Annotated in this window: 103 protein-coding genes and 2 pseudogenes (2 of these 105 cut by a window edge); 61 read left to right on the top strand and 44 right to left on the bottom strand. The window is 75.3% G+C overall.

The genetic code is table 11. The annotated features are described in order from the left end of the window. The 3 genes from QC029_RS02095 to QC029_RS02085 form a co-directional block, all read right to left on the bottom strand. Positions 1-1,487 carry the 5' portion of a GAF domain-containing protein gene (locus QC029_RS02095; protein ID WP_279553548.1) on the bottom strand. It extends 493 nt beyond the left edge of the window, so the window shows 1,487 of its 1,980 coding nt (coding positions 1-1,487); the start codon lies at positions 1,485-1,487; its stop codon lies beyond the left edge, outside the window. A gap of 103 nt (positions 1,488-1,590) precedes the next feature. Beyond that, on the bottom strand, positions 1,591-2,436 hold the full coding sequence (locus QC029_RS02090) for a 3-hydroxybutyrate dehydrogenase (protein WP_279553547.1): 846 nt from the start codon (positions 2,434-2,436) through the stop codon (positions 1,591-1,593). 55 nt (positions 2,437-2,491) lie between these two features. Further along, positions 2,492-2,971 (bottom strand): NUDIX domain-containing protein, encoded by a 480-nt coding sequence (locus QC029_RS02085; protein ID WP_279553546.1) that lies wholly within the window; start codon positions 2,969-2,971, stop codon positions 2,492-2,494. Between the two features lie 229 nt (positions 2,972-3,200). Between QC029_RS02085 and QC029_RS02080 the strand changes: the two genes are divergently transcribed. Next, positions 3,201-4,250 carry an O-antigen ligase gene (locus QC029_RS02080; protein ID WP_279553545.1) on the top strand — a complete coding sequence of 350 codons (1,050 nt, stop codon included), beginning with the start codon at positions 3,201-3,203 and terminating at the stop codon, positions 4,248-4,250. 29 nt (positions 4,251-4,279) lie between these two features. On the opposite strand, the gene QC029_RS02075 is transcribed toward QC029_RS02080, so the two are convergent. Together QC029_RS02075 and QC029_RS02070 are read right to left on the bottom strand one after the other, a co-directional pair. Next, positions 4,280-5,071 carry an aspartate/glutamate racemase family protein gene (locus QC029_RS02075; RefSeq protein ID WP_279553544.1) on the bottom strand — a complete coding sequence of 264 codons (792 nt, stop codon included), beginning with the start codon at positions 5,069-5,071 and terminating at the stop codon, positions 4,280-4,282. 72 nt (positions 5,072-5,143) lie between these two features. Further along, entirely contained in the window at positions 5,144-6,421 is a 1,278-nt protein-coding gene (locus tag QC029_RS02070) for a TerD family protein (protein WP_279553543.1), read from the bottom strand. A gap of 239 nt (positions 6,422-6,660) precedes the next feature. Between QC029_RS02070 and QC029_RS02065 the strand changes: the two genes are divergently transcribed. After that, positions 6,661-7,134 carry a DUF6643 family protein gene (locus QC029_RS02065; RefSeq protein ID WP_279553542.1) on the top strand — a complete coding sequence of 158 codons (474 nt, stop codon included), beginning with the start codon at positions 6,661-6,663 and terminating at the stop codon, positions 7,132-7,134. Between the two features lie 36 nt (positions 7,135-7,170). Further along, positions 7,171-7,998: an MOSC domain-containing protein gene (locus QC029_RS02060; protein WP_279553541.1), complete on the top strand. Its 828-nt coding sequence runs from the start codon at positions 7,171-7,173 to the stop codon at positions 7,996-7,998. A 477-nt stretch (positions 7,999-8,475) separates the two neighbouring features. Here QC029_RS02060 and QC029_RS02055 read toward each other — a convergent pair whose 3' ends face one another. Then, the gene (locus QC029_RS02055) at positions 8,476-9,792 is read right to left on the bottom strand and encodes a helix-turn-helix domain-containing protein (protein WP_279553540.1); all 1,317 of its coding nucleotides are present in this window, start codon (positions 9,790-9,792) and stop codon (positions 8,476-8,478) included. Positions 9,793-10,056: 264 nt separating this feature from the next. On the opposite strand from QC029_RS02055, the gene QC029_RS02050 reads away from it, so the two are divergent. Beyond that, the gene (locus QC029_RS02050; protein ID WP_279553539.1) at positions 10,057-12,435 is read left to right on the top strand and encodes a phosphoketolase; all 2,379 of its coding nucleotides are present in this window, start codon (positions 10,057-10,059) and stop codon (positions 12,433-12,435) included. Positions 12,436-12,507: 72 nt separating this feature from the next. Here the strand turns inward: QC029_RS02050 and QC029_RS02045 are convergent, their stop codons facing one another. Then, positions 12,508-13,410: a universal stress protein gene (locus QC029_RS02045; RefSeq protein ID WP_279553538.1), complete on the bottom strand. Its 903-nt coding sequence runs from the start codon at positions 13,408-13,410 to the stop codon at positions 12,508-12,510. Between the two features lie 433 nt (positions 13,411-13,843). Here QC029_RS02045 and QC029_RS02040 point away from each other — a divergent pair, with 433 nt between their 5' ends. Beyond that, the gene (locus QC029_RS02040; RefSeq protein WP_279553537.1) at positions 13,844-16,270 is read left to right on the top strand and encodes a right-handed parallel beta-helix repeat-containing protein; all 2,427 of its coding nucleotides are present in this window, start codon (positions 13,844-13,846) and stop codon (positions 16,268-16,270) included. A 93-nt stretch (positions 16,271-16,363) separates the two neighbouring features. Here QC029_RS02040 and QC029_RS02035 read toward each other — a convergent pair whose 3' ends face one another. Continuing rightward, positions 16,364-18,787 carry a hypothetical protein gene (locus QC029_RS02035; RefSeq protein ID WP_279553536.1) on the bottom strand — a complete coding sequence of 808 codons (2,424 nt, stop codon included), beginning with the start codon at positions 18,785-18,787 and terminating at the stop codon, positions 16,364-16,366. 242 nt (positions 18,788-19,029) lie between these two features. Here QC029_RS02035 and QC029_RS02030 point away from each other — a divergent pair, with 242 nt between their 5' ends. The 3 genes from QC029_RS02030 to QC029_RS02020 all read left to right on the top strand — a co-directional run bounded on the left by QC029_RS02030 (position 19,030) and on the right by QC029_RS02020 (position 21,217). Continuing rightward, the gene (locus tag QC029_RS02030) at positions 19,030-19,875 is read left to right on the top strand and encodes a DeoR/GlpR family DNA-binding transcription regulator (RefSeq protein ID WP_279553562.1); all 846 of its coding nucleotides are present in this window, start codon (positions 19,030-19,032) and stop codon (positions 19,873-19,875) included. A gap of 278 nt (positions 19,876-20,153) precedes the next feature. Continuing rightward, positions 20,154-20,495: a hypothetical protein gene (locus QC029_RS02025; protein WP_279553535.1), complete on the top strand. Its 342-nt coding sequence runs from the start codon at positions 20,154-20,156 to the stop codon at positions 20,493-20,495. 200 nt (positions 20,496-20,695) lie between these two features. After that, positions 20,696-21,217 (top strand): ATP-binding protein, encoded by a 522-nt coding sequence (locus tag QC029_RS02020; protein WP_279553534.1) that lies wholly within the window; start codon positions 20,696-20,698, stop codon positions 21,215-21,217. 84 nt (positions 21,218-21,301) lie between these two features. Here QC029_RS02020 and QC029_RS02015 read toward each other — a convergent pair whose 3' ends face one another. Further along, positions 21,302-22,534, bottom strand: a complete 1,233-nt coding sequence (locus tag QC029_RS02015; protein WP_279553533.1) for an ROK family protein — start codon at positions 22,532-22,534, stop codon at positions 21,302-21,304. Between the two features lie 463 nt (positions 22,535-22,997). On the opposite strand from QC029_RS02015, the gene QC029_RS02010 reads away from it, so the two are divergent. Continuing rightward, entirely contained in the window at positions 22,998-23,786 is a 789-nt protein-coding gene (locus QC029_RS02010; protein ID WP_279553532.1) for an AfsR/SARP family transcriptional regulator, read from the top strand. Between the two features lie 42 nt (positions 23,787-23,828). On the opposite strand, the gene QC029_RS02005 is transcribed toward QC029_RS02010, so the two are convergent. Further along, positions 23,829-24,554, bottom strand: coding sequence for a TetR/AcrR family transcriptional regulator (locus QC029_RS02005; RefSeq protein ID WP_279553531.1), 726 nt, complete (start codon positions 24,552-24,554; stop codon positions 23,829-23,831). A gap of 212 nt (positions 24,555-24,766) precedes the next feature. On the opposite strand from QC029_RS02005, the gene QC029_RS02000 reads away from it, so the two are divergent. Then, on the top strand, positions 24,767-25,270 hold the full coding sequence (locus QC029_RS02000) for a nitroreductase family deazaflavin-dependent oxidoreductase (RefSeq protein WP_279553530.1): 504 nt from the start codon (positions 24,767-24,769) through the stop codon (positions 25,268-25,270). A 37-nt stretch (positions 25,271-25,307) separates the two neighbouring features. On the opposite strand, the gene QC029_RS01995 is transcribed toward QC029_RS02000, so the two are convergent. After that, entirely contained in the window at positions 25,308-26,474 is a 1,167-nt protein-coding gene (locus tag QC029_RS01995; RefSeq protein WP_279553561.1) for a geranylgeranyl reductase family protein, read from the bottom strand. A 213-nt stretch (positions 26,475-26,687) separates the two neighbouring features. Between QC029_RS01995 and QC029_RS01990 the strand changes: the two genes are divergently transcribed. Beyond that, positions 26,688-28,052, top strand: coding sequence for a dipeptidase (locus tag QC029_RS01990; protein ID WP_279553529.1), 1,365 nt, complete (start codon positions 26,688-26,690; stop codon positions 28,050-28,052). Between the two features lie 163 nt (positions 28,053-28,215). Here QC029_RS01990 and QC029_RS01985 read toward each other — a convergent pair whose 3' ends face one another. Together QC029_RS01985 and QC029_RS01980 are read right to left on the bottom strand one after the other, a co-directional pair. Further along, positions 28,216-29,253: an NUDIX domain-containing protein gene (locus tag QC029_RS01985; protein ID WP_279553528.1), complete on the bottom strand. Its 1,038-nt coding sequence runs from the start codon at positions 29,251-29,253 to the stop codon at positions 28,216-28,218. 81 nt (positions 29,254-29,334) lie between these two features. Then, on the bottom strand, positions 29,335-30,276 hold the full coding sequence (locus tag QC029_RS01980) for an ROK family protein (RefSeq protein WP_279553527.1): 942 nt from the start codon (positions 30,274-30,276) through the stop codon (positions 29,335-29,337). Between the two features lie 193 nt (positions 30,277-30,469). On the opposite strand from QC029_RS01980, the gene QC029_RS01975 reads away from it, so the two are divergent. Continuing rightward, positions 30,470-31,468 (top strand): LacI family DNA-binding transcriptional regulator, encoded by a 999-nt coding sequence (locus QC029_RS01975; RefSeq protein WP_279553560.1) that lies wholly within the window; start codon positions 30,470-30,472, stop codon positions 31,466-31,468. A gap of 30 nt (positions 31,469-31,498) precedes the next feature. Here the strand turns inward: QC029_RS01975 and QC029_RS01970 are convergent. Then, positions 31,499-32,487 (bottom strand): annotated as a pseudogene (locus QC029_RS01970) (aldolase); the annotation flags it as partial. A gap of 180 nt (positions 32,488-32,667) precedes the next feature. Here QC029_RS01970 and QC029_RS01965 point away from each other — a divergent pair. Next, positions 32,668-33,450: an SDR family NAD(P)-dependent oxidoreductase gene (locus QC029_RS01965; protein ID WP_279553526.1), complete on the top strand. Its 783-nt coding sequence runs from the start codon at positions 32,668-32,670 to the stop codon at positions 33,448-33,450. A gap of 53 nt (positions 33,451-33,503) precedes the next feature. Beyond that, positions 33,504-33,875: a MerR family transcriptional regulator gene (locus QC029_RS01960; RefSeq protein WP_279553525.1), complete on the top strand. Its 372-nt coding sequence runs from the start codon at positions 33,504-33,506 to the stop codon at positions 33,873-33,875. 36 nt (positions 33,876-33,911) lie between these two features. Here QC029_RS01960 and QC029_RS01955 read toward each other — a convergent pair whose 3' ends face one another. The 4 genes from QC029_RS01955 to QC029_RS01940 all read right to left on the bottom strand — a co-directional run bounded on the left by QC029_RS01955 (position 33,912) and on the right by QC029_RS01940 (position 37,022). Further along, positions 33,912-34,874 (bottom strand): electron transfer flavoprotein subunit alpha/FixB family protein, encoded by a 963-nt coding sequence (locus QC029_RS01955; RefSeq protein ID WP_279553524.1) that lies wholly within the window; start codon positions 34,872-34,874, stop codon positions 33,912-33,914. 67 nt (positions 34,875-34,941) lie between these two features. Next, entirely contained in the window at positions 34,942-35,727 is a 786-nt protein-coding gene (locus QC029_RS01950) for an electron transfer flavoprotein subunit beta/FixA family protein (RefSeq protein WP_279553523.1), read from the bottom strand. Positions 35,728-35,935: 208 nt separating this feature from the next. Beyond that, complete coding sequence (locus tag QC029_RS01945; RefSeq protein ID WP_279553522.1) at positions 35,936-36,469, bottom strand: flavin reductase family protein; 534 nt, start codon at positions 36,467-36,469, stop codon at positions 35,936-35,938. Between the two features lie 136 nt (positions 36,470-36,605). Further along, a complete protein-coding gene (locus tag QC029_RS01940) occupies positions 36,606-37,022 on the bottom strand; it encodes a thioredoxin family protein (protein ID WP_279553521.1) in 417 nt (138 codons plus the stop codon). Positions 37,023-37,177: 155 nt separating this feature from the next. Here QC029_RS01940 and QC029_RS01935 point away from each other — a divergent pair, with 155 nt between their 5' ends. Then, the gene (locus tag QC029_RS01935; RefSeq protein ID WP_279553520.1) at positions 37,178-37,585 is read left to right on the top strand and encodes a DUF4395 domain-containing protein; all 408 of its coding nucleotides are present in this window, start codon (positions 37,178-37,180) and stop codon (positions 37,583-37,585) included. A 179-nt stretch (positions 37,586-37,764) separates the two neighbouring features. Continuing rightward, complete coding sequence (locus QC029_RS01930) at positions 37,765-38,484, top strand: 1-acyl-sn-glycerol-3-phosphate acyltransferase (protein ID WP_279553519.1); 720 nt, start codon at positions 37,765-37,767, stop codon at positions 38,482-38,484. Positions 38,485-38,553: 69 nt separating this feature from the next. Here QC029_RS01930 and QC029_RS01925 read toward each other — a convergent pair. The 5 genes and pseudogenes from QC029_RS01925 to QC029_RS01905 all read right to left on the bottom strand — a co-directional run. Next, a pseudogene (locus QC029_RS01925) lies at positions 38,554-38,964 on the bottom strand (transglutaminase); the annotation flags it as partial. A gap of 37 nt (positions 38,965-39,001) precedes the next feature. Beyond that, the gene (locus QC029_RS01920) at positions 39,002-39,196 is read right to left on the bottom strand and encodes a hypothetical protein (protein ID WP_279553518.1); all 195 of its coding nucleotides are present in this window, start codon (positions 39,194-39,196) and stop codon (positions 39,002-39,004) included. Between the two features lie 69 nt (positions 39,197-39,265). Continuing rightward, complete coding sequence (locus QC029_RS01915; RefSeq protein ID WP_279553517.1) at positions 39,266-40,381, bottom strand: low specificity L-threonine aldolase; 1,116 nt, start codon at positions 40,379-40,381, stop codon at positions 39,266-39,268. Further along, positions 40,360-41,130, bottom strand: a complete 771-nt coding sequence (locus QC029_RS01910; RefSeq protein ID WP_279553516.1) for an SDR family NAD(P)-dependent oxidoreductase — start codon at positions 41,128-41,130, stop codon at positions 40,360-40,362. Before QC029_RS01910 ends, QC029_RS01915 begins: the two co-directional genes overlap by 22 nt. Before the next feature lie 29 nt (positions 41,131-41,159). Next, complete coding sequence (locus QC029_RS01905; RefSeq protein ID WP_279553515.1) at positions 41,160-42,572, bottom strand: DUF6421 family protein; 1,413 nt, start codon at positions 42,570-42,572, stop codon at positions 41,160-41,162. A 340-nt stretch (positions 42,573-42,912) separates the two neighbouring features. Between QC029_RS01905 and QC029_RS01900 the strand changes: the two genes are divergently transcribed. Then, positions 42,913-43,596, top strand: a complete 684-nt coding sequence (locus QC029_RS01900) for a glycerophosphodiester phosphodiesterase family protein (RefSeq protein WP_279553514.1) — start codon at positions 42,913-42,915, stop codon at positions 43,594-43,596. Here the strand turns inward: QC029_RS01900 and QC029_RS01895 are convergent. Further along, positions 43,568-44,182 (bottom strand): GNAT family N-acetyltransferase, encoded by a 615-nt coding sequence (locus tag QC029_RS01895; RefSeq protein ID WP_279553513.1) that lies wholly within the window; start codon positions 44,180-44,182, stop codon positions 43,568-43,570. The two genes, QC029_RS01900 and QC029_RS01895, sit on opposite strands and share 29 nt — an antisense overlap. Before the next feature lie 88 nt (positions 44,183-44,270). Between QC029_RS01895 and QC029_RS01890 the strand changes: the two genes are divergently transcribed. The 6 genes from QC029_RS01890 (at position 44,271) to QC029_RS01865 (ending at position 48,790) form a co-directional block, all read left to right on the top strand. Next, complete coding sequence (locus QC029_RS01890; protein ID WP_279553512.1) at positions 44,271-44,663, top strand: VOC family protein; 393 nt, start codon at positions 44,271-44,273, stop codon at positions 44,661-44,663. 160 nt (positions 44,664-44,823) lie between these two features. Beyond that, complete coding sequence (locus tag QC029_RS01885; RefSeq protein WP_279553511.1) at positions 44,824-45,435, top strand: DUF5134 domain-containing protein; 612 nt, start codon at positions 44,824-44,826, stop codon at positions 45,433-45,435. A gap of 100 nt (positions 45,436-45,535) precedes the next feature. After that, positions 45,536-46,480: a M56 family metallopeptidase gene (locus QC029_RS01880; RefSeq protein WP_279553510.1), complete on the top strand. Its 945-nt coding sequence runs from the start codon at positions 45,536-45,538 to the stop codon at positions 46,478-46,480. Positions 46,481-46,569: 89 nt separating this feature from the next. Next, a complete protein-coding gene (locus tag QC029_RS01875) occupies positions 46,570-47,226 on the top strand; it encodes a phosphatase PAP2 family protein (RefSeq protein ID WP_279553509.1) in 657 nt (218 codons plus the stop codon). Positions 47,227-47,243: 17 nt separating this feature from the next. Continuing rightward, positions 47,244-47,948, top strand: coding sequence for an HAD family hydrolase (locus tag QC029_RS01870; protein ID WP_279553508.1), 705 nt, complete (start codon positions 47,244-47,246; stop codon positions 47,946-47,948). Positions 47,949-48,130: 182 nt separating this feature from the next. Then, entirely contained in the window at positions 48,131-48,790 is a 660-nt protein-coding gene (locus QC029_RS01865; RefSeq protein WP_279553507.1) for a TetR/AcrR family transcriptional regulator, read from the top strand. A 77-nt stretch (positions 48,791-48,867) separates the two neighbouring features. Here the strand turns inward: QC029_RS01865 and QC029_RS01860 are convergent, their stop codons facing one another. Beyond that, positions 48,868-50,352, bottom strand: a complete 1,485-nt coding sequence (locus QC029_RS01860; protein WP_279553506.1) for an LVIVD repeat-containing protein — start codon at positions 50,350-50,352, stop codon at positions 48,868-48,870. Between the two features lie 282 nt (positions 50,353-50,634). On the opposite strand from QC029_RS01860, the gene QC029_RS01855 reads away from it, so the two are divergent. Next, positions 50,635-51,315 carry a DUF305 domain-containing protein gene (locus tag QC029_RS01855; RefSeq protein WP_279553559.1) on the top strand — a complete coding sequence of 227 codons (681 nt, stop codon included), beginning with the start codon at positions 50,635-50,637 and terminating at the stop codon, positions 51,313-51,315. A 115-nt stretch (positions 51,316-51,430) separates the two neighbouring features. Here QC029_RS01855 and QC029_RS01850 read toward each other — a convergent pair whose 3' ends face one another. Further along, positions 51,431-51,790 carry a helix-turn-helix transcriptional regulator gene (locus QC029_RS01850; RefSeq protein ID WP_279553505.1) on the bottom strand — a complete coding sequence of 120 codons (360 nt, stop codon included), beginning with the start codon at positions 51,788-51,790 and terminating at the stop codon, positions 51,431-51,433. 104 nt (positions 51,791-51,894) lie between these two features. Here QC029_RS01850 and QC029_RS01845 point away from each other — a divergent pair, with 104 nt between their 5' ends. The 5 genes from QC029_RS01845 (at position 51,895) to QC029_RS01825 (ending at position 57,049) form a co-directional block, all read left to right on the top strand. Next, positions 51,895-52,974 carry an NADH:flavin oxidoreductase/NADH oxidase gene (locus QC029_RS01845; RefSeq protein ID WP_279553504.1) on the top strand — a complete coding sequence of 360 codons (1,080 nt, stop codon included), beginning with the start codon at positions 51,895-51,897 and terminating at the stop codon, positions 52,972-52,974. A gap of 94 nt (positions 52,975-53,068) precedes the next feature. Continuing rightward, the gene (locus QC029_RS01840; protein WP_279553503.1) at positions 53,069-54,154 is read left to right on the top strand and encodes an exo-alpha-sialidase; all 1,086 of its coding nucleotides are present in this window, start codon (positions 53,069-53,071) and stop codon (positions 54,152-54,154) included. A gap of 48 nt (positions 54,155-54,202) precedes the next feature. After that, on the top strand, positions 54,203-54,880 hold the full coding sequence (locus QC029_RS01835; protein ID WP_279553502.1) for a uracil-DNA glycosylase: 678 nt from the start codon (positions 54,203-54,205) through the stop codon (positions 54,878-54,880). Next, complete coding sequence (locus QC029_RS01830; protein ID WP_279553501.1) at positions 54,877-55,905, top strand: N-acetylglucosamine kinase; 1,029 nt, start codon at positions 54,877-54,879, stop codon at positions 55,903-55,905. The genes QC029_RS01835 and QC029_RS01830 overlap by 4 nt, the downstream gene beginning before the upstream one ends. 151 nt (positions 55,906-56,056) lie before the next feature. Further along, complete coding sequence (locus QC029_RS01825; protein ID WP_279553500.1) at positions 56,057-57,049, top strand: hypothetical protein; 993 nt, start codon at positions 56,057-56,059, stop codon at positions 57,047-57,049. Positions 57,050-57,122: 73 nt separating this feature from the next. Here the strand turns inward: QC029_RS01825 and QC029_RS01820 are convergent, their stop codons facing one another. Next, a complete protein-coding gene (locus QC029_RS01820) occupies positions 57,123-58,181 on the bottom strand; it encodes a lactonase family protein (protein ID WP_279553499.1) in 1,059 nt (352 codons plus the stop codon). Between the two features lie 144 nt (positions 58,182-58,325). Here QC029_RS01820 and QC029_RS01815 point away from each other — a divergent pair, with 144 nt between their 5' ends. After that, positions 58,326-59,030 carry an HAD family phosphatase gene (locus QC029_RS01815; RefSeq protein WP_279553498.1) on the top strand — a complete coding sequence of 235 codons (705 nt, stop codon included), beginning with the start codon at positions 58,326-58,328 and terminating at the stop codon, positions 59,028-59,030. Between the two features lie 6 nt (positions 59,031-59,036). Here QC029_RS01815 and QC029_RS01810 read toward each other — a convergent pair whose 3' ends face one another. Then, positions 59,037-59,459 (bottom strand): secondary thiamine-phosphate synthase enzyme YjbQ, encoded by a 423-nt coding sequence (locus QC029_RS01810; protein WP_279553497.1) that lies wholly within the window; start codon positions 59,457-59,459, stop codon positions 59,037-59,039. 63 nt (positions 59,460-59,522) lie between these two features. Here QC029_RS01810 and QC029_RS01805 point away from each other — a divergent pair, with 63 nt between their 5' ends. Next, complete coding sequence (locus tag QC029_RS01805; RefSeq protein ID WP_279553496.1) at positions 59,523-60,644, top strand: NAD(P)-binding domain-containing protein; 1,122 nt, start codon at positions 59,523-59,525, stop codon at positions 60,642-60,644. A gap of 157 nt (positions 60,645-60,801) precedes the next feature. On the opposite strand, the gene QC029_RS01800 is transcribed toward QC029_RS01805, so the two are convergent. Together QC029_RS01800 and QC029_RS01795 are read right to left on the bottom strand one after the other, a co-directional pair. Next, a complete protein-coding gene (locus tag QC029_RS01800) occupies positions 60,802-61,821 on the bottom strand; it encodes a LacI family DNA-binding transcriptional regulator (protein WP_279553558.1) in 1,020 nt (339 codons plus the stop codon). 185 nt (positions 61,822-62,006) lie between these two features. Continuing rightward, complete coding sequence (locus QC029_RS01795; RefSeq protein WP_279553557.1) at positions 62,007-62,327, bottom strand: L-rhamnose mutarotase; 321 nt, start codon at positions 62,325-62,327, stop codon at positions 62,007-62,009. A 238-nt stretch (positions 62,328-62,565) separates the two neighbouring features. On the opposite strand from QC029_RS01795, the gene rhaI reads away from it, so the two are divergent. The 8 genes from rhaI to QC029_RS01755 all read left to right on the top strand — a co-directional run bounded on the left by rhaI (position 62,566) and on the right by QC029_RS01755 (position 72,216). After that, complete coding sequence (rhaI, locus tag QC029_RS01790) at positions 62,566-63,726, top strand: L-rhamnose isomerase (RefSeq protein ID WP_279553495.1); 1,161 nt, start codon at positions 62,566-62,568, stop codon at positions 63,724-63,726. Positions 63,727-63,731: 5 nt separating this feature from the next. Beyond that, entirely contained in the window at positions 63,732-65,786 is a 2,055-nt protein-coding gene (locus QC029_RS01785; RefSeq protein ID WP_279553556.1) for a bifunctional aldolase/short-chain dehydrogenase, read from the top strand. Between the two features lie 95 nt (positions 65,787-65,881). After that, complete coding sequence (locus QC029_RS01780) at positions 65,882-67,378, top strand: rhamnulokinase family protein (protein WP_279553494.1); 1,497 nt, start codon at positions 65,882-65,884, stop codon at positions 67,376-67,378. Then, a complete protein-coding gene (locus QC029_RS01775) occupies positions 67,369-68,136 on the top strand; it encodes a (Fe-S)-binding protein (protein WP_279553493.1) in 768 nt (255 codons plus the stop codon). Before QC029_RS01780 ends, QC029_RS01775 begins: the two co-directional genes overlap by 10 nt. Beyond that, entirely contained in the window at positions 68,133-69,641 is a 1,509-nt protein-coding gene (locus tag QC029_RS01770) for a lactate utilization protein B (protein ID WP_279553492.1), read from the top strand. Before QC029_RS01775 ends, QC029_RS01770 begins: the two co-directional genes overlap by 4 nt. After that, a complete protein-coding gene (locus QC029_RS01765) occupies positions 69,638-70,303 on the top strand; it encodes an LUD domain-containing protein (protein WP_279553491.1) in 666 nt (221 codons plus the stop codon). The genes QC029_RS01770 and QC029_RS01765 overlap by 4 nt, the downstream gene beginning before the upstream one ends. A 114-nt stretch (positions 70,304-70,417) precedes the next feature. Continuing rightward, the gene (locus tag QC029_RS01760) at positions 70,418-71,701 is read left to right on the top strand and encodes a DUF1343 domain-containing protein (protein ID WP_279553490.1); all 1,284 of its coding nucleotides are present in this window, start codon (positions 70,418-70,420) and stop codon (positions 71,699-71,701) included. Between the two features lie 203 nt (positions 71,702-71,904). Next, positions 71,905-72,216, top strand: coding sequence for an alpha-amylase (locus QC029_RS01755; protein ID WP_279553489.1), 312 nt, complete (start codon positions 71,905-71,907; stop codon positions 72,214-72,216). 34 nt (positions 72,217-72,250) lie between these two features. On the opposite strand, the gene QC029_RS01750 is transcribed toward QC029_RS01755, so the two are convergent. Both QC029_RS01750 and QC029_RS01745 read right to left on the bottom strand, forming a co-directional pair. Then, a complete protein-coding gene (locus tag QC029_RS01750) occupies positions 72,251-72,811 on the bottom strand; it encodes an O-acetyl-ADP-ribose deacetylase (RefSeq protein ID WP_279553488.1) in 561 nt (186 codons plus the stop codon). Positions 72,812-72,839: 28 nt separating this feature from the next. Continuing rightward, on the bottom strand, positions 72,840-73,505 hold the full coding sequence (locus tag QC029_RS01745) for a ThuA domain-containing protein (protein ID WP_279553487.1): 666 nt from the start codon (positions 73,503-73,505) through the stop codon (positions 72,840-72,842). Between the two features lie 49 nt (positions 73,506-73,554). On the opposite strand from QC029_RS01745, the gene QC029_RS01740 reads away from it, so the two are divergent. The 4 genes from QC029_RS01740 (at position 73,555) to QC029_RS01725 (ending at position 75,685) form a co-directional block, all read left to right on the top strand. Beyond that, positions 73,555-73,947, top strand: a complete 393-nt coding sequence (locus QC029_RS01740) for a VOC family protein (protein WP_279553486.1) — start codon at positions 73,555-73,557, stop codon at positions 73,945-73,947. Further along, complete coding sequence (locus tag QC029_RS01735) at positions 73,944-74,378, top strand: NUDIX domain-containing protein (protein ID WP_279553485.1); 435 nt, start codon at positions 73,944-73,946, stop codon at positions 74,376-74,378. Before QC029_RS01740 ends, QC029_RS01735 begins: the two co-directional genes overlap by 4 nt. Next, positions 74,375-74,863 carry a GNAT family N-acetyltransferase gene (locus QC029_RS01730; RefSeq protein ID WP_279553484.1) on the top strand — a complete coding sequence of 163 codons (489 nt, stop codon included), beginning with the start codon at positions 74,375-74,377 and terminating at the stop codon, positions 74,861-74,863. The genes QC029_RS01735 and QC029_RS01730 overlap by 4 nt, the downstream gene beginning before the upstream one ends. A gap of 162 nt (positions 74,864-75,025) precedes the next feature. Beyond that, on the top strand, positions 75,026-75,685 hold the full coding sequence (locus QC029_RS01725) for a TetR/AcrR family transcriptional regulator (RefSeq protein ID WP_279553483.1): 660 nt from the start codon (positions 75,026-75,028) through the stop codon (positions 75,683-75,685). Here QC029_RS01725 and QC029_RS01720 read toward each other — a convergent pair. The 3 genes from QC029_RS01720 to QC029_RS01710 all read right to left on the bottom strand — a co-directional run bounded on the left by QC029_RS01720 (position 75,662) and on the right by QC029_RS01710 (position 79,376). After that, positions 75,662-76,525 (bottom strand): alpha/beta fold hydrolase, encoded by an 864-nt coding sequence (locus QC029_RS01720; RefSeq protein WP_279553482.1) that lies wholly within the window; start codon positions 76,523-76,525, stop codon positions 75,662-75,664. The two genes, QC029_RS01725 and QC029_RS01720, sit on opposite strands and share 24 nt — an antisense overlap. 102 nt (positions 76,526-76,627) lie before the next feature. Further along, the gene (locus tag QC029_RS01715) at positions 76,628-78,484 is read right to left on the bottom strand and encodes an ABC transporter ATP-binding protein (protein WP_279553481.1); all 1,857 of its coding nucleotides are present in this window, start codon (positions 78,482-78,484) and stop codon (positions 76,628-76,630) included. 124 nt (positions 78,485-78,608) lie between these two features. Further along, entirely contained in the window at positions 78,609-79,376 is a 768-nt protein-coding gene (locus QC029_RS01710) for a L,D-transpeptidase family protein (protein ID WP_279553480.1), read from the bottom strand. A gap of 233 nt (positions 79,377-79,609) precedes the next feature. Between QC029_RS01710 and QC029_RS01705 the strand changes: the two genes are divergently transcribed. Together QC029_RS01705 and QC029_RS01700 are read left to right on the top strand one after the other, a co-directional pair. Further along, the gene (locus tag QC029_RS01705; RefSeq protein ID WP_279553479.1) at positions 79,610-81,478 is read left to right on the top strand and encodes an ABC transporter ATP-binding protein; all 1,869 of its coding nucleotides are present in this window, start codon (positions 79,610-79,612) and stop codon (positions 81,476-81,478) included. Beyond that, positions 81,475-83,256, top strand: a complete 1,782-nt coding sequence (locus QC029_RS01700; protein ID WP_279553478.1) for an ABC transporter ATP-binding protein — start codon at positions 81,475-81,477, stop codon at positions 83,254-83,256. Before QC029_RS01705 ends, QC029_RS01700 begins: the two co-directional genes overlap by 4 nt. A 62-nt stretch (positions 83,257-83,318) precedes the next feature. Here QC029_RS01700 and QC029_RS01695 read toward each other — a convergent pair whose 3' ends face one another. Then, positions 83,319-84,113, bottom strand: coding sequence for a metal-dependent hydrolase (locus tag QC029_RS01695; protein WP_279553477.1), 795 nt, complete (start codon positions 84,111-84,113; stop codon positions 83,319-83,321). A 121-nt stretch (positions 84,114-84,234) separates the two neighbouring features. On the opposite strand from QC029_RS01695, the gene QC029_RS01690 reads away from it, so the two are divergent. Then, positions 84,235-86,763, top strand: a complete 2,529-nt coding sequence (locus QC029_RS01690) for an RNA helicase (protein WP_279553476.1) — start codon at positions 84,235-84,237, stop codon at positions 86,761-86,763. A 34-nt stretch (positions 86,764-86,797) separates the two neighbouring features. Further along, a complete protein-coding gene (locus tag QC029_RS01685) occupies positions 86,798-87,682 on the top strand; it encodes an acyl-CoA thioesterase II (RefSeq protein ID WP_279553475.1) in 885 nt (294 codons plus the stop codon). Here QC029_RS01685 and QC029_RS01680 read toward each other — a convergent pair. Next, entirely contained in the window at positions 87,569-88,519 is a 951-nt protein-coding gene (locus QC029_RS01680) for a DUF6397 family protein (RefSeq protein ID WP_279553474.1), read from the bottom strand. The genes QC029_RS01685 and QC029_RS01680 overlap by 114 nt on opposite strands. A 166-nt stretch (positions 88,520-88,685) precedes the next feature. Then, positions 88,686-89,078 carry a roadblock/LC7 domain-containing protein gene (locus QC029_RS01675; protein WP_279553473.1) on the bottom strand — a complete coding sequence of 131 codons (393 nt, stop codon included), beginning with the start codon at positions 89,076-89,078 and terminating at the stop codon, positions 88,686-88,688. Positions 89,079-89,239: 161 nt separating this feature from the next. On the opposite strand from QC029_RS01675, the gene QC029_RS01670 reads away from it, so the two are divergent. Both QC029_RS01670 and QC029_RS01665 read left to right on the top strand, forming a co-directional pair. Next, positions 89,240-89,839: a class I SAM-dependent methyltransferase gene (locus QC029_RS01670; RefSeq protein ID WP_279553472.1), complete on the top strand. Its 600-nt coding sequence runs from the start codon at positions 89,240-89,242 to the stop codon at positions 89,837-89,839. Positions 89,840-90,040: 201 nt separating this feature from the next. Then, positions 90,041-90,868 carry a hypothetical protein gene (locus QC029_RS01665; protein WP_279553471.1) on the top strand — a complete coding sequence of 276 codons (828 nt, stop codon included), beginning with the start codon at positions 90,041-90,043 and terminating at the stop codon, positions 90,866-90,868. 40 nt (positions 90,869-90,908) lie between these two features. On the opposite strand, the gene QC029_RS01660 is transcribed toward QC029_RS01665, so the two are convergent. Then, positions 90,909-91,094, bottom strand: a complete 186-nt coding sequence (locus tag QC029_RS01660) for a hypothetical protein (protein ID WP_279553470.1) — start codon at positions 91,092-91,094, stop codon at positions 90,909-90,911. Positions 91,095-91,314: 220 nt separating this feature from the next. On the opposite strand from QC029_RS01660, the gene QC029_RS01655 reads away from it, so the two are divergent. Beyond that, positions 91,315-94,299, top strand: a complete 2,985-nt coding sequence (locus QC029_RS01655) for a DEAD/DEAH box helicase (RefSeq protein ID WP_279553469.1) — start codon at positions 91,315-91,317, stop codon at positions 94,297-94,299. Next, entirely contained in the window at positions 94,296-95,630 is a 1,335-nt protein-coding gene (locus QC029_RS01650) for an SWF or SNF family helicase (RefSeq protein WP_279553468.1), read from the top strand. The genes QC029_RS01655 and QC029_RS01650 overlap by 4 nt, the downstream gene beginning before the upstream one ends. Here QC029_RS01650 and QC029_RS01645 read toward each other — a convergent pair. Then, complete coding sequence (locus QC029_RS01645) at positions 95,603-96,409, bottom strand: SGNH/GDSL hydrolase family protein (protein ID WP_279553467.1); 807 nt, start codon at positions 96,407-96,409, stop codon at positions 95,603-95,605. The genes QC029_RS01650 and QC029_RS01645 overlap by 28 nt on opposite strands. Positions 96,410-96,791: 382 nt before the next feature. Between QC029_RS01645 and QC029_RS01640 the strand changes: the two genes are divergently transcribed. The 6 genes from QC029_RS01640 to QC029_RS01615 all read left to right on the top strand — a co-directional run bounded on the left by QC029_RS01640 (position 96,792) and on the right by QC029_RS01615 (position 105,272). Continuing rightward, a complete protein-coding gene (locus tag QC029_RS01640; RefSeq protein ID WP_279553466.1) occupies positions 96,792-99,773 on the top strand; it encodes a glycoside hydrolase family 2 TIM barrel-domain containing protein in 2,982 nt (993 codons plus the stop codon). A gap of 159 nt (positions 99,774-99,932) precedes the next feature. Beyond that, the gene (locus QC029_RS01635; protein ID WP_279553465.1) at positions 99,933-100,904 is read left to right on the top strand and encodes an STM4015 family protein; all 972 of its coding nucleotides are present in this window, start codon (positions 99,933-99,935) and stop codon (positions 100,902-100,904) included. Continuing rightward, the gene (locus tag QC029_RS01630) at positions 100,885-102,099 is read left to right on the top strand and encodes an STM4014 family protein (RefSeq protein ID WP_279553464.1); all 1,215 of its coding nucleotides are present in this window, start codon (positions 100,885-100,887) and stop codon (positions 102,097-102,099) included. Before QC029_RS01635 ends, QC029_RS01630 begins: the two co-directional genes overlap by 20 nt. 31 nt (positions 102,100-102,130) lie before the next feature. Further along, positions 102,131-102,943: an STM4013/SEN3800 family hydrolase gene (locus QC029_RS01625; RefSeq protein WP_279553555.1), complete on the top strand. Its 813-nt coding sequence runs from the start codon at positions 102,131-102,133 to the stop codon at positions 102,941-102,943. Next, positions 102,940-104,388 (top strand): STM4012 family radical SAM protein, encoded by a 1,449-nt coding sequence (locus QC029_RS01620; RefSeq protein WP_279553463.1) that lies wholly within the window; start codon positions 102,940-102,942, stop codon positions 104,386-104,388. The genes QC029_RS01625 and QC029_RS01620 overlap by 4 nt, the downstream gene beginning before the upstream one ends. An 11-nt stretch (positions 104,389-104,399) precedes the next feature. Further along, positions 104,400-105,272, top strand: a complete 873-nt coding sequence (locus tag QC029_RS01615) for an STM4011 family radical SAM protein (protein WP_279553461.1) — start codon at positions 104,400-104,402, stop codon at positions 105,270-105,272. Here QC029_RS01615 and QC029_RS01610 read toward each other — a convergent pair. From QC029_RS01610 to QC029_RS01600, 3 genes are all read right to left on the bottom strand, one after another. Further along, complete coding sequence (locus QC029_RS01610) at positions 105,262-106,101, bottom strand: SAM-dependent methyltransferase (RefSeq protein WP_279553460.1); 840 nt, start codon at positions 106,099-106,101, stop codon at positions 105,262-105,264. The genes QC029_RS01615 and QC029_RS01610 overlap by 11 nt on opposite strands. Positions 106,102-106,180: 79 nt before the next feature. Continuing rightward, a complete protein-coding gene (locus QC029_RS01605; protein ID WP_279553459.1) occupies positions 106,181-106,435 on the bottom strand; it encodes a DUF397 domain-containing protein in 255 nt (84 codons plus the stop codon). An 8-nt stretch (positions 106,436-106,443) separates the two neighbouring features. Next, on the bottom strand, positions 106,444-107,310 hold the full coding sequence (locus QC029_RS01600; RefSeq protein WP_279553458.1) for a helix-turn-helix transcriptional regulator: 867 nt from the start codon (positions 107,308-107,310) through the stop codon (positions 106,444-106,446). 144 nt (positions 107,311-107,454) lie between these two features. Between QC029_RS01600 and QC029_RS01595 the strand changes: the two genes are divergently transcribed. The 3 genes from QC029_RS01595 to QC029_RS01585 all read left to right on the top strand — a co-directional run bounded on the left by QC029_RS01595 (position 107,455) and on the right by QC029_RS01585 (position 110,960). Beyond that, a complete protein-coding gene (locus QC029_RS01595; protein WP_279553457.1) occupies positions 107,455-107,946 on the top strand; it encodes an anti-sigma regulatory factor in 492 nt (163 codons plus the stop codon). Positions 107,947-108,284: 338 nt separating this feature from the next. Beyond that, complete coding sequence (locus QC029_RS01590; protein ID WP_279553456.1) at positions 108,285-110,636, top strand: glycoside hydrolase family 95 protein; 2,352 nt, start codon at positions 108,285-108,287, stop codon at positions 110,634-110,636. 66 nt (positions 110,637-110,702) lie between these two features. Then, positions 110,703-110,960: a hypothetical protein gene (locus tag QC029_RS01585; RefSeq protein WP_279553455.1), complete on the top strand. Its 258-nt coding sequence runs from the start codon at positions 110,703-110,705 to the stop codon at positions 110,958-110,960. A 100-nt stretch (positions 110,961-111,060) separates the two neighbouring features. Here QC029_RS01585 and xylA read toward each other — a convergent pair whose 3' ends face one another. Further along, entirely contained in the window at positions 111,061-112,233 is a 1,173-nt protein-coding gene (gene xylA / locus QC029_RS01580; protein ID WP_279553454.1) for a xylose isomerase, read from the bottom strand. Between the two features lie 78 nt (positions 112,234-112,311). On the opposite strand from xylA, the gene xylB reads away from it, so the two are divergent. After that, positions 112,312-112,715: the 5' end (the start) of a xylulokinase gene (gene xylB / locus QC029_RS01575; RefSeq protein ID WP_279553453.1), read on the top strand. It continues 1,024 nt past the right edge of the window; the window shows 404 of its 1,428 coding nt (coding positions 1-404); the start codon lies at positions 112,312-112,314; its stop codon lies off the right edge, out of view.

The raw sequence follows: 112,715 nt of genomic DNA, 5'->3' as shown, positions 1-112,715 counted from the left end.
CGGGCCGTCCCCCCGGGATCCCCGTGGTCCCCGGACTCCCCGGCGCCCTCCGCGTCGCGCAGCGGCAGCAGCAGGACGGTGCCGCCCTCGCGGGAGGCCGCCAGTCCGTGCCGGGTGGCCGCCAGGTGGGAGGCGGCCGACCACAGCCGCTGCCGGTCGGTGGTCTCCCGCTGCCCCGTGCCGCCGCCGGTGTCCAGCCGCGCGGCGAGGACGACATGGGGGACGTCGAGGTCGGCGCCGAGCCGGGCGGCGCGCTCGCGCAGCAGCCGGGGGTCACGGTCGGCGGCGTCCAGCAGGTCGTCCAGGAGTTCGCCGCGCACCCGCTGCTCGGCCTCGCCCGCCGAGCGGCGGGCGAGCAGCAGCAGGGAGGTCACCATGGCGGCGCGCTCGAGGGTGCGCTGGTCCGTGGGGTCGAGCTCGGGGTGGCCGCGCAGCACCAGCGCGCCCAGCAGTTCGCCGCCCGCGGAGACGGCCGCCACCCAGGCGTCCTCGTCGCGCACCGCGTGGCCGTCGCGCCGGGAGCGCTCGACGGCCCGGGCGGGAGCGCTCCGCTCCTCCTCGGGGAACTCCACGAACTCCACGCCGCCGTCGAGGATCTCGGAGACGGCGGCGGCCACGTCGCCGACGCCTCCGCCGCGCAGGACCAGTTCGGTGAGCCGGTCGTGGACCTCCGAGGAGCGTTCGATGGCGGCGCTGCGGTCGCGGATGATCGCGTTGGCGGCCTCCAGCTCGGCCATCGCCTCGCGGGTCTCGGCCAGCAGCCGGGCGGTGTCGATGGCGACGGCGGCGTGGGCGGCGAAGGAGGCCAGCAGGGCGACCTGCTCGCGGTCGAAGACGCGGGGGCGGCGGTCGGCGGCGAAGAGCACGCCGATCACCTCGCGGCCGAGCACCAGCGGCACCCCGAGGATCGCCACCAGGCCCTCGTCGCTGACGCCGGAGTCGATGTTGCGGGTGTGCAGGAAGCGCTCGTCGCGCATGTAGTCGTCGGTGACGTAGGGGCGGGCGGTCTGGGCGACCAGCCCGCCCAGCCCCTCCCCCATGCCCAGGCGGAGCTGCTGGAAGTGCGCGGAGACCGATCCCTCGGTGACGCGCATGGAGGTGTCGCCGGCCTCGGGGTCGTTGATGGTCATGTAGGCGACCTCGGCGCCGAGCAGGGAGCGGGCGCGCTGGACGATGGCGCGCAGCACGTCGTCCAGGTCCCGCATTCCGGCCAGGTCGTGCGCCGTCTCGAACAGGGCGGTCAGCTCCGCCTCGCGCCTGCGGCGCCCCTCCAGCTCGGAGCGCACCCGCAGGGCGAGGAGCCGGGCGCGGTCCGCCGCGGCGGAGCCGCGCGGTCCGGGCCGCTCGTACTCCTCGGCGGGCGCGCCGCGGGCGAGGAGTTCCAGGAACGCCAGGGGCGCGGCCTCGGCGGCGGGCTCGGGCGGGGGTTCGGGAGCAAGCTCGGGCGAGGGTCCGGGAGCGGGCTCGGCGGCGGGGTGCTCGGGCATGGGCACAGGGATACCTGCCGGTCGTACGGGCGCGCCAGGGTCGGTGCGTCGCGTGTGCGCTGGCATGCGCTTTGGATGCGCGGGCGTGCGCCGGGCGCACGGGTCAGTGCGCCGTCCAGCCGCCGTCCATCACCAGGGAGGCGCCGGTGACGAAGGACGCCTGCGGACCGCACAGGTAGGCGACGGCCTCGGCGACCTCCTCCGGCTCGATCAGCCGTTTGACGGCGGTGTCGGCGAGCATGATCTCGGCCACCACGCGGTCGGCGGGGATGCCGTGCGCCTCGGCCTGGTCGGCGATCTGTCTCTCCACCAGGGGGGTGCGCACATAGGCGGGGTTGACGCAGTTGGAGGTCACGCCGTGCGCGGCCCCCTCCAGGGCGACCACCTTGGACAGGCCCTCCAGCCCGTGCTTGGCGCTGACGTAGGCGGACTTGTAGGCGGAGGCGCGCAGTCCGTGAACCGAGGAGATGTTGACGATCCGCCCCCAGCCCTGGCCGTACATGTGGGGCAGGGCGCCGCGCACCAGGCGGAAGGGGGCCTCCAGCATCACCGTCAGCACGGCGTGGAAGACCTCCGGCGGGAACTCCTCGACGGGGCGGACCAGTTGCAGCCCGGCGTTGTTGACCAGCACGTCCGCGCCGGCGGCGGCCCGCTCGGCGGCGTCGAGGTCGGTGAGGTCGAGGTGGACCGGCTCCAGGGCGCCGGGCAGGCCCTCCGCCCGGTCGGCCAGCCTCCGCAGGCCGTCGGCGTCCCGGTCCACGGCGCGCACCTTGGCGCCGGCGGCGGCCAGCCGCAGGACGCAGGCCCGGCCGATGCCTCCGGCGGCGCCGGTGACCAGGGCGGTGCGTCCGCCGAGGTCCAGCGGCGCGGCGGGGACGCCGGGCGCCGGGCCGGAGGCTGCGGCGGAGGCGGGCGGGGGGACGGTACGCGGGGTTCGCGGCGCGGTCATGGCCAGCACCCTAGGCAGCGGCCGCTCCCCCACCGATGTGTGTCACGCCCACACTTCAGCCGTCCGCGGTGGTCTGGAACCACGTGGGTCCGTCGTCCTCCGCCCGCTTGATGCGCGTCAGCGCGAACTCCTCCAGGGGCGGCAGGGCGTCCGGCGCGAACCAGCCCACCTCCAGCGACTCCTCGTCGTTGACCCGTGCCCGTCCGCCGACCGCGCGGCAGCGGAAGGACATGTCCACGAACTGGCAGACGTCGCCGTTGGGGTAGCGGACCGGGGCCAGCGTCTGCACCAGCACCAACCGCTCGGGGACGACCCGGACGGCGGTCTCCTCGTACACCTCGCGGACCGCGGCGTCGGCGGGCTGCTCCCCGGGCTCGGGGATGCCGCCGATGACCGACCAGTGGCCGGTGTCGGCCCGCCGGCCGAGGAGGACGCGTCCTTCGTCGTCGAAGACGACCGCGCTGACGCCGGGCAGGAAGAGCAGCCGCCGCCCCACGCCGGCGCGCAGTTCGCGGATGAAGTCGGGAGTCGCCATGCGACGAGCCTACGTGCCGGCCGCCGGCCGCCCGCCGTCCCTCCGGGAGGTGTTCCCGGGCCGGTTCCCCGTGTCGGTCCCAGGGGCTACGGTGTCCCCCACGTCACGGCCCGCGGCGGGCGCCCGGAGGACTTCCGGGCCCGGCGCGGCGGCCGTCGGTCTCGGGGGGTCGCAGACGATGGCTTCACCGGCGCTCGGACCACTGTCCGTCGCACCGGAGCGGAGCGGCGTGCCGGATGTCGCCGGCGCCGCGGTTCTGGGCTGTTGCGCGGGCTGGGCACTGGTCTGCGCGATGGGGCGGGACGCCCGCCCGGAGGGGGTGCTGCTGGCGGTGCTGGCGGTCGCCGCCGGATACGCCTGCGGGCGGATCGGCGGTTCCGTGCTGCCGGCCGCCGCGCCCGCCGCCGCGGCGCTGGCCGGGCTGGCGTCCTTCGTCCTCTTCCCCGGCGGTTTCCCCGGCGTCCTCACCGGCACCCTTCCCGGTGGTTTCCCCGGCGGCTTCCCCAGCGGTTTCCCCGGCGTTCCGCCGCCGGATCCGTCCGCCGCCGCGCCGGGCGGCCGGGCGGGCGCCGACGCCGCGCTGGCGGCGCTCACCGCGGGCGCGGCCTGCTGCGCCGCGTGGGCCGCCGGGGACGGGCGGACGCGGCGGCTGCTGCACGCGCTGGCCCTGGTGGTCGCGGCGGTGGCGCTGGCGGCCGGCTCGCCCGCCGGGTGCGCCGCGGCGCTCGGGGTGCTGCTGTGCTCCCTGGCGGCGGGACGGGTGCGCCGCCGGCTGCCGGCGCTGGCCGCGCTGGCGGTGGCCGCGGCCGCCGTGGCGGGCGCCGTCTGGGCGGTGGCGGGCGACGCGCTGCCGCCGGAGCTGGAGAGACCGCTCCAGGGGCCGCTCACCGCACAGCGGGTCGCGTTGTGGGAGGAGGCGCTGGCCCTCGCCGTGGAGCAGCCGGTGCGCGGCGCGGGCCCCGACCGGTTCGGCGGGCCGGACCGGGCCGCCGCGCGGGCGGCGGTCCCGGACGGGAAGCCGCACTCGGCGCCGCTGCAGCTGGCGGCCGAGCAGGGGCTGCCCGGGGTGGCGCTGCTGGGCGCCGTCTTCGGCTGGCTGCTGCTCGCGCTGTACCGGTCGCCGCGCCCGACGCCGGTGGTGCTGGCGGCGGGCGCGGCGCTCACGGCACTGGCCGCGCTGGCGAGCGTGAGCAACGCGCTCAGTTTCAACCAGGTCACCGCGGGGGCGGGGCTGCTGGCGGGGCTGGCGACCGCCCGGGAGGGCGGGGACGTCCCGTAGGGCCGGCCGGGACCGGCGGACGCGTGCGCTCAGGCGGTCCGTACGGCGCGGTCCGCGGCCAGCAGCCGCCCCTCGGCGTAGCCGCGCGCGGGACCGGGCAGTTCGGTGGGCGTGCCGCTGTGGAGGACGGTCAGTCCTCCGGTGGGGGCCGCCTCCGGGTCCGGTTCCGCCCCGATGCGGCGCAGCGCCTGGGCGGCGACCGCGGCGGCCGAGCCGTACAGGCCGGGCTCGGGGACCAGCGGGGAGCGGACGGCGGCGCGGATGCGCTCGGCGACCAGCTCGTAGTGGGTGCAGCCCAGCACCACCGCCCGCACTCCGCGCGGGGTGAGGGCGGCGGCCGCGGCGACGGCGTCGTCGACGGCGGCCTCGTCGCCCTTCTCCACGGCGTCGGCCAGTCCGTGGCAGGGCACCTCGGCGATCTCGGTCCCGTTGCCGAACTCCGCGATGAGGCGGCGCTGGTAGGGGCTGCCGGTGGTGGCGGGGGTGGCCCAGACGGCCAGGGGCCCGCCCGCCGCGGCGGCCGGCTTGACGGCGGGCACCGTGCCGACGACCGGGACCGCGGGCTCCAACTCGGCGCGCAGCACCTGCAGGGCGTGCACGGAGGCGGTGTTGCAGGCGACGATCAGCGCGTCGGGTCCGTACGCGGCGGCCGCCCGCGCACAGGCCAGGGCGCGGGCGGTGATGTCGTCGGCGGTCCGCGGCCCCCAGGGCATGCTGTCGGGGGCGGACGACAGGACGAGGTCGGCGTCGGGTCTCGCGCGCCGCACCGCGGCGGCGGCGGCCAGCAACCCGATCCCGGAGTCCACGAGCGCGATTCTCACGGACAACAGCGTACGGGTACGGGGCGGCCGGGCCGCCCACCGGACGGCCCGGCGGGCGTCACGGGCGGGAGGTCACTTGCGGCCGGGCGTCCACTGCATGCCCCAGCCGTAGGCGTGGTCCACCGTCCGCTGCGGGCTCACCCCGCGCTCGGGGATCAGGTAGCGCGACTCGCGCCGGACGACGAGGTCGCCGCCCTCGTTGGTGAGCAGCGCGAGGGCGCAGACGGTGGAGGGGACGGTGCACTCGTCGAGGGAGAAGTCGACGGGGGCGCCGTGCTGCGGTGTGAGCGTCACCGTGGCGTGGAGGTTCGCGAAGCTGCGGGCGCCCTCGTAGATCGTGACGAAGATCAGGACGCGCCGGAAGCTCTCCTTGTGGTCGAGGTTGACGGTGAGGTTCTCGCCCGTCTCCACGGCACCGGTGCGGTCGTCGCCGTCGAGGTGGATGTAGGGCGGCTGGTGCAGCGCCCCGAAGGCGTTGCCGAGTGCCTGGACGACCCCCTTGCGGCCGTCGGTGAGCTCGTACAGGGCGCACAGGTCCAGGTCGAGGTCGGCGTGCATCGCCATGGCCCGGCCCAGTTTGCTCCCCCAGCCCTTGAAATGCCTGTGCACCTGCCAGTTGAGGTTGACCCGCAGCGCGCCGGAGGTGCCGCCCTGCTTGGTGAGGGAGACCGTGGGCGCCTCCTTGGTCAGGGTGACCTTCGACAGCCGCACGGGCCGCGGCGGCGCCGGCGGCGGTACGGGGGCCGCCGCGGGAGCGGGCGCGGGCGTCGGAGTGGGGGCGGGAGCGGGCGTCGGAGTGGGCGCGGAGGGCGGCGCCGTGCTCCGCGGCTCGTCGACCGTGATCCCGAAGTCGGTGGCGAGACCGGCCAGTCCGCTGTCGTAGCCCTGGCCCACGGCCCGGAACTTCCAGGCGCCCTGCCTGCGGTACAGCTCGCCGAGGACGAAGGCGGTCTCGACGGTGGCGTCCCGGCTGTCGAACCGGGCGAGTTCGGCGCCGCTGCCCGCATCGAGCACCCGCACGTACAGCCCCGGCACCCGGCCGAAGGACCCGCCGTCCGCGGAGGCGGCGACGACCACCTTCTCCACCTCGGGCTCGACGCGGGCCAGGTCCACGCCGAGGGTGTCGCTCACGGTGTCCCCCGCGGGGCGCCTGCCCTCGTGCCGGACGGCGCCGGAGGCGTGCCGCGGCTGGTTGTAGAAGACGAAGTCGCCGTCCGAGCGGACCCTGCCCGAGGCCAGCAGCAGCGCCGAGGCGTCCACGTCCGGAACCCCCGGCCCGGTGCGCCATCCCACCTCGACCCGGACCGACTCCGCCGGGACCGGAACGTTGGCGCCTTTGAGCATGGTCATGCTTTCCCCTCCGTGGCCGGGCCGTCCGCGCTCGTCGCGCTCCGCCGGCTCACCAACCTATGCCACCGGGCGACGCCTCGGGAGCGGTGCGTAAACCGGTGTTTTCCGCGCCTCGACCAGCCGGAATGACCGCTTTGCTCACCTTTGGCCACAGCCGCGGCCGATGACCGCGGAGAACCCGTCAAATGACCTTCATATCGCTCTCCCCAACCGGCACATCGTGGGCTTAACTTATGAGTATGACGTCCCCCCGCAGCACCTACGGCGGTGGCTACTACAGCGCGCCGTCCTTCGCTGACACCCCGATCTACGACAGCCTGGTCGCCGAGCGGGGTACCCCTCAGATCGCGCCCATCCGTGTTCCGGCGTCGCCGTACGAGACCTCGGACCACCTGCCCGCCCTCCCGTCCGCGCTGCCCGCGCTGCCCTCCGGACCCTCCTACCAGCCGCAGCCGGCGCCGCCGCGGGGTTACCCGGCTCCGGCCTACCAGCAGCACGCGCCCGTGCAGCAGCCCGCACCGCTGCAGCAGGCGCCCGCGCCCTACATCCCGCAGCAGGCCACCGCGCCGCGCGGCGGGTACGGCTACCCGCAGCCGCAGCCGCAGCAGATGCGCCCGGTGCCGCCGCGGCAGGTTCCGACGCCCGCCCAGAGCCCCTACCCCGGTTCGTACGAGGAGCCGTACGGCCACTCGTACCAGGGGCGTGGTTACTGACCGCCAACTGTCGGACCCGGGTGGCAGGATGGACGCATGACCACGTCCACGCTGGCCGCGCTCAACCTCTACCCGGTGAAATCGCTCGCGGGTGTCGGCACCGCCCGTGCCGTCGTGGAGCCATGGGGACTGTCCGGGGACCGGCGCTGGATGGCGGTCGGTCCTGACGGCGCACCGCTCACCCAGCGCGGGCACCCGCGCCTGGCGCTGGCCGCCGCCGAGCCGCTGCCCGGCGGCGGCCTGCGGCTTTCCGCTCCCGGGATGCGCGCGCTGACCGTCGAGGTGCCGGATCCGGCCGCGGGCCCGGCCGTGGTCGAGGTGTGGCGCGCCAAGGTCGAGGCGGTGCCCGCCTGCGACGAGGCGCACGACTGGCTGACGGAGTACCTGGGGACCGACGCGCGGCTGGTCCACATGGACGCGCCCGAGCGCCGGCGTCCGATCACCTCCTCCCACGGCCTCCCCGGCGAGACGGTGAGCTTCGCCGACGCCTTCCCGGTGCTGCTCACCACGGTGTCGTCGCTGGACGCCCTCAACCTGCTGATAGAGCAGGGCGACCATCCGGACGAGGGCCCCCTGCCGATGGACCGCTTCCGGCCCAACGTGGTCGTCGAGGGCACGCCGCCCTGGTCGGAGGACGGCTGGCGCCGGGTCCGGATCGGCGCGGTGACCTTCCGGGTGGCCAAGCCCTGCGGCCGCTGCGTGGTGACCACCACCGACCAGGCCACGGCGGAGCGGGGCAAGGAGCCGCTGCGCACCCTGGCCAGGCACCGCCGCTTCGGCGACCGGCTGGTGTTCGGGCAGAACCTGGTCCCGGAGAACACCGGCACCCTGCGCACGGGCGACCGCTTCGAGGTCCTGGAGTGACGCCGGATTGATGTCGGGTTGATGTCGGATTGACGCCCGGATTGACGCCCGGATCGACGAGGACGCCCGGCGTCCCCTGACCGCTCGGAGCGGGCCGTCCCGTGCGGGCGGGGCCGGGGCACGCGGCGACGGACGCGGAAGATGGCACGGCGGGGCGCGGTGGGGGTTCCGCACACGTCGGACCCCGACCGGACGCCGTTCGTCCTGCTCGCCGTCAAGCAGGTCGTGCGGCCCCGCCGTGCCACCCGGACCGTCCGGGAGGGAGCGCCGCTCCACGCCCCGCTCCCGGCTGCGCACCGCCCGCGGGAGCGGTCCCTCCCGGCACCGGCGGCCACGGGGGTGACCGGCCCGGGCGAGGCCCGGGCACCGCCGGGCGGCCGGGAGTCCTTCCGAAGGCGTCCCCGCGGAATGGGACACGGGGGCTCCACCGCGCCGGTCCGCCCGTGGGCGGCCGAACGGCGGAGGCGCACCGCCACGCTAGGGGACGGGAGGTTGCGGGAACGTTGCGCCCGGGCGGAGCGGGCCGCCGGAGGTGCGCGGGCCGAGCCCGTAGGCGTCGCGCAGGGCCCGCAGCCGGGCGCCGGGCACCGCCCTGGCCTCCGGGGGCAGCGTGCCGACCAGCGCCTCCCAGGCCTGGAGGTCGTCCTCGCCCCAGGGGGTGCGCACCCAGGTGTCCAGCAGCGCCGGGTCCCGGCGGGCGGGCAGGGCCTGCCGCAGCCGGTCCTCCAGCAGCCGCCGCAGCCGTACGACACCGGGGGCCTCGGACAGCGGCAGCAGCGGACCGCGGTAGGCGGCCAGCGCGGTGGGCAGGTCGTCCGCGTCCAGGGCGTCGGCGACCGTGTCGTGGTCGGTGCGCACCCGGCCGGTCAGGCGGTACGGGCGGGAGGCCAGCAGCGGCCCCAACATCCCGCGCAGCCGCGACAGTTCGGCGCGCAGGGTGACGGGGCTGACGTCGCGCTCGCCGTAGAGCTCCAGGGCGAGCCGGTTGCCGGGCAGTCCGTCGGGGTGGGCGGCGAGCAGCAGCACGATCTCGCTGTGCCGCCGCCCCAGCCGTACCGGCGGCCCGGCCCGGCCGGTGTGGAACAGGGCCTCGTCGCGTCCCAGGGCCTCCAGGAGGCGGGGCGGGGCGGCGGCCGGCAGGAGGGAGGCGAGCTGCGCCTCGGCCGCGCGGGCGGTGGCCTGGACGAGGGCGAGGCTGTGCGGGGAGGCGAGGTGGTCGCCGCCGGAGATGTCCACGGCGCCCAGCACCCGGCGGGTGCGCGGGTCGTGGACGGGGGCCGCGGCGCAGGTCCAGGGCTGGACGGGGCGGCAGTAGTGCTCGGCGGAGAAGATCTGGACGGGGTGACCGACGGCGAGGGCGGTGCCGGGCGCGTTGGTGCCGGCGTGGGGCTCGGTCCAGCGGGCGCCGGGGACGAAGTTCATCCGCTCGGCGCGCCGTCTGGTCTGGGTGTGGCCCTCGACCCAGAGCATCCGGCCGTGTTCGTCGCACACCGACAGCAGATGGGCGCCGTCCTCGGCGATGGCACCCAGCAGTTCCCGGAACAGCGGCATGACCCGGGCCAGGGGGTGCTCGCGGCGGTGGGCCGCGAGATCGCCGCCGGCGAGTTCGACGGGGGGCGTGTGGTCCGGTCCGACCGACGCCCTGGCCGAACGCCGCCAGGAGTCGGCTATCAGATGGCGCACGGGCGCCCCGATCGCCCCCTCGGCCAGGAATGCCTCGTGGGCGCGGCGCACCGCTCCGGCTCGTTCGGCCGGGTCCGCACCCGCCTCCAGCGCCAGCCATTGATTGAGCACGCCCGCCATCGTGCTGCCGGGGGTGCCGCCCCGGCAACCGGATGGCGAGCGCGGAGTGTCGTGCGGGGCGCGCACCACGGTGCGCGATCCCCGTCCGGGCGGCGCGTACGGGTGTGGCCGGCCGTCCCGAGGGGGACACGGGCCGGGGCGCCGCACGCCCCGGACCTCGCAACCGCGAGGGCTCCGGAGAACGACCGGAGAACGACCGGAGCACGACCGGAGAACACCCGACGGACGCCGACCGGAGCCACGAATGGAGGGCCCATGCAGACGCACCCCCCGCTCACCGACCGCCAGTGCGCCGAGCTGGACGCGCACTGGCGCGCCCTGAACTACCTGGCCGCGGGCCAGCTCTACCTCCGGGACGACCCGCTGCTGCGCGGGGAACTGCGGCCGGAGCACGTCAAACCCCGGCTGCTGGGTCACTGGGGCACCTGCCCGGGGCTGGGTCTGGTCTACACCCATCTGAACCGGGTGATCAACGAGCGCGACCTGGACGTGCTGTGCGTGTGGGGGCCGGGCCACGGCGCCCCCGCGGTGCTGGCGGGGAGCTGGCTGGAGGGCACCCTCGGGGAGTTCTGGCCCGACATGGGACGCGACGAGGCGGGGATGGCACGGCTGTTCGGGCGGTTCTCCTTCCCCGGCGGGCTGCCCAGCCACACCTCCCCGGTGGTGCCCGGGTCGATCCAGGAGGGCGGGGAGCTGGGCCACTCCCTGTCGCACGCCTACGGCGCCGCCTTCGACAACCCGGACCTGCTGACCGTCTGCGTCGTCGGGGACGGCGAGGCCGAGACGGGACCGCTGGCCGCCTCCTGGCACTCGAACAAGTTCCTGGACCCGGTGCACGACGGCGCGGTGCTCCCCGTCCTGCACCTCAACGGCTACAAGATCGCCAACCCCACCGTGCTCTCCCGCGTCCCCGAGGAGGAGCTGGACGCCCTGCTGCGCGGCTACGGTCACGAGCCGCTGTACGTGACGGCCGGCCCCGGCACGCCGCCCGCCGTGGCGCACCGCGCCCTGGCCGCCGCCCTGGACACGGCGCTGGACCGGATCGCCGCGATCCAGCGGGCGGCCCGCCGGGAGGGGGCGGGCGGACGGCCCCGCTGGCCGGTGGTCGTGCTGCGCACCCCCAAGGGCTGGACCGGCCCGCGGGAGGTGGACGGCGACCCGGTGGAGGACACCTGGCGCTCCCACCAGATCCCGGTGAAGGGCGTGCGCGAGGACCCCGGCGGCCTGCGCGTGCTGGAGCGGTGGCTGCGCTCGTACCGGCCCGGTGAGCTGTTCGACGACTCCGGCCGTCCCCTCCCCCACGTGCTGGCGCACGTGCCGCGCGGGGAGCGGCGGCTGGGGGCCTCCGCGCACGCCGACGGCGGCCGGCTGCGGCGGCCCCTGCCCCTGCCCGGTCCGGAGGCCTTCGCGGTGCCGGTGGACAAGCCCGGCTCCTCCGTCCACGAGCCGACCCGGGCGCTGGGCGGGATGCTGCGGCAGGTCTTCGAGGACACCGCCGAGCGGCGCGACTTCCGGCTGACGGCCCCGGACGAGGCCGAGTCCAACCACCTCCAGGACGTCCTCGACGCCACGCCCCGCGCCTGGCAGGGCGCCTCCCTGGAGACGGACCGCGGCCTCGGCCCGCACGGCCGGGTGGTGGAGGTGCTCTCCGAACACCTGTGCCAGGGCTGGCTGGAGGGCTACACCCTCACCGGGCGGCACGGGGTCTTCAGCTCCTACGAGGGGTTCTCCACCGTCGTGGCGAGCATGGTCACCCAGCACGCCAAGTGGCTGCAGAGCGCCCGCGAGGTGCCGTGGCGGGCCCCGGTCCCGAGCCTGAACTACCTGCTGACCTCGCACGTCTGGCGCCAGGACCACAACGGCTTCTCCCACCAGGACCCCGGCTTCGTCGACCACGTCCTCACCAAGAGCCCCGAGGTGGTGCGCGCCTACTTCCCGCCGGACGCCAACACCCTGCTGTGCGTCGCCGACCACGTGCTGCGCACGACGGACACGGTGAACGTGGTCGTCGCGGGCAAGCAGCCGTGCTTCGACTGGCTCGGCCCGCGGGAGGCCCGCGACCACTGCGAGCGCGGCGCCGGCGTCTGGGAGTGGGCCGGGACCGAGCGGCCCGGACGGGAGCCGGACGTGGTGCTGGCCTGCGCCGGGGACGTGCCCACCCAGGAGACGCTGGCCGCGGCCGCGCTGCTGCGCGAGCACCTGCCGGAGCTGGCGGTGCGCGTGGTGAACGTCGTGGACATCGCCCGGCTGATGCCGGAATCGCGGCACCCGCACGGGCTGCCGGACGCGGAGTTCGACGCGCTCCTCACCCGCGACCGGCCGGTGGTCTTCGCCTACCACGGCTACCCGTGGCTGATCCACCGGATCGCCCACCGCGCCGGCCTCCACGACCGGCTGCACGTGCGCGGCTACCGGGAGAGCGGGGCGACCACCACCCCGTTCGACATGGTGGTCCGCAACGACCTGGATCGCTACCGGCTGGTCATGGACGTGATCGACCGGGTGCCGGGGCTCGCGGCCCGGGCGGCGGGGCTGCGCCGGTCGATGCGGGAGGTGCGCGACCGGCACCACGACTGGATCCGCGAGCACGGCACCGACCTGCCCGAGGTCGCCGACTGGCACTGGCCGGGCTGACGGGTCCGGCCGGACGGGCGGAGCCGGTCGGCGGAAGCGGTCAGGCGGCGGAAGCGGTCGGGCAGCGGGAGCTCAGGCGGTGGGGACGAGCACCACCGGGCAGTGGGCGTGGTGCAGCACCGCGTGGGTGACCGGGCCCAGGTGCGCGCCGAAGCGGCGGTGGCGGCGGTGGGCCGCCAGGACGACCAGGTCGGCGGACGCGCTGGCCTCGACCAGCGCGTGGCCGGGGCCGGCGTACACCGTCTCCACCCGGGCGTCGACGTTCGGGTGGGCCTCGCGCAGTCCGGTGACGGCCTCCAGGGGAACGCTCTCCTCGTAGCGGGCCTGCTCCTCGGCGATCTCCTCCAGCACCCGGGTCGGCGGGGGCACCATGACGCCGGGGTAGACGGGCAGCTCCCACGCGTGCAGGACGAGCAGCGCCGCCGCCCGCCGCTCGGCCTCCTCGAAGCCGTAGCGCGCCGCGCCGGTGTCCGCCGGGTGCTCCACGCCGACGACCACGGTGTGGCGGGGGCGTTCGTTGTCGCCGCGCACGACCATCAGCGGCCCCTCGATGCGCGCGGCCGTCCGCAGGCTCACCGAGCCCAGCAGCAGCCCGGTGAACCCGCCGTGCCCGCGGGTGCCGACCACGGTCAGCGCGGCCCGGCGCCCGGCGCGCAGCAGCGCGGTGACGGCGGTCTCGTCGGTCGCGGCCGGCTCGACCTCCAGTCCGGGGGCGCTCTCCCGGGCCCGTTCGGCGGCCGACTCGGCGATGAGCCGGGACTGCCGCCGCAGTGCCCGCCGGTGCTCCTCGCCGGCCCCGTCGGCGGCGCCCTCGGACACGGCGATCCGGTGGGCGGGCGCGCCGCACAGGACCTCCAGCGGCGCGCCCCGCAGGACGGCCTCCTCCACGGCCCGGTCCAGGGCGCGCAGGGAGTGGTCCGAGCCGTCGACGCCGACCACGACGGGGGGCTGGGTGGAGCGGTTCACTGTCCTCACGTCTCCGGGGGAGGCGGCCCGCGGGCCGCGGCGGGTGCGGGTGTGTGAGGACCACAGTCCCCCGCGGCGGGCGGATCAGACCCCTGCCGCTCCCGGAGGGCGCCGGGCCGGCCCCGGGGCCTCCGGGGCCTCCGCGCCGCCTCCCCCTCGCCGCGGGGCCGCCGGCGGTTGCGCGGGCCTCCCCGGGGCCGCGGTCCGCGCCCCTTTTCGTTCACCCGTTCACCCGCCCACCCGCGCGCCCCGGGCGGGTGAACGGGGGCGTGCCGGACGGCCGGACGGACGTGGACCCGGCGGGGCGGACGCGCGCCGGACCCGTACCGGCCCCGGCGGGCGGACCGGTCATCCCATCGGTCCGGCACACGCTACGGTGGTGCATCCGGATGCGCGCGACAGCGCGATCGACGTTCGCACGAGGTTTGGGGCAAGGCGGTCCATGGCACAGGGCTTGGTCCAGGTGACGCACACCAGCTCGTCGCGGTGGCGGCGCCGCACGGGAGACTACGCCACCCTCTCCGCCGCCCTCTCCGCCGCCGGTGACGGGGACGTGCTGACCGTGTCCCCCGGCACCTACCGCGAGAACCTGGTGATCGAGCGCGCCGTCACCCTGCGCGGTCCCGAGCGCGCGGACGCCGGTTCGGTGCGCATCGCCCCCACCGACGGGGTGGCGCTGACCGTGCGCGCCACGGCGGTCGTGCGCGACCTCCAGATCGAGGGGCAGGACGCGGCGGCGCCCGCGCTGCTGATCGAGGACTGCGTCGCCGAGCTGTCCGGGCTGCGGGTGATGACGCGGTCGGCGTCCGGGATCGAGGTGCGGTCGGGAGCCCGGCCGACCCTGCGCCGCTGCACCGTGGACAACCCGGCCGGGCTGGGCATCAGCGTGAGCGGCGGCGCGGGCGGGCTGTTCGAGGAGTGCGAGGTGGTCGCGGCCGGGCAGTCCGGCATCGCGGTGCACGACGGCGCACACCCCCGGCTGGAGCGCTGCCGGATCCACCACGCCTCGGGCGCCGGTCTGTCGCTGTCCGGTGAGGGCAGCGCGGTGGAGGCCGTGGGCTGCGAGGTGTACGAGATCAAGGGCGCCGGTGTGCAGGTGGCCTCCCGGGCGGCCGGGCACCTCACCGACTGCCGGGTGCACCGCACCTCCGCCGACGGCGTCACCCTGGACACCGACGCGGTGCTCACCCTCGCCGACTGCGAGATCCACGACATCCCGGAGAACGCGGTCGACCTGCGCTCGCGCTCGGTGCTGACGCTGACCCGCTCCACGGTGCGCCGCTTCGGACGCAACGGGCTGTCGGTGTGGGACCCGGGCACCCGCGTGGACGCCAACGGGTGCGAGATCCGGGAGAGCACGGGCGACTACCCGGCGGTGTGGGTGAGCGACGGCGCCTCGGCCCTGCTGGACTCCTGCCGGGTGCACGACGTGCCGGACGCGCTGTTCGTACTGGACCGGGGCTCGCGGGCCGACGTCCTCGACAGCGATCTGGCGCAGGTGCGCAACACGGCGGTGTCGGTGAGCGACGGCGGGACGGTCCAGCTGGACGACTGCCGCATCCGGGAGGCCACCACCGGCGCCTGGTTCCGCGACCACGGCAGCGGCGGCACCCTGGCGAACTGCACGATCGACGCCGCGGGGACGGGGGTGATCGTCACCAAGGGCGCCGACCCGGAGATCGAGCGCTGCACCGTGACCGGCCCCTCCGAGGCGGGCTTCTACGTCTCCGCCGAGGGCCGGGGCACCTTCTCCGAGTGCCGGGTGACCGGCTCCCAGGGCTACGGCTTCCACGTGATCGACGGCTGCCGCACCACGCTGCGCCGCTGCCGCACCGAGCGGTGCGCACGCGGGGGCTACGAGTTCGCCGACGGGGTGCCCGTCGCCGAGGACTGCACCAGCGACCGGAGCGCCGCGCCCGTCGCGCCCGAGCCCGGGCCTCCGGCGGTCCCGGCCGTCCAGACCGCCGGCCTGCTCGGCGGCATACCCCAGCAGTCGGCCGCGCCCGCCCCCGGCGGGGCGCCCGGGGGGCCGGGGGAGCCGGAGAAGCCGGCACGGCCCTCGAAGGAGGTGCTGGGCGAACTCGACGCGCTGGTGGGCCTGGAGAGCGTCAAGCGGGAGGTGCGGGCCCTCATCGACATGATCGAGGTGGGCCGCAGACGCCGGGAGGCCGGCCTCAAGGCGGCCTCGGTGCGCCGGCACCTGGTGTTCACCGGTCCCCCCGGCACCGGCAAGACCACGGTCGCCCGGCTCTACGGGGAGATCCTGCACTCGCTCGGGGTGCTGGAGCGCGGCCATCTGGTCGAGGTCTCCCGGGTGGACCTGGTGGGCGAGCACATCGGCTCGACGGCGATCCGCACCCAGGAGGCGTTCGACCGGGCGCGCGGCGGCGTGCTGTTCATCGACGAGGCGTACGCCCTCTCCCCCGAGGACTCCGGGCGGGACTTCGGCCGGGAGGCGATCGACACCCTGGTGAAGCTGATGGAGGACCACCGCGACGAGGTGGTCGTCATCGTCGCCGGCTACACCGCGGAGATGAGGCGCTTCCTGGACGTCAACCCCGGTGTGGCCTCCCGGTTCTCGCGGACCATCGCCTTCGGCGACTACACGCCCGAGGAGCTGCTGCGGATCGTCGGGCAGCAGGCGGAGGAGCACGAGTACCAGCTCGCCGAGGGGACGGCCGAGGCGCTGCTGGCGTACTTCACGGAGCTTCCCAAGGGACCCTCGTTCGGCAACGGCCGCACCGCGCGGCAGACCTTCGAGGCCATGGTCGAGCGGCACGCGGGCCGGGTCGCCCAGCTCGACGACCCGGACACCGACGCCCTGACGCTGCTCCACCCCGAGGACCTGCCGCGGGGTCCGCGGCACTAGTTCCGGCCCCCCGGCCCCGGTTTCCCGGGTCACGGGCGGTCGCGGCGCGACCGGCGGCTCCGGGCGGGGAGTCCGCCCGGAGCCGGCACGGCGCTAGCCCCGCTCGGGCTGGGCCGGTACGCAGGGCGCCTCGCGTCCGGCGGCCAGCCGGTCCAGCCGGTCCAGCAGCTGGGCGCGTTCGGCGTCGAAGGCGGGGTCGGCCTGGTAGTCGCCGTGGCCCAGGACCGGTGCGGGCAGCGGGTGCTCGGGGGTGCGGCCGTAGTGCAGCGGGTCCTTCAGCGGGCCCCGGTCCACGTCCGGACCGTCGTCCTGCGCCACCATCACCGGGCCGCCGATCGGGTCGGTGAGCCGCCACAGGTTCCGCCAGCAGTCCACCTCCTCGCTCAGGGCGCGCAGCGGACCGGGGCCGAAGCAGGCGGGGAACCAGCGTCCGTAGAGCCGCTCCAGCGGGGAGCCGTAGGTGAGCAGCGCGACCCGTCCCCGGGTGTCCGGGTCGAGCTGCCAGACGGCGGCGGCGGCCAGCACGCTGCCCTGGGAGTGCCCGGAGATCACCAGCCGGCCGCCGGTCCGCGCGGTCCAGGTGCACATCCGCCACGTCAGGTCCGGCACCGCGCGCTCGGCGTAGCAGGGCGGGGCGAAGGGGTGGGCGGCGCGCGGCCAGAAGGTGCCCACGTCCCACAGGATGCCGATGGTGCGGCGGGCGGCGGCGTCGCGGTAGGCGCGGCGGCCCATCGCCACCAGCACCACCACCATCGCGCCCATCAGCCAGGAGCCGAGCGCCTGGACCGTCTCGGCCAGGGCGGGCAGCGGGCCGGGCCAGGAGGCCGCGGCCGGACCCGGCGGCAGGCCGGTGCGGGCCGCGCCCGCCAGGGCGCCGGCTCCCAGCAGCACCGTGGTGACGGTGACGGAGGCGATCAGCACGGGCGCGGAGTCGGTCAGCCGGGCCCAGGCGACCGCGCGGGCGATCTGGCGGCTGCGGGACTCCAGTTCGCGGCGCTCGCCCTCGTAGGAGTCGACGACCCGCGGGGTGAGCCGCCGGCGCGTCCGCTCCGCCCGCACCGCGGCGCCCAGCGCGAAGGCCACCACGACCAGCAGCAGGACGGGGATCACGGCGGCCTGCCAGCTCAGCAGCACCGGCGGCCCGGCGATGGCGCCGCCGGCCACGCCCGGGGTGCCGTCCTTGTCCAGCCAGTCCGCCACGCGCTGGGCCACGCCGCCGGTGAGCACCCCGCCGAGCGCGCAGGCCAGTAAGGCGACCGCGGCGCCGCCCATCCCGCCCATGGCGCACCGCCCGGCGCACGAGCCGGGCGGCGCCGCCCGGTGCAGGACGTACGCGGTGGCGGCGATGGCGGCCGTCAGCGCGCCCTGGAGGAGCGCGAGCCAGGCGAACACGCCGGTGCCGGGCAGTTGGGCGGAGGAGGACCAGCCGGGGCGCTCCCAGGCCGCGTACACGGCGGTCAGCGCGAGCACGCCGAGCGCGGCGCCCGGCAGGATCTTCGAGGCCCACCGGTCGATCCGCTCGTCCGGTTCGGACTCGGTGCGGCCCTTGCGGACCGCGACCAGCACGGTCGCCGCCCAGCCCGCCGCGACGGCGGCGGACAGCGCCCAGCCCAGGGCCTCCGGTACGGCGGCGCCGCCGGGCCGGCGGTCGTGGGCGACGGTGGCGGCCAGCAGGGCGGTGGCCACCGTGAGCAGCCCGGCGGCGGTGTGGGCGGCGCGCAGCCGGGAGACCAGGCGACGGCCGTACCAGAAGCCCGGCAGGGAGAGCGCGGGCCGCTCGCCGCCGGGCAGCGGCCGGGCCGGGCCGGGCGGGCGCGGGGGCGGCGAGGCGGACTCGTAGGCGCTCCAGGTGCGGTGCGACAGCCACCACAGCAGTCCGGTGAGGGCGGTGGGCACCAGCGCGGCCAGGACCAGGCGGCGCCCGGGCGCCGACCACCAGCCCCCGGCGAGCGGCCCGAGCCAGGACTTGCCGCGCGCGCAGCGCTCGGAGCCGGCGCACTGCCAGGCCGCGAGGTCGAGCGCGACCTCGCAGGCGGCGGCGGTGAGGAGCACGGTCAGGGAGAGCGCCACCAGCCGCACCAGGACGTCGTAGATCCGCTGGCCGAGGTGGCGGGCGGGGGCGGCGGGGCGCATCCAGTGGGCGAGGTTGGCGACCATGAACGGCAGCAGGAGCAGCCACAGGGCGCGGGCGCTGTTGCCGGAGGTGAGGTTGGACCAGCAGTACGCCTCGGGGATCGGCCGCCGCCGGGCGCGGTCGGCCGCCGGTTCGGCACCGGGGTCGGCCGACAGGTCGGCGGTCAGTCCGCCGGAGTACCTCCCGAGGCGGTCCTCGGCGTCCGCGTCGTCGGTGCGGCGGTGGATGCCTGCGGTGTCGTCGCCGGTGATCCGCACCGTGCGCGGATCGCCGAGCATCTCCTGCGGTGTGGTGCCGCCGACGCCGTGCACCAGGAGTTCCAGTGCCGGTTCCCCTGGATCACGGCGCGGCCCCGCCGGTGGTCCCGGCCGGTTCTCGGACATGCTGCCCTCCCCCGATCTGCGTGTGTCCCCGTCGTCCGCCGCGTTCTCCGCGACGGCATCCAGGATGGTGGTTCCGGGGCCCCGGGCGCAGCCCGACCGGCGTACCGGTGCGTCACGATCGCGCCTCGGGGGGCGCCGGGGCCCCGTGGAAGGATGGGGCCGAACAGATGCCCGTTATCCGCGCGCACGGGCGCACGGGCGCGCGTGCGGCCGCCGGTGGACGAGAAGGGACGGACCAGCAGGTGGGCGACAACCAGAACCTCCTGGCGGAGCAGCGGCGCGCGCTCATCCTGGAAGAGGTCAGACGCCGCGGCGGGGCGCGGGTCAACGAGCTGACCCGCAGGCTCAACGTCTCGGACATGACGGTGCGCCGGGACCTGGACGCGCTGGCGCGGCAGGGCGTGCTGGAGAAGGTGCACGGCGGCGCGGTTCCGGTGTCGGGGACGAGCACGCACGAGCCGGGGTTCGAGGCGAAGTCGTCGCTGGAGCCGGGCGCCAAGGAGGACATCGCGCGGGCCGCGGCGGCGATGGCCGCCCCGGGCGGCGCGATCGCGCTCTCCGGCGGGACGACGACGTACGCGCTGGCCCGGCACCTGCTGGACGTGCCGGACCTGACGGTGGTGACCAACTCGGTGCGGGTCGCGGACGTCTTCCACGCCGCGCAGCGCGCGGACGGCTCGCGGGGCGGGCTGCCGGGGGCGGCGACGGTGGTGCTCACCGGCGGGGTGCGCACCCCGTCGGACTCGCTGGTGGGGCCGGTGGCGGACGCGGCGATCGGCTCGCTCCACTTCGACGTGCTGTTCCTGGGGGTGCACGGGATATCCGCCGAGGCCGGGCTGTCCACGCCCAATCTGGCCGAGGCGGAGACCAACCGCCGTCTGGTGCGCTCCGCGCGGCGGGTGGTGGTCGTCGCCGACCACACCAAGTGGGGGACGGTGGGCCTGAGTTCGTTCGCCTCGCTGGAGGAGGTGGACACGCTGGTGACCGACGGCGGCATGCCGGAGGAGACGCGCGCGGAGATCCGCGAACTGCTGCCGGAGCTGGACCTGGTGGTGGCCGACGGGGGCGGAGGCGGCGCGGAGCGCTGAGGCCCGGCGGTGGCGCGCCCACGGCCGGCCGCGCCGGAGGGCACGGGCACCCGGGTGCGGCGCGGCGACCGGCGGCACGGCCGCCCTCCGCCGCGCGCCGGTGGCGCACGCGCCGTGCGGCGCGTACCGCAGTGCGCGTGGCGCGGTGCGCACACCCTGGCGCCCCGGCCCGGACGGGTGCAGACTTCTGGCAGGACAGGGCACCCGGTGGGGGTGGCGCCGGTGAGGGTCCGGCCGTGACGGCGGACCGGCGGTGACGAGGTGGGAGGCGTTGCGCTGTGGCGGAGCCCGAGTTCAGTGCCACCGGAGTGCGGATAGCGCGGTGGCTGCGATCGCTCACCCGGGCCGGGCAGGTCGTCGTCCGCGACGGCCGGCTGGTGCTGCTGACCAGCTACGGCCGGGAGATCGACAGCGCGCCGGTGGAGCAGGTCCGCATCAGCGAGCCGTGGTACGCCGCCCGCGGCCGGGCCCTGGCGGCCGTCAACGGCACCTGGTACGCGCTGCGCCTGAAGGGGCAGATGCGCGACGGCCTGGTGGCGGCGCTGCACGGAGCCCGCGCCCGCTCGTCCGGGGCGTCCGGGCTCGCGGTGGAGCGGCGCACGGCTCCCGCCGACGGCTGAGGCCGCGCACCGCGGACCGCCGCCTCCGGCGGGTGGTCCGCCCGGCGCCCTCCGGCGCTTCCACTCGAGAAGAATGCCCGAGTTGCACCCTTTTGCTACCTGAATCACGCTGATGTCTGTGCCGTAGCGACCGTCAGCTCGCTTGACGCGCTCTCTCACGTCGTCCGGACACCCTCAACCGCCATCAGGGAGCCGCAGTCGTGATCAGTCACCACAGCACGTCCGGCCGACAGCGGACGGTGGAGTTCCAGGCCCTGCCCTCCCGGGCCGGTCAGGTCCGCCGCATCGTGTCGGCCCAGCTGCGCTACTGGAAACTGGACGCGCTCGTCGCCCCGGCGGCCGACGGCGTCGCCGAACTGCTGGCGGGAGTCCACCGGCACGTGGGCCCGGACGGGCGCTGCACCGTGGAGATCGCGCTGCGCCTGGACCGGCTGACGATCTCCGTGCGCGACCAGGTGCCGCAGCTCTCCCCCGTCCAGCTCCTGGGAGTGCCCCTCGGCGGCGGGCTCGGGCCGGCACGGCGCGACATCGCCGGCGAGACCGCGTGGATCACCCTGCCGGTACCGGCCCCGGCCGCGCCGGCCGACGGCGCGGCGGCCGACGGCGCGGCGGACACAGTGGACACGGCAGCTCCGGCAGCGGGCCCGGCGGGCGCGGGTACGGCGGGGGCTTCCCCGCACCGGCGGCCGCTGCCCGCCCCGGAGCCGCTGCCGCGCGTCTGAGGCGCGCCCGCGCCGCGGCGGGGCCGTTCCCCGACCGCGCCGGCGTACGACGGCCGGCGCCCCGCCCGCCCCGCGGGGCGCGGCTCAGCCCCGCGCCGTCACCATCGGGTCGTCCAGGACGGGCTGCCAGGCCAGCTCGGCGGCGCCGACCAGGCTGCTGTGGTCCAGTTCGCAGGCCAGCACGGGCACTCCGCCGCTGCGCCCCCACAGACTGCGGTCCGCGATGACGGCGCGCAGCCGCTCGGCGTCCGCCTCCAGCAGGGCGCGGTGCAGCCCCCCGAGGATGATCCGGTCGGGGTTGAGGATGTTGACCAGCCCGGCCAGGCCCAGGCCCAGCCGGTCGATGAGCAGGTGGGCGGCGTCGCGTACGGCCGGGTCGGTGGCGTACTCCGTGCGGAGCAGTTCCAGGGCGCGCTTGAGCAGACCGGTCTCCGGGCCGGGCTCGCGGCCCGCGGCCTCCAGGAAGGCCAGCGGGTCGGTCTCGACGTCCAGGCAGCCCCGTCCGCCGCAGTGGCAGGACCTGCCGCCCGGGTCCACGGTCAGGTGGCCGACCTCCAGGGCCAGCCCCGAACTCCCGGTGTGCAGACGGCCGTCGAGGACGAGCGCGCCGCCGACGCCGCGGTGCCCGGTGGCCACGCACAGCAGGTCGCGGGCGCCGCGTCCCGCGCCGTGGCGGTGCTCGGCCAGGGCGACGAGGTTGACGTCGTTGGCGGCGAAGCCGGCCGCGGGCGCGTCGCCGGACGGGCCGGTGACGCCGGCCTCGGCCAGGCACCGGGTGAAGATCTCCCGCACGGGCGCGCCCGGGGGCCAGGCCAGGTGCAGCGGGTTGAGGGCGGTGCCCTCCGGCTCGGCGACGGCGGAGGGCACCGCCAGACCCGCGCCCAGGCAGCGCCGCCCGGTCTCGCGCAGCAGCCGCGCCCCGGCGCCGACGACCTCGCCGAGGACCTGGGCCGGATCGGCCTCCACGGTCACGGCGCCGGGCACGGTGGCGACGATCCGGCCGCCGAGCCCGACGAGCGCGGCGCGGAAGCCGTCGGCGTGCACCTGGGCGGCGAGGACCACCGGGCCGTCGGGATCGACCGACAGCCGGTGGGAGGGACGGCCCTGGGAACCGGCGGCGACGGCGGGCCGGGAGTCGACGGTGATCAGCCCGAGCGCCTCCAGCTCGGCGGCCACGGCTCCGGCGGTCGCCCGCGTCACGCCGAGTTCCGCGGTGAGCACCGCGCGGGTGGGCGCGCGTCCGGTGTGCACGAGTTCCAGCGCCGGGCCGAGGGCTCCGCGGCCTCTCTCCAGCCTTGTTGTACGCGTCGGGGTCACTGTCCCATTCTGGCTTTGTATCCCCCGCGAACAAAGCGGGGTGCGCCAAGCGCCGCGGACGGGCCGCGACGCCCCCCGGTGCCACGGCCGCCGTGGACACGGCCGGTGCCTCCGGTCACCGTCGCACGAGGCCCGGTCGCCGCCCGCCGCGGCCGTGCGGGCCGGATGCGGCGCCCGGGGGCCGACGGGGGCCGACGGCCGTGCCGCGGGGGCGACCGGCGTACGAGCCGGCGAGCCGGAGGACGGCCCGGGCCGGCGGGGCCGGCGTCGGCCGCGCGGTGCTCGCGCGCTCCTCGCGGGGTACGCCCGCGCCGGCCCCCGTGCGCGGCGGAACCCGCCCCGGGGGCGCCCTTCCGCGTGCGTCCGGTTCCGTACACGGCGGCGCGGACCACCGGCCATCCGCGGGAAGATCCGCTGGAACGCCGTTCAGGACGTACGCTCATAGAGCGGCGAGGGAGGGCACATGGCTGAGGGTCTGCGATTCGAACTGCTCGGTCCGCTGCGAGCCTTGCGCGACGGGACCGAGGTGCCGCTGGGGCCGCCCCGGCAGCGGGCGGTGCTCGCCGTCCTGCTGCTCCAGGAGGGGCGGCCGATGGCGTACGACGCGCTGGTGAGCGCGGTCTGGGGCGGCGAGCCGCCGTCGCACGTACGGAACCTGGCGCAGAAGTACGTCTCCGGCCTGCGCCGGGCCTTCGCGGCGGCGGGCGGGGGCGGTTCGTCCCCGGAACTGGTGTGGACCGGCAGCGGATACCGGCTGGAGAACGCCAGGATCGACGACCTGGCGGAGCGGCGGACGCTGTTGCGCGAGGCGCTGTCCGCGCGCGAGTCGGGCGATCTGCGCCGGGCGGGCGCGCTGGCGAGGGAGGCGGAGGAGCTGTGGCGCGGCGAGTTCGCCGAGGGGCTCGCCGGCCCGTACCTGGCCGGTGAGCGGCGCCGCTGGGCGGAGAAGCGGCTGATGGTGCTGGAGACCCGGCTGGAGGGCGACCTGGAACTGGGCCTGTACCGCGAGTGCGTCCACGAGCTGGTGCGGCAGGTGGCCGAACACCCGCTGCGCGAGCGGCTGGTGGGCCTCCTGATGCTGGCGCTGTACCGCAGTGGCCGCCCCTCGGACGCGCTGCTGGCGTACGAGGACGCGCGGCGGCGGCTCTCGGAGGAGATGGCGGCGGAGCCCGGTCCGGCGCTGCGGGAGCTGCATGCGCGGATCATGCGCCAGGATCCCTCGCTGCTGCCGGAGTCGGCGCTGGCCTCCTGACTCCGGCGCGGCCCGGAGCCGGGGAGCTCCGGCCGCCCGCGGCTAGGAACCCCCCTCGGAGCCGGTCAGTCCGACGGCGGCGGCGAGCCGGGTGACGGCGAGGTCGAAGAACTCCTCGCGGGCGTCGACCAGTTGGTTGAACTGGCCGAACACCTCGAAGCCGATCAGGCCGAACAGCTGGGCCCAGGCCGCGATGAACCCCGCGGCCACGGGGGCGGGCAGGTCGAGGCCGAGCCGCTCCATGAGCCGGTCGGCGTCCTCGGCGACGGGCCCGGGGACGGCCGGCGCGGACGCGCCGCCGGCGGGTTCGCGCAGGGCTCCGGCCGCACGGGCGTCGCGCACGACGACCATCAGGGCGAGGGCGACGCGCGAGGCGGGGGCGACGGTGCTCCGGGGCGCGGAGTAGCCGGGCACGGGCGAGCCGTAGATCAGCGCGTACTCGTGCGGACGGGCCAGGGCCCACCGCCGTACGGCCCGGCAGACCGCCAGCCAGCGGGCGACCGGCGCGTCGCGGTCCGCCGCGGCCAGGGCGCGTTCGGCGGTGGAGCCGATGGCGTCGTAGGCGTCGATGATCAGCGCGGTCAGCAGGTCGTCGCGGCTGGGGAAGTACCGGTAGAGCGCGGAGGAGACCATGCCCAGCTCACGGGCGACCGCGCGCAGGGAGAGCCGGGCGGCGCCCTCCTCGGCGAGTTGTCTGCGCGCCTCCTCCTTGATGGCGGCGGTGATCTCGGCGCGGGCCCGTTCCCTGGCTCCTCGGATCGCGTTCATGGGGGTCAGTCTGCCAGCCCCGGAAGCGCCGCACGGAAAGGAGAGCAGTGCTCTTGTGCGGACGCGGACGGCGTGCAACACTGTTCTCGGATGAGAGCGGTGATCTCACTTTGGAGCGCTTTTCTCGTCTCGGCAGTCCCGCACGGCGTTCCCCCATGGGTCTTCCATGGGGTTTCCCACACGGCCCGGAGCCCTCGCCCAGGAGGCGGACCATGACCGCACGGCAGCACAGCGGATCGCAGCCCACGTCCCGCACCACACCGCGCCCCGCGCCGCACTACCGGAAGACCGGCGCGCTCACCGACAAGGTGCTCAACAGGCTGGTGGCCTGGCTGATCCGGCGGGGCGTCGGCCCCGCCGGATCCCGGACCCTGGCGGTGCGGGGGCGCAAGAGCGGCGAGTGGCGCACCACTCCCGTCAACCCCCTGGAGTTCGAAGGCGCCCGGTACCTCGTCGCGCCGCGCGGGCACACCCAGTGGGTGCGCAATCTGCGCGCGGCCGGCGGCGGGGAGCTGCGCATCGGCGGGCGCGTGGACCGGTTCACGGCCGTGGAGCTGCCGGACGAGGAGAAGCCGGCCGTGCTGCGGGCCTACCTGAGGAAGTGGAAGTGGGAGGTCGGCGCCTTCTTCGACGGCGTCGGCCCGGCCTCGAGCGACGGGGAGCTGCTGGCCATAGCCGACCGGCACCCCGTCTTCCGGATCACCCGGGAGGGATGAACCGGTGCCCGGGGTGCCGGGGAGCGGCGCCCGGCACTCAGCGGTCCAGCCTCTCCAGGGCCCGCTGGGCCAGGGGGTGGGTGCGGACGAGTTCGCCGAGGGTGGTCGTCCCCCGCGTGATCCTCGCGAAGGCGTTCCAGGCCGGCCGGAAGCCGGTGAGCACCGCGTGCAGCAGCTTCGGGCGGCGGGCGAAGACGGCGTGCATCCGGCTTCCCACGCCCATCTCCACGCCCAGTCCCGACTTGACGGCGAAGGCGTAGTTGAGGGCCTGGCGGCGGGCGTCCACCGCGTCGTGCGCCTCGGCGACCCGTACGGCCCACTCCCCCGCCAGCCGCCCGGAGCGCAGGGCGAAGGAGATGCCCTCGCGCGTCCAGGGCTCCAGCAGCCCGGCGGCGTCGCCGCAGACCAGGACCCGGCCCCGGGAGAGCGGGGAGTCGGCCGAGCGGCAGCGGGTGAGATGGCCCGAGGAGATCTCGGGCTCGAAGCCGGCCAGCCCGAGGCGGGCGATGAAGTCCTCCAGATAGCGCTTGGTGGCCGCGCCCTCGCCGCGGGCCGAGATCACCCCGACCGTGAGCGTGTCGCCCTTGGGGAACACCCAGCCGTAGCTGCCGGGCAATGGCCCCCAGTCGATGAGGACGCGGCCCGCCCAGTCCTCGGCCACCGACGGCGGCACCGGGATCTCGGCCTCCAGGCCCAGGTCCACCTGGTCGACCTTCACCCCGACATGGGCTCCTATCCGGCTGGCGCTGCCGTCCGCGCCGACCACGGCGCGGGCCAGGACGGTGCGGCCGTCGGCGAGGACTACGGCGACGGTGCGCCGGTCGGGGACGGCCGGGCCGTGCTGCTCGACGCGGGTGACGGTGACGCCCGTCCACAGCTCCGCGCCGGCCTTCTGCGCGGACTCCACCAGCGCCTGGTCGAACTCGGGCCGGTTGACCAGCCCGAACAGCATGTTCCGGGAGCGCCGGGTGCGGGCGAACCTGCCGTCCAGCGAGAAGGTCACCGCGTACACCCGGTCGCGCAGGGGCAGTTCGAAGCCCGGCGGCAGGGCGTCCCTGGAGGGGCCGATGATGCCTCCGCCGCAGGTCTTGTAACGGGGGAGTTCCGCCTTCTCCAGGAGCAGGACCCTGCGTCCGGTGACGGCCGCGGCGTACGCCGCCGAGGCCCCGGCCGGTCCCGCTCCGACCACCACGACGTCCCACACCGGGTCCCGCCGCTCCGTACCCTCGGCGCCCTCGACGCTTTCCCTGCTCACGTGTGTTACCGCTCCCGCTCGGCCGCTTCCGGTTACCGCCGCATCCTAGGACCTGCGGCCGCCCGGCTCCCCTGTGGGAGTATCGGCACCACGTATCCGCCTGTACGTACGGTGATCCCGCCCACAGGCACACAACGCAGCACCACGAAGGAGCGTTCCCCCATGGCGCACGACGCACTGGCCGCCACCGTCGCCTCGCTGATGCCCCAGGCCCGCACCGAACTCGGCGAGTTGGTGGCCTTCAGGTCGGTGGCCGACCCGGCGCAGTTCCCGCCCGAGGAGTGCGCCGCGGCGGCCGGATGGGTGGCGGACGCGCTGCGCGCCGAGGGCTTCACCGACGTGGCGCTGCTGGACACGCCGGACGGCACGCAGTCGGTCTACGGCTTCCTGCCTGGCCCGGCCGGCGCGCCCACCGTGCTGCTCTACGCCCACTACGACGTGCAGCCGCCACTGGACGAGGACGCCTGGCTCTCCCCGCCGTTCACGCTGACCGAGCGCGACGGGCGGTGGTACGGGCGCGGCACCGCCGACTGCAAGGGCGGCTTCATCATGCACCTGCTCGCGCTGCGCGCCCTGAAGGCCAACGGCGGGGTGCCGGTGAACGTCAAGGTGATCGCCGAGGGCTCCGAGGAGATGGGCATGGGCGGCCTGGAGCGCTACGCCGAGGCGCACCCGGAACTGCTGGCCGCCGACAGCATCGTCATCGGGGACTCCGGCAACTTCCGCGCCGGTCTGCCGACCGTCACCGCGACGCTGCGCGGGATGACCATGCTGAAGGTGCGGGTGGACACCCTGGAGGGCAACCTGCACTCCGGGCAGTTCGGCGGCGCCGCTCCGGACGCGCTCGCCGCGCTCATCCGGATGCTGGACTCGCTGCGCGCCGAGGACGGCTCGACGACCGTCGACGGGCTGGCCGCGGACGCCTCCTGGGACGGCCTGCAGTATCCGGAGGAGGACTTCCGCAGGGACGCCAAGGTGCTCGACGGAGTGGAGCTGATCGGCTCGGGCACCGTCGCCGATCGCGTCTGGGCCCGTCCGGCCGTCACCGTCCTCGGCATCGACTGCCCGCCCGTCGTCGGCGCCACCCCGTCGGTGCAGGCGAGCGCGCAGGCGCTGATCAGCCTGCGGGTGCCGCCGGGCACGGACGCCGCCGAGGCTACCAAGCTGCTCACCGCCCACCTGGAGTCCCACATCCCCTGGGGCGCGCGCCTGGAGGTGGAGCAGGTGGGCCAGGGCCAGCCGTTCCGCGCGGACACCACCAGCCCGGCGTACACGGCGATGGCCGAGGCGATGCGCGAGGCGTACGACGGCGCCGAGATGCAGACCGCCGGCATGGGCGGCTCGATCCCGCTGTGCAACACCCTGGGAACGCTCTACCCCGAGGCCGAGATCCTGCTGATCGGCCTGAGCGAGCCGGAGGCGCAGATACACGCCGTCAACGAGAGCGTCTCCCCGGACGAGCTGCGGCGGCTGTCGGTGGTCGAGGCGCTGTTCCTGCGGAAGTACGCCGAGGCCCGGCGCGGCTGACCGGACCGGCCGTCGGCGGGTGGCGGCGCCGGGGCCCGCGCGCACCGCGGGTCCCGGCCCGCTCCGCCTTTCCCCGGCCTTCCCGGCCTTCCCCGGCCTTCCCGGCCTTCTCCGGCCCTCCCCGCCTTCCGGCGCCTCCCCCGCCGCCTGGCGGGCCGGCCCGTCAGGCGCCGACCGGCGTGCCCGCCTCCAGATTGAGCGTGATGCCCCGCTCGCGCGCCCGCAGCGCCCAGCGCAGCCGGTCCATCCGCACCGGGGGCAGCAGTCCGGCGGCCTCCTGCTCGGTGACGAAGCGCCAGCCGCGCAGTTCCGCGCCGGGCAGCAGCAGGTCACGGGCGGCCGTGGTGGTCAGCCGGCCGCCGTCGAAGAGCAGCCGCAGACCGCCGTAGCCGGGCGGCCGGGGCGGTTCCCAGTCGATGACGAGCAGGCGGAGCGCGGTGTCCAGCCGCAGTCCCAGTTCCTCGGCCACCTCGCGCACCCCGGCGCGGGCGGGCGGTTCGCCGGGCTCGACCACACCGCCGGGGAACTCCCAGCCGGGTTTGTAGGTCGGGTCGACCAGCAGCACTCGGTCCACCTCGTCGAAGAGGAGGACCCCGGCCGCCACGGTCTCCGCGGTCGGTTCCGGGGTCTGCACGATGTCGCAGGCGCCGTTCCCGGCGCGTATCGCCTCCGCCACCCGCTCGGCGGTCTGCCGGGGGGTGAGGGAGGTGGTGTCGACGGTGTGCGCGTCGGCCCGGAGCCAGGCCAGCGCCCGCCGGTACGCCGGAAGGCGCTCCAGGCACCAGCGGCGCACCGCGGCACTCGCCCCGGCGTCGCCCGGTACTTCCTCGCGCCGGGCGACGCGCTCGCGGAGGATCGTTTCGTCAACGTCCAGCAGCACATGCCGCACGGGAATGCGGCGGGCCGCCAGCCCGCCGAAGACCTCGTCGCGGTACTCCTGCCGCAGCAGCGTCATGGGTGTCACCAGGGTGCCGCCCACCTCTGCGTGGAGGGCGGCGGCCGTGTCCACCACGAGCCGCCGCCAGGCGGGCAGGTCCTGGAAGTCCGACACCTCCTCCAGGCGCTTGCGCGGCAGGAGCACGCGCAGCCCGGCGCCGACCAGTTCGGGGTCGAAGAGGACGCTGTCCGGAAGCAGCTCGACCAGTTCACGGGCCGCGGTGGTCTTGCCCGCGCCGTAGGCGCCGTTCAACCAGACGATCACGGTTCCCCCATTCCGTCGACCCCGGTTCCCTGCCCGCTCCACCCTGTCCCGGAAACGCGCCCCCGCCCCCGGCGCGGGCGCTCACACGAAACGGCCCAGCGCCTCCCGGCAGGCCGCCGCGGCCCCGACGAGGCCCGCGCCGGTTCCCGTTCCGGCGGGGACGACCTCCAGCCCCCGGACGAAGGAGAGCGTGGCGTACTCCCCCAGCGCCCGGCGCAGCGGCCCGAACAGCACCTCACCGGCCTGGGCCACTCCCCCGCCGATCACCGCTATCTCGATCTCCACCAGGGTCGCGGTCGCGGCGATCCCGGCCGCCAGCGCCCGCGCCGCGCGTTCGAAGGAGGCCGCGGCCACCGGGTCCCCCGCCCGCGCGGCGGCGGCCACCCCGCGGGCGGTGGCGTCGCCGTCCGGTCCGGGCCGCCAGCCGTTCTCCAGGGCCCGGCGTGCGATGTTGGGTCCGCTGGCCAGACCCTCCACGCAGCCGCGCGCCCCGCACGGGCAGGGTTCGCCGTCGAGGTCCACGCTGATGTGGCCGATGTGGCCCGCGTTGCCGGTCGGCCCGGGGTGCAGCCTGCCGTCGAGGACCAGCCCGCCGCCCACGCCGGTGGAGACGACCATGCACAGGGCGTTGTCCCGGCCGCGCGCCGCGCCCTGCCAGTGCTCGGCGGCGGTGATCGCCACACCGTCGCCCACCAGGGTCACGGGCATCTCCCCGACGACGGCGCGCACCCCGTCCACCAGGGGGTGGTCCCGCCAGCCGGGGATGTTGACCGGGCTCACCGTGCCCCGCCGGGCGTTCACCGGCCCGGCGCTGCCGATGCCCAGCGCCGCCACGCGCGGCCACTCGGCCGCGGCCCGCAACTCGCCGAGCACCTCGGCCACCGTTCGCATCACGCTGTCGCCCGGCTCCCGCGCCGGGGTCGGCCGCTGGGTCCGCAGCAGCAGCCTGCCGTCGTCGTCCACCAGTGCGCCTGCGATTTTGGTGCCGCCGATGTCGAGGGCAGCGAGGAGATCCTGGTCCATGAGCGGAAAGTCTCACCCATCTCTGACAACGTTGTCCACTCTCCTGGCCCGCTCTATGCTCTGGGGCCACCGAGGTACGAGGACGTACCGAGCACCACCGTGTCACCGCCCGCCGACGACAGACAGGACCGCAGTGGCCGACACCGCCCGCCCCGCCCGTACCACCCAGCGCCGCTACGGGCTGCGGCCCACGATGAAGGACGTGGCCGCCCGCGCCGGGGTCGGCCTCAAGACCGTCTCCCGGGTCGTCAACGGCGAACCCGGTGTCACCCCCGACACCGAGCGCAGGGTGCGGGAGGCCATCACCGCCCTCGGTTTCCGCCGCAACGACAGCGCCCGCATCCTGCGCAAGGGCCGCACCGCGAGCATCGGACTGGTCCTGGAGGACCTCGCCGACCCCTTCTACGCCCCGCTCAGCCGCGCCGTCGAGGAGGTCGCCCGGGCGCACGGCGCGCTGCTGATCAACGGCTCCAGCGCCGAGGACAGGGAGCGCGAGAGGGAACTGGTGCTCGCCCTGTGCGCCCGGCGCGTGGACGGCCTGGTCATCATCCCGGCCGGTGACGACCACCGCTATCTGGAACCGGAGATCGCCGCCGGGGTCGCCACCGTCTTCGTCGACCGCCCGGCCGCCCGCATCAAGGCCGACGCGGTGCTCACCGACAGCTTCGCCGGCGCGCGCGAGGGCGTCGCCCACCTCATCGCCCACGGCCACCGCCGGATCGGCTTCATCGGCGACCTGCCGCACATCCACACCGCCGCCGAGCGCCTGCGCGGCTACCGCGCCGCGATGCGGGAGGCCGGACTGCCGGTGGACGAGTCCTGGGTCGCGCTCGGCCCGACCGACCCCGAGCGGGTGCGGTCCGACGCCGAGCGCATGCTGGCGGGGCGGGGCTCGGCGGCGGGGCCGGTCACCGCGCTGCTGACGGGCAACAACCGGGTGACCGTCACCGTGGTGCGGGTGCTGGCGGGCCTGGATCGGCGTGTGGCGCTGGTGGGCTTCGACGACTTCGAGCTGGCCGACCTGCTGACCCCGCCGGTCACCGTCATCGCCCAGGAGCCCGCCCTGCTGGGCCGCAGGGCGGCCGAACTGCTCTTCCGCCGGCTGGACGGCGCCGACGACGCGCCGCGGCGCGTGGAGCTGCCCACCCGGCTGGTCCCGCGCGGCTCGGGGGAGATCCCCCCGCACCCCTGACCCTCGGCGCGGGCCCGGGACCCGCCGCCCCGCGAGGCCGCCGAGGGCGGACCGGGTGAGCCCGGTCGCCTCCGCAACCTCGGCGGCGTCGAGCGCGCCGCGGTCCGGGCCGCGCAGCAGGTGCGCGCTCAGGGCCCTGGCGCCGGCGGGTTCGTCCGGCACGTGCCGCCCTCCCTGGCGGCGTACGCGGCGCGCCGGGCCGTGGTGGATCCGCCCAGGCCTCGTGCACCCGCTCGCGCGGCCTGGCCGGCAGCACGTTGGTCGAGCCGTCCGACAGCCGCGCCCCGTGCCCGCGGCGGCCCGCACCACCGCCTCGGCGTGGTCGGCCGCCGGGTGGTCCGGGGACTGGTACGCCGCCCCCGCCCCGCAGGCGGCGCTGTGGTCGAAGGTGCCGTGGTGCAGGCCCGTCACACCTCCCCCGGCCGCGCCGATCATGCGGACGACGGCGGCGCGGCCGTCGGGTCCGAGGACCGCCCGGGTGGTCTCGATCCGGACCTCGAAGCCGATCCGGCCCGGCCGCAGCCCGTGCGCCCGCTCGAACTCCCCGCACAGCCGCGCCATCGCGCCGACCTGCTCGGCGTGGGCACCTTGGGAGGGGTGACGACCCGTCCGCCGGGCAGGCCGCCCGCCTCCGTCAGCGCGGTGAGGAAGACGTCCAGGGTGCCGATGCCGCGGTCGCGGACGGCGGCTTCCGGGAACTTCGTCCGGATGCCCGTGTACGGGGGCGCGGTGCCGCCGGCGCACGCCGCCGCCACCGGCCGTGCGGCGCGGACGGCCGGTGGCGGCGGCGTCCTCCTCGCCGTCGGGGCGGAGTCCGCAGCCGTCCTCGGAGTCGGTGCGCAGGTCCTCCACCGGCTCGCGCTCCAGCTTGGCCCGCCCCTCTCGTGCACCGCCCCGGCGAGGGCGTCGGCGGGCACGTGGACGGTGTGCACCGGCCGGCGGGTGCCGGGGTCGCCGGGGCAGCGGCGGGCGAGTCCGTCGTCGGCCGCGGCCGACGAGGCGCTCACGTCCCGGCGCACCGGGTCCCCGCAGGGGTCGCGACCGCCTCGTCCCGCGCCGTCCGCGCTCCCCGGCTCGTCGACCGGACGTCGATCCCCGGGCCGACGCCGGCCGGCCGCCGATCCGGGCGTCAGCACCCGCCGCGCGCCGCTTCCGGTCCGGCGGCCGCTTGACCCTGACGCCTGCGTCAGGGTCGGACGATGGCCGGCATGGACAACCACAACGGCCGCGGCACGGCACACCGCGGCACCAGGACCGTCGTCGTCACCGGGGCGGGCACCGGCATCGGCCGGGCCACCGCCCGGGCCTTCGCCGCCGAGGGAGCGCACGTGATCGCGGTCGGGCGGCGCACCGGGCCGCTGGAGGAGACGGCCGCCGGCCACCCGGGCATCATCCCGCTGGCCGCCGACGTCACCGCCGGGGACGGGCCCGCGCGGATCGTCCGCGCCGCGCTGGACGCGCACGGACGGCTGGACGTGCTGGTCAACAACGCGGGCGTCGTGCGCGGCGGCGCCCCGGGCGCGCTCGTGCCCGGGGAGGTGGAGACCATGATCGCCACCAACCTGATCGCGCCCGCCCTGCTGGCACAGGCCGCGCTGCCCGCGCTGGAGGCCTGCGGCGGGGTGATCGTCAACGTCACCACCTCGGTGGGGCAGCGCGCCTGGCCGGGCGACTCGCTCTACGCGGCGACCAAGACCGCGCTGGAACTGCTGACCCGCAGCTGGGCGGTCGAGCTGGCGCCCCGCGGGATCCGGGCCGTCGCGGTCGCACCCGGCGCGATCGACACCCCGATCGGCGAGCACCGGGGCCTGACGCGGGAGGAGGCGGCGGAGGTGCGCGAGTGGCAGCTCGCGCGCACCCCGCTGGGCCGGATCGGCCGGCCCGAGGAGGTGGCCTGGGCGATCACCCGGCTCGCCTCCCCGGAGGCCTCCTTCGTCACCGGGGCCGTGCTCCCGGTCGACGGCGGGGCGGTCGTGGCGTGAAAGGCGCGGCGCGCGGGGCGGCCGTGGTAGCCATGGCCCCGGAGGTGGGGAGGATGCGGATCGGCGAGCTGGCGGAGGCGGCGGGGACGACGCCCCGCGCGCTGCGGCACTACGAGCGGGCGGGCCTGATCTCCTCGGAGCGGGCGCCCAACGGCTACCGGGTCTACGACGAGCGGGCGGTGGTGCGGGTGCGCAACATCCGCCACCTGCTGGCCGCCGGGCTCACCCTGGAGGACGTACGGGCGTTCACGCCGTGCCTGGACGGGGACGTGGCCGCCGCGCCGCCCTCCGGCCGGGGCCTGGAGGTCGCGCTGGAGCGGCTGGCGGTGCTGGACAGGCGCATCGCCGCCCAGACCGCGATACGGGACCGGCTGGCGGCCGCGCTGCTCCGGGCGACCGGGGAGCGGGTGCGCCCGGTGGCCTGAGCCCGGCCCCGGCCGCTGCCCGCTTCCGCGGAGGTGTCAGCCCTTGCGGGCCTTGACCTCCTCGGTGAGCTTGGGGAGGACGTCGAAGAGGTCGCCGACCACGCCGTAGTCGACCAGGTCGAAGATCGGGGCCTCCTCGTCCTTGTTGACGGCCACGATGGTCTTCGAGGTCTGCATGCCGGCCCGGTGCTGGATGGCGCCGGAGATGCCCGCCGCGATGTAGAGCTGCGGCGAGACGGACTTGCCGGTCTGGCCGACCTGGTGGGTGTGCGGGTACCAGCCCGCGTCCACCGCGGCGCGGGAGGCGCCGACGGCCGCGCCGAGGGCGTCGGCCAGGTTCTCGACGACCGAGAAGTTCTCGGCGCCGTTGACGCCGCGGCCGCCGGAGACCACGATCGCGGCCTCGGTCAGCTCCGGACGGCCGGTCGACTCGCGCGGGGTGCGGGAGACGACCCTGGTGCCGGTGGACTTCTCGCCGAAGGTCACCGACAGCTGCTCGACCGTGCCCGCGGCCGGGGCGGCCTCGGGAGCGGCGGAGTTGGGCTTGACGGTGATGACCGGGGTGCCCCTGGAGACGCGGGACCTGGTGGTGAAGGACGCGGCGAAGACCGACTGGGTCGCCACCGGGCCCTCGTCGCCGGCCTCCAGGTCGACGGCGTCGGTGATGATGCCCGAGCCGATGCGCAGCGCCAGGCGGGCCGCGATCTCCTTGCCCTCCGCGGAGGAGGGGACCAGCACGGCGGCCGGGGAGACGGCCTCGTAGGCGGCCTGGAGCGCGTCCACCTTCGGTACGACGAGGTAGTCGGCGAACTCGGGGGCGTCGGCGGCGAGCACCTTCACCGCGCCGTACTCGGCCAGCTTCGCGGCGGCCTGGTCGGCGCCGGCGCCCAGGTGCACGGCGACCGGGTCGCCGATGCGGCGGGCCAGGGTCAGCAGCTCGAGGGTGGGCTTGCGGACGGCGCCGTCCACGTGGTCGACGTAGACAAGGACTTCAGCCATGGGAGTTGCTCTCCTGCGAGGATTGCGAGGGCGGTTGAGGAGTGAGGGGTGCGACGGGCCTTCGGGCTCAGATGAACTTCTGGCCCGCGAGGAACTCGGCGAGCTGCTTGGCGCCCTCGCCCTCGTCCTTGACGATCGTGCCCGCGGTGCGGGCCGGACGCTCGGCGGCCTCGTCGACCTTGGTCCAGGAGCCCTCGAGGCCGACCTCGTCGGCGTCGATGTCCAGGTCGTCCAGGTCCAGGGACTCGACCGGCTTCTTCTTGGCGGCCATGATGCCCTTGAAGGAGGGGTAGCGCGCCTCGCCGGACTGGTCGGTCACGGAGACGACGGCCGGGAGCGCGGCCTCCAGCTGCTCGGTCGCGGCGTCGCCGTCACGGCGGCCGGTGACCTTGCCGTCCTCCACGGAGACCTCGGAGAGCAGCGTGACCTGCGGCACGCCCAGGCGCTCGGACAGCAGCGCGGGCAGCACGCCCATGGTGCCGTCGGTGGAGGCCATGCCGCAGACGACCAGGTCGTAGCCGGTCTTCTCGACGGCCTTGGCCAGCACCAGCGAGGTGCCGATGGCGTCGGTGCCGTGCAGGTCGTCGTCCTCCACGTGCACGGCCTTGTCGGCGCCCATGGAGAGGGCCTTGCGCAGGGCGTCCTTGGCGTCCTCGGGGCCGACGGTCAGGACGGTGACCTCGGCGTCGTCGGCATTCTCGGCGATCTGCAGGGCCTGCTCGACGGCGTACTCGTCGAGCTCCGACAGCAGACCGTCCACGTCGTCGCGGTCGACGGTCAGGTCATCGGCGAAGTGCCGGTCGCCGGTGGCGTCGGGCACGTACTTCACACAGACAACGATCCTCAAGCTCACGCCGGCTCTCCTACTTGCGTCGTCATTACTGGCTGCCGTGTCTCACAGGCAGCATAGGCGCCTGATCGGGGCGGGTTCCGGTCCGGTGGGGCCGGCTCTCCATCCAGGATATTACTCGTCAGTACACCCACCCCCTTCCCCGGAGGCAAGGCCGGTGAACTGTGACCTTGCCAACGGCCCGGAAGGGCTCGGGAAGGCCCGGAAGGGCTCAGGAGGGCACGGCGCCCTCGTGCAGGGCGTTGTAGCCCCCCGCGTGGTACAGCAGCGGGCGGCCCGCCCCCGAGGAGTCCCCGGCCACCGCCTGGGCCAGCACCACCCGGTGGTCGCCGGTGGGCACCCGGGCGACCACGCCGCAGACCATCCAGGCGAGCACGCCCTCCAGCACCGGTACGCCGTGGGGACCGCGGCGCCAGCGGGTGGGCGGCGCGAAGCGGTCGGCTCCGGGGCGGGCGAAGGTGGCGGCCAGCTCCCGCTGGTGTTCGCCCAGGACGTGCACCCCCACGTACTCCGCCTCGGCGACCACGGGCCACGCGGAGGAGGCGGTGCCGATGTTGAAGGAGACCAGCGGCGGCTCGGCGGCGACGGAGGCGAGGGAGGTCGCGGTGAATCCGGCGGGGCGGCCGTGCCCGTGGGCGGTGATCACGGCGACCCCGGCGGCGTGCCGCCGGAAGACGGCGCGCAGCAGCGCGGGACCGGCGTCCGTCGTCTCCGGTGTCCGCTGGGTGCCGCTCGGCGCGCTCATATGAGATCCCCTGCCCACACCGTGCCAGGCTGGCGATCCGGAGCGATCTCCGTCAAGTTCGGCCGGCGAGATGGGACCAGGGTCACGCGGAGCGCGGTCAGCGCGGTGCGCCCGGCGCCTCCGGCGCCCGCGGCGCTCACACGGCCTCCCCGAGCGCGGCGATGACGTCCGCCTTGCGCGGCTGGCCGCCGGCCCGCCGTACGATCCGTCCCCGCGCGTCCAGCACCAGGACGGTGGGGGTGCGCATGATCCCCAGCCGCCGTACCAGGTCCAGCCGGGCCTCGGCGTCGATCTCCACATGGGCGACGCCCTCGACCATGTCCGAGACCTCCGCCAGGATCCGCCGGGTGGCCCGGCAGGGCTGGCAGAAGGCGCTGGAGAACTGCACCAGCGTGGCCCTCCCGCCCAGCCGCTCGGCGCCGATCTCCTCCGCGGTCAGCCTCTCCTCCGCGTCCCGTCCGCGCACCGTCATCCTTCCGTTCCGCCTGCTGTGCACCGTCCCGAAGGCGCCGGCCAGCGCCAGCACCGCCAGGCACACGATCAGTCCCGTCATCCCCGCCCTCCCGTCGCAGCCCCGTCCGCCGTCCGCCGTCACGGCCCCCGGCCGCTCCGGCCGTGTCCCGCATCGTCTCCCACAGCGTCGGGCGGCATGCCGCCGATTCCCGGATCCGGCCGCTCCCGCCCTCCCCGGTGCGGAATGCTGTCGCCATGAGGGTCGACATACGAGGAACGAGGTTCGCGGCGGCCGTGACCGCGCTGGTCCTGGCCGCCGTGCTGGTCGGCGGGAGCTTCTGGCTGCTGGCCGCGCAGGCGCTGGTGTTCGCCTCCGGGGCGGTCCTCGGGGTGGGGCGTTCGCCGTACGGGCTGGTCTTCCGCCGCCTGGTCAGGCCGCGGCTGGGTCCCCCCGCCGAGACGGAGGACGCGGCGCCGCCCCGGTTCGCGCAGGCGGTGGGGCTGTTCTTCGCACTGGTGGGCCTGGTGGGGTACGGCGTGGGACCGCTGTGGCTGGGCATGGCGGCGACCGCCTGCGCGCTCGCGGCCGCCTTCCTCAACGCCGCGTTCGGCTACTGCCTGGGCTGCGAGGTCTACCTGGCCCTGCGCCGGGTCACGGGGTGAGGAACCGGGCGGGGGAGGCGGACGGGCCGGGGGTGGACCGGGAACGGGCCGGGGGCGGGCCGCGACGTGACGAGGATCTCCCGTCCCCGGGATTGGCCGGGGAAGTTACGGACGCGTAGGTTCGGGTAGATCAGCCGGGAGAACCCTCCCCAGGCAGCCTCCCAGAAGGGTCCTCCCCTATGGCAGAACTCGTGTACCCACCGGTCATCGGTGCCGCCCACGCCCTGTTCAAGGCGCTCGACCTGCGCTTCGACATCGACGGCACCGAGCACATACCGCGACGCGGCGGCGCCGTGCTGGTCAGCAACCACATCGGCTACCTGGACTTCGTCTTCGCCGGGCTGACCGCCCGGCCGGCCAAGCGCCTGGTTCGCTTCATGGCGAAGGAGTCGGTCTTCCGGCACAAGGTCTCCGGGCCGCTGATGCGCGCGATGAAGCACATCCCGGTGGACCGCTCGCAGGGCGAGCACGCCTACCGCCACGCGCTGAAGGCGCTGCGCTCCGGCGAGATCATCGGCGTCTTCCCCGAGGCGACGATCTCGCAGTCGTTCACCCTGAAGAAGTTCAAGACGGGTGCGGCCCGGATGGCGCAGGACGCGGGCGTGCCCGTGCTGCCCGTCGCGCTGTGGGGCACGCAGCGGCTGTGGACCAAGGGTCACAAGCGGGACTTCGGCCGCAACCACTTCCCGATCACCATCCGCGTGGGCGAGCCGATCCAACCCGCCGGGGGCGAGTCGGCGGCCGGTCTCACCGAGCGGCTGCGCGAGCGCGTGCAGGAGCTGCTGGAGGCGGCGCAGCGGGCGTACCCGGTGCGCCCCAAGGGACCGGACGACACCTGGTGGATGCCCGCGCACCTGGGCGGCACCGCCCCGACCCCGGCCGAGGCCGGGGCGCTGTAGGGCCGGGGCGCTGTAGGGCCGGGCGGCGGGCTTCAGAGCCTCTGCGGGAGCAGCCGCTCCGGCCGGCACGCGGTCACCGGCCCGCTGCAAAGCCGTCAGGACGGGCTCGGGCGGGGCCGCGTGGAGCTCCGGGACGTCGTACTCCTCCCGCGTCCGGGTCCGGGATGTGCGCGAGCCGCTCCCCGTCGAGCGAGAAGCGCGCGTCCACGCCGGGCCCGTTGCCGCGCGGGTCCTGGCGCGCCCGGGGGCGGACGGGCGGCTTGAGGGCGACGTGAGGGCGACGTAAGGGCAACCAAGCCGTGGACGACGTCCGGCCTCTGGTGGCACAGGGCCGCCCGGATGCCCTCGTGGCGCAGCGGGGCCGCCGGCGCGCGACTCGGCGTAGCGGATGCCGTTGCGGGTGGCGAGCACGTCCGGGGCGCGCCGGGCCACCCGCCGGTCGCCGCTGTCGAAGGAGCGCGGGATGGTGTCGCGGACGAAGCCGCAGGCGGTCTCGGCGTGGCGCCCGGGGCCGCCTTCACCGTCCGTGCGCCCGCCGGTCCGCCTCCCGCGGCCGCGAGGCCGTCTCCGCCGTCAGAGCTGCCATCAGAGCCGCCATCAGGGCCACCGCCAGAGCCGTCACCAGAGCCGCCGCCAGGGGATGCCGGTGGTCGACGGCCTCGCAGGCGGCGAGGTGGGCGGACGGATCCGGGTCCTGCCGGATCGGCTCCATGATCCGCGAGCCCGGGAGGGCAGAGGGCGGCCCGCCTCCCCTTCTCCGGTCGGCGGGCCGCTGCCGCGGTCAGCGGGCCATCTCCTCCCGCAGCGCGGCGACGAAGCCGTCGACGTCCTCCTCGGTGGTGTCGAAGGAGCACATCCAGCGCACGTCGCCGGCGGCCTCGTCCCAGAAGTAGAAGCGGTGGCGCTTCTGCAGCCGCTCGCCGACGTCGCGCGGGAGCCGGGCGAAGACGGCGTTGGCCTGGACGGGGTGGAGGATCTCCACGCCCTCGACGGTGCGCACGCCCTCGGCCAGCCGCCGGGCCATGGCGTTGGCGTGGGAGGCGCCGCGCAGCCACAGGTCGCCGGCGAGCAGCGCCTCGAACTGCACGGAGACGAACCGCATCTTCGACGCCAGTTGCATCGACAGCTTGCGCAGGTGCTTCATGGCCCGTACCGCGCCCGGGTTGAGCACGACGACGGCCTCGCCGAAGAGCATGCCGTTCTTGGTGCCGCCGAAGGACAGCACGTCCACGCCCGCGTCCGTGGTGAACGCCCGCAGGGGTACGTCCAGCGCGGCCGCGGCGTTGGCGATGCGGGCGCCGTCGAGGTGGACGGCCATGCCGTACCCGTGGGCCGTCTCGCAGATCTCCCGGATCTCCTCGGGCGTGTAGACGGTGCCCAGTTCGGTGTTCTGGGTGATCGAGACGGCCTGCGGCATCGCCCGGTGCTCGTCGTCGAAGCCGTACGCCTCGCGCTCGACCAGTTCGGGGGTGAGCTTGCCGTGCTCGGTGGGCACGGTCAGCAGCTTCAGCCCGCCGACGCGCTCGGGCGCGCCGCACTCGTCCACGTTGATGTGGGCGCTCTCGGCGGCGATGACCGCGCCCCAGCGGTCGGTGAGCGCCTGGAGGGCGACGACGTTGGCGCCGGTGCCGTTGAAGACCGGGAACACCTCCGCCGCCGGCCCGAGGTGGGCGCGGAAGACGTCCTGGAGGTGGGCGGTGTACTCGTCCCCGCCGTAGGCGGTCTGGTGGCCGCCGTTGGCGAGGGCGAGCGCCGCCAGGATCTCCGGGTGCGCGCCCGCGTAGTTGTCGCTGGCGAAGCCGCGCACGTGCGGGTCGTGGCGGCGGCGCGCGTCCGTCACCGGGGGTGCCGGGGGCGCGGCGGTCGGGTGGGCCTCTACGGTTGCGGGGTCAGCCACAGGCGGTGTCCGTTCACTTCCTCGGCGGGCCTGTCCCAGACGCCGGCGATGGCCTCGGCCAGTTCCCCGACGTCGGTGAAGCCCGCGAACCTGGCATTCGGGCGCTCGGCGCGCATCGCGTCGTTGACCAGCGCCTTGACCACCAGGATCGCAGCCGCGGCCGGCGGGCCCGACGCCGCCCCCTTGCCCGCCTTGCGGAAGGCGTCGGCCAGCGCCAGGGTCCACGCCTCGGCGGCGGCCTTGGCCGCGGCGTAGGCGGCGTTGCCTGCGGTGGGGCTGGTCGCGCCGGAGGCGCTGACCAGCACGTAGCGACCGTTGCCGCTGCGGCGCAGGGCGCCCTCGAAGGCCAGGGAGGTGTGCTGCACGGTGCGTACCAGCAGCCTCTCCAGCAGGTCCCAGTGGGACAGGTCGGTCTCGGCGAAGGCCGCCGAGCCGCGCCAGCCCCCGACCAGGTGCACCAGCCCGTCGACGCGCCCGTACTCCTTCTCGGTGCGGGTGGCCCACTCGCGGGTGGCCTCCAGGTCGAGCAGGTCGACGGTGTCGCCGGTGACGGTGGCTCCGCCGTGCGCGAAGCGGGCCCTGTCCACGGCCTCGGCCAGCCGCTCGGCGTCCGCGTCGGCCGCGACGACGGTGGCTCCCCGTTCGGCCAGGCTCAGCAGCGCGGCCTGTCCGGCCGGTCCCGCCGCGCCGGCGACGGCGACGACGGCGCCGTCCAGGGGGCCGCCGTTGCCGTTGGAGGTGCTGGTCATGGTGATCGCCTCTCTGTGACGTCCGGTGTTCACGCCGCGACCGGAACGGCGGACTCGGCGGTGATGCCCCTGGTCGACGCGATCACGTTGCGCAGCTTCTTGGCGAGGGCCTCGTAGAACATGCTCAGCGGGAACTCGTCCGGGAGCACCTCGTCCACCAGCTTGCGCGGCGGCAGGCTCAGGTCCAGGGCGTCGGGGCCCTTGGCCCAGGTCGAGCCGGGGTGCGGCGCGAGGTAGGTGGAGACCAGCTCGTACGCCTTGAACCAGTGGACCAGCTTCGGGCGGTCGATGCCCTCCCGGTAAAGGGTCTCGATCTCCTCGCGCAGGTGCACGGTCACCTCGCGGGCCCGGTCCCAGTCGATGCTGAGCTTGTTGTCCGTCCAGCGCAGGGCGTCGTGCTTGTGGAGGTAGGCGAACAGCAGCTGGCCGCCCAGCCCGTCGTAGTTGCGGTTGCGCTCACCGGTGACGGGGAAGCGGAACAGGCGCTCCAGCAGCACGGCGTACTGCACGTCGCGGCCCTGCGGCAGGCCGTCCGCCTCCAGCTTCACGGCCTCGTGGAAGGCGGTGAGGTCGCAGCGCAGCTCCTCCAGGCCGTACATCCAGAACGGCTGGCGCTGCTTGATCATGAACGGGTCGAAGGGCAGGTCGCCGTGGCTGTGGGTGCGGTCGTGGACCATGTCCCACAGCACGAAGGTCTGCTGGGCGCGCTGCTGGTCGGCGAGCAGCCCGCGGGCGTCCTCGGGCAGCTCCAGCTTGGTGACCTCGCAGGCGGCGTCGACGACCCGGCGGAAGCGGGCGGCCTCGCGGTCGCAGAAGATGCCGCCCCAGGAGAACCGCTCGGGCACCTCGCGCACGGCGATGGTCTCGGGGAAGAGGACCGCGGAGTGGGTGTCGTAGCCGCTGGTGAAGTCCTCGAAGGTGATGCCCAGGAAGAGCGGGTTGTCGTAGCGGGTGCGCTCCAGCTCGGCCAGCCAGTCCGGCCAGACCACGCGCAGGACGACGGCCTCCAGGTTGCGGTCGGGGTTGCCGTTCTGGGTGTACATGGGGAAGACGACCAGGTGCTGGAGGCCGTCGGCACGCCGGGAGGCGGGCTGGAAGGCCAGCAGGGAGTCCAGGAAGTCGGGTACGCCGAAGCCCTCCTCGGCCCAGCGGCGCAGATCGGCCACCAGGGCGCGGTGGTACGCCTCGTTGTGCGGGAGCAGTGGCGCGAGCTCCTCGACGGAGGCCGTGATCCGCTCGACGTGCCGCTCGACCTCGGCCCGCGCGGGGGCGCCCTCGGCGTCGAAGTCGATGGAGCCGTCCTTGGACTGGGCGGGACGGACGGCTTCGACGGCTTCCTTGAGCACCGCCCAGGCGGGGTGCTCCACCACACGGTCGGCGAACGGGCCTCCGGTGGCCGGAGCGCTACCCGTCGTCACTGCGGGCGAAAGGATTTCCGTCATCACTGTCCCTTCACAGGAGAAACTTTCGTACCAGCACCGTAGCTGCGCAGACTTCCCTGATCAACCGGAGGGCAAGCAAATCCTTCGGCCGGTTACCCCCAATGCAGATGTTTTTCCTGTGCGTGAGCGCTGAAACGGAAGACATGAGCGCGCATGTGCCATGGACACAGGCCGGGCCGACCGCGGTCCCCGGGCCCGCGGGGGCGGTCCGCCCCCGGCCCCCGGGCCGTGATCGTCCGCGGCTACCCTGTCGGCGCGTACGCACCGGCGTCGCCGTCCTTGGACACCACCGAACACCACCCGGACATCACCGGACACCAGAGGAAAGCGAGAACGTGCCGTGCCACTGCTGACCGTCGGGCACCGCGGAGTGATGGGCGTCGAGCCCGAGAACACCCTGCGGTCCTTCGTCCGTGCCGAGCGCGAGGGCATGGACGTCATCGAGCTGGACCTCCACCTGAGCCGGGACGGCGCGCTGGTGGTGATGCACGACGCCGACGTGGACCGCACCACCGACGGCTCCGGGCCGATCGCGGAGAAGACCCTCGCCGAGCTGCGCGGGCTGGACGCCGGCCTGGGCGAGCGGATCCCGGTCTTCGAGGAGGTCGTGGAGGCGGTCTCGGCGCCGCTCCAGGCCGAGATCAAGGACCGCGCCGCGGCGCGTGTGCTCGCGGAGGCCGTCGAACGGCTCGGTCTGCACGAGCGGGTCACGGTGATCTCGTTCCACGACGACGCCCTGCGCGAGACCCGCAAGCTGCTGCCGGACGTCCCCGTCGCGCTGGTCACCGGCAGGTCCACCCCCACTGCCCCCGAGCGCGCCGTGGAGCTGGGGGCTCAGATGGTCTCCTGCGAGCTCCGGTGGTTGGACGAGGACGTCGTCGAGCGCTGCCACGCGGCGGGGATCAAGGTGATCTCCTGGACGGTCAACACCGACCAGGACCTGGCCCGCGTCCGCGAGCTGGGCCTGGACGGCGTGGTGACCGACATGCCCGCCGTCAGGAGGGCGATCGCCGAAGCGGCTTGACGAGCAGTTCGAACTCCAGGTCGTCGCGGAGCGGAACGCCGAAGCGCTCGTCGCCGTACGGGAAGGGGCTCGTCCGCCCGGTGCGGACGTAGCCGCGGCGCTCGTACCAGGCGATCAGGTCGGCCCGCGCGGTGATCACCGTCATGTGCATCTCGCGGGCCCGCCACCGCTCCCGCGCCACCCGCTCGGCCTCCGCCAGGACCGTCCTGCCCAGCCCCCCGCCCTGGAGGGCCGGCCGGACGGCGAACATCCCGAAGTACGCGACCGCCTCCCCCGCCCCGCCCTCGCGCCGCTCCAGCTGGCAGCAGGCGACCGGCTCGCCGTCCCGTTCGGCGACCAGCATCAGGCTGCCGGGGGCCCGGATGACGCCGGCGACGCCCTCGGGATCGGTGCGCTGCCCGTCCAGCAGGTCCGCCTCGGTGGTCCAGCCGGCCCGGCTGGCCTCGCCCCGGTAGGCCGACTCCACCAGGGCGACCAGCGCGGGGACGTCGCTCTCGTCCGCGGTCCTGAAGCGCGGGCCGGAGGCGGTGCCCAAGGCGGCGGACTCGGCGGACCCGGGGGTGTTCACGGCGTTCGGGGCGTTCATGGCGCCGAGCCTAACCGGCCTCCGGGCCGGACGGTCCTTCCGCCCGTACACCGGACGGCACCCCGGCCGGGGCCCTAGGCTCGGCGCCATGGTTCACGTACTGAGCAGCCGGATACTGCTGCGCCCCACCGATCCGGAACGTTCGCGGGCCTTCTACGGCGAAACACTGGGCCTGGCCGTCTACCGCGAGTTCGGCACCGGGCCGGAACGCGGGACCGTCTACTTCCTCGGCGGCGGCTTCCTGGAGGTCTCCGGCCGCTCCGACACCCCGCCCGCGCCCGGGCTCCGGCTGTGGCTCCAGGTCGCCGACGTGGCGGCCGCCCACGAGGAGCTCGCCGCCCGCGGCGTGGAGGTGCTGCGGGAACCGAAGCGGGAGCCGTGGGGGCTGGTGGAGATGTGGATCGGCGACCCGGACGGGGTGCGGATCGTCCTCGTCGAGGTCCCCGAGGACCATCCGCTGCGCCACCGGCCCGGCATCTGAGGGCGCCCTCCCCGCGGGCCCGCCTCCCGCGCTCCGTCCGCGCTCCCCGGCTGCCTCCGCGCGCTCCCGTGCACGGGTCCGGCGCCGGGCATCCTCCCCCCGGAACCGGCCGGGCGACACCGGCCGGGAAACCGGTCGGGGCGGGGTCGGGGGAGGCGCGGTGCACGGACCGGAGCCGGTCGGCTGGATGCTGGTGGCCCTGTGCGGCGGCGTGGGCGCGTACTGCCTGCGGCGGGTGCGCGGCGGTACGCCCGGACAGCGGCGGGCGGCCGCGGGCGAGGCGCTGATGGGGTTCGGCATGGCCGCGATGGCGCTGCCCGCCTCGGCGGCGGAGCCGCTGCCGCCTGCGGTCCTCGGCGCGGTCCTCGGTGCGGTCTTCGGCGGCGCGGCGGTGTACGAGCTGGTGCTGGCCCTGCTCGGTCCGGAGCACCGGCCGCACCATCTGCACCACGTCGTCGGCGCCCTGGCCATGGTCCACATGGCGCTCGCCATGGCGGCCGGCCCGGCGGGCGCGCACGCGCACCACACGGCCGCGTCCGGGGCGCCGGCGGAGGCGCTGACCGGGGCGCTGCTGGCCTACTTCGCGCTGTACGTGCTGCTCGCCGGGGCCCGGCTGGTCCCCGTGCCGGGTCCCGCGGGCGCCGCGGGCGTCCGGAGGGCCGGCAGCCCGGACGCGGTCGCCGCGGGCGGACCGCCGCGGCTGCCGGAGCTGGCGGCGGCCTGCCGGCTGTCGATGGGCATGGGGATGTTCGCGATGCTGCTCACCCTGTGAGCCTGCGCGCGGGCCGGTGGGGCGCCGCGTCCGTGAGGCGTGCGTCACTTCCCGTTTCCCGCCGGACGCGGGACAGCCGCCGGCTCATAGGCTGTCGTCCATGATGGTCGCGCTCGCACTGCTCGTCCTGGGCGCACTGATCGCGGCGACGGCGCCGCGCGTGCTGGCCCGTGGTTCCTGGCCGGACCGTGAGCCGGTGCTGGCGCTGCTGGTGTGGCAGTGCGTGGTGGTCGCCGTGCTGCTGTGCTGCGTACTCGCCATGGCCCTGTCCGGCGCGGCGGCCTGGCAGGCCGTGCGCGGCCACGTCTTCGCCCCGGCCCCGAGCCGGGTCGTCGAGGCGTACGGGCTGAGCGCGTTCGGCGAGTCCTGGCCCGCGGTGGTGGCGGTGCTGCTCGCCTGCGGCGGCGTGTGGACCGCGGCGATGCTCACCCGCGAGATCCGGCACGCCCGCGCCCGGCGGCGTGCGCGGCGTTCCGAACTCCTCGCCCGCGCCCCCCTGCTGCCGGGTGAGGAGCCCGGTTCCGGGGAGCGGCTGGTGGTGCTGGAGAGCGAACGCCCGGACGCCTGGTGGCTCCCGGGGAGCACGCCCCGTCTCGTGGTCACCACCGCGGCGCTGCGCCGGCTCGAGGGACGCCGGCTCGACGCCGTCCTCGCCCACGAGCAGGGCCACCTGCGGGCCCGTCACGACTGGCTGCTGCACTGCTCGTCCGCGCTCGCCACGGGCTTTCCGCAGGTGCCCGTCTTCCGCGCGTTCCGCGACCAGGTCCACCGGCTCGTGGAGCTGGCGGCCGACGACGTGGCCTCGCGGCGCTGCGGACGGCTGGTGGTGGCCCTGGCGCTGGTCGAACTCAACGAGGAGCGCGGGGTCTTCGACCCCCACCCCCCGCGCCCCGGCGCGCAGGTACCGCAGCGCGTCGACCGGCTGCTGTCGGCCACTCCCCGGCTGCCGGTCGTCCGGCGGCTGCGGGTGACCGCGCTGGCGGCCCTGGTGCCGCTGGTCCCGCTGGCGGTGGCCTTCGTCCCGGGCCTCAGAGCGCTGGGCTGACGCCCGCGCGCCTCCGTGCGCGCCCTTTGCGACCGGCTCACCCGCCGACCGGACGATTGGATCGTCCTCCACCGGTGACGATCTGAACCATGGCCTCCCCCTTCCCGCGCCTGACCGCCCCGCTGTGCGCCGCCGTGGCCGCCGTGCTCGCCGTGCTCGTCCTGGCGGGGTGGGACCCGCTGCTGGCCCTCGACGCCCGGGTCACGTCCGAACTGCACCGCACGGCGCACGCCGAACCCGGCTGGACGCGGTTCAACCGGGTGCTGACCGACTGGGTCTGGGACCCCTGGACCATGCGGGCCGTGCTGCTCGTGACGGTCCTGTGGCTGGTGCTGCGCGGCGCGCGGCGGCTGGCGTTCTGGGTCGCCGCCGCCGGGATCGCCGGCACCCTCCTCCAGCAGGGGCTGAAGGCCCTCGTCGACCGCGACCGCCCCCGCTGGGCCGATCCGGTGGACTCGGCGAGCTTCGCGGCGCTGCCCTCCGGCCACGCCATGACGGCCGCGCTCACCTGCGGTCTGCTGCTGTGGCTGGCGCATCTGCGCGGGGTGCGCCGCGCCGTGCGCCTGACCGTGCTGTGGGTGGGCGCGGTGAGCGTCGCCGGGGTGGGCTTCACCCGCGTCTACCTGGGCGTGCACTGGCCCAGCGACGTGGTCACCGGCTGGCTGCTGGGCTTCGCCGTGGCCGCCGCCGCGGCCGCGCTGTGGCGGAAGCACGGCGTCCGGACCCCTTGGCCGGGGCGGCGCTGAACGGGAGGATCGTCCCCATGGCGATCAGAGGCGTCCTCTTCGACTTCTCCGGAACACTGCTGCGCGTCGAGCCGGCCGCCGACTGGCTGCGCGCCGTCCTCGACGGGGCGGGCGTCACCCTGCCCGAGGGCGAACCGGCGCGCCTCGCGGCGGCGCTGGAGGAGGCCGGCGCGCTGCCCGGCGGAGCCTCCCCGCGCTCCGTGCCCACCGCCCTGCGGGAGCTGTGGCGCGAGCGCGACCGCAGCGCCGAGCGGCACCGCGCCGCCTACACCGCGCTGGCCCGCCGGGTGCCGCTGCCGCGGCCGGAGCTGTACGACGCCCTCTACGACCGGCACATGCTGCCGGAGGCCTGGCGGCCCTACCCCGACACCGCCGAGGTGCTGGACGCGCTGCGGGAGCGGGGGGTGCCGGTGGCGGTGGTGAGCAACATCGGCTGGGACCTGCGCCCGGTGTTCCGGGCCCACGGCCTGGACCGCCGGGTGGACGCCTATGTGCTCTCCTGCGAGCACGGCGTCCAGAAGCCGGAGCCGGAGATCTTCGAGCTGGCCTGCCGGACCCTGGGGGTGGCGCCCGGGGAGACGCTGATGGTCGGGGACGACCGGCGTGCGGACGGCGGAGCCGCCGCACTGGGATGCGCGGTGCACCTGGTAGACCACCTGCCCTGCGACCGCCGGCCCGACGGGCTGCGGCCGGTCCTGGAGGTGGTGGACCGTCCGGACTGAGCGGAGCCCGGCGCGGGGTGCGGCGGTCGCCGCACGGAGCGCACCGGAGTGGGGGCCGGTCTCGGGCGATCCCCCGCGTCGCCCGAGACCGGCGTCTGGCCGGATACCGACGTACTCCCCGGTCGGTACCCGAAGATCACTGAGTATATTGGCCCGGAGCCAGTCAACGCAGGAGTTACAGGATGTCCCCTCGCAGCGCATCGGTCAATGAGGAATTGCGCCGACGGTCCCGTGAGCGGCTGCTGCAGGCGACGGTGGAGCTCGTCGACGAGCGCGGCTACGAGGCGACGACGCTGGGGGACATCGCGGACCGGGCGGGTTCGGCGCGGGGTCTGGTGTCGTACTACTTCCCGGGCAAACGGCAGCTGCTCCAGTCGGCCGTGCACCGGCTGATGCACCTCACCCTGGCCGAGGCGCTGGAGCGCGAACCGCGGCCCGCGGGCCCGGACGCCGGGCGGGAGCTGCTGGCCCGCGCGATCGACGCGATCCTCGGGCTCGCCCACGACCGGCCGACGCTGATGCGCACCCACATGGCCGGGATCCTGCAGCAGGAGGGCTTCGTCCAGTGCGACGAGCAGCAGCGGCTGGCCAAACTGCTGCGCGACACCGTCGTGCGCTACGGCTCGTGCGATCCGGACACCGACTACCCGCTCCTGCGCGCGCTGCTCATGGGAGCGGTGGTGGCCGTGCTGCTGCCCGGGGCGCCGATGCCGCTGGCGCGGCTGCGCGCCGAGCTGTTCGGGCGGTACGGGCTGGACTGGGAACTCGGGTCCCCGCCGGACGTCCCCGGGAGGGATCCGTCCGGCGGGAGTCCGCTGGTGCCGCTGACGGGCCGGCGCTGACGTGACGGCCGCTGCGAGCGGCCGGGCCCCGGCGGCAGTGCCGCCGGGACCCGGGGATCAGCGGGGCTCAGCAGGAGTCAGCGGTAGTCGGGCTGGGTCTGGGCGTTGAGCTCACGCAGCCGGACGCGCTCGGCGCCGGCGGTGCGCCGGTCCCGGATCTGCAGGACGTCGAAGCCCATCTGGATGTCGTTCGAGTAGACGTACCCGTTGTAGTAGTACGCCGACCAGGAGCCGCCGATGGCGTTGGGGTCGGAGTACGGGCCGCGCTCGAAGTACCCGATCTCCTTGGGCCTGGTGGAGTCGGTGAAGTCCCAGAAGGAGACACCGCCCTGGTACCAGGCCTGCACCATGATGTCGCGGCCCTTGACCGGGATCAGCGAGCCGTTGTGGGCGACGCAGTTCTCGGTGTCGGCCTGGTGCCGGGGGATCTTGAAGTAGCTCTTGAACACCAGCTTGCGCTGGTCGCCCTTGCCGGTGATGTGGTAGATGCCGTTGGCACCGCGCTTGTCGCCGACCTCGGCGTTGCAGGTGGCGCCGGCGCCGCCGCCGAGCTCGTCGGTGAAGACGACCTTGCGGCCGTTCTCGTTGAAGGTGGCCGAGTGCCAGAACGCGAAGTTCTCGTTGTCCTGGACGCGGTCGATGACGCGGGGCTCGGCCGGGTCCGAGATGTCCATCAGGATGCCGTCGCCCATGCACGCGCCCGCGGCGAGCTTCAGCTCGGGGAAGGCGGTGATGTCGTGGCAGCCGGTGGTGGGCACCATGGCGACCGGGTTCTGCGGCGGGCCCGGGTTGCCGCCGTCCGGGAAGAGGACGGGGAAGTCGACGACCGACGCGTCCTCGGGCGCCTGGCGCGGCACCTTCACGACGGAGATGCCGTCGTGCGGCGGCTGGCAGTCGGGGAAGGTCGCGTCCGGGAAGTAGGAGGAGACGTAGACGTAGACGTCCCTGCGGTCGGGCACCAGCGTGTGGGTGTGCGAACCGCAGGCGGTCTCGACGGCGGAGACGTACTTCGGGTTCCGCTTGTCGCTGATGTCGAAGACCTTGATGCCCTCCCAGGAGCTCTTCTCCGTGGGCGACTGCGAGGTGCTGTTGCAGGAGTCGTCGCTGCGGGAGGAGTCGGTGGACAGGAAGAGCAGGTCGCCGGAGACGGAGATGTCGTTCTGCCCGCCCGGGCAGAGCACCTGGCTGACGATCTTCGGGGACTTCGGGCGGCTGATGTCGTAGACGGTGAAGCCGTCGTAGTTGCCGGCGAAGGCGTAGCGGCCCTGGAAGGCCAGGTCCGTGTTGAGGCTCTTGAGGGCTCCCTTGGGCAGGTTGGTCAGGTGCGAGACGTTCCTGCTGTGGACGATCTCGTCCACGCCGGGTATCTCGCCGCTCCGGATGGCTGCTTCGGCTTCCGCTCGGTCCTGCTTCGACGCCTTCCCGGACGTGGCCGGCGAGTCGCCGGGGTCGGGGGTGGCCGCCGCCGGTCCGGCGGCGAAGAGCGTGGTCAGCAGACCGAGTACGGCCGCCGCCGCGCCGAGGCGTCTGCGCCGCGCACGGGGTGTGGGCAACGACGTCACTGCTTTCCTCCCTGTCGATCCGCTTGGTGTCGCCCCGAGTTGGGCGGCTCACGGACTCGGGCAGTATGACCCCTCGCGCCCCTGTCCCGACAGGGAAATACGAACACGGTGCCGGGTTCCTCCGTGTCAGGATTCGGGGGCGTCGGCGCGTCCCGTGTCAGGATCGGGGGAACCGGCGTACCCCGTGCCACAGGAGGAAAGGTGACAGACCGTCACAGATCCCGGCTCTCCGCCCGGGCGCTCCCGTCCGCGTCGGCGGCACTCGCCGCACTGACGGCGCTGATGGCGCTGATGGCGCTGATGGCGCTGATGGCGCTGACCGGCTGCGAGGACGGCTCCGGCGAGGCGGCCCCCGGCGGCGGCCCCTCCGTGATCGCGCCCGGCAGACCGGGGGAGGCGGCCGAGACGCTCTCCGCCGAGGAGGCGCGGAAGGCCGGCGAGGAGCGCGCGGACAAGCCGAACGCGGCGGACTTCTCGTACGTCACGCGGATGATCGAGCACCACCGGCAGGCGCTGGTGATGACCGACCTGGCCGAGGAGCACGCCGACTCCGGCAAGGTGCGCCGGCTCGCGGACCGGATCTCCTCGGCCCAGCGGCCGGAGATCGCGGCGATGCGCGCCTGGCTCAAGCGCAACGGCGGCGACGGCGAGGGAGGGGACGGCCACGGAGAGCACGGGGACCACGGAGACCACGGGGACCACGGCGGCGGGCATGACAGCGGCCACGACGGCGCGCCGATGCCCGGCATGGCGACCGAGGAGCAGCTCGACGAGCTGCGGGCGGCCCGCGGCGAGGAGTTCGACCGGCTCTTCCTGAAGCTGATGATCGCCCACCACCAGGGCGCCGTGGCGATGGCCAAGGACGTGACGGCCGACGGCGAGGACACCCAGGTCCAGGAGATGGCCGGCGACGTGGCCGTCCAGCAGACGGCCGAGATCGGCCGGATGCGCGCGATGCTCTAGGGACGGACCGGAGAGGATTCGGGGCGCGCGGGGGGAAGCCCGCGCGCCCCTTCCCGTTTCCCGCCCCGTTCCCCGTCCCGTTCCCGGACGCGCGGCCGGGCCGGCCGTCCGCCGCTCAGCCGCCGCCCCGTTCGCCCTGCCGGACGGCCGCGGTGAGCACGCTGTCCAGCAGTCCGGGGAACAGCCGATCGAGGTCGCCGCGGCGCAGGGCGCTCATCTTCGCGGTGCCCCGGTAGCTCTGGCTGATCACGCCGCTCTCGCGCAGCACCCGGAAGTGGTGGGTGGTCGTCGACTTGCTGACCGGCAGGTCGAAGAGGGAGCACGACAGGTCCTCCTCGCTCGCCGCCAGGGTGCGGACGATCCGGAGGCGCACGGGGTCGGCGAGCGCGTGCAGGACGTCTTCCAGCCGGATCTCCCCGGGGGCCGGGTGCTCCAGCTCTCGGGCGGCGTTCGGGCTCTGGGTGCGGGGCGTCACGGCTCAATGATACGAGAGTCATCGTAGTTTGACACCCGCCGTACTACGATGCCTATCGTATGAGAGCCGACCGGCCGAGACCCCGAACCGACGAGGAGCCTTCCGTGAGCGCTCTGTTCGAGCCGTACACCCTGCGATCGCTGACCGTGCCCAACCGCGTCTGGATGTCGCCGATGTGCCAGTACTCCGCCGAGCCCACCGGGCCGGACGCGGGTACGGCCGGGGACTGGCACCTCGCCCACTACGCGGCCCGGGCGGCCGGCGGCGCCGGGCTGGTCCTGGTGGAGGCCACCGCCGTCTCCCCCGAGGGCCGGATCACCCCCGGCGACCTGGGCCTGTGGAACGACCGGCAGGCACGGGCCCTGCGGCGGATCACCGGCTTCATCGGGGAGCGGGGCGCCGTGCCGGGCGTCCAGCTCGCCCACGCCGGGCGCAAGGCCTCCACCGACGCCCCCTGGCGCGGTGGCGCGCCGCTGGACGCCGCCCGCGGCGGATGGCGGCCGGTGGCGCCCAGCGCGGTGCCCTTCGCCGAGGGGCACCCGGTGCCGCACGAGCTGACGGCCGAGCGGATCGACGAGGTGGTGCGGCAGTTCGCCGACGCCGCGCGCCGGGCGCTGGCGGCCGGGTTCGAGGTCGCCGAGATCCACGGCGCGCACGGCTATCTGATCCACGAGTTCCTCTCGCCGCTCAGCAACCACCGCACCGACGCCTACGGCGGGAGCTTCGAGAACCGCACGCGCCTGGCGCTGCGGATCGTGGACGCGGTGCGGGAGGTGTGGCCGGACGGCCTGCCGCTGTTCTTCCGCGTCTCGGCCACCGACTGGCGGGAGGACGGCTGGACCCCCGACGAGACCGTGCGCCTGGCCGGACTGCTGGCCGAGCGCGGCGTGGACCTGCTGGACGTCTCCACCGGCGGCAACACACCGCGGGCGTCCATCCCCGTCGAACCCGGCTACCAGGTCCCCTTCGCCGCGCGCGTGAGGGCCGAGACGGGGCTGCCGGTGGCGGCCGTCGGCCTGATCACCGAGCCGGAGCAGGCCGAGAAGATCGTCGCGGGCGGCGAGGCGGACGCGGTGCTGCTGGGCCGGGAACTGCTGCGCGACCCGCACTGGGCGCACCGCGCGGCCCGGACGCTGGGCGCCGGGCCCGTACGCCTGCCCGACCAGTACGCCTGGGCGGTGTGATCCGCCCGCGGCGGCGCCGGCGGGACGCGGTTGTCAGTGGCGGGGTGCACACTGGCGCGCGTCGAGGACAACGGCGTCCCGGAGGTGTTGCGGCATGACCGACGTACTGCTCGCGGTGGGCACGCGCAAGGGGCTGTTCCTGGCCCGGCGGCGCGGCACGGTCTGGGAGTTCGGCGATCCGCTCTTCACGGCGCAGGCGGTTCACTCCGTCGCGGTCGACACCCGGCGTCCCACGCCCCGGCTGCTGGTCGGAGCCGACAGCGCCCACTGGGGGCCGTCGGTCCTCCACTCCGACGACCTGGGCGCCACCTGGCACGAGCCGGGGCGGCCCGCCGTCCGGTTCGGCGAGGACACCGGCGCCTCGCTGGAGCGCGTCTGGCAGCTCCAGCCCGCGGGCCCCGGCGCGCCCGGCGTGGTGTACGCCGGGACCGAGCCGGGCGCGCTGTTCCGCTCGGAGGACGGCGGGGAGACCTTCGAGCTGGTGCGCGGCCTGTGGGAGCACCCCACCCGGGCGCGGTGGGAGCCGGGCGGCGGAGGGCTGGGGCTGCACACGATCCTCACCGACCCGCGCGACGAGGGGTCGATCACGGTGGCCGTCTCGACGGGCGGGGTCTACCGCTCCGGGGACGGCGGACGGAGCTGGGCGCCGTCGAACACCGGGGTGGAGGCGGTGTTCCTGCCGGACCGCTTCCCGGAGTTCGGGCAGTGCGTGCACAAGATCGCCCGGGACGCCGCCGACCCCGACCGGCTCTACCTCCAGAACCACTGGGGCGTGTACCGCAGTGACGACGCCGGCGCGAACTGGACCCCGGCCGCCGGCGGGCTGCCCTCCACCTTCGGCTTCCCCGTCGCCGCCCACCCCCGGCGCGGCGGTGTGGCCTACCTGTTCCCGCTCAACGCCGACACCGACCGGGTGCCGGCCGGCCGGCGCTGCCGGGTCTACCGCACCGAGGACGCGGGAGCGAGCTGGGCCCCGCTGTCCGACGGGCTCCCCGAGGCGGACCACCACGGGCCGGTGCTGCGGGACGCGCTGTGCACCGACGACGCCGACCCGGCCGGGATCTACTTCGGCAACCGCAACGGCGAGGTGTTCGCCGGCTCCGAGGAGGGCGGGCACTGGCGGCAGTTGGCCGCCCACCTGCCCGACGTGCTGTGCGTACGGGCGGCGGTGGTCGGCTGACCGTGATCGGCTGAGAACGGACGGGCCGAACCAGTAGAGTGACCGCCCGTGGCAGCACGACCGTTGAACGAGATCGTCGAACCGGGCTGGGCCAAGGCGCTGGAGCCGGTGGCCGGACGCATCGCCGCGATGGGGGACTTCCTGCGCGCGGAGATCGCCGCGGGACGCACCTACCTCCCCGCCGGACCGAACGTGCTGCGCGCCTTCCAGCAGCCCTTCGACGACGTGCGGGTGCTCATCGTGGGCCAGGACCCGTACCCCACCCCGGGCCACGCGGTGGGGCTGAGCTTCTCGGTCGCCCCCGACGTGCGCCCGCTGCCCGGCAGCCTGGAGAACATCTTCCGCGAACTGCACAGCGACCTCGGGGCGCCCCGGCCGTCCAACGGCGACCTCACCCCGTGGACGCGGCAGGGCGTGCTGCTGCTCAACAGGGCGCTGACCACCGCGCCGCGCAGGCCCGCCGCGCACCGCGGCAAGGGCTGGGAGGAGGTCACCGAGCAGGCGATCCGGGCGCTGGCGGCGCGCGGCAAGCCGCTGGTGGCCATCCTGTGGGGCCGGGACGCGCGGAACCTGCGGCCGCTGCTGGAGGCGTACCCGGCGGTGGAGTCGGCGCACCCCTCCCCCATGTCGGCGGACCGCGGCTTCTTCGGCTCGCGCCCGTTCAGCCGGGCCAACGAGATGCTGGTGCGGCAGGGCGGGGAGCCGGTCGACTGGCGCCTGCCGTGACGGGCCGCCCGGCGGGCTGGATCCTGGGGGTCGACTCGGGCGGCTCCGGGCTGCGCGTCGCGCTGGCGCGGACCGGCGACGGCGACGGCGACGGCGGTGCTCAGCGGGCCCCGGCGCCGGTGGGCACCGCCTCGGCGGACCGCCCGGTGCGCACCGGCCCCGGCGGCATCGACGCGTCCCACCTGCTGGAACTGGTGCTGCCACGGGCCCGTTCCCTGCTGGCCGCCGCCGAGCGGGACGGCTCCGGCGCGGACGCCTCCGGCACCCGGATCGACGCCGTGTGCGTGGGAGCGGCGGGCATGGCGACGCTCGGCGGCGAACTGCGCGCCGTACTGCCCGGCGCGTTCGCCGGGGAACTGGGAGCACGGCGCGTGGCCCTGGCCGCCGACGCCGTCACCGCCTACGCCGGCGCGCTGGGCGAACGACCCGGTGCCGTGGTCGCCGGCGGCACCGGCATGATCGCCATCGGCACGGACCTGCGCACCTGGCGGCGCGCCGACGGCTGGGGCCACCTGCTGGGCGACTGCGGCGGCGGCGCCTGGATCGGCCGGGCCGGTCTGGAGGCGGCGATGCGCGCCCACGACGGCCGGCCGGGCGGTTCGGAGGCGCTGCTCGCCCGTGCCGAGGCCGTCTTCGGCCCGGCGGCGGGGCTGCCGGGGAAGCTGTACCCGCGCACCGACCGTCCGGCGGTGCTGGCGTCCTTCGCTCCGGAGGTGGCCGGCTGCGCCGGCCGGGATCCGGTCGCGGCGCGCGTCGTCGAGGAGGCGGCCGTCCAGATCGCCATGAGCGCCGCCGCCGTCTGCCCGGAGGCCGGAGGCAGCCGGGTCTCCCTGACCGGCGGACTGTTCGCGATCGGCGAGCCGCTGCTCGCCCCGCTCCGCCGGGAGCTGGCCGTACGGCTGCCGCACGCCCGGACCGTACCGGCGGCCGGCGACCCCCTGGCCGGGGCCCTGCTCGTCGCCGACCGGCTGGCCCGGGACGTGCTGCGGCTGCCGGAGGACCCGGTGCTCCTCCGCGTCGGGTGAGGCGCGGGGCGGCGGACATACCGGACGGCGCGGGACCGTCACGCAGCGACACGGGACCGTCACCACGACGCGCGGGAGGAAAGGGGACAGACCGGGACTGCTCCGCCCCGCCCGAACAGCCGACTCGGCCAAGGCATTAGCATGCGGCGCCATGAGCACCCCCACTGGGCCCGCAAACGGCCTGCCCGTACGAATGCCGCGTCCCCGCCAGCCCGGACGGCACCGCCGGCCACGGCCGGTCATAGCGCCCGAGGGTGCGCCCGCTCTGGTGCTGGCCGTTCCCGGGGTGCCCTCCGGCGCCTCCCGGAGCCTCGCCGAGGAGGCGCTGAGCATCGTCCGTTCCGAGCTGCCGGGCCTCGACGCCCGGGTGGGTTTCGTGGACGGGGAGGACGGCGAGTTCCCCGCCCTCCGGAACGTGCTGACGCAGGCCGCAGCCGACCGCACCGTCCGGGCCGCCGCGGCGACGGCGGCCCTCGAGGCCGCGGCGGCCGAGGCGGTGGAGGCGGGAGCGGAGGCCGCCGAGGTGGAGGCCGAGGCCGAGGCCGCCCGGCGGCGGATCGAGGAGGCCCCGCTCGCGGTGGTCGTCCCCCTGCTGGCCGGACCGGACAGCGCGCAGATGCGCCGGATACGCCAGACCGTGCTCGAAAGCGGTTCCGGCGCCGAGCTGACCGATGTGCTCGGCCCGCACCCGCTGCTGGCCGAGGCCGTCCACGTCAAGCTCTCGGAGGCCGGGCTGGCACGGGCCGACCGCGCCCGGCTGTTCACCGTGGCGACCGCCGCGGACGGCATCATCCTGGCCGCCATGGGCGGCGAGGAGGCCGTGCAGGCCGCCGGGATCACCGGGATGCTGCTGGCCGCGCGCCTGGCGGTGCCGGTGCTGTCGGCCGGGCTGGACGAGGAGGGTGCCGTCGCCCGCGCGGCCGAGCAGCTGCGCGAGGCCGGCTCCCGGCAGCTCGCCCTGGCGCCCTGCCTGATCGGCCCCGAGATCCCCGAGGGCCTGCTGGAGTCCGCGTCCCGGGAGGCCGACTGCCCGGCCGCCGAGCCGCTGGGCTCCTACAGCGCGGTGGGCAAGCTGGTGGCCTCCACCTACGCCGCGAAGCTCGGCATCGCCCAGCGGTCGCCGCAGGGGGCGCAGGCCCACTGACGGGCCCTCCCCCTGCGGCCCGCCGGGCCGTGCGGCCGCACGGCTGCGGCAGGTCGGCCGGTCGGCCGGCCCGTCAGCCGAAGACGACGCAGGTGGCGGCCGGCGCCTCGACCGCGCCCGCCCGGCGCGGCACCCCGGTGTCCGGGTCGAGGTCGAACCAGGTCACGTCGCCCGAGCGCTCGTTGGCGGCGTAGAGTCTGCGTCCGGCCGGGTCCAGGGCCAGGTCGCGCGGCCAGTGCCCGCCGCAGGGAACGGTGGTGACCAGCTCCATGCCGTCGCCGTCCGGCTCCAGGGCCAGTACGGCGATGCTGTCGTGCCCGCGGTTGGCGGCCCAGGCCCAGCGGCCGTCGGCGGAGACCACCAGTTCGGACGGGTAGTTCTCCCGCGCCTCTCCCCCCGCGTCCGCCGGCAGCGTGCGGACCTCGCCGGCCGGCTCCAGGACGCCGCTCGCCCGGTCCCAGCGGCAGCAGGTCACGGTGGAGTCCAGCTCGTTGATGACGTACGCCCGGTCGCCGCGCGGATGGAAGGCCAGGTGCCGCGGCCCGCTGCCGGGCCGCAGCGGCGTCCGCCCGTGCGGGCGGGGCGCGGCCCCGGCGTGGTCGAGCCGGTAGACCCACACCGAGTCGGCGCCGAGGTCCACCGCCAGCAGCCAGCGCCAGGAGGCGTCGGCGACCACCGCGTGGGCGTGCGGTCCCTCCTGCCGCTCGCGCACCGGGCCGCAGCCGTGGTGCGGCAGTACGGTCGGTTGCGCGCCGAGGGTGCCGTCGGGCCGCAGCGGCAGCGAACTGATGCTTCCCGAGGTGTAGTTGGCGGTGATCAACTGCCCGGCGGCGCAGGTCAGATGGGTGGGCCCGGCCCCGCCGACGGACACCTGCGCCCCTGCCGGGCCGGGCCGGTCGGGGTCGGCCAGGGAGAGCGCGGCGGCGCGGCCGTCCTCGGTCTCGCTCACCGCGTAGAGCATGCCCGCGCCCGGCCCCGGCACGAGGTAGGAGGGGTCGGGCACCGCGTCCGTGTGGTGCAGCACCGTCAGTGCCCCGGTGTCCGGATCGACGGCGGCCGTGCTGATGCCGCGTCCGCCCGCCGAGGTGTAGGACCCGATGTACGCCCGCCGTCCGCCGCCCGTACCGTCCACTGCGTCGCCTCTCTCCCTCTCGACCCCACTGAAGCGCTGCCCCGTCCGGGCACCGGGGGCGACCGTAGCATTGGCCTGGACCAGAGTGGGAGCGCTACCATCCCCCCGTCCGGCCCCCGGACCGCGCCTTGGGATGCTGGTCCCATGACACCCTCTGCCGCCGCCTCCCCCGCCGCAGCCGTGATCTTCGACCTCGACGGCACGCTCGTGGACAGCGAGCCCGTCTACTACGAGGCGGGCAGACGGCTGCTCGCCTCGTACGGCGTCACCGGCTTCACCTGGGAGGACCACACGCGCTTCATCGGCATCGGCACCCGGGAGACGCTCGCGACCCTGCGCGAGGAGCACCGGATCGACGCCCCGCTGGAGGAGCTGCTGGCCGGGAAGAACCGCCTCTACCTGGAGCTGGCGCGCACCGCGGCCACCGTCTTCCCGGGGATGCGCGCGCTGGTGGAACTGCTGCACGCCGCCGGGTGCCCGATGGCCGTCGCCTCCGGCTCCTCGCGCACGGCGGTCGACGCGGTGCTGGAGGGTTCCGGTCTGGCCGGCCTGCTGCCCGTCCGCGTCTCGGCCGAGGAGGTTGCCCGGGGCAAGCCCGCGCCGGACGTGTTCCTGGAGGCGGCCCGGCGGCTGGGCGTGGAGTCCGCGCGGTGCGCGGTGGTGGAGGACGCGCCGCCCGGCGCGGAGGCGGCCCGCCGCGCCGGGATGCGGTGCGTCGCCGTGCCCTACCTGCCCGAGACGGCCGGTGACCCGGCCTTCGCGGCGGCGGGGCTGTGCTTCCCCGGCGGGCAGCGGGAGTTCGACGCGCGGGCCGCGTACGAGTGGCTGGTGGGCGCGGACCGGGGCTAGCCGGCGCTAGCCGAGGAAGGACAGCCGCACCCGGCGCTCGGGGTTGTCGCCGTTGGTGTCCACCAGGCAGACCGACTGCCAGGTGCCCAGTTCCAGCCGCCCGCCGATCACCGGCAGGGTGGCGTGCGGCGGGACGAGGCCCGGCAGGACGTGGTCGCGGCCGTGCCCGGGGCTGCCGTGCCGGTGGCGCCAGCGGTCGTCGGCGGGCAGCAGGTCGCGCAGCGCGGCGAGCAGGTCGTCGTCGCTGCCCGCCCCGGTCTCGATGATCGCGATGCCGGCGGTCGCGTGGGGGACGAACACGTTGAGCAGCCCGTCGCGGCCGTCGGCCACCTCGGCGAGGAAGTTCTCGCAGTCGCGGGTGAGGTCGGCGACGGTCTCGTGCGAGCCGGTGGTGACATGGAGGATGCGGGTGGTGAAGCGATCGCTCATGACCCCATCCTGACGCCTGTCCGCGCCGGGAAGCATCCGGCGCCGCCCGTGGTTGTCCGGAACGTGAACGATGTGGAGGTCGTGGTCGTCGGCGCCGGGCAGGCGGGCCTGTCGAGCGCGTACCACCTGCGGCGCTCGGGCTACGAGCCCGGCCGGGACTTCGTCGTCCTGGACCACTCCCCGCACCCCGGCGGGGCCTGGCAGTTCCGCTGGCCCACGCTGACGTACGACCGGGTGCACGGGATGCACTCCCTGCCGGGCATGGAGCTGACCGGCGCCGACCCCCGCCGCCCCTCCTCCGAGGTGATCGGCGGGTACTTCGCGGCCTACGAGCGGGCCTTCGACCTGCGGGTGCTGCGCCCGGTCCACGTGCGCGCGGTCCGCGAGGCCGGGGACGGACGGCTGCTGGTGGAGACCGGTTCGGGCACGTGGACGGCCCGGGCGCTGATCAACGCCACCGGCACCTGGGACCGCCCGTTCCGGCCCCGGGTGCGCGGTCAGGAGACCTTCGCCGGCCGCCAGTTCCACACCTCCCGCTACCCCGGCCCGGACGCCTTCGCCGGCGAGCGCGTGGTCGTCGTGGGCGGCGGCACCTCGGCCGTCCAGCACCTGCTGGAGATCTCCCGGACCGCGGCCGCCACGGCCTGGGTGACCCGCCGCGAGCCGGTCTTCACCGAGGGCCCGTTCGACGCCGGGCGCGGACGCGCCGCGGTCGCCCTGGTGGAGGAGCGCGTACGGGACGGGCTGCCGCCGCGCAGCGTGGTCTCCGTGACGGGGCTGCCCATGACCGAGGAGATGCGCCGCGCCCGGGAGAGCGGGGTGCTGCGGCGTCTGCCGATGTTCGACCGGATCACGCCCGGCGGCGTGGAGTGGGACGACGGGCGCGCGGTCGCGGCCGACAGCATCGTGTGGGCCACCGGTTTCCGCGCCGCGATCGGCCACCTGGCGCCGCTGCGGCTGCGCGAGCCGGGCGGCGGCATCCGCATGGACGGCACCCGCACCGTGCGCGACCCGCGGATCCACCTGGTCGGTTACGGCCCCTCGGCGAGCACCGTCGGCGCCAACCGCGCGGGCCGGGCCGCGGTCCGCGAGGTGCGGGCCCTCCTCGCCCGGCCCCGGGCTAGCGGAGGGGGAGCCGGGCCGTCCCCCGGACGCGCGGCCGTACGGGAGACGGCCGCGCGGTGACCGCGGGGGCGCGCTTCCCGCCGGCCCGGGGGTCCGCCGGGAGGCGGAGGGAGCCGTCCCGTCGCGTCCGAGGGGGAGCCTCCCCGTGGGCCGCGCCACCGGCCTGCTCGCCGGTCGTGCCGCCGCGGTGCGGGTTCCGGTGCGGGTCCGGCGGTGGTCAGTGGTGGGAGGCGGTGATGCTGGAGTCGCGGACGACCAGTTCGGGCTGGAGCACGATCCGCTGGTGCCGGTGCTCGGCGGCGTCCTCCCCGGTCTCCTCGATGAGCAGGTCTGCGGCCGTGCGCCCCATCCGGAAGGCGGGCTGCCGCACCGAGGTCAGGGGCACGGCCGCCGCCGCCGCGAACTCGATGTCGTCGTAGCCGACCAGGGCGATGTCCCCCGGTACCGAGACCCCGGCGGCGAACAGCGCCTGGAGCACGCCCAGCGCCAGCAGGTCGTTGGCGCAGAACACCGCCGTCGGCCGCGGCGCCATGCCCAGCAGCCGCGCCCCCGCGTCACGTCCCGCCGCCACGTCCAGCCGCTCCCCCTCGATCCGCCGCAGCGCGCTCTCCGGCAGCCCCGCCTCGCGCAGGGCCGCCAGCGCGCCGGTGTGCCGGTCGCGGCACTGCGACAGGTGCATCGGCCCGCTCACGTAGACCAGTTCGCGGTGGCCCTGGGCCAGCAGGTGCCGGGCGGCCAGCGATCCGCCCGTGACGTCGTCGACGGAGACCGAGCAGCCCTCGTCGGAGCCGGACAGCACCCGGTCCACCACGACGTAGGGGATGTCGTGGCGGCGGAAGTCGGCCAGGTTGCGGCCGGTGGTGTCGGCCGGGGTGACCAGGACGCCGCGCACCCGCTGCTCGGCGAAGAGGGAGAGGTAGTCGGCCTCCTCCGCGGGGCTCTGCGCGCTGTTGCACAGCATCACCCCCAGCCCCTGCTCCCGCGCCGCCCGCTCGGCGCCGGAGGCGACGTCGGCGAAGAAGGGGTTGGCCATGTCGAGGACGAGCAGGGCGATGATCCGGCTCCGGCCCGCCCGCAGGTGCCGCGCCGACTCGCTGCGCACGTAGCCGAGCTGGGTGATCACCGCCTGCACCCGGGTCCTGGTCTCCTCGGCGACCATCTCCGGGCGGTTGATGACGTTGGAGACGGTCCCCACCGACACCCCAGCCTGACGTGCCACGTCCTTGATGCCCACCATGCGCGCCACGAGCCCGACCGTCTCCCCGTTTCCTGCTGTCCGCGGCGCCCGGCCCGGGGCCGCGCGCCCATGCTACGCACCCGCGCCGGAGCCGGACGCGCGCCGGACTCCGCCGGCGGCCCCCCGCCCCGGCCCACCGCGGCCGGCCGTCCCGTCACGGCCCCTCCCGGTGGGTTCGGCGGGACTCAGTCGAGGTGGAAGACCTCGGTGAGGGGGCGCATCGCCTCGTCCGGCCGCTCGCCGTCCAACGCCTCGAAGAAACCGGCCATCTCCGCCTGCCAGCGGGCGTTGACGTCCGTGGCCGCCATGGCGGCCCGCGCCGCGGCGAAGTCCTCGGTCTCCAGGTAGCCGACCAGCAGGCCGTCCTCGCGCAGGAAGAGCGAGTAGTTGCGCCAGCCGCTCCCGCTCAGGGCACGGAGCATCTCCGGCCAGACGGCGGCGTGCCGCTCGCGGTACTCCGCCAGCCGGTCGGCCCGGACCTTCAGCAGAAAGCAGACGCGCTGCACACGCTCCTCCTCGGACGCCACGGTTGCCTGTGAATGGTTTCACCCAGGACGCACGGACGGTAGAGGCACTCCTCGGCCCCCGTCAACGGCCCGCGACCGGAAGAACGCAAACGGCCAGGAACGACCGGTTCCTCGCGGCCTCCTGGCTCCCGGCCTCTTGACACCCCCTTCGGACACCCATAGCTTTCCGGCGATGAAACGATTCACAAAGCCGTCCGGCACCCGGGAGCTCTGACGCATGACCGCCGTGTCCGCCGTGAAGGCGGCCCTCAAGAACCAGGCCATCGAGACGCCCTCGTGGGCCTACGGCAACTCCGGAACGCGCTTCAAGGTCTTCGCGCAGCCCGGCGTCCCGCGCACCCCGCAGGAGAAGCTCGACGACGCGGCCCGGGTGCACGCGCACACCGGCGTCGCGCCGACCGTGGCCCTGCACATCCCCTGGGACAGGGTCGACGACTACGCCGCCCTGGCGAAGCACGCCGAGGAGCGCGGGCTGGCCCTCGGCGCGATCAACTCCAACGTCTTCCAGGACGACGACTACCGGCTCGGCAGCGTCTGCCACCCGGACGCGGCCGTACGGCGCAAGGCGCTGGACCACCTGCTGGAGTGCGTCGACATCATGGACGCCACCGGCTCGCGCGATCTGAAGCTGTGGTTCGCCGACGGCACCAACTACCCCGGCCAGGACGACGTCCGCGCCCGCCAGGACCGGCTGGCCGAGGCCCTGTCCGCGGTGTACGAGCGGCTCGGCGAGGGGCAGCGGATGCTGCTGGAGTACAAGCTGTTCGAGCCCGCCTTCTACACCACCGACGTCCCCGACTGGGGCACGGCCTACGCGCACTGCCTGCGGCTGGGCGAGAAGGCGCAGGTGGTGGTGGACACCGGCCACCACGCGCCGGGCACCAACATCGAGTTCATCGTGGCCGTGCTGCTGCGCGAGGGGAAGCTGGGCGGCTTCGACTTCAACTCCCGCTTCTACGCCGACGACGACCTGATGGTCGGCGCCGCCGATCCCTTCCAGCTCTTCCGGATCATGTACGAGGTGGTGCGCGGCGGCGGATACGGGCCGCGGACCGCCTTCATGCTCGACCAGTGCCACAACATCGAGGCGAAGATCCCCGCGATCATCCGCTCGGTGATGAACGTCCAGGAGGCCACCGCCAAGGCCCTGCTGGTCGACCGCGAGGCGCTGTCCGCCGCCCAGGCCGCCGGCGACGTACTGGCCGCCAACGCCGTGCTGATGGACGCCTTCAACACCGACGTACGGCCGCTGCTGGCCGAGGTCCGCGAGGAGATGGGCCTGGACCCGGACCCCGTCGCGGCGTACCACCGCTCGGGATGGGCCGAGCGGATCACCGAGGACCGCAAGGACGGCCGCCAGGCCGGCTGGGGGGCGTGAGACACGTGGACGGCAACCGCACGACACGGCACGAGACGGTCGGGGCGCTGCTGGCGCGCTCGCACCGGCTGGGCTCCGACCCGCGCAACACCAACTACGCGGGCGGCAACACCTCCGCCAAGGGCACCGGTCCCGACCCCGTGACCGGCGGCGAGACCGAGCTGCTGTGGGTCAAGGGCTCCGGCGGGGACCTGGGCACGCTGAGCGCCGACGGGCTGGCCGTCCTGCGCCTGGACCGGCTGCGCGCGCTGAAGGACGTGTACCCGGGGGTGGAGCGCGAGGACGAGATGGTCGCCGCGTTCGACCACTGCCTGCACGGCCGGGGCGGAGCGGCCCCGTCCATCGACACCGCGATGCACGGCCTGGTGGACGCCGCCCACGTCGACCACCTCCACCCCGACTCCGGCATCGCGCTCGCCTGCGCCGCCGACGGCGAGAAGCTGACGGCCGAGTGCTTCGGCGACACCGTCGTCTGGGTGCCGTGGCGCCGCCCCGGCTTCCAGCTCGGGCTGGACATCGCCGCCGTCAAGGAGGCCAACCCGCGGGCGATCGGCTGCGTCCTGGGCGGGCACGGCATCACCGCGTGGGGCGACACCTCCGAGGAGTGCGAGCGCAACTCGCTCCACATCATCCGCACCGCCGAGGCGTTCCTCGCCGAGCGCGGCAGGCCCGAGCCGTTCGGCCCGGTCCTGGACGGCTACGAGCCGCTGCCGGAGGACGAGCGCCGGGCGCGCGCCGCCGCGCTGGCGCCGTACGTACGCGCCGTCGCGTCGGCCGACCGGCCGCAGGTCGGGCACTTCACCGACACGGACGCCGTCCTGGACTTCCTCTCCCGCGCCGAGCACCCGCGCCTGGCGGCCCTGGGCACCTCCTGCCCGGACCACTTCCTGCGCACCAAGGTCCGGCCCCTGGTCCTCGACCTGCCGCCGGCCGCGCCCCTGGAGGAGGCCGTCGCGCGGCTGGCGGAGCTGCACGCGGAGTACCGCGCGGAGTACCGCGCGTACTACGAGCGGCACGCCGCGCCGGACTCCCCCGCGATGCGCGGCGCGGACCCGGCGATCGTCCTCGTCCCCGGCGTGGGCATGTTCTCCTTCGGCAGGGACAAGCAGACCGCGCGGGTGGCGGGCGAGTTCTACGTCAACGCGATCAACGTGATGCGCGGCGCCGAGGCCGTCTCCTCCTACTCCCCCATCGAGGAGTCGGAGAAGTTCCGCATCGAGTACTGGGAACTGGAGGAGGCCAAGCTCCGGCGGATGCCGGAGCCGAAGGCGCTGGCCACCCGGATCGCGCTGGTCACCGGCGCCGGGTCGGGCATCGGCAGGGCCATCGCGCACCGGCTGGTGGCGGAGGGCGCGTGCGTGGTGGTCGCCGACCTCGACGCGGAGAACGCCTCCGCCGTCGCCGAGGAGCTGGGCGGCCCCGACAAGGCGGTGGCGGTGACGGTGGACGTCACCGACGAGGAGCAGATCGCCGAGGCGTTCGGGGCGGCCGTCCTCGCCTTCGGCGGCGTGGACCTGGTGGTCAACAACGCGGGCATCTCCATCTCCAAGCCCCTGCTGGAGACGACCGCGAGGGACTGGGACCTCCAGCACGCCATCATGGCCCGCGGCTCCTTCCTGGTCTCCCGCGAGGCCGCCCGGGTGATGGCCGCCCAGGGCCTGGGCGGCGACATCGTCTACATCGCCTCCAAGAACGGCGTCTTCGCCGGCCCCAACAACATCGCCTACGGCGCCACCAAGGCCGACCAGGCCCACCAGGTGCGGCTGCTCGCCGCCGAACTGGGCGAACTGGGCATCCGCGTCAACGGCGTCAACCCCGACGGCGTGGTGCGCGGCTCCGGCATCTTCGCCGGCGGCTGGGGGGCGCAGCGCGCCGCGGTGTACGGGGTGCCGGAGGAGAAGCTCGGCGAGTTCTACGCCCAGCGCACCCTCCTCAAGCGCGAGGTGCTGCCCGAGCACGTGGCGAACGCGGTGTTCGCCCTCACCGGCGGCGAGCTGAGCCACACCACCGGACTGCACATCCCCGTCGACGCGGGCGTCGCCGCCGCCTTCCTGCGCTGACGCCCCTCCCGATCCCCTGCCCGGCCACCGCGCGCGTCCTGTCGTGCCACCGCGGTCGCCGGGCAGGCCCAACCCACCGTCCCGCGAGGTCCACCGTGCCCCCTGCCCCACCCCCGCGCACCCCCCTGTCCTTCGCCGCCGTCGACCTGGGCGCCTCCAGCGGACGCATCATGGTCGGCACGGCCGGACCGGGCGCCCTGGAACTGCGCGAGGCGCACCGCTTCCCCAACCGCCCCGTCCGCGCCGGCGGGACCCTGTACTGGGACGTCCTCGGCCTGTACCGGGGCGTGCTGGACGGACTGCGGGCGGCGGGCCGGGCCGCGCCCGAGGGGCGCCTGGCCTCGGTCGGCATCGACTCCTGGGCCGTGGACCACGGGCTGCTGGACGCCTCGGGCGCGCTGCTGGGCAACCCGGTCCACTACCGCGACGGCCGCACGGAGGGGGCCGCGGAGCGGGCCGCGGCCGTCATGCCGCCCGAGGAGCTGTACGCCGCCACCGGCCTGCAGTACCAGCCGTTCAACACCCTCCACCAGCTGGTGGCGGCCCGCGGCACCCCCGCCCTGGCCGCCGCCCGGCGCCTGCTGCTGATACCCGACCTGTTCGCGTACTGGCTGACGGGCGAGGAGGGCACCGAGCTGACCAACGCCTCCACCACCCAGCTGGTCGACCCGCGCACCGGCGGCTGGGCGCGGCCGGTGGCGGACGCGTTCGGCGTCGACCTGTCGCTGTTCCCGCCGCTGCGCCGGCCGGGGGATCCGGCGGGCGAGCTGCTGGAGGAGGTGCTGGAGGAGTGCGGGCTGACCGGGCCGGTGCCGGTCACGGCCGTCGGCTCGCACGACACCGCCTCGGCCGTGGCCGGGGTCCCGGCCGGGAGCGGACGGGGTTTCGCCTACATCGCCACCGGCACCTGGTCGCTGGCCGGCGTGGAGCTGGACGCGCCGGTGCTCACCGAGGAGTCGCGCGCCGCGAACTTCACCAACGAGCTGGGCGTGGACGGCACGGTCCGCTACCTGCGCAACATCATGGGCCTGTGGCTCCTCCAGGAGTGCCTGCGCTCCTGGGAGGCGGAGGGACTGCGCCCGGAGCTGGAGACGCTGCTGCGCGGGGCCGCGAAGGCTCCCGCGCTGCGCTCGGTGGTGGACGCGGGCGACCCGGCCTTCCTGGCGCCGGGCCGGATGCCCGAGCGGATCGCCGGGGCCTGCCGCCGCACCGGGCAGCCGGCGCCGCGCGATCCGGCCGAGACGGTCCGCTGCGTGCTGGACTCCCTGGCCCTGGCCCACCGCCGGGCGGTCGCCGACGCCCGGCGGCTGTCGGGGCGGGAGGTGGAGGTGGTGCACATCGTCGGCGGCGGGGTGCGCAACGAGTTGCTGTGCCAGCTGACGGCCGACGCCTGCGGGCTGCCGGTGGTCGCGGGGCCGGCCGAGGCGGCGGCCTTCGGCAACGTGCTGGTCCAGGCGCGCGCGGCCGGCGCCGTGGACGGCGACCTGGCCGCGCTGCGCTCCCTGCTGCGCGCCACCCAGCCGCTGCGGCACCATGAGCCCATGGGTGACCAGGCCGCCTGGCGGCGGGCGGAGGCCGCGGTATGCGCGTAGCACTGTTCGTGACGTGTGTGACCGACACGCTCTATCCCGGCACCGGGCGGGCCGCGGTCGCCCTGCTGGAGCGGCTGGGGGTGGAGGTGGACTTCCCCCTCGCCCAGAGCTGCTGCGGGCAGCCGCAGTTCAACACCGGCTACCGGCGCGAGACCGAGCCGCTGGTGCGCCGCTTCGCCGAGGTCTTCCGCGGCTACGACCACGTCGTCACCCCGTCCGGCTCGTGCGCGGCGATGGTGCGGGAGAACCATCCGCGCGTCGCCGCCCGGGCCTTCGGCGGCCCGGCGGCGGAGGCCGTGGCCGAGGTGGCCGCCAGGACGTGTGAACTGAGCGAGTTCCTGGTGGACGTGCTGGGGGTGACGGACGTGGGCGCCTACTACCCGCACACCGTCACCTACCACCCGACCTGCCACGGCCTGCGGACGCTGGGGCTGGGCGACCGGCCCCGGCGGCTGCTGGAGAACGTGCGCGGCCTGGAGCTGGTCGAGCTGCCGGGCGCGGAGGAGTGCTGCGGTTTCGGCGGGACCTTCGCGGTGAAGAACGCGGCGGTGTCGGCGGCGATGGGCGCGGACAAGGCGCGCAGCATCGAGGGCACGGGAGCGGAGGCGGTGTGCGCGGTGGACAACTCCTGCCTGATGCACATCGGCGGCACCCTGTCCCGGCGGGGCTCCACCGTCCGGCCCGTCCACCTCGCCGAGATCCTGGCCGCCACGGGGGACGGCACGGCGCGGGACGAAGCGGAGGAGGCGGCGCGATGAGCGGCGGTACGTTCCTGGGCATGCCCGCCTTCCCCGAGGCGGCCGCCGCGGCCACCCGTGACGCGCGGCTGCGCGGCAACCTGCGACACGCCACCGGCACCATCCGCGCCAAGCGCGCGAAGGCCGTCGCCGAACTGCCGGACTGGGACCGGCTGCGGGCGGCCGGCGCCGCGATCAAGGACCGCACGCTGCGCCACCTCGACCACTACCTGGAGCAGCTGGAGGAGGCCGTGACCGCCGCGGGCGGCACCGTCCACTGGGCGGCCGACGCGGCCGGGGCCAACCGGATCGTCACGGACCTGGTGCGCGCCACGGGCGAGACCGAGGTGGTCAAGGTCAAGTCGATGGCCACCCAGGAGATCGGCCTCAACGCCGCGCTGGAGGCGGCCGGGATCCGCGCCTACGAGACCGACCTGGCCGAGCTGATCGTCCAGCTCGGCGACGACCTGCCCTCGCACATCCTCGTCCCGGCCATCCACCGCAACCGCGGCGAGGTCCGCGACATCTTCCGCCGCGAGATGGGGAGTTGGGGCCGTCCGGCGCCGGACGGCCTGACCGACGATCCGGCCGAGCTGGCCGAGGCCGCCCGGCTGCACCTGCGGGAGAAGTTCCTGCGCGCGAAGGTCGGGATCTCGGGCGCCAACTTCATGGTGGCCGAGACCGGCACGCTGGTGGTGGTCGAGTCGGAGGGCAACGGGCGGATGTGCCTGACCCTGCCCGAGACGCTGATCTCGGTGGTCGGCATCGAGAAGGTGGTGCCCACCTGGCGCGACCTGGAGGTCTTCCTCCAACTGCTGCCCCGTTCCTCCACCGCCGAGCGGATGAACCCCTACACCTCCATGTGGACCGGCGCCGCGGACTCCGCGTCCGCCGACGGCCCGCGCGCCTTCCACCTGGTGCTGCTGGACAACGGCCGTACCGACGCGCTGGCCGACACCGTGGGCCGCCAGGCGCTGCGCTGCATCCGCTGCTCGGCGTGCCTGAACGTCTGCCCGGTCTACGAGCGGGCGGGCGGGCACGCGTACGGCTCGGCCTACCCGGGTCCGATCGGCGCGATCCTCACACCCCTGCTGCGCGGTACGGCGACGGAGCTGGACGCCTCGCTGCCGTACGCGTCCTCGCTGTGCGGGGCCTGCTACGAGGTCTGCCCGGTCGCGATCGACATCCCCCGGGTCCTGGTCCATCTGCGCGAACGCGTCGTGGAGGGCGGCGAGGCGACGGTGCGCGGGCAGCGCACGACCATCCGCCCCGCCCGCGGCCACGCCGCCGAGCGCGCCGCGATGCGGGCGGCCCGCTGGGTCTTCGAGCACCCGGCGGCGCTGCGGGCCGGCCAGCGGCTGGCCTCCCGTACGCGGCGGCTGCACCCGCGCCGCCTGCCCGGACCGGGCCGGGCGTGGACGGCGAGCCGCGACCTGCCCCGGGTGCCCGCGGAGTCCTTCCGCGACTGGTGGCAGCGCGACCGGGGAGACCGGGGAGAGCAGGGAGACCAGGGAGGTGCCCGATGAGCGGCCGTGACGTGGTGCTGGGCCGGATCTGCCGCGCCCTGCGGGACGTACCGCGCGCCGAGACGCCGGACGGCGTCCCCGTCCCCCGGGAGTACGAGCGCGCCCACGTCCCGTCCGGGGCCGCGGCGTCCGGCGCGCTGGCCGACCTGCTGGCGGAGAACCTGGCGGACTACCGCGCCGTGGTGCACCGCACCGACGCCGGCGGTCTGCCCGCGCTGCTGCGCCGGCTGCTGCTCGAACGCGGGAGCGGCACGGTGCTGGTGCCGCCCGGCCTGCCGCCCCGGTGGCTGGAGGGCGCCGGCGCCGCCCTCGTCCCCGACCGGGCGGCCTCCACCGCGCGTGACCTGGACGCGGTGGACAGCGTGGTGACCGGGTGCGCGGTGGCGATCGCGGAGACCGGCACGATCGTGCTGGACGGCGGCCCCGACCAGGGGCGCCGCCGCATCACGCTCGTCCCCGACCACCACGTCTGCGTGGTGCGCGTCCCGGATCAGGTGGTGGCGTCGGTGTCCGAGGCGCTGGAGCGGCTCGACCCGGCCCGTCCGCTGACCTGGATCTCCGGCCCGTCGGCCACCAGCGACATCGAGCTGGACCGGGTGGAGGGCGTCCACGGCCCGCGCACCCTGGAGGTCGTCCTCGTGGAGGAGCGAGCCGGGGGGTGACCGGCGGGGCGGGCGCGACCGGGGTTGCTCCGTCGGTGCCCCGCCATTGCTCTACACCTCTGCCACCGTGCGTGGCCCCTTGTCGCTCACGGCGCACGGGGCTAGCTTCCCGGCATGCCTTCCCGCCGCTCACTCCTCGCCGGCGGCGCGGCCGCCGCGCTGGCCGCACCGCTCCTGTCCCCCGCCACCGCCACCGCCGCAGGACGGCCGGGCGACCGGGGCGTCGTGCCCGGCGCCGACGTCGCGGCCGCCCGCGACTGGTCCATGCTGCGCGGCCGCAAGGTCGGCGTGATCAGCAATCCCACCGGCGTCCTGCGCGACACCGGTCACATCGTGGACTCCATGGCCGCGCGCAGCGAGCTGGAGATCGTCGGGGTCTTCGGTCCCGAGCACGGTTTCCGGGGCAGCGCGCAGGCAGGCGGTTCCGAGCCGGAGTTCACCGACCCGCGCACCGGCCTGACGGTGTACGACGCGTACGGCGCGGGCGCGGCGAAGATGGCCGAGCTGTTCACCAGGGCCGGGGCGGACACCGTCGTCTTCGACATCCAGGACGTCGGGGTCCGCTTCTACACCTACATCTGGACCATGTACAACGCGATGGTCGCCGCCCGCTCCATCGGCGCCCGCTTCGTGGTGCTGGACCGCCCGAACCCGATCGGGCGCCGTGCCGACGGCCCGCTGATGACCGAGGAGTTCACCTCCGGCGTCGGGGCCGAGGTGATCGTCCAGCAGCACGGGATGACGGTGGGCGAGCTGGCCCGCTACTTCAACGGCGAGCTGCTGCCGAAGGAGGGCGAGGGCGGGAAGGTGGCGGAGCTGGAGGTCGTGCCGGTGCACGGCTGGGACCCGTACTCCACCGCGCACGAGAGCGGTCTGCCGTGGGTGCCGCCCTCCCCGAACATGCCGACCGCGGACACCGCCGTGGTCTACGCGGGGACCGGCTACTTCGAGGGCACCAACCTCTCGGAGGGGCGCGGCACCACCCGCCCGTTCGAGTTCGTCGGCGCGCCGTACCTGGACCACCGCTACGGCGACCGGCTCAACGCCCGGAAGCTGCCGGGCGTGCGGTTCCGCGAGGGGTACTTCGTGCCGACGTTCGGCAAGCACACCGGCGCCACCTGCGCGGGCGTCCAGATCCACGTCACCGACCCGCGCCGCTACGAGCCGATCCCCACGGCGGTGGCGATGCTGGTGGAGGCGCGCCGCTACCCCGACTTCGCCTGGCGCCAGGACTCCTGGGACGCCAAGCGCCCCTTCTGGATCGACAAGCTCTCCGGGTCCCCGCGGCTGCGGGAGATGATCGACGCGGGCAAGGACGCGGACGAGGTCGTGGCCGCCTGGCGGGGGGAGGTCCGCGCCTTCGAGCGGAAGCGGCGCGCGTATCTGCTCTACCGCTGAAACCCCTTTCACGGCACGAGGCGGCCGACCCGGCGCGAGGCGCCGGGACGGCCGCTTTCGTGCGCCCTTGCTGCTGTCCGTGCGCCCGCGCACGCCCGAAGGGTAAAAGTAACGCCATGTTCTTGCGCAAAATTCTGAAATCTCTTGCACGGACGGCAGGATGACGCTGTCGCACCTCACGGAAACCAAGTGAAGGAGTCAGCGTGTTCAGCGCTCTACGGATGGCCTCCCCGCTCACCGTCCTGGCCCTCGCCCTCTCCGGGCTCGCCGCGGCGGCCGCGCCCGCGGTGGCGGCCGGGACGGGCGAGGCGCCGGCGTGCGTCACCCTCGCCCCGAGCTGGCGCTACACCCTCGTCACCAACGGCTGCGCCGAGACGCACACCGTCCGGGTGCTCTACACGGACGGCACGCCGAGCCCCTGCCGGGCCGTGGAGCCGCGGGCCACCGTGACCTTCGCGGGCTACGGCACGGACGCCAACCACCCGGTGCGGACCGACCTGTGCGACGAGCGCTGAGCGCCGCGCCCGGTACCGCACCCGGGCGCGGCGGTCACAGGGCCTCGGCGAAGGCGTCGTAGGCCCGCCGGTCGAACAGGACGAAGCGGATCTCCTCGAACGCCCCGTCCGCTCCGTCCGTCCCTTCCACCCGGTCTCCCCCGTCTCCCCCGTCCCGCCCGGCCTCCTCGCGCACCGCGCGCACCGCGACGCGGGCCGCGTCGTCCAGCGGCCAGCCGTAGACGCCCGTGGAGACGGCGGGGAAGGCGACGGTGCGGGCGCCCAGTTCGCGCGCCACGCGCAGCGACTCGCGGTGGCAGGAGGCCAGCAGCTCCGACCGGTCCTCGACGGGGGACCAGACCGGCCCCACCGTGTGGATCACCCAGCGCGCGGGAAGCCGGCCGGCCGTGGTGGCCACCGCCCGGCCGGTCGGCAGGCCCTTCCCGTAGCGGGAGGCGCGCAGCGCCCGGCACTCGGCGAGGATCTCCGGGCCGCCCCTGCGGTGGATCGCCCCGTCCACGCCTCCCCCTCCCAGTAGGGAGGAGTTGGCGGCGTTCACCACCGCGTCGACGGACTGCTCGGTGATGTCGCCCTGGACCAACCGGATCGTGACCATGGGGGCATCCTGCCCGGTTCCGCCCGGTTCAGGGCAGGGGGAGCCGGGCCGCCCAGGCCAGACCGCCGAGCAGGTGGCGCCGGAAGGCGGGGTCGGCGTAGGACTCGGGGCTGTGGCCGAGGGCGGTGTAGAACGAGCGGCCCCCGGTGTTCTCGTGGCACCACGCCAGCGGGTGGTCCTCCCCCATCCCGCCGCCCTCGTACGTGGACTCGTCGGCGGAGACCAGCACCCGCACCCGGCCGCGCGGGCTGGCGCGGAAGTCGTACCACTCGTCGGTGAACGGCCAGGCGGCGTCCAGGTGTGCGGTGGCGGGGTGGTCGCGGTCCTCCACCACCGCGACGCCCGGCTGGAGTTCGGGGTGCCGCTCGAAGCGGGCGCCGACCAGCTCGCCGTACCAGGGCCAGTCGTACTCGGTGGTGGTCGCCGCGTGCACGCCGACGAAGGCGCCGCCCCCGGCGGCGTACGCGCGCAGGGCCTCGCGGCTCCCCGGCGTCAGCACCTCGCCGCTGGTGGAGAGGAAGACCACGGCCCGGCAGCCGTCCAGGCCGGCGGCGAGGGCGTCCGGGTCCTCGGTGGCCTCGACGGCCAGGCCCAGGCCGCCGCCCAGGGCGCGGAAGGCGTCCACGCCGTGCGGGATGGAGTCGTGCCGGTAGCCGGTGGTCCGGGTGAAGACGAGGATCCGGTCAGCGCTCATGGCCCCATGATCCCCCATCCGGACACCGCCGCGGGCTACGCTCGGCGGCATGCCCGCACGCATCAAGGACCTGGTCGTGGACGCCGCCGACCACCAGGCGCTCGCCGACTGGTGGTGCGCCGCGCTGGGGTACGAACGCCGCAGGCCGCTGGGCCGCCCTCCCCAGCCGCCGGAGTGGCCGGTGGCCATCCACCATCCGCAGGACGCCGGGCCCGTGATCTGGTTCACCCCGGTGCCCGACCCGAAGACCGGCAGGAACCGGGTGCGCTTCGACGTGTGGGGCGACACGGACGGTTTCCTCGCGCTGGGGGCCACCATGGTGCGGCGGCACGGCGAGGGCACGGGGTGGGACGTCCTGGCCGACCCGGAGGGCAACGAGTTCGGCGTGTTCGCCCCGCGCACCTCGGGACTCCACGGACCGGACGGGGGCGCCGCGCGATGACGGGCTCCGCCGACCCCATATCCGGCCCCGCGCGAAGGCTCATCGACACGGTGGCGTGGGTGCATCTGCGCGACGGCGCGGTCCTGGGCACCCGTACGCGCGGCAAGGACCTCTTCTACATCCCCGGCGGCAAGCGCCACGCGGGCGAGAGCGACGAGCGGACGCTGCTGCGGGAGGTCGAGGAGGAGCTGACCGTGGCGATCGTGCCCGGCACGGTCGCCCATCTGGGCACGTACGAGGCGCCGGTGGACGCGGACACACCGGCAGTGGTGGTCCGGATGGCCTGCTACACCGGCGACTACCGCGGCACGCTCGCCGCCAGCAGCGAGATCGAGGAGATCCGCTGGCTGACGTACGCCGACCGCGACCTGGTGCCGCCGGTGGACCAACTGGTCTTCGACGACCTGCGCGCCGAGGGGAGGCTGGCGTGACCCCGCCCGCCGTGGTCCTGCGCGAGACCGTGCCCGCGGACCTGCCGTCCCTCTTCCGCTTCCAGCTCGACCCGGAGGCCAACCGGATGGCGGCGTTCACCGTCGCGGACCCCTCGGACCGCGCCGCCTTCGACGCCCGCTGGGAGCGGATCCTCGGCGACCCGGCGGTCGTGAAGCGGACCGTGCTCGCCGACGGGGAGGTGGCCGGCAGCGTCATGGTCTACGCGCCCCGGGACGAGCCCGGCCGGCGCGAGGTCACGTACTGGATCGCCCGCGAGCACTGGGGGCGCGGCATCGCCGGCCGCGCGCTGGCCGCCCTGCTGGCGGAGCATCCGCACCGGCCGCTGTACGCCCGCGCGGCCAAGGACAACCACGGCTCGCTGCGGGTCCTGGACAAGTGCGGCTTCGTGCGCTGCGGCGAGGGCGGCGGGCACGCGGCGGCGCGGGGGGAGAGGGTGGAGGAGTACGTGCTGGTCCTGCGCTGACCGCGGCCCCGCCGCGTCCGCTCCGGCCGGGCCGCCGTCCCGGCCGGTCGCACGGACGGCCCTCCCGCGCGCACGCCCTGGGACCTCGCCGGAGGCCCGCCGCCACGGCCGTCCCGGGAGGGCGCCGCCGTAGGATGACGGTCTCGGAGAGAGGATCGGGGCATGGGCGTGACACGGGCGGCCCGGACGGACGGGCGGGTCGAGCGCGGGGACCGGACGCGGCGCCTGGTGCTGGACCGGACGGTGGAGATCGCGTCCGTGGAGGGGCTCGAGGGGCTCTCCCTGGGGCGGATCGCGACCGAGCTGGGGCTCAGCAAGAGCGGGGTGTTCGCCCTCTTCGGCTCCAAGGAGGAGCTCCAGCTGGCGACGGTGCGCGCGGCGCGGGCCGTGTTCGTCGAGCGGGTGGTGCGTCCGGTGGACGGTCTGCCGCCCGGCCTGACGCGGGTGCGGCGGCTGTGCGCGGGCTGGCTGGCGTACTCGCGGGAGCGGGTCTTCCCCGGCGGGTGCTTCTTCCACGGGGCCTCCGCGGAGTTCGACGCCCGCAGCGGCCCGGTGCACGACGCCGTGGCCGCCGTCCTGGACGACTGGGGGGCGTTCGTGGAGCGGACGCTGGAGGAGGCCCGGCTCGCGGGCGAGCTGCGCCCCGACGTCCGGGTGGACCAGCTGGCCTTCGAGATCACCGCCCTGCTGGAGTTCGCCGACGCGCGCTCGGTGCTCAGGGACGACGACCGCGCGTACGGTCTGGCGGAGACCGCCATCGTGGAGCGGCTGCGGGCGGCGGCCACCGCCCCCTCGGCCCTACCGGACCGGCTCGGCGGCTGAGAGGAAGCCCAGCGCCTCGGCCGTCACGCCCGGATCGGTGATGATGCGGCGGTGTCCCAGGCCCCGGGTGGTGACCAGCCGCACCCGTTCGCCGTACGCCCGCGCCAGCCGGCGGGACTGGTCGAGGGGGACGACGTCGTCGTGCTCGTCGTGGACCAGCAGGACCGGCATGCCGTCCTCGCCCGGCCGGACGACGGCGGTGAGCAGTTCCCGCGTCGCCTCGCCCGCCTCGGGCAGGAGCATGGCCTCGACGCGCCGGCGCACCTCCTGACCGACCCGGGGCCGCAGGCCCAGCCCGGCGCGGAAGCCCTCCAGCACCCAGCCGAACTCGGCCACCCCGCCCAGGGAGACCAGCCGCCCCGCCGTCACCCCGTCGCGGAGGGAGAAGGACGCGGCCAGGGAGCCGAAGGAGTGGGCCACCACCGCCTCGAACGGGCCGTGCTCGCCGTGGAGGGCGCGGATGATCTCGCGGTACTCCAGGATCGTGGTCGTGCGCCCCTCGGAGGCGCCGTGCCCGGGGGCGTCGAAGGCCACGGGGCTGTAACCCCGCTCCCGGAGGGCCGTGACGAAGGCGTGCCAGCGGGAGGCGCGGTACCGCCAGCCGTGCACCAGGAGGACCGGGCGGTCGCCGCTCCCCCAGCGGTAGGTCGCCACCCGCTTGCCCGCGACGGTCAGCTCGCCGCGCCGGGCGCGGTCCATCACCGGCTGTTCGGCGGGGCGGACGGCACCGCGGGCCAGAGGGCCGCGGAAGAGGCCGAACGCCGCGCGGCCGGCGAGGCCGGGGGCGACGAAGGAGGTGGTGTTGAGGGCGGTGCGGATGATCGCGGTCGTGGGACGCATGCCCGGTTCTCCTCGCTCGGCCGGTGGAATGACGAGATATTAGCACGGTCGTTCGTTCAGTTTTCGGCTCGGCGGAGCCGCCGCGGTGTGCGGGGAACCGGCTCAGGCGGGGGCGGCCTCCACCGCTCCCGGGCCCACGGCGTCGGGGCCCGCCGACTCGGGAAGGACCGCGTCGCGCCGCAGCAGGGCCGCGTAGCGCCCGTTGCGGGCGATGAGCTCCTCGTGGGTGCCGCGCTCGGCGATCCGTCCGCCGTCGAGGACGACGATCTGGTCGGCGTCGCGGATGGTCGACAGGCGGTGGGCGATCGTCAGCGTGGTGCGGCCCGTGGCCAGGGCGTCGACGGCCCGCTGGACGGCCTGCTCGGTGCGGGTGTCCAGGGCGCTGGTGGCCTCGTCGAGGATGAGGACGGGCGGGTCGCGCAGGATGGTGCGGGCGAGGGCCAGACGCTGCTTCTCGCCCCCGGAGAAGCGGTAGCCGCGCTCGCCGACGAGGGTGTCGTAGCCCTCCGGCAGCGAGGCGATGTGGTCGTGGATCTGGGCGGCCCGGGCGGCGGCCTCGATCTCGGCGTCCGTGGCGTCGGGCCGGGCGAAGCGGAGGTTGTCGGCGACGGACGCGTGGAAGAGGTAGGTCTCCTGCGACACCACGCCCACCGCCCGGGCCAGGGAGTCGAAGTCCAGGTCCCGTACGTCGACCCCGTCGATGGTGACCCGGCCGCCGGTGACGTCGTACAGCCGGGGCACCAGGTAGCTCAGCGTGCTCTTGCCGGAGCCGGTGGCGCCGACGACGGCGAGACTGCCGCCCGCCGGGACGGTCAGGTCGATGCCGCTGAGCGTGGGGGTGGCGGAGTCGGGGTCGTAGGAGAAGGTGACGTCCTCGAAGCGGACCTCGCCGCGCGGCCGCTCCAGGCGTACGGGCCGGGCGGGCTCGGTGATGTCCACCGGCAGGTCCAGGTACTCGAAGATGCGCTGGAAGAGGGCGAGCGAGGTCTGCATCTGCACGCCGGTGCTCAGCAGCGAGACGGTCGGACGCAGCAGGCCCTGCTGGAGGGTGACGAAGGCGACCAGGGTGCCGATGGAGAAGGCCGGGCCCCCGAGGTGGAGGAGCAGGCCGGCGGCCCAGTACAGCAGGGCCGGGATGGCCGCCATGATGATGCCGATGACCGACATCCGCCAGCGTCCGGCCATGTTGGAGCGGATCTCCAGGTCCGCCAGCCGCTCCGACTCGTCGGCGAAGGCGCGGGTGAGGGAGTCGGCCCGGCCCATGGTGCGGCCCAGCAGGATGCCGCTGACCGACAGGGACTCGGTCACCATCGCCGACATCGCCGCCATCTGCTTCTGCCGGTGGGTGGCGATCTTCTTGCGCTCGCGGCCCACGCGGCGGCTTATCCAGACGAACAGCGGCATCAGCAGCAGCGAGACGAGGGTGAGCCGCCAGTCCAGCGCCAGCATGGCCACCACCGTCGCCACCACGCTGGTGAGGTTGGAGACCAGGGAGGTGGCGGTGGAGGTGACGGTGGCCTGCATCCCGCCGATGTCGTTGGCGATGCGGGACTGGACCTCCCCGGTGCGGGTGCGGGTGAAGAACGCCAGGGGCATCCGCTGGAGCTTGGCGTAGACCTCGGTGCGCAGGTCGTGCATGACGTGCTGGCCGACCGTCGTGCTGATCAGCGTCTGGAGGACGTTGAAGACGCTGGTCAGCACCGCCGTGGCGATCATGCCGAGGGCGAGCAGGGACAGCAGGCCGGTGCGCTGCTGCGGGATCGCCACGTCGAGGATCTCGCGCAGCAGGAACGGCGAGGCGACCGAGACCAGCGAGGACGCGCCGACCAGCAGTCCGACCACGGCCAGCCGTCCCCGGTAGGGGCGGAAGAGGCGCAGGATGCGGCGGATCTGGGCGGGCGGCTGCGGTGCGCCCTTCTCCCTCGGGGGCGGGGTCCAGGCTGGTTCGTCGCGGTGCAATGCGCTCCTTCGGCGGTCGGCGGTGACCGGCGGGGCCGGCTCGCGGCCGGACCGCCGCCGGTTCACCAGCCTACGGCCGCCCGTCCGCGCTCACCCGTGCCGCTGCTCGCCCGCGCGCGGCCGGTCAGGAGGCGAGGCTCTCCCTGTCCCCCATCACCACGACCGGGTGCTGCGCCGGGTCGAGGGTGCGCAGCAGGTGCTCCATGCCGGACCTGGAGAGGCTGACGCAGCCGGAGGTGCCGCTGCCGTGGTCCATGTGCAGCCAGATGCCGCCGCCCTTCTCCTGCCCCCGGGGCCGGGTCGGGTCGTTGGGGGGTGTGCCCCTGACCCGGTTGTAGTCGATGGCGATGACGTAGTCGAAGTCGTGCCGGTACCTCTCGGGCCAGTGGCGCGGCGCGGCGAAGGCGGCGGAGCGGGTGTACGGCAGCTTCGTCCCGGGGTCGGGAAGGACTCCGCCGGCGTCCGAGAGGGTGAAGACGCCGATCGGGCTGCGCTTGTCGTTCTCGCGGTGGTCCGGCGTCCAGCCGCGCCTGCCGTTGTGGGCGGGCCACCGGTGCCCGCGCGTCCAGGTGCCGCCGTGCCGGGTGTAGAGGACGACCGTGGCGTCCTCGGAGTCCTCGCCCTCGCCGTAGACGGCCACGACCTGGCGCGCGGAGGCGGGGATCTCGGAGTGGAGGCGGTCGCCGACCCCGGGGATGCGGCGGGAGTCGGCGCCGGGCGAGGAGGGCGGCGCCGACGCCGCCTGCCGGGGCCGGGAGGAGGTGTCGGCCCTGCCCGTGCCCCCGCCACTGCCGCAGCCCGCGATCAGCAGGGAGAGCACCGCCGTGGCGGCGCAGGCCGCCGGCGCCGCGCGCCGTGCGCCGGGCCTGGATCGCGTACCGGACGTTCTCATGCCGTCCATCGTCCCACCCGCCGCCCGCCCACTCCGCCACCACGAGCCCGGGGCGCGGGCGGACCCGGGCCCACGGCCGGACCCGGCTCCGTGTCCGGATGTGGCCGGATGCGGCCGGATGCGGCCGGTCGTGTGCGGCCGCGCGGAAAACCCTTTGCCCTCCCGCCGGGGATGAGGGAAGGCTTGCACGGTCGCCTCTCCCCCTTCCGCCCACGAGACCGTTCTGGGACGTCATGCGCATTCGCGATCTTCCGTATCCCGATCCCGGTGACCCCGACGTACGGTCCGGGTTCCGCCTGCTGGTCTGGCTGTGGCGGTCACAGCTCGGCGGCCAGTTGAAGGCGCTGGCCTGGGGGACGCTGCACATGGCGGCGGTCGCCTCCTTCCCCCTCGCCGTGGGCATGGCCGTGCAGGCCGCCGGCGAGCGCTCCGGGGAGCGGCTCGTCTCGACGGGGGCCCTGATGCTGGCACTGGGTCTGGCGGTCACCGTCGGTGACACCATGCTGCACCGCGCCGCCGTCACCAACTGGATCACCGCCGCGGCCCGGGTGCAGCAGCTGCTGGCCCGGCGGACCGCCGAGCTGGGGGCCGCGCTGACCCGCCGGGTGGCGGCCGGCGAGGTGGTGGCCGTGTCGACCGGGGACATCGAGAAGATCGGCTGGTTCGTCGAGGCCGTCTCCCGCTTCGGCGCCGCGCTGCTGACCACGGCCGGGGTGTGCTCCGCCCTGGTGGTGTACGAGCCGCTGCTGGGCGGTCTGGTGACGCTGGGCGTACTGGTGCTGGCCCTGGTCGTGCTGCCGCTGCTGCCGCCGGCGACCCGCCGGGCGGACGCGCAGCGCGCGAAGGCGGGACGGGCCACCGAGCTGGCCGCCGACACCGTGGCCGGGCTGCGGGTGCTGCGCGGCATCGGGGGCGAGGAGCTCTTCCTCGACCGGTACCGCCGGGCCTCGCAGGAGGTGCGGCGGGCGGCGGTGCGCACCGCGCGGATGTGGTCGCTGATCGACGCCGTGCAGGTGGTGCTGCCGGGACTGCTGCTGATCTCGGTGGTCTGGTTCGGCACGCGGCTGGCGCTGGACGGCCGGGTCGCCGTGGGCGAGCTGGTGACGGTGTACGGCGCGGTGACCTTCCTGCTCTTCCCGCTGCGGCTCTTCCAGGAGATCGCCATGGCGTACTCCTTCTCCCGGCCCTCGGCGAAGCGGACGGCCCGGGTCCTGGCACTGCGCCGGGAGACGCGGCCGGGCCCCGCCGGAGCGCCCGGGGACGCGGAGGTGCCGCACGGTGATCTGTACGACCCGGTGAGCGGGCTGCTCGCGCCGGCCGGGCGTCTGACCGCGGTGGTGTGCGGCGATCCCGACGCGGCCGGGCGGCTCGCCGAGCGGCTGGGCGGGCACAGCGCCGAGTCCGCGCCGGACACTCCGTCGGTGCTGCTGGGCGGGGTCGCCCTGGACGAGGTGCCGTTGGAGGCGGCCCGCACCGCCGTGCTGGTGCAGGACAAGGATCCGGTGCTGCTGTCGGGCACCCTGCGGGAACTGCTCGACGTGCCGTCGTCCGGTGCGGTCCCCCGCGAGCGGGCGCTGGAGGCGGCCCAGTGCGGCGATGTGCTCGCCGCGCTGGCGCAGGCCGACGGCGGCCGGGGCGGCGACCCGATGCGGGCCCGGATCACCGAGCGCGGCAGGTCGCTGTCGGGCGGCCAGCGCCAGAGGCTGGCACTGGCCCGGTCGCTGGTCGCCGATCCGGAGGTGCTGGTGCTGGACGAGCCGACCAGCGCGGTCGACTCGCACACCGAGGCCCGTGTCGCCGACGCGCTGCGCCGTCTGCGGACGGGCCGCACCACGGTGGTGTTCTCCTCCAGTCTGCTGCTGCTGGACCGGGCCGACCGGGTGGCGTTCGTCTCCCGCGGCGAGGTGACCGCGGTCGGCACGCACCGCGAACTGCTGGCGGGCGAGCCGGGGTACCGCGCGGTGGTCACCCGCGAGACCGGCGAGCTCGACGAGGGCGGCGGGAACGGCAGGAACGGCGAGAACGGCGCGAGCGACGGGAACGGCGACACCGCCGGGCCGCGGGAGCCGCGGCGGCGTGAACGGATGGAGGAGACCGCATGATCGGCGTCGCACCCCCCGGGTACGATCCCGCCGCGCCCGAGTCGGCCACGACCCTGCCGGTCGGCGCGGCGGGGACCGTACGCGCCTACGTCGGCGAGCTGGTCCGGCGGCACCGCGGGGCGTTCGCGGTACTGGTGTCGGTGAACGCCGTCGCGGTGGTGGCCTCCATGGCCGGCCCCTATCTGCTGGGGCGGGTGGTGGAGGACCTCGCCGCGGGAGCCCGCGACCTCCACCTGGAGCGCACCGTCCTGCTGTTCGCCGCCGCCCTGGTCGTGCAGACCGTCTTCGTCCAGCAGGTGCGGCTGCGCGGGGCGATGCTGGGCGAGCGGATGCTGGCGGACCTCCGCGAGGACTTCCTGGTCCGCTCGGTGCGGCTGCCCCCGGGCGTGCTGGAACGGGCCGGGACGGGAGACCTGCTGTCCCGGATCACCACCGACATCGACCGACTGGCGAGCGCCATGCGCGAGGCGGTGCCCCAGCTGTCGATCGGCGTCGTCTGGGCGGGGCTGCTGCTGGGCGCGCTCACGGTCACCGCGCCGCCGCTGGCGCTGTCCGTGGTGATCGCCCTGCCGCTGCTGCTGGCGGGCTGCCGCTGGTACTACCGGCGGGCGCCCGGCGCCTACCGCTCCGAGGCGGCGGGCTACGCCGCCGTCGCCGCGGCCCTGGCCGAGACCGTGGACGCCGGGCGGACGGTGGAGTCCCACCGTCTGGGCGCGCGCCGGGTCGCCCTGTCCGAGCGCCGCATCGGGGAGTGGACGGCGTGGGAGCGGTACACGCTGTGGCTGCGCACGGTCCTCTTCCCCGTCATCAACGCCACCCACGTGCTGATCCTGGGATCGGTGCTGATGCTCGGCGGGCTCTTCGTGCTGCGGGGCTGGATCTCGGTCGGCGAGCTGACCACGGGCGCGCTGCTCGCGCAGATGCTCGTCGAACCGATCGGCATGATCCTGCGCTGGTACGACGAGCTCCAGACCGCCCAGGTCTCCCTGGCCCGGTTGGTCGGGGTCCGGGAGATCGACCCGGAGTCCGGCGACGGCACGCTGGCCCCGGACGGCCGCGAGGTCCGCGCCGCCGCGGTCCGGTTCGGTTACCACGCGGGCGGCGACGTGCTGCACGGGGTGTCGCTGGACGTGGCACCCGGTACGCGGGTGGCGCTGGTGGGACCGTCGGGCGCGGGCAAGTCCACGCTGGGCCGGCTGCTGGCGGGGATCTACGCCCCGCGGACGGGCGAGGTCACCCTCGGCGGAGCGGCGCTGGCCCGGATGCCCGCGGAGCGGGTGCGCGAGCACGTGGCGCTGGTCAACCAGGAGCACCACGTCTTCGTCGGCTCGCTGCGCGACAACCTGCTGCTGGCGAACGCGGACGCGGACGACGCCGAGTTGTGGGCCGCCCTCGCGGCGGTGGACGCCGACGGCTGGGCCCGCGGTCTGGAGGACGGCCTGGACAGCGAGGTCGGCTCGGGTGGGCTGGCGGTCACCCCGGCCCAGGCCCAGCAGATCGCGCTGGCCCGGCTGGTGCTGGCCGATCCGCACACGCTGGTGCTGGACGAGGCGACGTCCCTGCTGGACCCGCGTGCCGCCCGGCATCTGGAGCGTTCGCTGGCGCGGGTGCTGGAGGGCCGCACCGTGGTGGCGATCGCGCACCGGCTGCACACCGCGCACGACGCGGATGTGATCGCGGTCGTGGAGGACGGCCGGATCAGCGAGCTGGGCAGCCACGGCGAGCTGGTCGCCGCCGGCGGCGCCTACGCGGCACTGTGGCGGTCCTGGCACGGCTGATCCCGCGTCCGCTCCGCTCCGGCCGGGCCCGTCCCCGGCCGGAGCGGAGCGGACCGGGCCGCTCAGCCGAGGAAGCCCACGGCCCAGAGCCCGCTCAATCCGCCCACCAGCATGAAGCCGGGCATCAGCACCTGCACCTCGACCCAGCTGCCCGCCCTGAACCGCATGGGCCTGGGCGTGCCCACCGGGTACCAGCGCTTGCTCCCCACGGGGATCGGCCACAGGATCGGGCAGCCGGAGACGGTGATGGCGTCGCCGATGTTGTGGACCAGGGAGCCCAGCACGATCGGCAGCCCGAGCCACAGGTACTCCTGGCCGGGTTCGGTGAACAGCCAGTCCGCCCCGTTTCCCGGCCTGTTCAGGATGTCCGCCAGGATCCAGGCGCTGGTCGCGCCGAGGAGCCACACCAGGACGTCGCTGGAGACCCGCGCCGCCCGCCACAGCAGACCCTCGACGGCCAGTACCATGTGGACGAAGAGGACGGCCAGCACCGCCCAACGGCCGCCGAGCACCGCGAAGGCCGAGAAGCCGGCGCCCATCACCACGGCCCACAGCCAGGTGTGGGTGAGGGTGCGGTGACCGCCCGCGCGGCGGGGGTCGCCGGACTTGCGGGTGGCCTTGTACACCGCGCACGACAGTTTCTCGATCACCACGCACAGCCACTTGGAGAGCGGGCCGAAGGCGCGGGAGATCGTCGCGGACTTGTGGTCCAGATCGGGGGCCAGCGCGGCTCCCGCGCAGATCAGGGCGCCGACCACCAGCACCGGCCACGGCATCGGCCGGTCCAGGGCGTTCGCCGCCGCTCCCACCCCCAGCCATGCCGCGGCTCCCGACAGTGAGTGTGCCGGTCCCATCATCTGCGTCCCCACCCCATCGCGCTCGCTCCGCCGTCCCGCGGGTGCCACAGCGTAGCGCCGATGATCTTCCGTCCGTCGGCCGGTTCCCACCGAGGGCGCTGCGGCAGGCAGTATGGAGGGCGTGACCCTTATCGATCAGATGCCGAGCACCGCAGATCCCGACACTCTCTACGAAGCCTTCTCCGGCTGGGCCGAGGGACGGGGCATCACGCTCTATCCCGCCCAGGAGGAGGCGCTGATCGAGGTGGTCTCCGGGGCGAACGTCATCCTGTCCACGCCGACGGGGTCCGGCAAGAGCCTGGTCGCGGCCGGGGCGCACTTCGCCGCGCTCGCCCAGGACAAGGTCACCTTCTACACCGCCCCCATCAAGGCGCTGGTGTCGGAGAAGTTCTTCGACCTGTGCAAGATCTTCGGCACCGAGAACGTCGGCATGCTCACCGGCGACGCCTCGGTCAACGCCGACGCGCCCGTCATCTGCTGCACCGCCGAGGTCCTCGCCTCCATCGCACTGCGCGACGGCGCGGACGCCGACATCGGCCAGGTGGTGATGGACGAGTTCCACTTCTACGCCGAGCCGGACCGCGGCTGGGCCTGGCAGATCCCGCTGCTGGAGCTGCCGCAGGCGCAGTTCGTCCTGATGTCGGCGACGCTCGGCGACGTCAGCCGGTTCGAGAAGGACCTGACCCGGCGCACCGGGCGCCCGACCGCCGTGGTGCGCTCCGCCACCCGTCCGGTGCCGCTGAGCTACGAGTACCGCATGACCCCGCTGACCGAGACGCTGACCGAGCTGCTCCAGACCCACCAGGCGCCGGTGTACATCGTGCACTTCACCCAGGCCCAGGCGGTGGAGCGGGCGCAGGCGCTCATGAGCATCAACATGTGCTCGCGCGAGGAGAAGGACGAAATCGCCAAGCTGATCGGCAACTTCCGCTTCACCACCAAGTTCGGGCGGAACCTCTCGCGCTACGTCCGGCACGGTATCGGGGTGCACCACGCGGGGATGCTGCCGAAGTACCGGCGGCTGGTGGAGAGGCTGGCCCAGGCGGGCCTGCTGAAGGTGATCTGCGGCACCGACACCCTCGGGGTGGGGGTCAACGTGCCCATCCGGACGGTGCTGTTCACCGCGCTGACCAAGTACGACGGCAACCGGGTGCGGGTGTTGCGGGCGCGGGAGTTCCACCAGATCGCGGGACGCGCCGGACGGGCCGGCTTCGACACGGCGGGCCTGGTCGTGGCCCAGGCGCCCGAGCACGTCATCGAGAACGAGAAGGCTCTCGCCAAGGCCGGCGACGACCCGAAGAAGCGCCGCAAGGTGGTCCGGAAGAAGGCGCCCGAGGGCTTCGTCAACTGGAGCGAGCAGACCTTCGAGAAGCTGATCGCCTCCGAACCGGAGCCGCTGACCTCCCGCTTCAAGGTGACCCACGCGATGCTGCTGTCCGTCATCGCCCGGCCCGGCGACGCCTTCCAGGCGATGCGCAAGCTGCTGGAGGACAACCACGAGGACCGGCGCAGCCAGCTGCGCCACATCCGGCGGGCGATCGCCATCTACCGCTCGCTGCTGGACGGCGGGGTCGTGGAGCAGCTCGACGCCCGGGCCGCCGAAGGCGAGGGAGGGGCGGGACGCCGCATCCGGCTGACCGTCGACCTCCAGCAGGACTTCGCGCTCAACCAGCCGCTGTCCACCTTCGCGCTCGCCGCCTTCGAGCTGCTGGACCCCGAGTCCCCCTCGTACGCGCTGGACATGGTCTCCGTCGTGGAGTCCACGCTGGACGACCCCCGGCAGATCCTGGCCGCCCAGCAGAACAAGGCCAGGGGCGAGGCCGTCGCGCAGATGAAGGCGGACGGCGTCGAGTACGAGGAGCGCATGGAGCGGCTGGCGGACATCGGCTACCCCAAGCCGCTGGAGGAGCTCCTTTCCCACGCCTACGGCGTCTACCGCAAGAGCCACCCGTGGGTCGGCGACCACCCCCTCTCCCCCAAGTCCGTGATCCGCGACATGTACGAACGGGCCATGACCTTCGGGGAGTTCGTCTCCCACTACGAGCTGGCACGCACCGAGGGCATCGTGCTGCGCTACCTGGCCAGCGCCTACAAGGCCCTGGAGCACACCGTGCCGGACGACCGGAAGTCCGAGGACTTCCAGGACATCGTCGAGTGGCTCGGCGAGATGGTCCGCCAGGTCGACTCCAGCCTGCTGGACGAGTGGGAGCAGCTGGCCAATCCCGAGGACGAGACGGCCGAGGAGGCCCAGGAGCGCGCCGACCAGGTCAAGCCCGTCACCGCCAACGCCCGCGCCTTCCGCGTCCTGGTGCGCAACGCGATGTTCCGGCGGGTGGAGCTGGCCGCCCTGGACAAGGTCGAGGAGCTGGGCGAGCTGGACGCCGACGCCGGCTGGGACGCCGACGCCTGGGCCGAGGCCATGGACGCGTACTGGGACGAGTACGACGAGCTGGGGACCGGCCCGGACGCCCGCGGTCCGAAGCTGCTGCGGATCGAGGAGCGCCCCGATGACGGTCTGTGGCGGGTGCGGCAGACGTTCGCCGACCCGAACGGCGACCACGACTGGGGGATCACCGCCGAGGTCGACCTCACCGCCTCCGACGAGGAGGGCCGCGCGGTGATCAAGGTCGTCGACGTGGGCCAGCTGTGACGGCGGACCGGGAGAGCGCGAAGGAGTACCGACGATGACCGACCCGACCGGCCCCGCCACCCCGGTCGAGCGCCTGGTGGACCTGCTCGATCTGGAGCGGATCGAGGAGAACATCTTCCGCGGGCACAGTCCCGAGGAGTCGCTGCAGCGCGTCTTCGGCGGCCAGGTGGCCGGGCAGGCCCTGGTCGCGGCCGGGCGCACCACCGACGGGGAGCGCCCGGTGCACTCGCTGCACGCGTACTTCCTGCGGCCGGGGGCGCCCGGGGTGCCGATCGTGTACCAGGTCGAGCGGGTGCGGGACGGGAGATCGTTCACCACCCGCCGTGTGGTGGCCGTGCAGCAGGGCCGGACGATCTTCAACCTGACCGCCTCCTTCCATCGTGGTGAACCGGGCTTCGAGCACCAGCTGCCGATGCCCGGGGTGCCCGATCCGGAGTCGCTGCCCGGGCTGGCCGACGAGATCCGCGAGCACCTGGGCGCCCTGCCCGAGCCGCTGGAGCGCATGGCGCGGCGCCAGCCGTTCGACATCCGGTACGTGGACCGGCTGCGCTGGACCCCGCGGGAACTCGAGGGCGTGGAGCCGCGCAGCGCGGTGTGGATGCGGGCGGTGGGGCCGCTGGGCGACGATCCGCTCGTCCACACCTGCGCCGTCACCTACGCCAGTGACATGACGCTGCTCGACGCGGTGCGCCTGCCGGTCGAGCCCCTGTGGGGGCCGCGCGGCTTCGACATGGCCTCCCTGGACCACGCGATGTGGTTCCACCGCCCGTTCCGGGCCGACGAGTGGTTCCTCTACCAGCAGGAGTCACCCGTCGCGACCGGCGCCCGCGGGCTCGCGCGGGGGCAGATCTACGACCGGCAGGGACGGCTGCTCGCCTCCGTGATGCAGGAGGGGCTGTTCCGGAGGAAGAAGGGCTGACGCCCCTGCGTCCCGCGCCGGCGGGTGCTCCCCCGCCCGCCGTAGCAGGGGGCGGGCCGACTGCGCCGTGCTCAGCGCCAGCGTCAGGCCCAGCCGGTGCCAGAGGACCTCCTCCTCGCCGTCGGCGGTGAGCAGACCGCGAACGACCTCCCTGGCGGCGAGGGACTCGGGCCGGGCGGTGGTCAGTTCGGGCCGGAGCTCCTCCAGCCGGGCCCGCTCGGCCGGATCCGGTACGGCCTCCTCCAGCACGTCCGGCGCGAGCACGGCGGCGTGGGCGGCGGCGGCCGCCCACGGGTCGTCCGTACGGCGCGTCACCTGGGCGATCCGGCGGTTGCGCCAGTGGCGCGGACGCCAGTCCCCGCCGTCGGCCAGCAGGCGCCGCAGCCCTTCCGGCAGGGGGCCGCCGAGCAGCTCCGGCTGCTGCTCGGCCACGTCCCGCAACTCGCCGGCGAGATAGAACCAGACCACCGCCCTGTACCGGTTGAGGGAGAAGCGGACCGGGCCGAAGCAACCGGCTCGGGCCAGCCTGGCGAAGCGCGCCGGGGTGACGCCCAGCAGTCCGGCGCCCTCCCGCGCGCCGACCAGACGCAACCGCTCACGCAGGGTGGCCGGAAATCCCTCCTCCGCGCGCAACCGGGCCAGCTCGGCCACCGGCACCCGGCGGCGGTGGCGCTCCCGTTCCGGCGCCACCGTCGCCAGCTCACCCAGCTCGACGGCCAGTTCCAGCTCCCGCGGCCTCAGCCCCAGCGCCCGGCGCGCCTCGCCCAGCGGCACGGCGTCCGCCGTACCCGCCCCACGCGCCCCGGCCGTCTCCGTCCGTACCAGCCCAACCGACATGGCGATCCCCCTGCGATTCGTCCATCACGTTGCGTGACGAAGGTAGACCGCCGTCGAGTCGCTCCGGGGAGCCTGTGGAAAACCTGGAGGAACGCCTGGTGGGACTGGGTCCGATGAGCGCCGTGCCGCGACGGGCGGGCGGCCCGGCGGTCCGGTGGGCGGCCGCTCAGCGGCCGTTGCGCATGGCTACGCCCAGGTGCTCGCCGACCCGGTTCACCAGCAGGGTCGTCTCGTAGGCGATCTGGCCCATGTCGGCCTCCGCCGCGGCGAGCACGCACAGACAACTGCCGTCCCCGGCGGCCGTCACGAACAGCACTCCCTCCTCGAACTCGATCATCGTCTGGCGCACCCGGCCCACGTGGAAGTGCTCTCCCGTGCCCCTGGCCAGGCTGTGCAGCCCGGAGGCGACGGCGGCCAGGTGCTCCGCCTCGCTCCTCTCCAGACTCTGGCTGGCTCCGGTGACCAGCCCGTCGTTCGAGAGCACCAGCGCGTGCCGCACCGACGACATCCGCTGCGTCAGGTCGTCCAGCAGCCAGTCGAGCCCACTGCTCAGTGCCATCCCCGATTCCCCCTTCTCATGGTCATGCCGTGCCAGCCTTACCCACGACGGGCTCCGGGGCAACCACCGATCTCGGCCGCACCCGGCACGGTCGGAACCGGAAGGAGGGGTACCGCGATCCTGTCCCGGGAACAGGCACCAGCAGTGGAGATGATGACCGTATGACGGAGTACGACAGGACGCGCGTGCTGGAGTTCTTCACCGAGCGGGCCGCCGGCTGGGACGCCCGCTTCCCCGACGACGGCCCGGCCTACGACGCGGCCGTGGCCGAACTGGGCCTGCTCCCCGGCGGCACGGTGCTGGACGCCGGCTGCGGCACGGGGCGCGCGCTGCCCGCGCTGCGGGCGGCGGTCGGCCGGGAGGGCACGGTGCTGGGCGTCGACCTCACCCCGGCGATGCTGGAGGTCGCCGTCCTGGCCGGACGGCACCGCGGCGCACTGCTGACCGTCGCCGACGCCGCCCGGCTGCCGCTGCGGGAGGGCGTACTGGACGCGGTGTTCGCCGCCGGGCTGGTCTCGCATCTGCCCGATCCGGCCGCCGGGCTGCGGGAACTGGCCCGGGTGGTCCGGCCCGGCGGCCGGCTGGCGCTGTTCCATCCGGTCGGGCGCGCCGCCCTCGCCGCCCGGCGCGGACGGCGGCTCACGCCCGACGACCCGCGGGCCGAGGCGAACCTCCGCCCCCTCCTGCTGACCGCGGGCTGGCGCCTCGCCTCCTGCGCCGACGAGGACCACCGCTACCTCGCGCTGGCCGTGCGCGCCTGACCGTTCCGCCCGCGGGCCCCGCCGGCATGGCTCCGACGGCGTGGCCCTGCCGGCGCGGAGCACCGGAGCGGAGCACTGGAGAGAGGTCGAGCGCGCGCCCGCTTCGCCGCCCTCGTGCCCGTACTCCGCCCCTCCCCGCCGTCCCGGTGTGTCCCCGGTCTCTCGACGCCGGCCCGGTCCCATGGCTAGGGTGCGCGGACGATGTCCGGAGAGGAGGCCGACGTGGTGGAGGCACAGGTTGCGCCGAGCGGGAGCGACGACGCGCTGTACGTGCTGACCGCGGCGCTGCTCACCCCCGCGCGGTTTCCGAGCGTCCTGGGCGACGACTACCCCGAGGCGTGCGCCGCCCTCGGTGTGGAGCCGTACGCGGAGGGCTACGGCCTCGTCCTCGGCCAGGACGGGCGGGGCGCGCGCTGGACCGTCGCCACGGAGGACGTGTCCCTCGTGGCGTGCGCGGTCGCCGCCTGGGACTGCGGCATGGAGTACGACCTGTCCCCGGACGAGCGGACGATCGCCGCCGTGCTGCCGGGCTGGCCGCTGGCCCTGGCGGTGGCCGCACCCGGCGTTCCGGCCCCCCACGATCCGGAACCCGATCCGGAGCTGGACGGTGGACGCGCTCCGCTCTCCCCGCCGGACACCTCGGCCTGGGGCCCCGCGCAGCGGCGGCTGGGCGCGGACGAGATCGCGCTGCAGTGGGCGGACTGGCGCGCCCGGGTCGACTCGGACGTGACGTTCGTGGAGCCGGGCGAGCAGCCCAACGGCAAGGTGCGCCGCGTCCTGGAGGAGGCCCGCGGCTACACGCACTCCCCGCCCCCGCCCGGCCGCGTCCGCTCCGCCTTCGCCACCGAGGAGGCACGGACCCTGCGCGCGGACGGGCCCGGCTGGAGCCTGGTGGCGCGGACCGACGACATCGCGTTCGTCCTGCTGGACGACGAGCCCGGCGAAGTCCTCCCGGTGGGCCGCGGCCCGGAGCTGCCGGGCCTGCTCAGGGCGCTGGACGAGCTGGCGGTACGGCCGGACGCGGCCTGAGCGCGGCCCGTCCCGGGCGGTACGGCCGGCCGCGCCCGGATCAGCGCCCGATCTCCTTGCGGCTCACCCGCCGCACCCTGCGCCGCTGCGCGGGGTCGAGTGCCAGGTAGGCGATCGCCGGAACGCCGATCACCACTGCCATCGCCATCAGGAAACTGCCGGTCAGCGCCCACAGGAGCAGCCCCACCGCCACGCCGCCGACGGCGACCTTTCCACGGTTGGTCATCTTCCACGCCTCCTCCGCCGGCGGTGCGACCGCCGCTCACTTCGGGAACGTGCGTACGGGCCGCCGGGTTCCTCGTCGGCGCCGTGAATCGGCGCCATGAGGTCTCCGGGGACCGCCGCGCCGGTGGCGGCGGCCCCCGGAGACCGTGCCTGGGCGGGTCCGATCGTGCTGTATCCTCGACCGCTCTCGGCTAGTCAAGTTTGAGGAGACTGTCAGCACCGTGGCCCCGACCGTGGCACCGACACCGTCCCCCTCCCCGTCCTCCCCGCCCTCATCGTCCCTTCCGCCGGTTTCCCCGCTCGCCGACTGCGCCGCCGTCTTCCTCCCCGCCGATCCGCCCCGCCTCGGGCGGATCGCGTTCTGGCGCCCGGACGGCGAGGAGCCCCCGGCCGCGGGCGGCCGTCCGCCGGAGGAGCTGACCGTCGTGCTCCCCTCCCCCGGGGCCGGCGGCCGGGTGCGCCCGCGCTCCGTGCCGGCGCTCGTCCTGCCCGTCGCCGACGCGCTGCCCGTGCTGACCCGGATCCGTGCCGCGCGGGGAGAGGGGGCCCCGGCGTTCTGGGGCGCGGCCGTGCTGCTCGCCCTCCACCTCGCCGCCCGGGGCAGGCTGCTGCCCGGTCTGAGCCCGCGGGACCACGACGCCTGGCGGTTCGGCCCCCTCGATCCCGCCGACCTCGGACGGCTGCGCGACCTCGCCGCCGCCATGCCGCCGTACGCCCACGCCGTGCCGCTGCCGGGCGCCGGGCGGCCGGGACCGGAGCCGGACCCGCGGCTGCCGGATCCGGAGCGTCTGCTGCGGGCCTTCCTCGATGCCGTGGCCGACGTCCTGCCCCGCACCCCCGCCGCCGAAACGGCCGCCGGGGGAACGGCGTTCGCCGCCGCCGCGCCGCAGCACCTGCCCGAGCAGCGTGCCTGGGCGGCCGGCGTGGCCGCCGGGCACGACGCGGGCGTACGGCTGTCGCTGCGCGTCGAGGTGACCGGCCCGGACGGACCGGAGGACACCGCCGGACCCCGTTTCCGCGCCGTCCTCCGGGTGCACAGCCCCACCGACCCCGCCCCGGCCCGCGACGCCGCCGAGCTGTGGTCCGGCGCCCTGCCGGCCGATGCGGACCCCGGCCCGCGGGCCCGCGCCGACACCCTGCTCGCCCTGCGCCGGGCCGCCGCCGCGTGGGAGCCGCTGGCCCCACTGCTGTCGGCGGCCGTACCGGACCATGTCGACCTCACCGAGGAGGAGGTCGCCGAACTCCTCGGCGCACCGGTCACCCGTGCCCTGTCGGCCGCGGGCCTGACGGTGCACTGGCCCCGGGAACTGCTCCGCACGCTGACCACCCGCGCGGTCGTCGGCCCCGGCGGCGCGGAGGCGGGCACCGGCCCGGCCCGTCCTCCGGCGTCCCGGACGCCCTCCCCCCTCTCCGCCGACGCGCTGCTCTCCTTCAGCTGGCGGTTCGCCGTCGGCGACCAGGAGCTCTCCCGCGCGGAGCTGGACGGGATCGCCGAGGCCGGGCGGCCCCTGGTGCGGCTGCGCGACCGCTGGGTGCTGGTCGACCCGGCCGCCGTACAGCGTGCCCGCGCCCGCCGGGACCGCGACATCGCCCCGCTCGACGCCCTCGGCGCCGCGCTGACCGGCTCCCTCCCCGGCGCCGGTGGTGAGGGCGGCGGGAACGGCAGGGACGGCGGGGACGGCGGGGACGGCGGGGAAACAGTGGAGGTACGGGCGACCGGCTGGCTGGAGGCCCTGCGCGAGCGCCTGTCCGCCCCCGAGCGCCCCGGTCCCGAGCCCGTCCCCCAGCCGCCCGCGCTCGCCGCGACCCTGCGCGACTACCAGCTGCGCGGTCTGGACTGGCTGCACCGCATGACCTCGCTCGGCCTGGGCTGCTGCCTCGCCGACGACATGGGCCTGGGCAAGACCGTCACCCTCGTCGCGCTCCACCTGCACCGGCAGGGTGACCGGGCGACCGCCGGCCCGACGCTGGTGGTCTGCCCGGCGTCCCTGCTGGGCAACTGGCAGCGGGAGATCGAGCGGTTCGCTCCCGGCACCCCCGTCCGCCGCCACCACGGCGCCGCCCGCGACCTGTCGGAGGTGACCGGCGGGTTCGTCCTGACCACGTACGGCACCATGCGGCTCGACGCCTCCGAACTCGCCGCCGTCGACTGGGGGCTGGTCGTCGCCGACGAGGCGCAGCACGTGAAGAACCCCTTCTCCTCCACCGCCCGCCGACTGCGCGCCATCCCCTCCCGGGCGCGCGTGGCGCTCACCGGCACCCCTGTGGAGAACAACCTCTCGGAGCTCTGGGCCGTCCTCGACTGGACCACCCCCGGACTCCTCGGCAGCCTGGGCGCCTTCCGCAGGCTCCACGCCGACGCCGTCGAGAGCGGCGATCCCGCCGCGGCCGAGCGCCTCACCCGGCTGGTGCGCCCCTTCCTGCTCCGCCGCCGCAAGAGCGACCCGGGAGTCGCCCCCGAGCTGCCGCCCAAGACCGAGACCGACCGCGCGGTCGCGCTGACGGCGGAACAGGCAGGGCTGTACGAGGCGGTGGTCCGCGAGGGACTGGCCGGGATCTCCGAGGCGGACGGCATCGCCCGCCGCGGCCGGGTCGTGGGACTGCTCACCGCGCTCAAGCAGATCTGCAACCATCCGGCGCAGTACCTGAAGGAGGAGAGCCCCCGCCTGGCGGGGCGTTCGGGGAAGCTGGAACTCCTCGACGAGCTGCTGGACACCATCCTCGCCGAGGGCGCCGGCGTCCTGGTCTTCACCCAGTACGTGCGGATGGCGGAGCTGCTGGAACTGCACCTGACCGGCCGCGGGGTGCGCAGCCAGCTCCTGCACGGCGGCACTCCGGTGCGGCGGCGCGAGGAGATGGTGCGCCGTTTCCAGAACGGCGAGGCGCCCGTCTTCCTGCTCTCCCTGAAGGCGGCGGGCACCGGCCTCAACCTCACCCGCGCCGAGCACGTCGTGCACTTCGACCGCTGGTGGAACCCGGCCGTCGAGGCGCAGGCCACCGACCGGGCGTACCGCATCGGCCAGGACCGCCCCGTCCAGGTGCACCGGCTGATCGCCGAGGGCACCGTCGAGGACCGCATCGCGCGGCTGCTCGCGCGCAAGCAGGCGCTCGCCGACGCCGTGCTGGGCTCCGGGGAGGGCGCCCTCACCGAGCTGTCCGACGCCGAACTGGCCGACCTCGTCGAGCTGCGGAGGAGCGGGACGTGAACGAGTCGGATGAGACGGGTGAGCGCACCTTCGGGGCACTGCCGCCCGCGCGCGGCCGGGGCTTCGCGCGGACCTGGTGGGGCCAGGCCTGGATCCGGGCGCTGGAGGACGACGCGCTCGACTCCGAACAGCTCCGGCGGGGCCGGGGATACGCCCGCGCGGGCGCGGTCGGCGCGGTCTCGGTCCGCCCGGGCCGGGTCACCGCGGTCGTACGGGACCGCGACGGCACGCGCCGCCGGTGCGACGTGCTGGTGCGGGAGCTGGACGGCGCCGGGTGGGACCGGCTGCTGGACGTGGTGGCCGGCGAGGCCGGCCACATCGCCGCGCTGCTCGACCGCGACCTGCCGCCGAGGCTCGCCGAGGACGCCGACGCCGCGGGCGTCGCGCTGCTGCCGGGCATCGGCGAGCTGGAACCGGAGTGCGACTGCGGGGAGTGGCACCACTGCCCGCACACCGCGGCGCTGTGCTACCAGCTGGCACGGCTGCTGGACCGGGATCCGCTCCTTCTGCTGCTGGTGCGGGGCCGGGACGAGCGCGCGCTGCTGGAGGAGGCCCAGCTGCGGAGCGCGGCGCGGGCGGAGCGCGCGGCACGGGCGGCCGGGCCCGGGGCCGCGGGCGCGCGGACGCCGGAGGGCGTACCGGCCGAGGAGGCGTACGCCCTGGGGGCGATCCTGCCCCCGCTGCCGGAGGCGCCGCCCGCGGTCGACGTGCCGGGCGGGCCCGTGTCGCTGCGCGGCGGCACACCGCCCGCGCCCGGTGTGGACGTCGCGGCACTGGAGTTCCTGGCGGCGAGCACGGCGGCCGCCGCGCGGCGGCTGCTGGCCGAGGCGCTGGCCCCGGGGCACGCCGGCACGCCCGTGCCCGCGCCGCTCGCCCACGGGCAGGACGCGGTGCGGCTGGCCGCCTCCCGGCCCGGCCCGGACGTCGCCGCGCGGCTGGCCGGGGGGTGCGGCCGTACGCCGCGGGAGATGGCGGCGGCCGTACGCGCCTGGGAGACGGGCGGCCCGGCGGCGCTGGCCGTGCTGGAGGAGGAGTGGGAGCCGTGCCCCGAGACGTCGGCACGCGCCCGCGAGCTGATCGCCGGCGCCTGGGCGGAGTGCCGGGAGGACGGCGGGGAGGACGGCGGGGAGGGGGAGCCGCCGCGGCTGCGCGTCACGGGCAACCGGTGGACGGTGGCCGGCGCGGGCGTCCAGCTGCGCCTCGGGCGTGACGGGCGGTGGTGGCCGTACCGGAGGGAGCGGGGCCGGTGGTGGCCCGCGGGACCCGCGGGCCGTGACCCGGCCGCCGCTCTCGCCGGGCTGCGTCAGGCGAGGCCCTCCATCACGGGGTAGTAGCCCCCGGCCTGGCCGGTCGCCTTGGGGTGGTACGAGTTGGTGATGTTGAGCCAGTCGACGCTGTGCAGCCACGCGTCGCCGGAGCAGATCTCGTGGCCGGTGAACCTGCCGCGGACGTCGCCGAAGGCGAAGCCGTGGTCGGCGACGCGCTTGGCGATGGTGTCGCTCAGGTGGTCGGCGGCGCTGTTGATGGCCGCGCGCGACCGCTCGCTGAGGCCGACCACGCAGCTGCCGCTGAGCTTGTAGAAGCGGGGGTAGTTGAGGACGACGACCCGGGCGTTGGGCGCCTTGCCGCGGATGGCGTTGTAGACCGCGTCGAGTCTGCTCGGGAGGGTGTTGGAGATGTAGGCGCGCGCCTCGTTGATCCGGTTGATGCACGCGCTCTCGCCCTGGAGGACGCAGGTTGTCATGGCGTCGGCGAAGCCGGCGTCGTTGCCACCGATGGAGATGCTCACCAGGGTGGTGCCCGACGTCAGGGGGCCGAGCTGGTTGTTGATGACGTCGGTCGTCTTGGCCCCGGAGCAGGCGGTGAAGTGGAAGGAGGCGGGCGCGTTCGCGTTCTTCCACAGCACCGGGTACGCCTTGGTGCTGCGTTTGCAGGAGCCGCTGGCGCTGTCGTAGCTGCCGGCGCCGACTCCGGAGGAGTACGAGTCGCCGAGCGCGACGTAGGAGGTGGCGGCCGCTTCCTGGGCGGAGGCCACGCCCGCGCCTCCGAGTCCGAGCCCGACGAGGGCGGCGAGGGTGGCCGTTACGGACGCGAGACGGGACAGCTTCATGGAACCTCCTGGGGTGTGGAGGGAGGGGGGAGGGAGCTTGTGCCTACTACGTAGTAGCAGCGCGACGTGCTTTCAGGAAGTGTTCATGCCAAAACTGACGTGACATCCGATGGAACAACCGCCTCGCATCGCCTCAGGTAACGCCCCTTTTCCTGACAAACGATCAACCCGGCGATCACACCGGTCCCGCGGGCTTGCCGGATCGCCTTCCGGCAGGGCAGGGTCACTCGAGGCGCACAGAAAGCGACTCGACGGAACAGAAACGCGCGGAATCGGACTTCGTTCGGTCGGGCCGCGGACCTGACCCGCCGGAGGCGCACCCACAGCCCGCCGACTGCGACCGGACACGACCGGCCATGAGCGGCCATGAGCGAGGAGACGCATGGACCACGAGGACGTGACGCCGAGCCGGGGCACCCTGCCCGCCCGTGCCTGGTACGCGCGCTCCGACGCCCGGCGGCTGAGCCTGAACGGGACGTGGGCGTTCAGGCTGTCGGAGACCGCCGCGGGCACGGGCGAGGACGCGGGGTTCGCACAGGACGGCTTCGAGCCGTCCGCCGAGGCGGGGTGGGGCCGGATCACGGTGCCCGGGCACTGGGTGCTCCAGGGCCACGGCGCGCCCGCGTACACCAACGTCGCCTACCCCTTCCCCGTCGACCCGCCGCGCGTGCCCACCGAGAACCCCACCGGCGACCACCGCCTGGTCTTCGGCCTGCCCGGGGACTGGCCGGCGGGCGGGGAGTGCGTGCTGCGCTTCGAGGGCGTCGAGTCCTGCGCCCGGGTCTGGCTCAACGGCACGGAGCTGGGCGGGTTCCAGGGCAGCAGGCTGCCGCACGAGTTCGCCGTCGGGGGGCTTCTGCGGGCGCGCGGCAACGTGCTGGCCGTCCGCGTCCACCAGTGGTCGGCGGGCAGCTACCTGGAGGACCAGGACATGTGGTGGCTGCCGGGGATCTTCCGCGAGGTGACGCTGCTGCACCGCCCGGCCGGGTCGGTCGCCGACTTCTCCGTCCACGCCTCCTACGACCACCTCACCGGCACCGGGACGCTGCGGGTGGACTGCGAGCCCGGCGGCCGGGTCACCGTGCCCGAACTCGGACTCGACCTCGCCACGGGCGAGTCGGCGACCGTCCCCGTCGAGCCGTGGTCGGCGGAGGTGCCGCGGCTGTACGGGGCGCGGCTGGCCACGGACGGCGAGACGGTCCCGCTGCGCGTCGGCTTCCGCACGGTGGCGATCGAGGACGGCGTGCTGAGGGTCAACGGCCGGCGCGTCCTCTTCCGCGGCGTCAACCGGCACGAGTTCCACCCCGAGAGCGGGCGGACGCTGGACGCGGAGACGATGCGGCGCGACGTGGTGCTGATGAAGCGCCACAACGTCAACGCCGTCCGCACCAGCCACTACCCGCCGCACCCGGCCTTCCTGGACCTGTGCGACGAGCTGGGGCTGTGGGTCGTCGACGAGTGCGACCTGGAGACCCACGGGTTCGTCGACCTCGGATGGCGGAACAACCCCGTGGACGACGACCGCTGGACCCCGGCCCTGCTCGACCGCGCGCGGCGGATGGTCGAGCGCGACAAGAACCACCCCTCGGTCGTCGTCTGGTCGCTGGGCAACGAGTGCGGCAGCGGGCGCGGGCTGACCGCGATGGCCCGCTGGATCCGCGAACGCGACCCCTCCCGCCCCGTCCACTACGAGAACGATCCGGCCTGCCCCGACTCCGACCTGTACAGCCGGATGTACGCCCCGCACGAGGAGGTCGAGCTGATCGGACGGCGGGCCGAGCCGGCACTGGCGGATCCCGCGGCCGACGCCCGCCGCCGCGCCATGCCCTTCATCCTGTGCGAGTACGCCCACGCCATGGGCAACGGGCCGGGCGGACTGAGCGAGTACCAGCGGCTCTTCGAGCGGTACGAGCGCTGCCAGGGCGGCTTCGTGTGGGAGTGGATCGACCACGGGCTGGCCCGGCGCACCGCCGACGGACGGCCGTACTTCGCCTACGGCGGGGACTTCGGCGAGGAGCTGCACGACGGCAACTTCGTCTGCGACGGGCTGCTCTTCCCCGACCGCACGCCCTCCCCCGGGCTGGCCGAGTACAAGAAGGTGATCGAGCCGGTCCGCATCGAGGGCGTCCGCGCCGGGGAGTCCGGCGCGGTGCGCGTCACCAACCTCCACGACGTCGCCGACCTGTCGCACCTGGCCTTCACCTGGTCCTACGGGGTGGAGGACGGGACCGTCGCCGAAGGCCCCCTGGCCGTGCCGCCGCTGGGACCCGGCGAGAGCGCGGAGGTCCGGCTCCCCGGCCCGCCGCGCGCCACGGACGCCGGACGCTCCGGCGAGGCCTGGTGGACCGTACGGGCCTCGCTCGCCCACGACACCGCCTGGGCCGGACGCGGCCACCCGGTGGCCTGGGGGCAGCTGCCCGCCGCGCCCCCGCCCCGCACCCGCCCGGCGGGCGTCCCGGTACCGCCGCGCCGGGACGCGGGACGGATCACCCTGGGCCCGGCCGTCTTCGACGCGGCCACCGGCGCCCTCGCCTCCCTCGGCGGCATCCCCGTGCGGGACCTGCGGCTGGACGTCTGGCGCGCCCCGACCGACAACGACCTCGGCGCGCCCTGGCAGCCCGACGCCCGCCACGGGCTCGTCTGGCGGGAGCTGGGCCTGCACCGGATGCGGCACCGGATCGACGCGGTCGGGATCGAGGAGGCGGGCCACGGCGGCGGCAGCGGCGGCAGTACCGACGGCGACAGCGGCACCGACACCGGTGGGGCCCTGCTCGTGCGCACCCGGGTCGCCCCGGCCGCCACCGACCTCGGCCTGCGCGTCCTCTACCGCTGGACCGCCACGGCGGAGGCCCTGCGGCTGTCCGTCTCCGTCGAGCCGGAGGGCGACTGGCCCTGCCCGCTGCCGCGCCTGGGTGTACGCCTGGGAGTGCCCGCCCGCTACGGGTACGCGCGGTGGTTCGGCGGCGGGCCGGGCGAGGCGTACCCCGACACCCGGGCGGCCGCGATGACGGGGCTGTGGGAGGAGACGGTCGACGGCCTCCAGACCCCGTACGTCCGGCCCCAGGAGAACGGCGCCCGCGCGGACGTGCGCTGGGCGGAGCTGCGGGAGGGCCCGGGCCGGGGCGGCGGGCTGCGGATCGAGGCGGCTCCCGCGCGGATGTGGTTCACCGCGCGCCGCTGGACGAGCGAGCGGCTCGACGCCGCCGCGCACACCTGCGACCTCGTGCCCGGCGACGCCGTCTGGGTGAACCTCGACCACGCGCAGCACGGCATCGGCTCGCAGTCCTGCGGCCCGGGCGTGCTGCCCGGGTACCGGCTCCGGGCGGCTCCCGCCCGGTTCTCCCTCGCCTTCCGCGCCGTGTGATCCCGGCGGGCGGCCGGGCCCGCGCCACCGGCCCGCACGGCGGCGTCCGGAGGGCCGGGGCGGGAGGGGCCGGCGCTCCGGGCGAGACCCGCGGGACGGACTGTCAGTGGCGGTTGATAGAACGTTCCGCACTGCCGGAGCGCACTCAGGGGGAGTCCCATGACCGTCCACGAACACCTGCGGGAGCTGCACGCCCTGCCCGCCCACGACTTCGTGCCGCCGGGCGGCGGCACGGGCGCGGCCGAGTCCCGGCCCGCGGCCGGTTCCGTGGCCTGGCGCCTCTCCCACGACCCCTACCGGGAGGACTCCCCGGCGGAGGACTTCGAGGACCTCTGGCGCGGCTTCCTGGCGACCGTGGACACCACGGGCGTCCGGGCCCTGATCATCGGTCAGTGGGGCGAGGCCTACGACAGGGACTCCGGCTTCGTCGTGGAGATGCTCACCTCCGCCGCGGACCGGTTCCCCGCCCTGGAGGCCGTGTTCATCGGCGATCTGGTGATGGAGGAGGCGGAGATCTCCTGGATCGAGCAGTCCGACGTCACCCCGGTCCTGGAGGCCTACCCCCGGCTGCGCGAGTTCGGGGTGCGCGGCGGCTCCGGCCTGGTGTTCCGGCCGGTGCGCCACGAGCACCTGCGCACCCTGGCGTTCGAGGCGGGCGGGCTGCCCGCCGCCGTCGTGCGCGCGGTCGCCGAGTGCGAGCTGCCCGCGCTCAGGCAGCTCGAGATGTGGCTGGGCGTCAGCACGTACGGCGGCGACGCGACCGTGGAGGACCTGGCGCCGATCCTCGCCGGGGACCGCTTCCCCGCGCTGCGCAGCCTGGGACTGAAGAACAGCGAGCTGCAGGACGAGATCGCCGCGGCCGTCGCGGGCGCGCCCGTGGTGGCGCGGCTGCACACGCTGGACCTGTCCATGGGCACCCTCACCGACACCGGCGCCGAGGCGCTGCTGGGCGGGCAGCCGCTCACCCACCTGGCGCAGCTCGACCTCGGCCACCACTTCCTGAGCGACGCCATGATGGAGCGGCTGCGCGAGGAGCTGGGGGGCGCCGGGGTCGACGTGGACCTCTCCGGCCAGGAGAAGCCGGACGAGTACGACGGCGAGGTCTGGCGTTATGTCGCCGTCTCCGAGTAGTCCCGGCGAGCTGGCCGGCTCCGGCCGAGCGGAGGGCGGGACGGCCGGTTCCGCCGCGCGGTTCGCCGTCGTGGGCAACCCCGGCAGCCGCCGGGTGGAGCTCTTCTCGGCGGCCGTCGCCGGCGCGGGGCTGCCCGCGCCCCGCGTACTGCCGTGGGCCGGCGTCCTCGCCGGCGGCGTGCGGTTCGCGCCGGGCGAGACCGTGCGGATCGACTCGCCCGGCGAGGACCCGGCGGTCGAGCGCCTGCTGCGCGGGGTGGGCGATCCGGCGCGGGTGGAGGGCACGGCCCGCTGGTACGCGCGCTTCACCGGCGCCGTGCGCCGGGTCGCCGGGGCCGCCCGGTCGGCCGGCGCCGCGCTGCTGGACTGCCCGCGGGACATCGCCGTGCTCTTCGACAAGCGGCTGTGCCACGGTGTGCTGCGCGAGGCGGGCGTCCCGGTGCCGCCCTCCCCGACCTCCGGGCCCGGCGCGGCGCCGGTGACGGGCTGGGAGGACGTGCGCGCGGCGGTGCGCGGCGCGGGGATGCGCCGGTTCTTCGTCAAGCTCGCCCACGCCTCGTCCGCCTCCGGGGTGCTGGCCGTCGAGTCGGGCGGGCGCGGCCGGTGGCGCGCGGTCACCTCCGTCGAACGCGCCCCGGACGGCACCCTGTTCAACTCCCTGCGGGTGCGGCGCTACGACGGCGAGGCCGAGATCGCCGCCGTGGTGGACGCCCTGGCGCCGGACGGCCTGCACATCGAACGCTGGCTGCCCAAGGCGTCCCAGGGCGGCCGGACGGCCGACCTGCGGGTGGTCGTGGTGGCCGGGAAGGCGACCCACGCCCTGGTGCGCACCAGCCGCTCCCCGATGACCAACCTCCACCTGGGCGGCGCCCGCGGTGATCTGGAGGCGGCCCGTGCGGCGGCGGAGGCGGCCGGGGTGCCCTGGACGGAGATGCTGGGGATCTGCGAGCGGGCCGCGGCCCGCTTCCCCGGCACCCTGTGCGTCGGCGTGGACCTGCTGCCCGCCACCGGCTGGCGGCGGTTCGCCGTCGGCGAGGTGAACGCCTTCGGCGATCTGCTGCCCCGGCTGACCGGGCTGCCCGGCGGACCCGCCGAGGGGCGGGACACCTACGCGGCCCAGGTCCGGGCCGTCCTGCGCGGGGCGGTGCCGGACGGGTCCGCACGGCACGGGGAGGCCCGCCGTGCCGCGGCCTGAACCCACCGGACTCCGCGCGGGCGAACCGGACATGAACCGGATCGTCGGCAGCCACGACCTGCTGCTGGTCACCCTGGACACCCTGCGACACGACGTGGCCCGCGAGCTGGCCGCCGAGGGCGCCATCCCCAACCTGGCGCGGCACCTGCCGGGCGGGCGGTGGGAGGAACGCCACTCCCCCGGCAGCTTCACCTACGCCTCCCACCAGGCGTTCTTCGCGGGCTTCCTGCCCACTCCCGTCACCCCGGGGCCGCATCCGCGGCTGTTCGCGGCGCGCTTCGAGGGCAGCGAGACCACCGCGCCCGGCACCTGGGTCTTCGACGCGCCGGACCTGGTGACCGGGCTGGCCCGGGCCGAGTACCACACGGTGTGCGTCGGCGGCGTGGGGTTCTTCAACAAGCGCGGCGCGCTCGGCTCGGTGCTGCCCGGCCTGTTCGCCGAGAGCCACTGGGAGCCGGAGTTCTCCGTCGCCTCCCCCACCTCCTTCGAGGCGCAGGTCGCCCGCGCGGAGGAGGCGGTGGCCGCGCTCCCGCCCGGGAAGCGGCTGTTCCTGTTCGTCAACGTCTCGGCGCTGCACCAGCCGAACTGGTTCCACCTGCCCGGCGCCACCGCCGGCGCCGGGGACTCCCGGGCCACCCACGCCGCGGCGCTGCGCTACGTCGACCGGCACATCGGGCGCCTGTTCGCCGCCGCGAGCAGCCGCCGCCCGTGCTTCACCATCGTCTGCTCCGACCACGGCACGGCCTACGGAGAGGACGGCCACACCGGCCACCGGATCGGTCACGAGGTCGTCTGGACGGTGCCGTACGCCCACTTCACCCTCGACGCCTGCGAGACGCGATGAGCACCGGGACCACCCCCGCCGCCCCTGCCGCCACGCTCGACACCACGGCCGGCACCGCCGCCGACACCGACGCCGCCGCCGGCCCGCACCGTACGGACGACGCGTACCGGAGCCCCTACCAGAGCTATGTGTACGCCTATCCGCACAAGACGGCCTACCGCCGGCTGCCGGAGCGTCCCGCGCTGCGCGGGCTGTGGGCCGGGGAGAGGACCGACGCGCTCTCCCTCTACCTCCACGTCCCCTTCTGCGAGGTGCGCTGCGGCTTCTGCAACCTCTTCACCCGCATCGGCGCGCCCGGCGGACTGACCACCGCCTACCTCGACGCGCTGGAGCGGCAGGCGGGGCCGGTGCGCGAAGCGCTGGGCGAGGGCGCCCGGTTCGCCGCCGCGGCCTTCGGCGGCGGCACCCCCACCTTCCTGACCGCCGCCGAGCTGGAGCGGCTGTGCGACATCGCCGAAGGACGCATGGGCGCGGACCTGCGCGCGGTGCCGCTGTCGGTGGAGGCCTCCCCGTCGACCGCCACCGCCGACCGGCTGGCCGTCCTGGCCGCACGCGGCACCACGCGCCTGAGCCTCGGCGTGCAGAGCTTCGTCGACGCCGAGGCGCGCGCGGCGGTGCGCCCCCAGCGGCGCTCGGACGTCGAGGCCGCCCTGGGCCGCGTCCGCGAGGCCGGCATCCCGGTGCTCAACATCGACCTGATCTACGGGATCGAGGGGCAGACCACCGCCACCTGGCAGCGCTCGCTCGACGCCGCGCTCGCCTGGGAGCCGGAGGAGCTGTACCTCTATCCGCTCTACGTCCGCCCGCTGACCGGTCTGGGGCGCACGCCCGCGGGAGGCGGTCCCGACCCGGCGTGGGACGGGCAGCGGCTGGCCCTGTACCGCCACGGCCGCGACCACCTGCTGGCCCACGGCTACGAGCAGGTGTCGATGCGGATGTTCCGCCGCACCGGGGCACCGGACGCCGCGCGGTCGGCCGGGGACGCTGCCGACCACGCCTGCCAGACCGACGGCATGGTGGGCCTGGGCTGCGGCGCCCGCTCCTACACCTCCGCGCTGCACTACTCCTTCGACTACGCCGTCGACATGCGCCGGATACGCGGCATCGTCGACGACTACGTCTCCCGCCCGGCCGAGTCCTTCGCCCGCGCCGAGGTCGGCCGGTGGATGGACGCCGACGAGACCCGCCGCAGGCACCTGCTCCAGTCGCTGCTCCAGGCCGAGGGGATGGAGGTGGCCGGGTACACGGCCCGGTTCGGCGCGCCGCCCGCCGAGCACTTCCCCGCCGAACTGGCCGCCTTCGCCGGGAGCGGCTGGCTGGACGAGGGCGCCGCGCCGGGGCGGCTGCGGCTGTCGGCGGAGGGCCTGGCCCACTCCGACGCGGTCGGGCCCGCGCTGTTCTCCCCGGCGGTGCGCGCCGCGATGGCCGCGTACGACCCGAGGTAGCGGAGGCGGACGTGGACCTAACCCTGCTCTACCGCGGGCCGCTGGCCTCGTGCGACTACGACTGCCCGTACTGCCCGTTCGCCAAGCGGCGCGACTCCCCGGAGCGGCTGCGCGCCGACCGCGAGGCGCTGGAGCGGTTCGCGGGCTGGGTGGCCGACCGGCGCGGGGACCGGCTGTCGGTGCTGTTCACCCCGTGGGGCGAGGGCCTGGTGCGGTCCTGGTACCGGCGCACGCTGGCCGAACTGAGCCTGCTGCCGCACGTGGCCCGGGTGGCGATCCAGACCAACCTGAGCTGCCGCACCGGCTGGCTGGACGCCGCCGACCCGGACACCCTCGCCCTGTGGTGCACCCACCACCCGGACCAGACGCCCTACGACCGGTTCCTGGCCAAGTGCCGCGAACTGGCGGACAGGGGGGTGCGCCACAGCGTCGGGATCGTCGGCCTGCCCGAACACCTGCCCCGCGCGCTGCGGCTGCGCGCCGACCTCCCCGACCACGTCTACCTGTGGGTCAACGCCGCCGAGGGCCGCGTCTACACGGACGAGGAGGCCGACCGCTGGACGGCGATCGACCCTCTCTTCCCGTACAGCCGCCACCCCCACCGCAGCGCCGGGCTCCCCTGCCGCACCGGGGAGTCCGTCGTCTCGGTGGACGGCGAGGGGACGGTGCGGCGCTGCCACTTCGTCCCCGAGCCGCTGGGCAACCTCTACGACGGCTCCTGGCGCGCGGCGCTGCGGCCCAGGTCCTGCCCGCTGGCCGTCTGCGACTGCCACATCGGCTATGTGCACCTGGAGTCGCTGCCCCTGTACGACGTCTTCGCGGGCGGTGTGCTGGAGCGGATACCGGCGGCGTGGCCGGGTTCCGGCGCGCGGTTCAGCCCTTGACGCCGACCCCGCCGTAGAGCGCGACGCGGCGCAGTTCCCCGGGCTCGGGCAGCGGCCCGTCCGGGCGCCACAGCGGGAGCTGCACCAGTCCGGGGTCGACGAGGTCCCAGCCGTCGAAGAACGGCAGGATCTCGGCGTGGCCGCGCAGGCTGACCTGGGCGGTGGCGTTGCGGTAGACGTCGGTCCCCTCCTCCACCCGCCGCTTCTCGTGGAAGTCGGGGGTGCCGTGGGTGAGGACGAGGCAGCTTCCGGCGGGCAGGACGTCGCCGAGCGCGGCCACGAGCCCGGCGGGGTCCTCTTCGTCCTTGACGAAGTGCAGGACGGCGACGAGGAGGAGGGCCACCGGCCGGTCGAAGTCGATCAGTTCGCGGACGGCCGGGTGGCCGATCACGGACTCGGGTCTGCGGACGTCGGCCAGGACGAACTCCGCGTTGCCCGCGCCGGTGAGCTTGGCGCCGGCGTGGGTGGAGACGATGGGGTCGTTGTCGACGTAGACCACGCGGGTGTCGGGGGCCACGGCCCGGGCCAGTTCGTGGGTGTTGGGCGAGGTGGGGATGCCGGTGCCGACGTCGATGATCTGGCGGACGCCCAGCTCCCCCACCACCGTCCGCACGGCGCGGCCGAGGAAGTCGCGGTTGGCGCGGGCGCTCACCCGTACGTCCGGTGCGATCTCGATGAGGCGTTCGGCGGCCTCGCGGTCCACCTCGTAGTTGTCGCTCCCGCCCAGGTAGTAGTCGTACATGCGGGCCGGGTGCGGCCTGCTGGTGTCGATCTGCTCGGGCGTGAAGCCCTCGTGGGGCTGATGGAGCTGGTGGGGCTGGTCGGTCATGCCGTTGCCGTCCTCCGTCATGGTCTCGCGACCCTCGACACGGGCTCTGTGCGGGCTGTGCGGGCTGTGCGGGTTGCGCTCACTGCACGGGGTCGCGGGCGAGCAGGAAGTCGGCCTCCCCGGCCTTGACGCCCTGGATGAACCTCGCCATCGCGTGGTGGGCGTACACCAGGGCGGGGCCGTCGGGGTCGGTGGACTGGCGCAGCGCCACCCTTCCGTCCGCGAGCCGCATGGCCTCCACACAGCTCCCCCCGTTGCCGCCGCTCCACGGCTTGTGCCAGCCCTCGCTCCCCAACTGCCGGGCGGGCATGCCGTTGTAGACACGTTTCTTCATGGGATGGTTCACAGCTCCTTGCGCAGGCCGTCCAGAACGGCCTCGGTCCGCTGCACCGGCGCGGCCTGCGCGCACATCCGGTCCAGTGCCTCCTGGAACGCCGACACGTCGTCGCGCTGGTCGAAGTAGACGGCGCCCACCAGGCTCTCGCTGTAGGCGACGTCGGGCAGTTCCGGGATGGGGAACCGGAAGATGTGGAAGGGTCCGTACATGGCCGGGTGCGGCCCGGCCGCGAAGGGCATGACCTGGAGGCGCACGGTCGGCATCGAGCACGCCTCGATCAGACGGGAGATCTGCCCGCGCATGACCTCGGTCCCGCCGATGGGCCTGCGCAGCACGGTCTCGTCCATCACCACCCACAGCAGGGGCGGTTCCTCGCGGGTGAGCAGCCGCTGGCGCTCCAGCCGCAGCGCGACGCCGCGCTCGATCTCCTCCTCGCGGGCGTGCGGCATGCCCGCGCGCAGCACGGCGCGGGCGTACTCCACGGTCTGGAGGAGTCCGGGCACGTAGTGCGGCTCGTAGGCGCGGATGACGTGGGACTCGCTCTCCAGGCTGACGAAGGCGCTGAACCAGTCGGGCAGCACGTCGCGGTAGCGGTGCCACCAGCCGGGCCGGTTGGCCTCGCGGGCGAGGGAGAGGAAGCTGTCGATCTCCGCCTGGTCGGTGACGCCGTAGGTGCGCAGCAGCTTCTCGACGTAGGGGATCTTCAGGCCGACCTCGGCCCGCTCCATCCGGCGGATCGTGGCGTGCGTGACGTCGAGGGCCTCGGCGGCCCGCTCGTAGGTCAGCCCCGCCCGCCGCCGCAGGTCCCCCAGCCGCCTGCCGAGCACCACGCGCAGAACCGTGGGGGCGCCGCCCGCCCTGGAGTCCACCACCGCCGCCCCTCCCGCACGCCAACCGCCGCTCCCCCGCGGCAGTTTGTCATGCCGCCGGACCGTTCCGACAGGGCGGCATGGGCGTTTCTGCAAACAACAGATTGATCCTTGCCAGATGTTGTCCACGCCCTTCACACTGAGGGCGTGGCTTACTTTCCCGATGTTCGCCCGTTAGAGCGCACCGGGGGGTCCGTCGAGAGGGCCCTGCGGGACGTCTTCCATCTCCCGGCCATCGGCGCCTCCGTGGCCGAGGCCCGCAGACGGGTCCTCGCCCGGCTGACGGAGTGGGACATCGGCTCCCTGGTCCGCGACGACGCGCAACTGGTCGTCTCCGAGCTCTTCACCAACGCCGTTCGGCACACCGACAGCGAGAAGGTCGACTGCGAACTGCGCGTCACGGGCGAGCGGCTGCGCCTGGAGGTCACCGACCAGGGCGCCGGCCCCGCCCGGCCGCGCACCCGCGGTACCCGAGGCGCCGAGGGGGGCGCCGCGGGCACGGCGGGCTCCGAGGGGGAGAACGGACGCGGGCTGCTGCTGGTCAGCGCCCTGGCCGAGGCGTGGGGGATACGGCCGGGCGCCGGCGGCAGGGGGCACATGGTCTGGGCGGAGCTGGGGTTCGACCCGGCCGCCCCGTGACGCGGGACCTCCCGGCCTTGGGCGGGGGAGGCCGGGAGGTCCCGTTCCCCGACGGTGAGCGCCGTCGCGCACGGCCGTGCCGGGCGGTGGCGTCCCGGCACGAGGACCGCCTCCGGCGACGGACCCAGCGCTGCGGGCCCACCGCCGCGGCGGTCGGCGGGCACTCCCGCGGACACCCCAGGGGTGCGCTTCGGCACCGGCTCGGGCGCGGGGTTCCGCGCCGGGCGGACCGCCCCGTTCCCGCCCGCTCCGAACCGGGGGCCACCGGTGTACGGTAAGCGCTTGCCAGGCCGCGCGACCGAGCCGGTGCCGAAGCACGCCCCTCCCTGGAGCCGTCAGTGAACACGGACCACCGCCCCGCACCCCCCGGCCGACCGACCCCCGGCGGGCTCGGCCTCTGGTATCCCCGCCCCGCCGCCGAGTGGCTCCAGGCCCTGCCGGTGGGCAACGGCCGCCTGGGCGCCATGGTGTTCGGCGGCACGGACGGCGAGCGGCTCCAGCTCAACGAGGACACCCTGTGGGCCGGCGGCCCGCACGACTACGACAACCCCCGGGCTCTCGCCTCCCTCCCCGAGGTCCGCCGGCTGGTGTTCGAGCAGCGGTGGGACGAGGCCCGGGCCCTGGTCGACTCCGACCTGATGGGCGTCCCCGTCGAGCAGCTCCAGTACCAGACGGTCGGCGACCTGCGCCTGGTCCTCCCCGAGGGGGACGGGACGGGCGGGGTCTCCGGCTACCGGCGCGAGCTCGACCTGGCCACCGCCGTCGCCTCGGTGGAGTACGCGCGCGACGGGGTGCGCCACCGCCGCGAGGTGTTCGCGAGCGCGCCGGACCAGGTGATCGTGGTCCGGCTGACCGCCGACGCCCCCGGCGCGCTCTCCTTCACCGCCCGCCTCGACAGCCCGCTGCGCTCCGCCGCGTCCTCCCCCGCCCCGCACACCGTCGCGCTGGACGGCACCGGCGACGACGCCCGGGGCATCGCGGGCGTGCTGCGCTTCCGCTGCCTGGTGCGGGCGGTCGCCGAGGGGGGCGCCGTGCGCTCGGCGGACGGGGAGCTGCACGTCGAGGGCGCGACCGCCGTCACCCTGCTGGTCTCGGCCGCCACCAACCACCGCGACTGGCGCGGCGTGGACGAGGACCCCGACGCGGCCGCCGTCCGCGCCGCCGCCCCCGTGGAGGCGGCGGCCGCCCGGCCCTACTCCGAGCTGCGCGCCCGTCACACCGCCGACCACGCCGCGCTGTTCGACCGCGTGCGGCTGGAGGTGCCGGCCACACCCGCCGCCGCGCTGCCGACCGACGAGCGGGTGGCGGGCTTCGCGCGCGGCGACGACCCGCAGCTCGTGGCGCTGTACTTCGCCTACGGCCGCTACCTGCTCATCGCCTGCTCCCGTCCCGGCACCCAGCCGGCGGGCCTCCAGGGGCTGTGGAACGACCTGACCGACCCGCCGTGGGGCGGCAAGTACACCATCAACATCAACACCGAGATGAACTACTGGCCCGCGGCCCCCGCCAACCTCCTGGAGTGCTGGGAACCGCTGTTCGGCCTGCTGGACGACCTGGCGGTCACCGGCGCCCGTACCGCCCGGGCGTGTTACGGCGCGCGCGGCTGGGTCGCCCACCACAACACCGACATCTGGCGCGGCACCGCGCCCGTGGACGGGGCGTTCTGGGGGATGTGGCCCACGGGCGGGGCCTGGCTGGCGCTGTCGGTGTGGGAGCACTACCGCTTCACCGGGGACGAGACGGCGCTGCGGGCGCGCTTCCCGGTGCTGGCCGGCGCGGCGCGCTTCTTCCTGGACTCCCTCGTCGAGGACCCCGCCACCGGAGAGCTGGTCACCTGCCCGTCGATCTCCCCCGAGAACGCCCACCACCCCGGTCCCGGCGGCTCGCTGTGCGCGGGCCCGACCATGGACAACCAGATCCTGCGCGACCTGTTCGACGCCGTCGCCGCGGGCGCCGAACTGCTCGGGGCGGAGGAGGGCCTGGCCGAGGAGGCCAGGGCGGCGCGCGAGCGGCTGGCCCCGATGCGGATCGGTGAGCTGGGGCAGCTCCAGGAGTGGCGCGAGGACTGGGACGCCGCCGCCCCCGAGCGCGGCCACCGGCACGTCTCGCACCTGTACGGGCTGCACCCGGGCAACCAGATCACCCGGCGCGGCACCCCCGAGCTGTTCGAGGCGGCGCGCACCACGCTGGAGCTGCGGGGCGACGCGGGCACGGGCTGGTCGCTCGGCTGGAAGATCAACTTCTGGGCGCGGCTGGAGGACGGGGCGCGCTCGTACAAACTGCTGGCCGACCAGCTCACCCCCGAGCGCACCGCGCCCAACCTCTTCGACCTGCACCCGCCCTTCCAGATCGACGGCAACTTCGGCGCCACCGCCGGGATCACGGAGTGGCTGGTGCAGAGCCACACCGACGAGATCCACCTGCTGCCCGCCCTGCCCGGCGCGCTGCCCGACGGCGAGGTGCGGGGGCTGCTGGCGCGCGGCGGCTTCGAGGTCGGCGTCGTCTGGCGCGGCGGGGAGCTGGCCGGGGCCGAGCTCCTCTCCCGCGCCGGGCTCCGGGCCCGGGTGCGGACGGCCCGCGAGGTGGAGGTGTCCTGCGGCGGTCGGCCGGTGGAGACCGTACGGCCGCAGGCGGGGGTCGTGGAGTTCGAGACGGCGGCCGGGAGCGCCTACCGGCTGGCCCCGGCCTGACCGCGCCCGCGCGGGCGGGAACTCTCCCCGGGACGCCGTCCGTTCCCCGTCCACAGGAGGTGCGCCGTGGGCGGTGGGCACGCACGACGGGGAGACGGCGACGACGCCGGGGCAGACGCCTGGGACGACGTCGTGCTCGACGAGGACTTCGTACGCGGCGCCGAGGTGAGCGAGCCGGCGGCGCGGACGCGCATGCTGCGGGCCCGCTGGCGGGACGACCCGCCCGAGCCGCAGCCGTGGCGGGCGGACGAGCCCCCCGCGGGGTGGTTCTGGAGCAGGGGCCGCCGCAGGGGGCGCCGGTGGCGTCGCCGCCGCGGGGACTGACGGGCCCTGACGGGCCGGCCGCGTCCCCGCGGCAGCGGCCCGTGCGGGGGCACGAGCCGCCACCCGCGCCCCCGCACGGGGCCTCACGCCGGCGCGGGCGTCAGCCGCGGACGCCCAGCAGGTGCTCCAGCGCCAGCTGGTCCAGCCGCTCGAAGGCCATGCCGCGCTCGGCCGCGGCGTCCACGTCGAATCCCTCGAAGGAGGCGGTGTCGGCCAGCAGGTCGGCCGCGGTCTCGCCCTCGTTCAGGGTCGGCCGCGCCAGCTCGTCCAGGCGCGAGGCGCTCAGCGCCTCCCGGACCTCGGGGTCGGCGCGGAAGGCGGCGGCCTTCTCCTTGAGGATCAGGTAGTTGCGCATGCAGCCGGCCGCGGAGGCCCACACGCCGTCGAAGTCCTCCGTCCGCGGCGGCTTGAAGTCGAAGTGCCGCGGGCCCTCGTAGCCGGCCGACTCCAGCAGGTCCACCAGCCAGAACGCCTGGCGCAGGTCGCCGGCGCCGAAGCGGAAGTCCTGGTCGTACTTGATGCCGGACTGGCCGTTGAGGTCGATGTGGAAGAGCTTGCCGTGCCACAGCGCCTGGGCGATGCCGTGCGGGAAGTTCAGTCCGGCCATCTGCTCGTGGCCGACCTCGGGGTTGAGGCCGACCCGGTCGGCGTGCTCCAGCTCGTTGATGAAGGCCAGCGCGTGGCCGACGGTCGGCAGCAGGATGTCGCCGCGCGGCTCGTTGGGCTTGGGCTCGATGGCGAAGCGCAGGTCGTAGCCCTGCGAGACGACGTAGTCGCCGAGGACGTCGAAGGCCTCCTTGAGGCGGTCCAGCGCGACCCGCACGTCCTTGGCCGCGCCCGACTCGGCGCCCTCGCGTCCTCCCCAGGCGACGTAGGTGGTGGCGCCCAGCTCGGCGGCCAGGTCGATGTTGCGGATGGTCTTGCGCAGCGCGTAGCGGCGCACGTCCCGGTCGTTGGCGGTGAAGGCGCCGTCCTTGAAGACCGGGTGGGTGAAGAGGTTGGTGGTCGCCATCGGCACCTTCATGCCGGTGGCGTCCAGCGCCTGGCGGAAGCGCTTGACGATGCCCTCGCGCTCGGCGTCCGAGGAGCCGAAGGGAATCAGGTCGTCGTCGTGGAAGGTGATGCCGTAGGCGCCCAGCTCGGAGAGCTTGCGCACCGACTCGACCGGGTCGAGGGCCGGTCGGGTGGCGTCGCCGAAGGGGTCGCGGCCCTGCCAGCCCACGGTCCACAGACCGAATGTGAACTTGTGCTCGGGTGCCGGCTCGTAGCTCATGTCATGCCTCTCGGGTATTTCGTCAGGCCCGTTGACAAATTAGTATGCGCCCAGAAGCCCCAGAGAGGAAGAGGCGACATGGCCGCACCCGAAGGTCCGCTCGTTGTCGGTGTGGACAGCTCGACGCAGTCCACCAAAGCGCTGGTCGTCGACGCCGCCACCGGCCAGGTGGTCGCCCGCGGCCAGGCGCCCCACACGGTCTCGCCCGACCACGAGAGCGATCCGGAGCAGTGGTGGGAGGCGCTGCGGCAGGCGCTGGAGCAGTGCGGGCCGGCCGTCCACCGGGCCGCCGCGGTCTCCGTCGGCGGGCAGCAGCACGGCCTGGTGACGCTGGACGGCCGGGGCCGCCCGGTACGGCCCGCACTGCTGTGGAACGACGTGCGCTCGGCCCCGCAGCGCGACCGCCTGGTGGAGGAGCTGGGCGGCCCGAAGGCGTGGGCCGAGCGCTTCGGCAGCGTCCCCGCGGCCTCCTTCACCGTCAC

Origin of the sequence: Streptomyces sp. DH37 (assembly GCF_029813835.1) — a bacterium.
Taxonomy (GTDB): domain Bacteria; phylum Actinomycetota; class Actinomycetes; order Streptomycetales; family Streptomycetaceae; genus Streptomyces.
Note: the sequence above shows the minus strand (reverse complement) of the source record. Positions and strands in the feature narration are given on the sequence as shown.

What these genes read in the sequence shown, in the direction of transcription:
- QC029_RS01880 (WP_279553510.1), top strand. Translation starts at nt 45,536, where the DNA reads ATGATGGTCGCGCTCGCACTGCTCGTCCTGGGCGCACTGATCGCGGCG.
- QC029_RS01975 (WP_279553560.1), top strand. Translation starts at nt 30,470, where the DNA reads ATGAAGGACGTGGCCGCCCGCGCCGGGGTCGGCCTCAAGACCGTCTCC.
- QC029_RS01855 (WP_279553559.1), top strand. Translation starts at nt 50,635, where the DNA reads ATGGCGCTGATGGCGCTGATGGCGCTGATGGCGCTGACCGGCTGCGAG.
- QC029_RS02035 (WP_279553536.1), bottom strand. Translation starts at nt 18,787, where the DNA reads ATGTCCGAGAACCGGCCGGGACCACCGGCGGGGCCGCGCCGTGATCCA.
- QC029_RS01750 (WP_279553488.1), bottom strand. Translation starts at nt 72,811, where the DNA reads ATGGTCACGATCCGGTTGGTCCAGGGCGACATCACCGAGCAGTCCGTC.
- QC029_RS01705 (WP_279553479.1), top strand. Translation starts at nt 79,610, where the DNA reads ATGCGCATTCGCGATCTTCCGTATCCCGATCCCGGTGACCCCGACGTA.
- QC029_RS01745 (WP_279553487.1), bottom strand. Translation starts at nt 73,505, where the DNA reads ATGAGCGCTGACCGGATCCTCGTCTTCACCCGGACCACCGGCTACCGG.
- QC029_RS01825 (WP_279553500.1), top strand. Translation starts at nt 56,057, where the DNA reads ATGAGCACCCCCACTGGGCCCGCAAACGGCCTGCCCGTACGAATGCCG.
- rhaI (WP_279553495.1), top strand. Translation starts at nt 62,566, where the DNA reads ATGACCGCCGTGTCCGCCGTGAAGGCGGCCCTCAAGAACCAGGCCATC.
- QC029_RS01865 (WP_279553507.1), top strand. Translation starts at nt 48,131, where the DNA reads ATGTCCCCTCGCAGCGCATCGGTCAATGAGGAATTGCGCCGACGGTCC.
- QC029_RS01735 (WP_279553485.1), top strand. Translation starts at nt 73,944, where the DNA reads ATGACGGGCTCCGCCGACCCCATATCCGGCCCCGCGCGAAGGCTCATC.
- QC029_RS01610 (WP_279553460.1), bottom strand. Translation starts at nt 106,101, where the DNA reads ATGACCGACCAGCCCCACCAGCTCCATCAGCCCCACGAGGGCTTCACG.
- QC029_RS01945 (WP_279553522.1), bottom strand. Translation starts at nt 36,469, where the DNA reads ATGAGCGCGCCGAGCGGCACCCAGCGGACACCGGAGACGACGGACGCC.
- QC029_RS01685 (WP_279553475.1), top strand. Translation starts at nt 86,798, where the DNA reads ATGACCGACCCGACCGGCCCCGCCACCCCGGTCGAGCGCCTGGTGGAC.
- QC029_RS01645 (WP_279553467.1), bottom strand. Translation starts at nt 96,409, where the DNA reads ATGAAGCTGTCCCGTCTCGCGTCCGTAACGGCCACCCTCGCCGCCCTC.
- QC029_RS01605 (WP_279553459.1), bottom strand. Translation starts at nt 106,435, where the DNA reads ATGAAGAAACGTGTCTACAACGGCATGCCCGCCCGGCAGTTGGGGAGC.
- QC029_RS01630 (WP_279553464.1), top strand. Translation starts at nt 100,885, where the DNA reads ATGTCGCCGTCTCCGAGTAGTCCCGGCGAGCTGGCCGGCTCCGGCCGA.
- QC029_RS01800 (WP_279553558.1), bottom strand. Translation starts at nt 61,821, where the DNA reads ATGGTGGGCATCAAGGACGTGGCACGTCAGGCTGGGGTGTCGGTGGGG.
- QC029_RS01870 (WP_279553508.1), top strand. Translation starts at nt 47,244, where the DNA reads ATGGCGATCAGAGGCGTCCTCTTCGACTTCTCCGGAACACTGCTGCGC.
- QC029_RS01890 (WP_279553512.1), top strand. Translation starts at nt 44,271, where the DNA reads ATGGTTCACGTACTGAGCAGCCGGATACTGCTGCGCCCCACCGATCCG.
- QC029_RS01710 (WP_279553480.1), bottom strand. Translation starts at nt 79,376, where the DNA reads ATGAGAACGTCCGGTACGCGATCCAGGCCCGGCGCACGGCGCGCGGCG.
- QC029_RS02040 (WP_279553537.1), top strand. Translation starts at nt 13,844, where the DNA reads ATGGCACAGGGCTTGGTCCAGGTGACGCACACCAGCTCGTCGCGGTGG.
- QC029_RS01700 (WP_279553478.1), top strand. Translation starts at nt 81,475, where the DNA reads ATGATCGGCGTCGCACCCCCCGGGTACGATCCCGCCGCGCCCGAGTCG.
- QC029_RS02050 (WP_279553539.1), top strand. Translation starts at nt 10,057, where the DNA reads ATGCAGACGCACCCCCCGCTCACCGACCGCCAGTGCGCCGAGCTGGAC.
- QC029_RS02085 (WP_279553546.1), bottom strand. Translation starts at nt 2,971, where the DNA reads ATGGCGACTCCCGACTTCATCCGCGAACTGCGCGCCGGCGTGGGGCGG.
- QC029_RS01875 (WP_279553509.1), top strand. Translation starts at nt 46,570, where the DNA reads ATGGCCTCCCCCTTCCCGCGCCTGACCGCCCCGCTGTGCGCCGCCGTG.
- QC029_RS01840 (WP_279553503.1), top strand. Translation starts at nt 53,069, where the DNA reads ATGACCGACGTACTGCTCGCGGTGGGCACGCGCAAGGGGCTGTTCCTG.
- QC029_RS01740 (WP_279553486.1), top strand. Translation starts at nt 73,555, where the DNA reads ATGCCCGCACGCATCAAGGACCTGGTCGTGGACGCCGCCGACCACCAG.
- QC029_RS01680 (WP_279553474.1), bottom strand. Translation starts at nt 88,519, where the DNA reads ATGTCGGTTGGGCTGGTACGGACGGAGACGGCCGGGGCGCGTGGGGCG.
- QC029_RS01980 (WP_279553527.1), bottom strand. Translation starts at nt 30,276, where the DNA reads ATGGACCAGGATCTCCTCGCTGCCCTCGACATCGGCGGCACCAAAATC.
- QC029_RS01640 (WP_279553466.1), top strand. Translation starts at nt 96,792, where the DNA reads ATGGACCACGAGGACGTGACGCCGAGCCGGGGCACCCTGCCCGCCCGT.
- QC029_RS01955 (WP_279553524.1), bottom strand. Translation starts at nt 34,874, where the DNA reads ATGGCTGAAGTCCTTGTCTACGTCGACCACGTGGACGGCGCCGTCCGC.
- QC029_RS01665 (WP_279553471.1), top strand. Translation starts at nt 90,041, where the DNA reads ATGTCCGGAGAGGAGGCCGACGTGGTGGAGGCACAGGTTGCGCCGAGC.
- QC029_RS01695 (WP_279553477.1), bottom strand. Translation starts at nt 84,113, where the DNA reads ATGATGGGACCGGCACACTCACTGTCGGGAGCCGCGGCATGGCTGGGG.
- QC029_RS01725 (WP_279553483.1), top strand. Translation starts at nt 75,026, where the DNA reads ATGGGCGTGACACGGGCGGCCCGGACGGACGGGCGGGTCGAGCGCGGG.
- QC029_RS01935 (WP_279553520.1), top strand. Translation starts at nt 37,178, where the DNA reads ATGAGGGTCGACATACGAGGAACGAGGTTCGCGGCGGCCGTGACCGCG.
- QC029_RS01810 (WP_279553497.1), bottom strand. Translation starts at nt 59,459, where the DNA reads ATGAGCGATCGCTTCACCACCCGCATCCTCCATGTCACCACCGGCTCG.
- QC029_RS01625 (WP_279553555.1), top strand. Translation starts at nt 102,131, where the DNA reads ATGAACCGGATCGTCGGCAGCCACGACCTGCTGCTGGTCACCCTGGAC.
- QC029_RS01720 (WP_279553482.1), bottom strand. Translation starts at nt 76,525, where the DNA reads ATGCGTCCCACGACCGCGATCATCCGCACCGCCCTCAACACCACCTCC.
- QC029_RS01910 (WP_279553516.1), bottom strand. Translation starts at nt 41,130, where the DNA reads ATGACCAGCACCTCCAACGGCAACGGCGGCCCCCTGGACGGCGCCGTC.
- QC029_RS01930 (WP_279553519.1), top strand. Translation starts at nt 37,765, where the DNA reads ATGGCAGAACTCGTGTACCCACCGGTCATCGGTGCCGCCCACGCCCTG.
- QC029_RS01965 (WP_279553526.1), top strand. Translation starts at nt 32,668, where the DNA reads ATGGCCGGCATGGACAACCACAACGGCCGCGGCACGGCACACCGCGGC.
- QC029_RS01660 (WP_279553470.1), bottom strand. Translation starts at nt 91,094, where the DNA reads ATGACCAACCGTGGAAAGGTCGCCGTCGGCGGCGTGGCGGTGGGGCTG.
- QC029_RS01760 (WP_279553490.1), top strand. Translation starts at nt 70,418, where the DNA reads ATGCCTTCCCGCCGCTCACTCCTCGCCGGCGGCGCGGCCGCCGCGCTG.
- QC029_RS01620 (WP_279553463.1), top strand. Translation starts at nt 102,940, where the DNA reads ATGAGCACCGGGACCACCCCCGCCGCCCCTGCCGCCACGCTCGACACC.
- QC029_RS01990 (WP_279553529.1), top strand. Translation starts at nt 26,688, where the DNA reads ATGGCGCACGACGCACTGGCCGCCACCGTCGCCTCGCTGATGCCCCAG.
- QC029_RS02060 (WP_279553541.1), top strand. Translation starts at nt 7,171, where the DNA reads ATGACCACGTCCACGCTGGCCGCGCTCAACCTCTACCCGGTGAAATCG.
- QC029_RS02070 (WP_279553543.1), bottom strand. Translation starts at nt 6,421, where the DNA reads ATGACCATGCTCAAAGGCGCCAACGTTCCGGTCCCGGCGGAGTCGGTC.
- QC029_RS02010 (WP_279553532.1), top strand. Translation starts at nt 22,998, where the DNA reads ATGGCTGAGGGTCTGCGATTCGAACTGCTCGGTCCGCTGCGAGCCTTG.
- QC029_RS01770 (WP_279553492.1), top strand. Translation starts at nt 68,133, where the DNA reads ATGAGCGGCGGTACGTTCCTGGGCATGCCCGCCTTCCCCGAGGCGGCC.
- QC029_RS02065 (WP_279553542.1), top strand. Translation starts at nt 6,661, where the DNA reads ATGACGTCCCCCCGCAGCACCTACGGCGGTGGCTACTACAGCGCGCCG.
- QC029_RS01635 (WP_279553465.1), top strand. Translation starts at nt 99,933, where the DNA reads ATGACCGTCCACGAACACCTGCGGGAGCTGCACGCCCTGCCCGCCCAC.
- QC029_RS01940 (WP_279553521.1), bottom strand. Translation starts at nt 37,022, where the DNA reads ATGACGGGACTGATCGTGTGCCTGGCGGTGCTGGCGCTGGCCGGCGCC.
- QC029_RS01920 (WP_279553518.1), bottom strand. Translation starts at nt 39,196, where the DNA reads ATGGAGCCGATCCGGCAGGACCCGGATCCGTCCGCCCACCTCGCCGCC.
- QC029_RS01765 (WP_279553491.1), top strand. Translation starts at nt 69,638, where the DNA reads ATGAGCGGCCGTGACGTGGTGCTGGGCCGGATCTGCCGCGCCCTGCGG.
- QC029_RS01815 (WP_279553498.1), top strand. Translation starts at nt 58,326, where the DNA reads ATGACACCCTCTGCCGCCGCCTCCCCCGCCGCAGCCGTGATCTTCGAC.
- QC029_RS01960 (WP_279553525.1), top strand. Translation starts at nt 33,504, where the DNA reads ATGCGGATCGGCGAGCTGGCGGAGGCGGCGGGGACGACGCCCCGCGCG.
- QC029_RS01675 (WP_279553473.1), bottom strand. Translation starts at nt 89,078, where the DNA reads ATGGCACTGAGCAGTGGGCTCGACTGGCTGCTGGACGACCTGACGCAG.
- xylA (WP_279553454.1), bottom strand. Translation starts at nt 112,233, where the DNA reads ATGAGCTACGAGCCGGCACCCGAGCACAAGTTCACATTCGGTCTGTGG.
- QC029_RS01905 (WP_279553515.1), bottom strand. Translation starts at nt 42,572, where the DNA reads ATGACGGAAATCCTTTCGCCCGCAGTGACGACGGGTAGCGCTCCGGCC.
- QC029_RS01670 (WP_279553472.1), top strand. Translation starts at nt 89,240, where the DNA reads ATGACGGAGTACGACAGGACGCGCGTGCTGGAGTTCTTCACCGAGCGG.
- QC029_RS02090 (WP_279553547.1), bottom strand. Translation starts at nt 2,436, where the DNA reads ATGACCGCGCCGCGAACCCCGCGTACCGTCCCCCCGCCCGCCTCCGCC.
- QC029_RS01775 (WP_279553493.1), top strand. Translation starts at nt 67,369, where the DNA reads ATGCGCGTAGCACTGTTCGTGACGTGTGTGACCGACACGCTCTATCCC.
- QC029_RS02000 (WP_279553530.1), top strand. Translation starts at nt 24,767, where the DNA reads ATGACCGCACGGCAGCACAGCGGATCGCAGCCCACGTCCCGCACCACA.
- QC029_RS01895 (WP_279553513.1), bottom strand. Translation starts at nt 44,182, where the DNA reads ATGAACGCCCCGAACGCCGTGAACACCCCCGGGTCCGCCGAGTCCGCC.
- QC029_RS02005 (WP_279553531.1), bottom strand. Translation starts at nt 24,554, where the DNA reads ATGAACGCGATCCGAGGAGCCAGGGAACGGGCCCGCGCCGAGATCACC.